The sequence below is a fragment of the Pseudonocardia charpentierae genome (assembly GCF_031845345.1).
GTDB lineage: Bacteria > Actinomycetota > Actinomycetes > Mycobacteriales > Pseudonocardiaceae > Pseudonocardia > Pseudonocardia charpentierae.
In genome coordinates, this window is the sequence record NZ_JAVREJ010000016.1 from 1 (window position 1) to 114410 (window position 114410).

The window sequence follows — 114410 nt, forward strand, 5'->3', positions numbered from 1 at the left end:
CCGTCCGCGCGGCCCTGCGCACCCTCGCCACCCACATCGACACCCGGCTCGCCCAGGCCCGGCTACCGTCGGCGGCTGCCTGACACTCTGACCAAGTGCCAAAGTCCTGGCGACCAAGGATCGCTAGGTCTGTTGAGCGGGACGCCGGGATCTGGTACGACGCGGCGTGGCCTCCACACCCGCTCCCGGATCGGCCTGGGCCCCGCTGCGCCTGCATGCGATGTTCCGGGCGCTGTGGATCGCCCAGTTCGCGTCCAACGTCGGCACCTGGATGCAGACGGTCGGTGCGCAGTGGCTGCTGATCGACCGGTCGCCGCTGCTGGTCTCCCTGGTGCAGACGGCCTCCAGCCTGCCGATCGTGCTGCTCGCACTGCCGGCGGGAGCGTGGGCGGATGTCGTGGACCGGCGGCGGCTGCTGCTGGGCGCGCAGGGAGCGATGTTCGTCGCCGCCGCCGCGCTGGCCGCGGTGACGTTCCTCGGCATGACGTCCCCGGCACTGATCCTGGGCCTGACCTTTGCGTTGGGCTGCGGCAACGCGATCGCGGCCCCCTCGTGGCAGGCGATCCAGCCCGACCTGGTGGACCGGGCCCTGCTGCCGCAGGCGGCGGCGCTCAACGGGTTGAACATGAACCTCGCGCGGGCGGTGGGGCCGGCGCTCGGCGGAGTCGTCGTCGCGGCGGTAGGCCCGGGCTGGGTGTTCGCGCTCAACGCGGTGTCGTTCGTGGGCATCATGATCGTGGTGACCTGCTGGCGGGCGCCCGCGCCGGTCGGCACCGGACCACCGGAACGGCTGGTCGAGGCCCTGCGCGCCGGGGGACGCTACGTCCGGCACTCGCGGATCGTGCGCCTTCTGCTCTACCGGGCCGTGCTGTTCATCCCCGCAGCCTCGGCCGTGTGGGCACTGCTGCCCGTCGTGGCCGCGGCACGGCTCGGGCTGGGCGCCGGGGGATACGGCCTGCTGCTCGGCATGGTCGGCATCGGGGCGGTCGGGGGAGCGCTGGTCATCCCGCGGATACGCGCCGCCGTCGGCTCGGCGCGGCTGGTCACCGGGGCGATGGTCGTCACCGCTGCGGCGTTCGCGGTCGTCGCGGCGGTCGAGAACGCGATCGTCGTCGGCGTCGCGCTGTTGCCCGTCGGCGCGGCGTGGATCTCGGTGATGTCGAGCCTGAACTCGGGGCTCCAGCTGGCCCTGCCGAACTGGGTGCGTGCCCGCGGCCTGGCCTACTACCTCGTGGTGTTCCAGGGCGCCCAGGCCGTCGCCGCGGTGGTGTGGGGCGTGGTCGCCGACGCAACGTCGGTGACCACGGCGCTCCTGGCCGCGGCGGTGGTCCTCGCGGTGGGCGCGGTGGCGGGGCTGCGCAGCCCGATGCCGGACACGACGACGCTCGACCGCACCCCGTCGGCCCACTGGCCTGCTCCGCAGCTGATCTTCATCCCCGAGGCGACGGACGGACCGGTCCTGGTCACGCTCACCTACGACGTCCCGACGGAGAACGCCGAGGCGTTCACCGACGCGATGCGTCTCGTCGGCCGGTCGCGCCGGCGGACCGGGGCCCTGCGCTGGGAGCTGTTCCGCGACGGCGGCGACCCGCGCCGCTTCGTCGAGTCGTACCTAGTCGGCACCTGGGCCGAGCACCTGCGCCAGCACGAGGGCCGCCTCACCGGCGCCGACCGCCGGTTCGAGGAGCAGGCCGAGCGATACACGTCGGGGGAGCCACAGGTGGCCCACCTGTTCCCGCCCGCGAGCGGCGCTCGCTGACACCCGCTCCGTGAGATCGTGTTCTCCTGCTGCACGGAAGGAAGCTCGACATGCTGCTGCCCGACGAACGCGCCGCGCTGGTGGACTACTGCCTGAAGATGCAGGCCGACGACCTCACCGTCGGCACCTCCGGCAACCTCAGCGTCCGCTCCGGCGACCTGATCGCCATCACACCCTCGGGGGTGAACTACGACGAGCTCACACCCGAGGCGATCTGCATCGTCGACCTCGACGGGACGGTGGTGGAGGCCGACCTCGAGCCGTCGTCCGAGGTGCCGATGCACACCGCGGTGTACGGCGCGACGGACGCGGGAGCCGTCGTACACAGCCACCCGATGTACGGCACGGCCCTGTCGGTGACCAGGGACGAGGTCCCGCCGGTCCACTACATGATCACGCTGCTCGGCGGCCCGGTGCGGGTGGCGCCCTACGCGCGGTTCGGCAGCCCCGAGCTGGCGCAGGGCAGCGTGGACGCGATGGTGGGCCGCAGCGGGGTGCTGCTGCGCAACCACGGCGCCACCACCTACGGCGACACCCTGGGCAAGGCCTACACCCGCTCGATCTACCTGGAGTGGGTCTGCAAGCTCTACCACGTGGCCACGCAGCTCGGTGAGCCGGCGCTGCTGACGCAGGAGCAGCTCGACGAGGTCGCCGAGGGGACCGGGGCCTACGGCCAGTCGGTGAAGCGGGGGTCCTGAGTCGCCCTGTCCGGTGCGATGTTCACCGCAGCGTCGGGTGACGTTCGATACGAGTTCGGTTGCACTCGAACCCGCTCGACTACGATCGAATCGTGCTCGGATTGCATCTCAGTAAGGGGCTCGCGCCCGGTGGCCGGTTCGACGAGTGGCGCAGGCCGCCGGTCCGCGGAGTGTTCCTCGACATCGACGGCACGTCGCTGAGCCACCACCACGAGCCGACCCCGGCCTTCGTCGCGGCCTGCCGCGCGGTCCAGGACCGCGGGGCGCAGTTGAGCTTCGCCACCGGCCGGCCGCCCGGCGGGCTGGGCGTCCTCCGGGAGCGGACCGGCTCACAAGGAGCGGACGTCGTGCACAACGGCGCGCTGGTGCTGCAGGACGGTGTGCCGGTCGGCGGATGGGCGATGCCCGCCGACGCGGCCGCGCGGGTTGCGCGGTGGTGCCTGGACCACGGCGCGTACGCCGAGTTCGCCGTCGACGCGGACTTCCTGGTCACCGACCGCCGCGAGGTTGCCCGTCCCGCCTGGGGCGACATCGCCGGTGGTCCCGACGGTGAGATCGCCGACGTCGACCTGGCCGCCGCCGACACGTTCAAGATCACTGTGTACTGCTTCGAGCCGGAGCACGCGCCTGCGGTCCTGGCCCTCGGCGCCGAGCTCGGCCTGCACGTCGACCCCTCGACCGCGCCGGTCTTCCCCGGGGTCAACATCCTGAACCTGACCGCGCCGGGCATCAGCAAGGGCGCCGGCGTCGAGTGGGCGGCCCGGCGGGCGGGCATCTCCGCGCGCGAGTTGCTGGTGGTCGGCGACAGCGGCAACGACATCTCGATGTTCGCGGTGGCGGGGACGGCGGTGGCGATGGGTCAGGCGTCCGCCGAGATCCGCGCAGCCGCGCACCTGGTCACCGAGCCGTTCGACGACGACGGCTCCGCCCTCGCGCTGCACGCGCTGATCGACAGCATCCCCGAGCTGGTCCCGGCCGCCGCGGAGGAGTGCGCCTGACCCGTCGTCAGGTGGCCGCGTCGATCAGCTCGACGCCGTGCCGTGCGCACAGCTCGGCCAACCCCGGCGGGGCGTCCGCGGTGACGACCGTGTCGACGGCGTCGAGCGGGGCGACCAGGGCGAAGTCGTTGATGCCGATCTTCGAGACGTCCACTGGCACGACGATGCGCCGTGCCCGGCCCAGCACGGCCACCTTCAGCTGGGCCTCGTTGTGGTCGGCCACCGTGATGCCGTCGGCGGTCAGGCCGGTCGCGCCGATGAAGGCGGTGTTCACCGTGAACCGCGCGACGTTCTCGACGGCGAGCGCTCCCGCGACCGCCCCCGCCGACGGGCGCAGCACGCCGCCCACCAGCGTGTGCCGGACCGTCGGTTTCTCGGCGAGGGCGGCGGCCACGGCGATGCCGTTGGTCAGCGCGTTGACGTTGCGCGCGGTCAGCAGCTCGGCGATGCGCAGGGTCGTGGTCCCGCTGTCGAGGTAGACCGCGTCGCCGTCGGCGACGAGGTCGACGCAGACGCGGGCGATGGCCGTCTTCGCCTCGGCGTCGCGGCTCAACCGGTCGGCGAACGGGCGCTCGGCGGGCGGCCGCAGGGCCAGCGCGCCGCCGTGCGTGCGCCGCAGCAGCCCGGAACGTTCGAGCAGAGCGAGGTCCTTGCGCACGGTGGGTTCACTGGCGGCCACCTCGCGGGCGAGTTCGCCGATCCGCACGCGCCCGCGGGCGTTGACCATCGAGACGATCCGCTCGCGGCGCTCCTCGCCGAAGGCGTGCTCCCCGACGGGACCCGTCACGTCCGTACCCTCCCGCTCACCGGCCCCCTACACAGGTCGACGGCACACCGTACCCGCGCGGTCCCGCGCAGTCGGTTCCGAAAGGGTTCGAGTGGGTCAGACCCGCTGGGTCGTCCGGCCGCGCAGCGGCAGGTAGATCAGCGCGGCGACGAGCGCTCCCAGCAGGAGGCTGACGTCGACCCCGGCCGCGACACCGGCGAGCGGGCCGCTGAACAGCAGTGTCTGGATGGTCAGCAGCCCGACCACCGAGCCGACGGCCCAGGCGAGCACGGCACCCCGGTGCCAGCCGCCGGTGTACCAGTACCGCCCGCCGGTCTCGCGGCGGTTGAACACCTGGAGGTCGTCGGGGTCGTAGCGGCCGCCCGTCTTCACGAAGTCGATTCCCACGATCACGGCCCACGGCGCACTGAGCTCGGCGAGGATCAGCAGCGCGGCGCCGATGGCGCCCTGGATCGTCGGGGCGAGCAGCCCGAGGTAGACCAGCACCACGCCGACCGCCGCGATGATCACCGTCGCGCGGGCGCGCGTGATCCGGACGACCAGGGCCTCGAGGTCGAGCCCCGCGCTGTAGAGCGACTGGGCGACCAGCCCGACGCCGCCGAGGACGGCGAAGGGGAGCAGCGGGACCGCGTACCAGAGCGGCGACTCACCGGCCAGGCTGGCGGGGAACGGCGCGAAGGGGTCGGTGAACGCGGTCGACACGATCGCCCCGATCGCCGCCGGCACCGCGAACCCCAGGAAGAGCGCCACGGCTGCGACCGGAGCCAGCTTGCTCGGCGGGTGCACGTCGGACCGGATGTAGCGGGTCCAGTCGCCGACGATCGTGCACACGACCAGCGCACCGCCGACCCCGACGGTGGTGGCGACCAAGAGCCATGTCGCCCCGAACGTGCCCAGCAGGGGCTCCGAACCCGCATATCCCCACTGGATCCGGCCGGAGAAGGCCACCGGCATCAGGACCATCAGGATCCCGCCGATCGCGAAGATCGCGGCGGTGCAGCGCACCAGCCAGCGGTATCCCCAGATCGCCACGGCTGCGGACACGGCTGCGACGAGCGCGAACACCACAGCCTGCGTCCCGACGGAGTCGGGGAGGCCGAACAGCCGCCCCGCGACCGCGACCCCGGCGGCCCCGCTGGTCCAGACCGTGAGGCCGACCGACACCAGGCACGTCAGGAGCCCGATGCCGCTGCCGATCAGCCGGCCCCGGACGCCGAACGCCGCCCCGGAGCCTGTCGCGTTGTTCGTCGCCGTCCGGGATCCCAGCAGGACGAGCGGAACCAGCAGGAGGACCCCGACCGCGGTGCCGACGGCGATCGCGGAGATCGTCGCCCACAGGCCCAGCCCGAACGTCATGCCGACCCAGCCGAAGGCCACGGCACCCAGCCCGACGGAGCCGCCGATGAAGATGACGAAGAACGTCCACGGCGTCGAGGTGCGGTCGCTCTCGGGGATGCGGTCGACGCCGTTGCGCTCGAAGCCGGAGGAGTCGAAACCGGCCGGTTCGGCGCCACCGGGACCGGCACTGCGGTGCCGACCGCTCTCCGACGGGCGGACCGAGTCCTCCGGCAACCGTCCGGGGTCAACCCCCATGTCCGCGTCCTTCCCCCGACTCGGCGATCCGGCGATCGAGTGGTGCTGTGGAACAGTTGGCCGTGGTCGTCACGGTCCGTAGTGCAGGCGCGGACCCTATCGGGGGATCGGCGGTGATCGGTCCGGCAGGGTGATCGCCGGCGCGGCGACGTAACCGTCGTCGATGCCGACGTAGCGTTTCCACGGCCCGGCCATCGTCAGGTCCGGACATCTCTGCGCCAGTGTCGTCACGGCCGCTACCGCGGTGGTGCGGGCGTGGTGCAGGCCACCGCAGCGGTGGTAGCCCAATCCCCACCCCAGGTGATCGGCGGTGTCGCGCCCCGGGTCGAACCGGTCCAGCGGCTGCCGGTGCGGTCCGGGGATGTCCCGGTTCGCGGCCGTCAGCCACATCAGCACCTGGTCGCCGGGCTGCACCGCGACGTCGCCGACGGTGAACGGCTCGCGGGCGAACCGGCTGGCCTGCGGGAACGGGGTGCCGAGCCGGAGAGCCTCCTCCACGGCGGGCCGGGCCTGCGCCGGGTCGGCCATCCGGGGCCACAGGTCGTTCTCGAGGGCGAGGCCGACGGTCAGCGTCGCCGTCGTCGCGGTCGCCACCGCGCTGACCGAGATCGCGTAGAGGGTGCCCCACGACTCCCGCTCGGTCAGCGTGCCGGCGCGGACCAGGTCGCGCGCCTCCGCGGCGACTCCGGTCAGGCCGGGCCGGCTCATCAGCTCGCGGTAGTACTCGTCCATCTCGGGAGCGGCCAGCGGCGGCCACGAGGCGAACATGTCGCCGGCGGCGAGCTGGTCGTCGACGGCGTAAGTCACGTCCGAGGGCGCGATGCCCAGCCAATCGGCCAGGTAGGTCACCGCCGTGGGCAGTGCGTAGTCGAGGTAGACGTCGAACGATCCGCCGGACGTGTGGGCCTCGACGTGCATGGCTGGAATCTCGGCCGCGACCTCGGCGGCGATCTCGGCCGCCGTCGTGGCCCGGGCCGCGGCGGCCTCGGCCGTGAACCACGGCGCCATCGCGGAGCGCAGCGCGGCGTGCCGGCCCGGGCATCCGCTCAGCGTCCGGCGGTCGGTGGCCCAGACGAAGGTGCTCACGGGGTGCAGGTGGTCGCGCTGCTCGGGAGTGATCATTTCGCTCACGTCGGACGTCACGCGCTGCGGGTCGCGGAGCAGTGCGCGGATCGTCGCGTGGTCGTAGACGTGCACGCCCTGCTCGTCGCGGTGGGGCGGGGTGGCGGGGTCGTAGCAGGTGGGCGGGCGCGGAGCAGGGTCGCTGAGCATCGGCCGCGTCCTCCCGGGGGTCAGAGGGAACCCTCGTCGAGCACCGGTGGGAGCCAGGTCGAGGCGGGTTCAGAGCGCGTGCTCACCGTACTTTGCTGCGGGCTAGGGTGAAACGACGATTATCGACTCGACCGGATGGCGGGGGCACGCATGGCGAACGGCTCGGCGGACGCGCAGGAACTGCGCGACATCGATGCCTCGGTCCCGCACTCGGCCCGCATCTGGAACTACTGGCTCGGCGGGAAGGACAACTTCGCCGCCGACCGGGAGGCGGGCGACGAGTTCCTCACCGTCTACCCGGGGCAGCGCGACAAGGCGCGGGCGGTCCGCCACTTCCTCGCCCGGGCCGTGCGGTACCTGGTGGACGAGGCGGGTGTGCGGCAGTTCCTCGACGTCGGCACCGGCCTGCCGACCGCCGACAACACCCACGAGGTGGCCCAGCGGCTCGCCCCGGAGTCGCGGATCGTCTACGTCGACAACGACCCGCTCGTGCTGGCGCACGCCCGGATCCTGCTCACGAGCTCGCCCGAGGGCGTCACGAACTACATCGACGCGGACCTGCACGACCCCGCGCGCATCCTGGCCGAGGCCGGGACGACCCTCGACCTGACGAAGCCGGTGGCGTTGCTGCTGATCGGCGTGCTCGGCCACGTCGCGGACGTCGACGAGGCCCGCAGCATCCTCCGGCGCCTGCTGGCCGGGCTGCCGCCGGGCAGTTTCCTCGTGCAGTGCGACGGCACCGACACCGATCTCGACTACGTCGCCGCGCTCGAGCAGTACCGCGACAGCGGCGGCGTGCCCTACAACGTCCGGGCCCACGAGGAGATCGAGAGCTTCTACGACGGGCTGGAGGTCGTCGAGCCCGGCGTCGTGCAGATCACCCGGTGGCGCGCGGAGCCCAACGCCTTCGGCGAGGCGGCGGACGTCTCCGAGCTGGGCGGCGTGGCGCGCAAGGCCTGACGCCCTGAGGCGCTCACGACCTCGAGCAGAGCGGGCAGGGGGCGCCCTCGGGGTCGATCATGGGGGCTGCCGTCACCACGTGCCCGCAGAGGGCGACGTAGCGCCCGCGCCCGTCGGCCTGCGGGCCGGCGATCTGCACGTCCGGTACGGCATGGGCGTGGCCGTCGCGTACGCAGGTGATCGTGACCGTCGCGAGGTCGCGACGGGCGGAGCGCGACCGGCTGTGATTACCCACCGTGTCCCTCTCGTCACAATTGTACGACGACCGAGTGATTGACGTTTCCAGTGTGCAGCATCTGTCGGTGCATCTGCAAAGTAGCCCGCACGGACAGCCGTGCGTTCATCTGCTATTTCATCTGCAAGAACACTTGCCCTATCGTGTGCGTGCCGTGACCACAGGTGTCGTGGGCGTGAGCGGAAAGCGGGAGGACGGCGTGGAGATCGACAGCCGCTGGACTGGTCCGACCGACGAGGACACCGAGGTGCCCGGTGTGCTCCTCGGTCTTCTGACCTGGCGGAAAAGCGCTGCCAGCAACCCGAACGGCGACTGCGTGGAGCTTGCCCCGCTGCCTGCGGGTGGCGTCGCCGTGCGGAACTCCCGCGCCCCGGGTGGGACGGCCCTCATCTACACCCGGGCGGAGATGGAGGCCTTCCTCCACGGGGCGAAGGCGGGGGAGTTCGACGACCTCGTCATGTGAGACACCTCGAATCTTGACGGTTCACGTGGTCCGTATCATCGTCGCGGTACTACCCTGCGTAGGTCGGCAGCGACGTAGGCCGTGATGAAAGAGGTCCGAGTGGACGCAGGAGCAGCGGGTCGGCGATCACCGTCGGCAACCGCGCAGCCGTCGTCGGCTCAGAACGATGCCCCAACCGTGTCGCGCATCCTTCTGGGTACGCAGCTCCGTCGGCTCCGTGAGGCCGCCGGGATCACGCGTGAAGACGCCGGCCATGCCATCCGCGCATCGCACGCCAAGATCAGCCGTCTCGAGCTGGGCCGCGTCGGGTTCAAGGAACGCGACGTCGTCGACCTGCTCACCCTCTACGGGGTCACGGACGACGGCGAGCGCGCCGCCGTCCTGGACCTCATGCGCCAGGCCAACATGCGCGTGTGGTGGCAGCGGCACAGCGACCTGCTGCCGAACTGGTTCGAGACCTATCTGCGGCTCGAGCAGGTCGCGAAGGTCGTCCGGACCTACCAGCTCCAGTTCGTCCCCGGCCTGCTGCAGAGCGAGGAGTACGCCCGCGCGGTCATCGGCCACGGCCACAGCCGGTCCGCGGACGAGCTCGACCGCCGGGTGCAGCTGCGGATGGACCGGCAGGAGATGCTCCACCAGCCGGAGGCGCCGCACCTGTGGGCGGTGATCGACGAGGCGGCCCTGACGCGGGCCTTCGGGCCCGTCCGGGTGATGCGCGAGCAGCTGAAGCACCTGCTGGAGGTCAGCGCCGCGCCGAACATCCACGTGCAGGTGCTGCCGTTCCGCAGCGGGGCCCACGCCGCCGCAGGCGGGTCGTTCTCGATCCTGCGGTTCGCCGAGCCGGACCTGCCGGACGTCGTCTACCTCGAGCAGCTGACCAGCGCGGTGTACCTCGACAAGCGCGCCGACGTCGAGGAGTACCAGCTCATCATGGAGCGGGTCACGGTCCAGGCCGAGACCCCGGCCCAGTCGCGGGAGACCATCCGCCGGCTGATGGCCGAGCTGTAAGGAGCTCGGCCACCGACCGGTCGGAATCTCCCGGGGGTCAGCCGGTCAGCCGCTCCACGGCGGCGAGCAGGTCGGACACCTGCTTCACCACGCTGAAGTTCTCCTTCACGTAGACCTGCGCCACCGGGCCCTTGGTCTGCTTCCAGTCCTCCTCGATCGCCGTCGTGACGGCCACGGCGAGCGAGTGGGCGAGTTCCTGCCGGTCGTCGGTCTCCTTCACCAGGGTGCCGACCTCCGAGGTCACGAAGTCGCGCGGACCACCGGAGTTCGCGCCGATCACCGGCGTCCCACACGCCATGCACTCGATGAACACCAGGCCGAAGGGCTCCCGGTAGGACGGGAAGCAGCCGACGTCCGCGCAGTTGAACAGCGTGGTGAGCTCGTCCTGCTGACGCGGCCCGACGAAGTACGTCCGCTGCAGCCCCAGCTCCGCCGCCAGGTCGTGCATCTTCACCTGCGCCTCGTGCGGCCCCGAGCCGATCACGAGGGTGAGGATCTTCTTCTCGTGCTTCTCGTAGGTCGCCGCGGCGCGGAGCAGGGCGTCGAGGCGCTTCCAGTCGGCGAACTTGCCGCAGAACGCGACCACCGCGTCGAACCCGTCGGCCGGTGCCACCGGCTCGGGCTCACCGTGGCCCTCGGGTGGCGCGGTGTCGAACCCGGCCAGCACCTCTGCCCGGTTCTCGTACACGTCCGGCAGCACCTGGAAGACCTGCTGGTTGTAGCCGTTGTGCGAGAGCACGGCCCGCTCGCGCGGGAACTCGGGGAAGATCGAGGTCAGGGCCTCGAGCTGCTCGGCCGAGATCGACGCGACCATGTCGACGCCGTGGTCGGGATCGGCGTAGTCGAAGATCTTCTCGCGCTGCATGAAGGGCAGGAACCGCAGCGGGAACTCGGCCGGGTTGTCCTGGCGCTTTTCGTTCGCGTACATCTTCAGCTCGGTGCCGTGCGCGAAGCACAGCAGCGGCATCGTCCCGCGGCCCTTCGCGGCGCGGCGGCGGATCACGTCGCGCATCACGACGGTGTTCATGAAGCCGTGGTGGGCGATGGCGAGGGTGAACCGGTCGCCGGTGGTCTCCTCGATCTCGTCGATCCACTCCGCGACCTCGTCCGTGAGGCGCGCGCGGTAGGCGTCGACCTCGACCTCGCTCATGCCGTGCCAGCGGTAGTTGCTGACGGGCGAGATCGACTCGCAGATCGGGATGTCGTGGTCGAGCTCGAAGACCCGCACCAGGTCCTCGCGGAACCGCTGCCGCCTGGACGGGTACATCGAGTAGCAGCGCACTCCAGGGATCGCGTTGTAGGCGTTGTGGTGCGCCTCGTGCAGGATCCCCGAGCCCGGCGCGAACTCCCCGCCGCGCTGCCAGTTGTTGGTGCCCAGCTGAAAGATCAGCCTGTCGCCCATCCTCGCCCTTCCGTCGACGCCCGGCCTCGATCACCGGTTCGGGTGAAGGTTAGTGGGCCCGGCCCTCGCCCGACCCGCGCCGTCAGCCGCCCACCGGGTGCGGGGCGGGCTGCAGGTAGGCGGGGTCGGGGCCGGGGACCGGCACGTCCGGGGTGCCCGCGAGGAGCTTGCTCATCGTGGCGAAGAACGGCGGCGCCGCGACCGTGCCGCCGAACGCGCCGTGCCCGCAGTCGCCGAGGTGCACCGGGCTGCCCGGGCAGAGCTCCTGCGGGTGCGTGCCGTCGGCGAACACCATCGACGACGCGGCGTACCCGGTGAGCCCGCCGACGCCGCCGACGTAGGCCACCGACTCGCTGGCGTTGGTCGTGCCGGTCTTGCCGATGTCCGGCCGGGTCCACCCCGCGGTCCGGGCCGCCGCGGCCGAGGTGCCGGAGACGGTGTCCTGGCTCAGCCCGGCGGCCAGGGTGTGTGCGAGGCCGGGAGCGATCACCTGCTCGCAGGCCTGCTGCGGCACGGCGACGGGGTGGCCGTCCCGGTCCGTCACCGCCTCGATCGGGTTCGGCGGGCACCACACACCGTCGCTGTCGATCGTCGCCGCGACGTTGGCCATCTCCAGCGTGCTCACCGGGCTGACACCCAGGGTGAACGACAGGAGGTTCTGGAAGTACTGCGACTGCGGCTGGTTGTACTGCGGATCCTGGGATCGGGGGTCCGCCGGGTCGGTGACGGGGGTTCCGCCGGCGTCGTTGCTCGCCAGGGAGTCGCGCAGGCCGAGCCGCTGGGCCATCGCGATCACCGACGGCAGGCCCGTGCGGGCCTCGAGCCCGACGAAGGCGACGTTCGGCGAGGTCGCGAGCGCGTCCTGCAGGCTGATCGGGTCCGGGTAGCTCGTCCCGTCGTTCGCCACCGGGTAGCAGGCGGTGTGGCGGTTCGCGTTCGGCGGCGTGAAGCAGTCCGTCGCCGGGTTCGGCAGCGCCGAGTCGAAGACCACCGTGCCGTTCTCCAGGGCCGCGGCCGTGGTGAAGATCTTGAACGACGAGCCGGCGCCGAACACGTTGCTCGGGTCGGCCACGATGTCCGTCGCGCGCTCGCCCTGCGCCGCGTCGGTGCCGTAGTTGCGGTTGGCGACCATGGCGACGACCTCGTGTCCGTCATGGCCGGGGCGGACGACCGCGAACGTATTGGCGACGCCGTTCTGGCGCGTCGGCACGTTGGCCTCCACCGCGGCCTTCGCCGCCGCGCTCGCCGCCGGGTCCATCGTCGTGCGGATCGTGTAGCCGCCGGTGGCGAGCTGGTCGGCGGTGATCCCGGCCTTCTCGACGTAGTCGACGGCGTACTGGCAGAAGAAGCCGGCGTCGGGGGCCGCGGCCATGCAGGTGCTGCCGGGCACGACCGGTCCGTCGGGCAGCACGTCGAGCGGTGCGGCCGTCGCCGCCGCGGCCTGGGCGGGCGTGATCATCGCGACCTGGGCCATCACGGCGATGACCACGTTGCGCCGGTCCTTCGCCTGTTGCGGGTGGTCGTACGGGTCGTAGAGGCTGGGGTTGTTCACCATCCCGGCGAGCAGCGCGGCCTGGGGGACCGTGAGTGCCGCGGCGGTGGTGCCGAAGTAGGCGTGGGCGGCGGCCTCCACCCCGTAGACGTTGCCGGTGAACTCGACGACGTTGAGGTAGCCGTCCAGTACGTCGTTCTTGGACATCGTGTGGGCGAGCCCGGTGGCCAGCTCCGCCTCGCGGACCTTGCGGCCCAGCGTGTCGGACCGGTCGGCCCGCTGGGCGGCGGGGTCGCTCCGGTCCACGACGTTGATCAGGTAATTTTCACGTACTGCTGGGTGATCGTCGAGCCGCCCTGGGTGGCTCCGCCTAGAGCGTTGGTCGCCAGCGCCCGGACGGTCCCGACCGGGTCCACGCCGGCCTCGTCGTAGAACCGCCGGTCCTCGATCGCGACGGCCGCAGCCTGCATGGCGGGGGAGATGCCGCTGATCGGGACCGGGATCCGGTACTGCTCGTCCAGTTGCGCGATCGGGTGGCCGTCGCGGTCGAGAACGGTGGTGACGGCCGGCATGTCCGTCGACGGCAACGGGCCGCCCGCCGGTGCCGGTGTCCCGTTCGAGACCAGCGCGATCCCGGCGGCCACCGGGGTGAGCAGACCGGCCAGCACCAGGCCGCCGGCGAGCGTGACCGCGAGCAGGCGGGTGGAGCGCGTCGTCATGCCCCCGATCGTGCCGCGCGGATCTGTGTCGAAGCTGAGGACGACGCCCCCGGCGCGGGGAACCGGCGGCGGCTCGTGATCGTGGAAGGGTCGGGGCAGGGGGTGAGCAGGCGAGATGCGCGGGGTGCGGGTCGCCGTCGCGGTCGTCTCTGCGCTTGTGCTGATGGTCACCGGCTACGGCTGGACCGCCTACCGCGAGCTCGGTGCGCGGCTGGTGACCAGCGACGTGCTGACGCGGGACCGGCCGTCGGACGGCGTGACCGACATCCTGCTGGTCGGCCTGGACAGCCGCACCGACGCCGCCGGTAACCCGTTGCCGCGGGAGTTGTTCGACGCACTCGACGTCGGACCCGACCAGGGCACGCTCAACACCGACACCCTGATCCTCGTCCGGATCCCCGACGAGGCAGGCCTGCCGACGACAGCCGTCTCGATCCCGCGTGACTCGTACGTGGCCATCCCGGGCTTCGGCACCCATAAGATCAACTCGGCCTACGCGCGGGCCGCGGCCGCCGCGAGAGCGCGGCTCGCGGCGCAGGGCGTGACGGGCCCGGCGCTGGAGCAGCAGGCGGCCCAAGCGGCCCGGCGCATCCTGGTCACGACCGTCGAACAGCTCACGGGCGTGTCGGTCGACCACTACGCCGAGGTGAACCTCGCGGGGTTCGCCGACATCACCCAGGCGGTCGGGGGCGTGCCGGTGTGCCTCAACGCCCCTGTGCGCGACTCCTACTCGGGCGCGGACCTCGCGGCCGGACCGCAGACGCTGCAGGGCCCGGCGGCGCTGGCGTTCGTGCGGCAGCGACACGGCCTGCCGCGAGGAGATCTCGACCGGGTCGTGCGCCAGCAGGCGTTCCTGGCGAGCCTCGCGCACGAGGTCCTGTCGACGGGGACGCTGGCCGACCCGGCGCAGGTGTCCGGCCTGATCGCCGCGGTCAGTCGCTACGTGGTGGTGGACTCCGGCTGGGACCTGCTGGCGTTCGCGGCTCAGGCGCGCGGGCTCACCGCCGGCGCGATCAGCTTCCGCACGATCCCGACCGGCCGGCCGAACCTGCCCACCCCGGACGACGGGGTCGCCGTGCAGATCGATCCTCGTGCCGTGCGCGACTTCGTCGGCACGCTGTCCGAGGGCACGCCCGTCGGCGCGCCACGGGCGAGCGCGGAAGGATCGGCCCCGCCGCCGTCGGGCGACGGCGGTCGAGCCCCATCACCGCCGCCCCCCATGGCTGCTGCACCGGCGCCCGCGGCACAGCCGATCACCGCCGCCGGCGTTCGGTGCGTCAACTGAGCGGCTCACACAAAGGTAACCGGGTCGGCACACAGGCCGTGACCTGTGTACGAGCCCGGCATCCTTGGTGCGGGCGATGCGGTTCCTGTGTGCGAGTCTTTTTCGCGGCGTTCGATCGTGAGGGGAAGCCGTGCCGACAGAGACCAACTGGGCCGGGAACCTGACCTACCGCGCGGCCGCGGTGCACCACCCCGCGACCGTCGCGGAGGTCCACGACCTCGTCGCCCGGCTCCCGCGCGTGCGGGCGCTGGGCACCCGGCACTCGTTCAGCGCCGTCGCCGACCGTCCGGGAGGCGATCTCATCTCACTGGACGCGGTGCCGCCGGAGATCACCGTCGACCCCGCCGCGATGACGGTGTCGGTGACCGGCGGCACCCGCTACGGGGAGCTCGCCGTGGCGCTGCACAGCGAGGGCTTCGCGCTGCACAACACCGGCTCGCTGCCGCACATCTCGGTCGCAGGGGCCACCGCGACCGGCACGCACGGGTCCGGCGACGCGAACGGGATCCTGTCGACCGCCGTCGTCGCGCTCGAGGTCGTCCGGGCCGACGGCACATCGGAGACCGTCGGCCGCGGCGACCCCGCACTGGCGGCCATGGCCGTCGGCCTCGGCATGTTCGGAGTGATCACCCGGATGGTGCTGGAGATCCAGCCGACCTACCAGGTGCGGCAGGACGTCTACGTCGGCGCGCCGTGGGACGGCGTGCTGGAGGCGTTCGACGAGATCATGGCGGGCGCCTACAGCGTGAGCCTGATGGGCGACCTCGGCGCCCCGGTGCTCGCGCAGATCTGGCAGAAGACCCGGGTCGGTGACGAGCCGCCCGCACCGGCGCCGCGGTCGCTGCACGGAGGCCGGTGGTACGACGACGCCGACGTGCCCGCCGGGATCGGGCTGAACCCCCGCGCGGGCCTCGTCGGGCCGTGGTCGGAGCGCCTGCCGCACTTCCGGCTCGACGCGCCGCCGTCGGTGGGCGGCGACGAGCTGCAGACCGAGTACTTCGTCGCCCGCCGGCACGCCGTCGACGCCGTCCGGGCCCTGCGCGCGATGGGCGAGCGGATCTCCCCGCACCTGCACGCCGCGGAGATCCGCACCGTCGCGGCGGACGACCTGTGGCTCAGCCCGGCGTACCGGCGTGACAGCGTGAGCATCGGCTTCACCTGGCGGAAACACCCGGAGCAGGTGCACGCCCTGATCGGCGACATCGAGGCCGCGCTCGCCGGGTTCGCGCCCCGCCCGCACTGGGGCAAGCTGCACCGGCTGTCGAACACTGATCTCGTGGAGCGCTTCCCCCGGCTGCGGGACGCCCTCGACCTGGCGCGGAGCCGCGATCCGGCAGGGAAGTTCGCCCCCGATGTGCTGACCGGCCTCCGGGGAGTCAGTCGCGGGCGAGCTCGGCCCGCAGCCTGAGCAACGTCCGCGACAGCACTCGCGACACGTGCATCTGCGAGATCCCCACCCGCTGCCCGATCTCGCTCTGCGTCAGGCCCTCGAAGAAGCGCAGGGCGAGGATCGTGCGGTCGCGTTCCGACAACCTCGCCAGCAGCGGGAGGAGGGCCGCGCGCTGCTCGATCAGGTCGAACCGTGGCTCGATCCACCCGAGGCCCCCGCCGAACCGCATGCGGTCGCCGGGCCGGCCCCCCTCGTCCTCGGCAGGCTCGTCGAGCGAGGAGCAGTGTGCGGCGCCCTGCGCGGCAAGGCCCTGGAGGACGAGCTCGACGTCGACCTGCAGCTCCGCCGCGATCTCGCTGGGCCGCGGCGCCCGCCCCAGCCGCTGGCCGAGCTCGGCGGCGGCGTCGTAGATCGCGGCTTGCAGATCCCGCAGCCGGCGTGGCACGCGGATTGCCGTCGACCGGTCGCGGAGATAGCGCAGGATCTCCCCGGTGATCGTCGGCACCGCGTAGGACAGGAAGTCGACGCCCCGGTCCGCCTCGAACCGGTCGACGGCCAGGATCAGCCCCACGCTTGCGACCTGCTCCAGGTCGTCGGCCGGTACGCCGCGGTAGCCGAACCGGTGGGCGATGTGCCGCGCCACCGGCCGGTAGCCGGAGATCAGCTCGTCGCGCAGCCGGGCCCGGTGCGGATGATCGTCGGCCAGCGCGTCGCGCTCGACGAACAGCGGCGCGAGGTGCTCGTAACCGTGGGGGCGGGCCACGCGCTCGGCGGATGACGCCGTGGCCGCCGTCACCAGTCGCCCGACCCGTGGGTACGCGCCCACGACGCGGCCTGGCGGGCCGTGCGGAGAAGCGGGAGCTGGGCCTCCAGCCGGCCCAACCGGACCATCTGCCGCAGGCAGTACGGAGGAGCGACCACGGCCAGCGCACCGCCCTGCGACCGGAGCTGTGCGGCCACCTCGACCAGCAGACGGAGCCCACGGAGGTCGACGAAGCACTCCGACCCCAGGTACACCAGGAGGGTGCCGACGCCGCCGGTCGTCGTGAGGAGTGACGACAACTCACGCCGCGCGGTCGCCACGGTGGCTGTGTCGAGGTCCGTCCGCGCCCACACCCAACCGACTCCGCCGGGGGACGACTGCCCGGCCAGATCGAACACTCTGCGCGGGGCAGTGGATCGGGTGCCGTTGCTCTCCGACGGAGAGGCCCGTCGTCGGCACCCCGGAGCCATCGGACCGCGGGCCGTCGCAGAGGACATGTGTTCCAGAGGCATCGCCGTCGCGGCTTTCATCGAAGACCGCCAGAAAATTGAAGACGATCTATTCGTTTCTATGAAAATACTTCGTTGTGAATGAACGCTATGGCGAGGGAACGGACTCGTCAACCGAACCCGGAGGAGCAGCACGATGAGTGACGGGCAGCGCGTCGAGTTCGCGGTCGATGGACGGCGCCGGCCCGCTGCTGGTGTCGGCGAGCCAGCACTTCCTCGATCTCGACGGCGGCCTGCCGACCGGCTGCGGCGCTGACGATGGAAGGGGTCGAGCGTCCGATCACGATCAGCGGGGCATGATGACGTCGTGGCCCGCCCTCCGATCGACGACGTCCCGCTGGCCGCCGAGCCCATCCGGCTCGGGCAGTTCCTCAAGCTCGCCGGCCTGGCGGAGGACGGCGGACACGCCAGGGAGCTGATCGAGGCGGCCGAGGTGCAGGTCAACGGCCGGGTGGAGACGCGAAGGGGAGCGCAGTTGCGCGCCGGGGACGTCGTCGCCGTGCAGGGGCGGCGGGCCCGACCGGTCGTCCGCTAGCCCCGTTTCCGGCTACCGCACCGCCGCCGCGACCGCCTGGCCCAGCACCCGGTGCGCGTCCGGTTCGAGGTGGATCCCGTCCGTCGCGCTCGCGCGGATGTGCGCGCCCGCATCGAGGAAATCCACACCGAGTTCCTCCGCCGTCGCCCGCAGCATCGGGCCCAGCCGGCGCGACTTCTCCGTTCCCCCGGCGATCATCTCCCCGATCTCGCCCACTTCGGTGACAGGTGCCGGGGCGATCACGAGGATCCGCGGCACCGGCCGTCCTGTGGCCTCGCAGAACGCGCGGCCGCTGCGCACGAGCGTGCCGACGGCCGTGGCGATGTCGGCCGGGCCGAAGGCGAAGCGTGCCTTGAGGTCGTTCGTCCCCAGCATGATCGCGAGGACGTCGACGGGGGAGTGGGTCCCGAGCACCATCGGCAGCGCGGCGAGCCCGGACAGGTGGCCGCCCTCGATGGGGTCGGCGTGCACGGTCGTCCGACCCGGAAGGCCCTCCTCGCACACCCGCCACGACGGCCCGAGGGCCGCCCCCAGGACGCCGGGCCACCGCACGTCCGGGCCGTAGCGCGGCCGGGGCTCGCCCGTCCAGGGCGGCGACCCGTGTGTGTTGGAGTCGCCGAAGCACACGATCACCCGTTCGTCCATGCCGTTCTCTTACCACGGCGGCAATTCGGTGGAACCGATCACGGGCCGCGCGGACCATGAACCTCGGCATCACGAGGGGGTCTCCGCCATCGCCGTCACACTGACCGCACCACCGACCACACCGCCGTCGACCGATCCCGATGCCGCGATCCTGCGGCGCCGCGCCGCGCTCCGGCTCGCGTTGCGCCTCTACGCCCACGAGATGCGCCGGCGTCCGCTGCTCACCCTGTGGGCGTTGCTGCTGCCCGCGCTGGGCAACATCTGCCTGAACTACCTGCCGCCGCTCGCCGTCGCGGCCGTCGTCGCCCGGCTCATCGCGGGCGAGAACATGAGCGCCGGCCTGGTCGCCCCCTACGTCGTCGCGTTCGCCGCAGCCATGCTCGCCGGGCAGGTGTGCTGGCGCGCCGGCATCCACTGCCTCAACCGGGCCGACGCGTACGGCATGGAGCAGCTCTACATCGACGGCATGGACGAGCTGCTGGCCAAGGACGCCGCGTTCTTCCACGAGAACTTCGCCGGCTCGTTGACCAAGCGCGTGCTGACCTTCGCGTCGCAGTACGAGGACTTCGTCGACACGCTGGCCTTCCGGATCGTGGCGAACCTGCTGCCGCTGGCGTTCGCGTCGGTGGTGCTGTGGCAGTTCAACCCGCTCCTCGTGCTCGTCATGCTCGGCATGATCATGGTGAGCGCGCTCGCGGTGGCGCCGCTGATCCACCGGCGGCAGGCGATGGTCGACGCACGCGAGGCGTCGTGGACCCGGCTGTCCGGGCACGTCGCGGACACGTTGAGCAACATGGACGCTGTCCGTGCCTACGCCTCCGAGCGCCGCGAGGCGGCCGAGCACGAGCGGCGGGTGCGGGAGCACCGGCGGCTGACGCTGATCTCGTGGGACTACAACAACCTGCGCATCGACACGATCGTCGGCCCGCTGTCGATCGTGACCAACGTCGTCGGTCTCCTGCTCGCGCTGGCGGTCGCCAACCGGGGCGGTGGCCCGGGGGCGGCAGCGGTCATCGTGACGTTCGCCTACCTGGCGCAGGCCACGTCCGTGCTGTTCGACTTCAACCAGATCTGGCGCCAGCTGGAGCGTTCGGTCACCGAGGCCGCGCAGTTCGCCGAGCTACTCCTCGATGCGCCGACCGTGCTCGACCCGGACGCCCCGGACGCCCGCCCGACGGGCTCCGCGGACGTCGTGCTGGAGCGGGTCCGCTTCACCCACGCCGGCCAGGCCGCGCCGCTGTTCGACGGACTGGACCTGCACATCGCCGACGGCGAGCGGGTCGGACTGGTGGGGCGTTCGGGCGGCGGTAAGACGTCGATCATCCGCCTGCTCCTGCGCCTGATGGACGTCGACGGGGGCCGGATCCTGGTCGGCGGCCGGGACATCACCCGCCTCACCCAGGCGGATCTGCGCAGCCTGATCGCGTACGTCCCGCAGGATCCCGTGATGTTCCACCGGACCCTGGGGGAGAACATCGCGTTCGGCCGGCCGGACGCCACGGACGCCCAGATCCGGGCGGCCGCCGAGGCGGCGCACGTGCTGGAGTTCGCGGACGCCCTGCCGCAGGGCTTCGACACGCTCGTCGGCGAACGCGGCGTGAAGCTCTCGGGCGGCCAGCGGCAGCGGGTGGCGATCGCGCGGGCCGTGCTGCGCGACGCACCGGTGCTGCTGCTGGACGAGGCGACGAGCGCGCTGGACTCGGAGAGCGAGGCGCACATCCAGGACGCGCTGTGGCGGATGATGGAGGGCCGCACCGCGATCGTCGTCGCGCACCGGCTCAGCACCGTGGCCGGCATGGACCGGCTGGTGGTGCTGGACCGGGGCCGGGTGTCCGAGGAGGGCTCGCACGTCGAGCTGCTGGCCCGCGGCGGCGGCTACGCACAGCTGTGGCAGCGGCAGTCGGGCGGGTTCCTCGGGGCCTGACCGTCGCGCACGGGTGAGACTGTCCGGGTGGCCGTCCGTGCCGTCGCGATCCTGGGGCTCGTCGCCGTCGTGCTGCTGGCGCTGGTCTGGGCGTTCCAGCGCCGGCTGATCTACCTACCGGGCGGCCCGCCGACCGTGGGCGCGGCCCAGGTGCTGGCGGGCGCGTCGGAGGTCGAGCTGCACACGGACGACGGGCTCACGCTCGTGGCCTGGCACGCCCCGGCGACGGGTGCCACCCGGAACGCCACTGTCCTCGTGCTTCCCGGCAACGCTGGGTCGCGCGCCGACCGCGTCCCGCTCGCCCGTGCCCTGGTTGCTCGCGGGTTCGACGTCGTCCTGCTCGACTACCGGGGGTACGGCGGCAACCCGGGCCTGCCCACGGAGGAGGGCCTGGCCGCCGACGCCCGGGCCGCTCACCGGTATCTGGTCGACGAGCGCGGCGGCGATCCGGCGCGGGTTCTGCTGTTCGGGGAGAGCCTGGGCGCCGCCGTCGCGGTCCGGCTCGCGCGGGACCGACCGGTCGGCGGACTGGTGCTGCGCAGCCCCTTCACCGCCCTCGCCGACGTCGGCGCGGTGCACTACCCGTTCCTGCCGGTCCGGCTGCTGCTGCGCGACCGCTTCCCGGTACGGGAACAGGTCGCCGGCGTCGGCGTACCGGTCGTCGTGGTCGCAGGCGGCGCCGACGAGGTCGTGCCCCGGGAGCAGAGCCTCGCCGTCGCCGACGCCGCGGGTGCGACAGTGGTCGAGGTGGCGGGCGCGCGGCACAACGACCCTGGGCTGAGCCACGGACCCGCCGTCGTCGACGCCGTGGTGCGGGTCAGCGGTTGACGCCGTGCGGACGGGTGCCGTGGCGAACGGCGAGGCCCAGCCAGGACGCCGCGACGAGTCCGGCGACGAGCAACTGCGCCGCGAGGACGTGCTCCTGCGGGTAGATCACCCCGGTCAGGTAGGTGTCGACGAAGCCGGCAGGCAGGCCCTGCTCCCCGCTCAGCCGGCGTAGCCGGTTCTCCCACCCGGTCAGCGGACAGGCCAGGCCGACGAACACGCTCAGGGCCCCCCACACCACGGCGGCGGCGTGCGCGACGAGCACCCGCGGCCACCGCCAGGCGAGGAACCCGCCGACCGCGAGGAACACGAGGAAGCCGAAGTGGGCGAGCATCACCGCATCGGCGAGGAGGCGGTAGAGCACCAGCCCAGGATGACGCCTGACGTCTGCAGCGTCACCCGGTGAGCGCGCGCAGCCTGTCCGCGAGATTCGGGATGTGCCAGGCGAACTCGTCGGTCTCGACGAACTCCACCGGCCGCCACACCAGGGCCGCCGCGTCGTCGCCCGCCGTCGGCTCGCCCTTCCAATGACGGGCGTGGAACACGACGCTGAGCGAGGCCTCGTTCTCGCGGTAGCGGATCGTGTGCACCTCCAGCAGGTCCAGCTCGGGGCAGTCCAGGCCGGTCTCCTCGCGCATCTCCCGGCGCGCGGCCTCGTACGGCGTCTCGTCGAACTCGACGAAGCCGCCGGGCAGCACGTACTTGCCCTTGCGCGGCTCGATGCCGCGCCGGGCCAGCAGGACCTGCCCGTCGCGCAGAACCGCGACGCAGGCGCTCGCGTGCGGTTCGTTCCAGTACTCGTGACCGTTGGCGCACACGTACTCGGTGGCGTCGCGCTGCTCGAGCGGCGCGGCGCACTCGGTGCAGTACCGGAACTTCACGGGCCATCCTTCCTCGCAGGGTTCGCGGCTGCGTCGCAGGGACGATCGTGCCTGCGACGACGCCACGTTCTCTGCGAAGTGCCCCTCCTTACGGCGCCTCGAACACCATTCCGAACGCACGCGCGCCCGGCCACAGGCTGTGTTCCGGGGCCACCTCGACACCGCAAGCCGCCGAGCCGAGCCCGTGCACGGCGTCGTCGACGAACAGGTGGGTGCGGGTCGGCGGCGGCAGTTCGTGGGGGTGCCGGGCCCGGTCGAGCTCGTGCGGGGTGTGCGCGGCCAAGGTGAACCCCGGACGGCGACCGGCCGGCCCGGAAACGGTTCGCAGCCGCAGCCGGACGCCCGTGTCGTCGCCGATCTCGACCGTCCGCAGCCCGGCCCGGTGCCCGGTCTCCTGCGGGCGGGAGTAGCGGACGTTCAGCTCGTCCAGATCGGCGGCGAACCGGCCGACGAGCGCCGCGCGCGTCGAGTCGGGGTACGACTCGCGCGGACCGGTGCCGAACCAGGTGGCGTGACGCAGCTGCGGAGGCAGATCGAACCGGACGCCGACCCGCGGCCAGGTGCAGTCCCAGTCGGGCGACGGCACGATCTCGGCCTGCAGCGCGACCTCGTCGGCGACGGTCCAGCGGTAGGTGACGTCGACGGTCCGCGCGCTGTTCGCCGCCCCGACGCGGACGCGGACCACGGGCCCGTGCGGGTCGACGGAGACGACGCGGTGCACGAGGCGGTCCAGGCCGCGTTCGCGCCAGCGGCTCTCCGAGGAGCGGCGGTCCGCGCTGTCGTTGGCGATCCCGCGGTCGTTGTCGGTGGGCGCCCGCCACAGCTCCAGCCGCGGACCGTCGACGTCGAGGCCGAACAGTCGGCGCAACCGGCCGGTGTGCTCGTCGAACTCCGCGTCGCCCGCCGTGTCCGCCCGGCGCACCTGCTGCGGCGGGCGTGACGGTCGGGCGGGCTGTGCGACGGCGAACTGGGCGTGCGACACCACGTGCCCGCGCGCCGCCCACGGCGCGTCGGCGGCCAGCTCGGCGCGGACCGTCACCCAGGTCTCGGCGTCCGGCGCGGGCTTCCAGGCCGGGAGCGCGACGGTGGCCGATTCACCCGCCGGGACCGACGGGACCGCGAGCTCGGTCTCCTCACGCATGACGCCGTCGTCCTCGACCACCGCGACGAACCGCAGATGCGCCGTGTCGACGGAGTGATAGCGGTTGGTGATCTCGAGCGATCCGGGCCGTGCGACGACGACGACCGGCGCGCTCACCGCCGCGAACTCCGCCAGGCCCGGCGTCGGGGTGTCGTCCGGCAGCACCATGCCGTCCATCACGAAGTTGCCGTCGTGCACGACCTCGCCGAAGTCGCCGCCGTAGGCGTAGTACGGGGTGCCGTCGGCGGTGCGCGTGAGGATCCCGTGGTCGCGCCACTCCCAGATGAACCCGCCGTGGTGGCGCGGACTCGCGTCGGCCTGCGCGTCGTAGGTGTCGAGCGCGCCCGGGCCGTTGCCCATGGCGTGGGCGTACTCGCACATGACGAACGGCCGCGCGCGCACCCGCTGCGTCTCCACCGCGGACAGACCGGGGACCTCTCCGGAGTCGGCGCAGATCGCCGCGACCTCGGCGGGCGAGGGGTACATGCGGGAGTAGACGTCGGTGTAGGCCGCGGTGTGGTCGCCCTCGTAGTGCACGGGCCGCTCCGGGTCGCGGCGGTGCACCCAGTGCGCGGTGGCGGCGAGGTTGCGACCCGTGCCGGCCTCGTTGCCCAGCGACCACATCACCACGCAGGCATGGTTCTTGTCGCGCTCGACCGTGCGCGCGATGCGGTCGAGGTACACGTCCTCCCACGCCGGGTCGTCGCTCGGGTTGCCCCGCCAGCCGACGAACTCGAACCCGTGGGTCTCGAGGTCGTTCTCCAGCACGACCCAGAAGCCCAGCTCGTCGCACAGCTCCAGCACGCGGTGGTGCGGCGGGTAGTGGCTGGTGCGGACGGCGTTGACGTTGTGTCGCTTCATCCGCAGCAGGTCCGCGCGGGCCTGCTCGGCGAACACCCGGCCGCGTTCGGGGTGGGTCTCGTGGCGGTTCATGCCGCGGAAGGTCACCGGGCGCCCGTTCACCAGGAACCGTTCGCCCTCGATCGCCACGGTGCGGAAGCCCAGGCGCAGCGACACGGTCTCGCCCGGGCTGCTCACGGTGGCGTCGTAGAGACGTGGGGTCTCCGCCGTCCACGGTTCGACGGGGCCGACGTCGACGGTCGTCACGTCGGACGCCGCGTCGAACCGTCGCTCGACGCCCAGCTCCGGGATCGAGACCGTGACGGGGAAGGTGCCGGTGATCTCGGGATCGACGCTGCCGCGGCCGTCGGAGTACCCGGTGCGCAGCCACACGTCGTCCAGGCCGTCGCGCGGGCGGCTGAGCAGGGTGACGCTGCGGAAGATCCCCGGCAGCCACCACTGGTCCTGGTCCTCGACGTAGCTCATCGACGACCACTGGTGCACGCGCACCGTCAGCTCGTTGGGGCCGGGCACCAGCAGGTCGGTGACGTCGAACTCCTGGACGAGCCGGCTGCCCTTGCCGACGCCGACCTCGGTCCCGTTGAGCGCCACCCGGTACACCGACTCGACGCCGTCGAGACGGAGCAGCACCGTCGCCGTGTCCCAGTCCGGGCGGTCGAAGGTCCGCCGGTAATCGCCGACCGGGTTCTCGTCGGGGACGTGCGGAGGGTCGATCGGGAAGGGGAACTGCACGTTGGTGTACTGCGGACGGCCGTAGGGGGCAGCGCCGTCCCGGAGGCCGTGCAGCACCCAGTGCGCCGGCACGGGCAGCGTCCCCCACTCGCCGTCCGGTTCCCCGGCAGCCGACCACCGGAAGTCCCACTCGCCGTCGAGCGACAGCTCCGGCGCGTCCGTGCGCAGCCGGGAGCGGGGCGGGGTGCGGCGGCCGGAGCCCGGCGCGAGGTCGGTCAGGTAGGTCGCGACGTGGCTCAACACAGCTCCTTGACGGCCACGCTGATCCTGTCGAGCTGTTCGGGCGTCGGCGGGTCGAGCGCGACGCGGGGCGGCCCGGCCGGCAGGCCGCGCACGGCCAGTGCCGTCTTGATCAGGGCGACGTTCCCGCCCGCGGCGGCGACCGCCTGCTGCACGCCGGCCTGGGCAGCCGTCGCGGCGGCGTCGTCCCCGCGGCGCAGCGCGTCGCGCAGGGCGACGAAGGGCCGCGGGAAGGCACTGGAGACCCCCGAGACGGCGCCGGCGCAGCCCGCCCGGGCGACGTTCCCGAACTCGACGTCGTTGCCGGAGTAGACCGCGAACCCGGCGGGCGCGGCCCGCAGGTACTCCAGCACCCTCTCGGTCGGTTCCCCACTGATCTTGACGCCGACGACCGACGGGATCGTCGCGAGCTCGGCGAGCTGCTCGGGAGTGACCGCGGTCGTCGTGCGGGAGGCGTAGAGGTAGACGAACAGGCGCGCGTCGTCGCCGGCCTCCGCGGCGATCCGCCGGTAGTACTCCTCGAGCGATCGCGGCCCGGCCGGGAGGTAGTACGGGGTGATCGCGGCGAGGTTCCGCGCCCCGAGCATCACCGCGCGTGCCGTGAGCCGTTCGGCCTGGTGGGCGGACGCCGCGCCGACGTGCGCGTACACCTGGTCAGGGCCGAAGACCGCGAGCGCCGCGGAGAGGACCACGTCGCGCTCGGCGTCGTCCAGGGTCGGGAACTCGCCGGTCGTCCCGGAGACGAAGACGCCGTCGACGTCTGCTGCCCGGAGCGACTCGTAGAGCGGCTCGAGGCGCGGTCCGTCGAGAGCGCCGTCACTGCGGAACGGCACGGGCACGGCGGGCAGAAGGTTCGGGTTGATCGGCACGACGGCTCCTTCCTGGCCTCGGGGCCATCATGCCGACTCAGGCCGGTGAACGTGCCGACTCGCGCCGGGGAACGTGCCGACTCGCGGTCATCGGGTGGCGGTGGTGGCGACGAGATCGAGGATGAACCGCGCCGCGGCGGCCCGCTGGCGGGCGATCTCGATCGCCGCGGGGGTCGGCGGGCCGTCCAGGAGTTCGAACGGCAGCGACGGCAGTGCGCTGAACAGCAGCATCTGCAGCGCGTGCCCTCGTTCGACCACCGTGGCCTCGACGTCGCAGCCCTCCGCCCGCAGGCCGGCGAGGTAGGCGGCGAGGCACGCGCCCTCCTCGCCGGGCAGCGCCGCAGCGGGCCGCTCGCCCAGCTGGACCTCGCCGAGGAGCAGCTGACCGAGGTCGAAACCGTAGGGCTGGGGGCCCCAGAACCCGAAGTCGATCAGCACCAGCTCCGGGCGGTCCGCAGCGACGAGCAGGTTCCGGGTGCAGGCGTCGCCGTGCGCGGCGCCGTGCGGCAGGGCCTCCATCTCGGCGACGAGCGCCGGGAGCGCGTCGGCGGCCGCGACGAGGTCACGGCGCAGGGCGTCGTCGAACGCGGCGGCCACCACCGGGTGCCGCCAGACGCCGTCGTCGTGCAGGGCGGGCACGACGTGCAGGTCGAGGCGGCCCTCCGCGTAGCTGCGGAGCGTGCGGTGCCGTCCGGGGTCGGCGACCGTCGCCAGCGGGCGCACCTGCGGGCTCGCGGCCAGCCTTCCGAGCAGGTGTGCGGCGCGGGAGAGGGCGGTGCGGTCCCAGCGCGCGGCGACGACCGGGACGTGGTCGAGCCAGAGCGCGGTGGACTCGGGGTCGAGGTCGACGACGGCGTACGCCCGCGGCATCGTCAGGCCGGGTGGCAACCGGTCGGCCAGATCGCTGCGGTACACCCGTGGCTCGGCCTCGAACGGGAAGGCCGCCAGCGCGAACTCCCGCAGCGCCTCGGGGACGAACGCGAACGCCGGCGTGCGGCTCCACGACTGCACGACCTTGACGAAGAACGCGAAGCAGGCGTCGCCGTCGCGGTGCCGTGCCCGGCCGGTGACCCGGTACCGGCCGGCCGTCGTCAGCGCCTCGATGTCGTAGGCGACCACCTCGGCCCGCGACGACAGCAGCTCCACCTCGTCGGCGACCCCCAGGGCTGCGGCGGCCAGTGCGGCGAGCCGGGCGTCGTCGACGTCCGCCGGGCCGAGCACCGACCGGTCGTGCACCGCTCAGCCCGGCACGGTCGTCTGCGCGGTGTCCTGCGCGGTGTCCTGCGCGTTCTCGGCGAGCAGCGCGTTCTCGGCGAGCACCAGGGCGCCTGCGGGCCCGGCCAGCCCGCCGAGGCCCGCCGGCACCACGAAGTCGTCCGCCGCGTGCTCGGGTAGGACGCCGTAGCCGGCCAGCGTCTCGATCAGCGTGGCCCGCACCAGCGGGAACAGCCCCGGCAGCTCCGCCACGCTCCCGCCGATCACGATGCGCTCGGGGGCGATCGTGTAGACGATCGTCCGCAGCCCCGCCGCGAGATAGCCGGCCTCCCAGAGCGTCGCCTGCCGGAGGTCGTCGCCGTCGAGCTGCTCTCCGGGGCGGCCGAACCGCTCCGCGATCGCGCCCCCTGCGGCCATGCCCTCCAGGCAGTCGCCGTGGTACGGGCAGCGGCCCGGGTAGGTGTCGCCGTCCTGGCGGGGCACGGAGATGTGGCCCATCTCGGTGTGCCCGAGGCCCGAGGCGGGCCGTCCCCCGACGACGGCCGCCGCGCCGATGCCCGTGCCGACGGTCATGTAGACGAACGTGGACAGCCCCCGCGCCGCGCCCCAGCGGCCCTCGCCGAGCGCGGCGCCCGCGACGTCGGTGTCGAAGCCGATCGGGACGCCGAACGCCCGCCGGATCGGGCCGACGAGGTCGGCGTCGCGCCAGCCGGGCTTGGGGGTGGAGGTGATGTGGCCGTAGTGCGCGTGGCCCCGCCGCAGCTCGACGGGGCCGAACGACGCGATCCCCACGGCCGCCGGAGCCTCCGCGGCTGCGAAGAACGCGACGACCTCGGCCAGCGTCGCCTCCGGGTCGGCCCCGGTCGGGATGCGGGTGCGGGCGACGATGTCGTCGGGGGAGGAGCCGAGCAGGCAGACGAACTTGGTGCCACCGGCTTCCACGGCGCCGAAGCGCGCAGGTGCGACCTCGGTCATGGCGCGCACCGTACCGGAGGTCCACCCGCGCCCGGGATGCAGCGAAAGCGGCGTTCGGTGCGTTGAGTGCACCGAAAGCCGCTTTCGCTACGTCACGCCGGTCAGGCGATGATGATCCAGAGGCCATACCCGACGATGGCTGCCGCCGCGAGCAGGCACACGCCCGCGATCGCGGTCCCGGCACCCGGGCTGACGGTCGGCGCGCCGTCGTTCGGCCCACCGGCCGGGACGTGGGCTCTGGCCGACAGCCCGACCAGGGCGAAGGCGACGAGGGCGACGATCGCGACGCCGACGGCGAGCGAGATGACGCAGACGATGAACAGGGATCCCCAGGCGATGCCCACGGTCACTCCTCTCAGGCGGCGGCCGACGCCGGCACGGGCGCCGGGACGTCGTTGACGTTGTCGGCGTTGATGGGACGACGGCGCGACGCGGCGTAGATGCCGGCCGCGGCCGCGATGAGGACCACGGCGACGATGATCGTGCCGGTCACCCCGGTGCCGGAGACCCACGCCGCCACCGCGCCGACGATCGCCGCCGCGGGCAAGGTGAACAGCCACGCGAGAGCCATCTGCCCGGCCACACCCCACTGCACCGACGCCAGCCGCCGTCCGGCGCCGGCGCCGAAGATCGCGCCGGTGGCCACCTGGGTGGTCGACAGCGCGAAGCCGAGGTGCGATGAGGCCAGGATGACCGTGGCCGCGCTGGTCTCGGCCGCGAAGCCCTGCGGGGTCTGGATGTCGCTGACCCGCTTGCCCAGCGTCTGGATGATCCGCCAGCCGCCCATGTAGGTGCCCAGCGCGATCGCCAGACCGGCAGAGAGGATGACCCAGAACGGCGGGCCGGAGTTCGGGGTGAGCGCGCCGGCGGTGATCAGGGTCAGGGTGATGATGCCCATCGTCTTCTGCGCGTCGTTGGTGCCGTGGGCGAGCGCGACCATCGAGGCCGACACGATCTGCCCGACCTTGAAGCCCTTCTTCGTCGTGCCGTCGTGGGCCCGCACGGTGATCCGGTACGCGAGGTAGGTCGCGATCAGCGCGACCAGTCCGGCGAGCAGCGGTGAGATCAACGCGGGAATGATCACCTTGGTGAGCACGGCGCCGAAGTTGACGGCACCGGTGCCCGCGGCGACGAGCGTCGCCCCGATCAGGCCGCCGAACAGGGCGTGGCTCGAGCTGGACGGCAGGCCGAGCAGCCAGGTGAGCAGGTTCCACAGGATCGCGCCGACGAGCCCGGCGAAGATGACCACGGGGCTGATCCGTGCGTCGTCGACCAGCCCGCTGGAGATCGTCTTCGCGACCTCGACGGACAGGAAGGCACCGACCAGGTTCAGCGCGCCGGCCAGCAGGACGGCCACCTTGGGGCGCAGCGCGCCCGTCGCGATCGAGGTCGCCATGGCGTTGGCGGTGTCGTGGAACCCGTTCGTGAAGTCGAACGCCAGCGCGGTCACCACGACCACGACGACGATCAGGGACAGCTCCATGGTGGGGAAGCCTTTCCTCAGGTTGCGGCGCGACGCTACGCAGCCGGGGCGAACACGAACTGAATCGCGGAAGAACTCCCGCTTCACCCGCTCGCGGTCGGTGCGAGTGGGCACCGACCGGCTGTGGTAGAGCTTCGCCATGGATTCCGTCGCTGCTGCCCTCGAGAAGATGCGGGCCGCCGGCGCCCACCCCGCCGAGCTGGCCGCCATGACCCGGCGCCTCGAACAGCTCGACGATCCTGACGCAGGTCGGCTGTCCGGCGACGTCCTCGAGCCGCTGCCGGACCTGCCGGAGCTCGACGCGCTGCCGGAGCCGTCCGCGGAGCGGGCGCGGGAGGTGCTCGACCGGCTCGTCGTGCTCAAGCTCAACGGCGGGCTCGGCACGAGCATGGGCCTGTCCGGCCCGAAGTCGCTGCTCGAGGTCAAGCCCGGCAAGAGCTTCCTCGACGTGATCGCGACCCAGGTCCTCGGGCTGCGCGAGCGGTACGGGGCCCGGCTGCCGCTGGTGCTGATGAACTCGTCGTCGACCCAGGGTCCGTCGCTGGAGGTGCTGCAGCGCTACGACGGCCTGCGCGACCAGGACGTGCCGCTCGACTTCCTGCAGGGTCGCGAGCCCAAGCTGCGCGCCGACGACCTGGCGCCGGTGGAGTGGCCGGCGAACCCGGACCTCGAGTGGTGCCCGCCCGGGCACGGCGACCTCTACACCGCGCTGGCGGCCACGGGCACCCTGGACCGCCTGCTCGACGCCGGCCTGCGCTGGTGCTTCGTGTCGAACTCGGACAACCTCGGCGCGCTCGCCGACGTGCGGATCGCGGCGTGGGTGGCCGACGAGGGCGTGCCGTTCGCGATGGAGGCCGTGCGCGGGACGGCGGCCGACCGCAAGGGGGGGCACCTCGCGCTGCGACGAGGATCTGGGGCAGACGGCCTGGTGGTCCTGCGCGAGACGGCGCAGGTGCCCGAGGGCGACACGTCGTTCGGCGAGGTCGACCGGTGGCGCTACTACAACACGAACAACCTGTGGGTCGACCTCCAGGCGCTCAAGGAGCTCCAGGCCGCCGACCCCGCGGCACCGGAGCTGCCGCTGATCGTCAACCGCAAGACCGTCGACCCCCGCGACAAGTCGAGCACCAAGGTGATCCAGCTGGAGACGGCCATGGGTGCGGCCGTCGGGTCGATCCCGGGCGCCCGGGCCGTGCAGGTGCCGCGCTCGCGGTTCGCGCCGGTCAAGACGACCAACGACCTGCTGGTGGTGTGGTCCGACGCCTACGAGCTGACGCCGGACGGGCGGATGACGCCGACGTACGAGGACGGCGGACCGGTCGTCACGCTGGACGACGACCACTACAAGCTGGTGCCCGACTTCGAGCAGCGGTTCGCCGCGGGCGCGCCGTCGCTGCGCCGCTGCACCCGGCTCGAGGTCGAGGGCGACGTGACGTTCGGTGCCGGGGTCGTCGTCGAGGGCGACGTGCACGTGAAGGGACCCCGCCGGGTGCCGGACGGGGAGATACTGCGCGGATGAGTGGACTGGGCCGATGACCGGGCCTGCCGAACGTGTCGAGACCGAGTTCGCGGAGACCTTCGGCGGGAAGCCGGAAGGCCGATGGTGGGCGCCCGGCCGCGTCAACCTGATCGGCGAGCACACCGACTACAACGACGGGTTCGTGCTGCCCCTCGCGCTGGAGCAGGGGGTGGCCGCCGCCGCCCGGCCGGTCGACCGGCCGGTGCTGCGGGTGCGGTCGGTCCAGCAGGAGGGGACCGTCGAGCTGGCGCTCGCGGAGATCGCTCCGGACACGGTGTCGGGCTGGTCGGCCTACGTCGCCGGGGTCGCCTGGGCGCTGCGGGAGGCGGGCCACGACGTGCCCGGCCTGGAGGTCGTCGTGGACGGCGACATCCCGGCAGGCGCCGGCCTGTCGTCGTCGGCGGCGCTGGAGTGCGCGGTCGCCGTCGCGTGGAACGACCTCGCCGGCCTCGACCTGTCGCGCGACGATCTCGCCGCCGCCGCGCAGCGGGCCGAGAACGACGTGGTGGGTGCACCGACCGGGGGCATGGACCAGATGGCGTCGTTGCACGGGCGCTCCGGGCATGCGGTGTTCCTCGACATGCGGTCGCTGCGCGCCGAGCAGGTGCCCTTCGACCCGCCCGCAGCCGGCCTGACCCTGCTGGTGATCGACACCCGTGCGCCGCACGCGCACGTCGACGGCGAGTACGCCGAACGGCGGCGCTCGTGCACGCAGGCTGCGGAGATCCTCGGGGTGCCGGCGCTGCGCGACGTCTCCCTCGACGGCCTCGACGACGCGCTGGCCCGGCTCGGGGACGGTGCCGAGGGTGACCTGCTCCGCATGCGGGTGCGGCACGTCGTCACGGAGAACGCCCGGGTGCTGGACGTCGTCGGCGCCCTGCGGTCCGGGGACGACCCGCGGGTGATCGGCCCCGCACTCACGGCGTCGCACGCGTCGATGCGCGACGACTTCGAGATCACCGTGCCGGAGGTCGACACCGCGGTGGCGGCGGCCCTCGAGGCCGGCGCCCACGGCGCGCGGATGACAGGCGGCGGGTTCGGCGGATGCGTGCTCGCGCTGGTCGAGGCGGACGCTGTCGAGGCGGTGCTGCGGGCGGTGGAGGCCGCCTACGAGAAGGCCGGGTTCCGCGCCCCGTCGACGTTCGTGGCGACGGCGAGCGACGGCGCCCGCAAACTGTGAGTGTTCTGGGAGGCCCGGTGTCTGCTCGCGACCTGCTTCACCTGCGTGCGGCGGGGGTGAGCCTGGTTCTCGACGTGCGCGACGGGCTCCTGCCCGCGGTGCTGCACTGGGGGCACGACCTCGGTGACGTCTCCTCGGCGGACCTCGCCGCGTTCGCGGTCGCCGCGGTGCCGGGCACGGTGCAGAACGATCTCGACGACCCCGCCCGCGCCGTCGCCCTGCTGCCCGAGCACGCCGCGGGCTGGAACGGGCGGCCGGGGCTCACCGGGTCGCGGTCGGGGCAGGGCTGGTCGCCCCGGTTCACCCTGACCGGATTCGACGTCACCGCCGACGGCGCCGACAACCGCGTGATCGCCACCGGAGCCGACGACGTCGCAGGCCTCACCGTCCGGATCGAGATCGAGTTGCTGCCGTCCGGTCTCGTGCGGCAGCGCGCGACGGTCACCTCCACAGCCGAGGACGCCTACGGGCTGGAAGGCCTGCGCCTGACGCTGCCGGTTCCGCCGGTCGCGACGGAGCTGTTCGACCTCGCGGGCCGCTGGGGCCGCGAGCGCTCGCCGCAGCGGCTGCCCTTCGTCGTCGGCGTGCACTCCCGGGAGAACCGGCGCGGGCGCACCGGCCCGGACGCCCCGCTCGTCCTCGCGGCGGGCACGGCCGGGTTCGACACACGTGGTGGCGAGATCTGGGCCGTGCACGTGGCGTGGAGCGGGAACCACATCTCCTACGCAGAGCGGCTCTCCGGCGGCGCGACGGTGCTGGGCGGAGGCGAGCTGCTGCTGCCCGGCGAGGTCGTGCTCGGCAGCGGCGAGAGCTACACGACGCCGTGGGTGTACGGCGCCCACGGAACCGGCCTCGACGCGATCGCGGCCCGCTTCCACACCCACCTGCGGTCCCGCCCGCAGCACCCGCGCGGCCCGCGCCCGGTCGTGATGAACACGTGGGAGGCGGTGTACTTCGACCACGACCTCGCGCGCCTGACCGAGCTCGCCCGGCTGGGAGCGGAGGCCGGGGTGGAGCGCTACGTCCTCGACGACGGCTGGTTCCGCCACCGCCGCGACGACACTGCGGGGCTGGGCGACTGGTACGTCGACGAGGGCGTGTGGCCCGACGGCCTGCACCCGCTCGTCGAGGCGGTCCGCGGGCTCGGGATGGAGTTCGGCCTGTGGGTCGAGCCCGAGATGGTCAACCTCGACTCCGACCTGGCGCGGGCGCACCCGGACTGGGTCCTGGGGACGGACGGCCGGACGCCGCTGCCGTCGCGCCACCAGCAGGTGCTGGACCTGGCCAACCCCGACGCGTACGCGTACATCCTCGAGCGGCTCGACGCGCTGCTCGGCGAGTACCCGATCAGCTACCTCAAGTGGGACCACAACCGCGACCTCCTCGAGGCCGGCGGGCGGACGGGCACGCCCGGTGTGCACGCGCAGACCCTCGCGGTCTACCGGCTGCTCGACGAGCTGCGCGCCCGCCATCCCGGGGTGGAGATCGAGTCGTGCTCGTCGGGCGGGCTCCGGGTGGACCTGGGGGTGCTGGAGCACACCGACCGGGTGTGGGGCAGCGACGTCATCGACCCCCTGGAGCGCCAGCAGATCCAGCGGTGGACCGCGCAGCTGATCCCGCCCGAGCTCGTCGGCAGCCACGTCGGCGCGCCGCACTCGCACACCACCGGCCGCACGCACGACCTGTCGTTCCGGGCCGGCACGGCGCTGTTCGACTCGTTCGGCATCGAGTGGGACCTGACCAACGCGACCGACGTCGAACGGACGGAGCTGGCGTCCTGGGTGGCGTTCTACAAGGAGGTCCGCGAGCTGCTGCACACGGGCACGGTCGTGCGCGCGCCGCAGCACGACCCCTCCTTCGCCGTGCACGGCGTCGTCGCGCCGGACGGGTCGGACGCGCTGTTCGCCCTGGTCCAGCTGGTCACGCCGGAGACCTCGGTGCCCGGTGTCGTGCGGCTACCCGGACTGGACCCGGCGCGTCGCTACCGCGTCGGGCTGCAGCCGCCGGGCGACCGGCCCGCGATGCGTGGCCTGCGCGCGCCGGAATGGCTCGCCGAGGGCGTCACCCTGCCGGGCTCGGTGCTCGAGCACGCGGGCCTGCGCGCTCCGGCCCTGTTCCCGGAGCAGCTGCTCCTCATCCGGGTCCGGGCCGCCGACTGAACGGTCGGAGGATCAGGGCGACGGCTGCGGCAGCGACGGGCAGTCGACCTGCGGATTCAGGCCCAGGTAGTTGAGCGGGCCGGCCACCACCGTCAGGAGCACGGTGCTGATCTGCGCGCAGTTCGCGGGCTCGCTGGAGAAGTAGTTGCGCTGGTAGGCGGCGAGGGCGCCGATCACGAGCCAGAGAACGAGGACCACCGAGCCGATTCTCATGCTGTCCCTCCGGGGTCCGGTTCGTCCGATCACCCGGACGAGTGGCGGGAACCGTAGCGCAGGACGTTCCTCCCCGCATGCGTAACTTGCCCGTTAATGAAGGCTGTAGTTAAATGCGATCCGTGCTCGTCCTTGCGGTCCTCGCCGATCCGGTGCGCCGGGAGATCGTCGAGCTGCTCGCGGCAGGCGAGGCGGGGGCGGGGGAGATCGCCGAACGCTTCCCGGTCACCCGGCCCGCCATCAGCCGGCACCTGCGCGTGCTGCGGGAAGCCGGGCTCGTCACCAGCGAGGTCCGCGCGCAGCGGCGCGTCTACCGGCTCGACCGAGGGCCGCTGGCCGAACTCGACGCCTGGCTCGAGCGGTTCCGGCCGTTGCCGGAGCGGCGCGCCCCCGAGCGTGCCGTCCCCGACCGGACGGGCCCGGCCGTACCACCAGGGCTCGCCAATCGCCTGGACGCGCTCGACACCGAGATCCGGCGCGGCCGGCGCCGTCGCCCGAACGGAGAGACCCATGACGACAGATCCGCAGGTTGAGCAGGACGGCCGGACGGTCGCGCTCCGGCGCGAGTGGCCCGATCCGATCCACGACGTGTGGTCGGCGCTCACGGAGTCGGAGCGCACGGCGCGCTGGATCGGCACGTGGGCGCCGGCTACGGACACCACCGTCGAGTTCACGATGACCGGTGAGGTCGACGCCGGCGGCGAGGTCGCCCCACCCGTGACCGTGACGATCGTGGAGTGCGACCCGCCGCGCCGGCTCGTCCTCGACATCCCCGAGGGCGACGGGCCGCCCTGGCGCGTCGCCGTGACGCTGACCGAGGAGGACGGCCGCACCGTCCTGCTCTTCGAGCAGCGCGTCGTCGGTGGCCTGTCGCCTGCGGACGTCGAAGCCGGCTGGAGCTGGTACCTCGACCGGCTCGGCGCCGCCCTGCACGACACCGCGATGCCGCAGTGGGCGGACTACGCCCCCGCCGGCTGAGTCCACACCCCGAGAGAGGCGAGACATGATCGACATCCACGAGCACGTCAACGCGGTGCGCCGTGAGGTCGGCACCCGGGTCCTGGAGGCAGGCGAGGCCCGGGTCGTCACGCTCACCCGCACCTACGACGCACCGGTCGACGAGGTCTGGGACGCGTGCACGAGCATCGAGCGGATCCCGCGCTGGTTCCTGCCGATCACCGGTGATCTCCGGGTCGGGGGCCGCTACCAGCTGGAGGGCAACGCGGGCGGGGTCGTCGAGCGCTGCGACCCGCCGCGGTCGTTCGCCGCGACATGGGAGTTCGGCGGCGACGTGAGCGGCGTCGAGGTCCGGTTCGACCCGGCCCCCGCAGGGGGCACTGTGCTGACCCTGGAGCACGTCGGGCACGTCGACGACGAGTTCTGGGACCGGTTCGGCCCGGGCGCGGTGGGTCTCGGGTGGGAGGGCGGCCTGCTCGGGCTGGCCGGGCATCTGGGCGCGCCCGGCGTGGTGACGCCGGCCGAGGCCGAGGCCTGGGCCATGTCCGACGAAGGCCGCGCGTTCATGACGCTCAGCGCGGAGCGGTGGCGCGACGCGCACATCGCGGCCGGCGCGGACCCCGAGGCGGCGGCCGCGTCGGCGGCCCGGACGGCGGCGTTCTACACGGGCACGGCCGTCGACGACGCGGAGGCCCCCGCGGCGGCGGAGTGACCGGGCCCGAATGCCAGGAAGGCCACCTTCAGGACCGCAGACGTCATGAAGGTGGCCTTCCTGTCCCCCTTGGGACCGCCGGCCGGACCGGAGGGAGGTGGTACGGCCGGCGGAGAACCTGGGCCTGCCCGGATCGGACGGGGTCAGGCGGACAGACTGAGCGTGTCGACGTGGGACCGACCGCTGCGCGCCGTCGCGAACCCGAGCAGCCGGCGGATCGCAGCCGGCTCGTCGTCCAGCTCCACGTCCAGCGGCGGCACCGTCGAGCCGCGCCGACCACTGACGACCCGGTCGAGGACCTCGGCCGGGGTGGGCACGAGATCCACCGGCCGGGCGAGCGGACCGGCCAGGTACCGCGGCGCCGCGTCCGCGACCGACCGGGCGATCGACCAGCCGCGGGCCGGGCCCCAGGTGAGCACCTGGCCGGTCAGCACTCCGGCCGGGCCGTCGGCGAACACGAGCCGGACGTCGATCGGGTCCGATCCGGCGCCGGTCGAGACGGACCGCAGGGTCAGCCCGCGCGACCGGGCCTCGTCGACGACCTCGAGCCGGTAGCCGTGGACGGCGGCGACGGCGTCCGATCCGAGCGCGGCGACCAGCGCGTTGTTGTCCATGCGGCCCAGCCTGGCCGCGGCCGAGATCGGGAGATATCGGGCGCAACACCCATCTTGGGATGGGTGCGGGACCGGATGGACAGCCGCCGCGGCGGTGACGACCCTGGAGGGATGTCCGCGGTGACCGACCAGCGTCCCCCGGTCGGAGCGCGCGCACCGGCCCTGGGTACTCCCGCGACGATGCGCGGACTCTTCCGGCGGGTGTTCCTCGTCAACGTCGCCGTGCTGCTGGCGTCGTCGGCCCTGCTGGTGTTCTCGCCCGTCACCGTGTCGGCGCCGATCGTGGCGGCGGAGGTCGCCGTGCTCGGCCTGGGACTGCTGACGGCCCTGGTGCTGAACGCGCTCCTGCTGCGCGCGAGCCTGCGCCCCCTCGACGGGCTCACCGCGCTGATGGAGCGGGTCGACCTGCTGCGCCCCGGCGAGCGCCTCCCGGCCGCGGGCACTGGCGACGTCGCCCATCTCCTGCGCACCTTCAACGGCATGCTCGACCGGCTGGAGGCCGAGCGCGGGGCGAGCGCCGCCCGCGCACTGGCGGCCCAGGAGGGGGAGCGGCAGCGCATCGCGCGCGAGCTGCACGACGAGATCGGGCAGAGCCTCACCGCCGTGCTCCTGGCCCTCAAGCGCGCGGCCGACACCGCACCCGAACCGCTGCGCACCGACCTCGGCATGGTCACGGAGACCGTCCGCGCAAGCCTGGACGAGGTGCGGCAGGTGGCGCGCCGGCTGCGTCCCGGCGTGCTCGACGACCTGGGACTGGTCAGCGCGATCGACGCGCTGGCCGCCGACGTCACCGAGGCGAGCGGGGTGCCCGTGACCGTGGAGGTGGACCCGCTGCTCCCCGGCCTGGGCGCGGAGGCCGAGCTGGTCGTCTACCGCATCGCGCAGGAGAGCCTGACGAACGTCGCCCGGCACGCCGGGGCCCAGGCCGTCGACCTGTCGCTGCGGCACGCCGACGCCGCGGTGGTGCTGACGGTGACCGACGACGGCCGGGGGATCGGCGACGGCGTGGAGGGCGCGGGGATCCGCGGCATGCGCGAGCGGGCGCTGCTCGTCGGCGCCGAGCTCGCCGTCGGGCCCCACCCGGACGGCGGCACCGAGGTCCGGCTGCGGGTGCCGGTACGTGAAGGAGGTGGCGACGATAGGTGACACGCGGATCCTGCTGGCCGACGACCACGCGCTCGTCCGCCGCGGGCTGCGGCTGATCCTCGACGGCGAGCCGGGGCTCACCGTGGTCGCGGAGGCCGGCGACGGGGCCGAAGCCGTGGAGCTCGCGGCCGCGGGCGGCGTCGACCTGGCCGTCCTCGACATCGCGATGCCGCGCATGACCGGCCTGCAGGCGGCCCGCGAGATCTCCCGGCGGGAGCTCCCGGTCCGGATGCTGATGCTGTCGATGTACGACAACGAGCAGTACCTGCTCGCGGCCCTGCAGGCCGGCGCGTCGGGCTACGTGCTCAAGTCGGTGGTCGACCGCGACCTGGTGGCGGCCTGCCGGTCGGCCGTGCGCGGCGAGCCGTTCCTGCATCCCGGCGCGGCGGGCACGTTGATCCGCGACCACCTGCGCCGCGGGACGGTGCCCGACCGCCTGCTCACGCCGCGGGAGGAGGAGGTGGTCAAGCTCATCGCCGAGGGCAACTCGGCGAAGGAGATCGCCGACACCCTCGTGATCAGCGTGAAGACCGTCGACCGGCACCGGGCCAACGTGCTGGCCAAGCTCGGGCTGCGCGACCGGCTCGATCTCACACGCTTCGCCATCCGGGCCGGGCTCGTCGAACCCTGATCCGCCCTTATCATCATCTTTCGGGGGATGTGCCGTCCGTAGCGGCCGTGTAAAGGAAGGGGCCGCGCGAGGTGGGGGGTACCGGTCCTGCGTCGGCGTCGCTGGTGCGCGTGCACCGGCCCGAGCTGCAGGGCCTGCGCGCGGTCGCCGTGGCGCTGGTCGTCGTCTACCACGTGTGGTTCGGCCGGGTGTCCGGCGGCGTCGACGTGTTTTTCGTCGTCTCGGGCTTCCTGCTGACCGGTCAGCTCGCGCGCGCCGCCGACCGGGGGCCGCTGGCGCTGGGCAGGCGGTGGAGCCGCACGCTCGTCCGGCTGCTGCCGTGCGCCGTCGTCGTCCTGGTGGCGACCGTCGCCGCCGGGATGCTGCTGCTGCCGGAGGGACGCTGGCCGCAGACGTTGCGCGAGGTCGCCGCCGCCGCGCTGTTCCTGGAGAACTGGCAGCTCGCCGCGGACACGGTCGACTACGCCGCGCGCAGCAACATGTCCAGTCCGGTGCAGCACTTCTGGTCGCTGTCCATCCAGGGGCAGTTCTTCCTCGTCTGGCCTCTGCTGGTGGCGCTGGTCGCGCTCGCCGCGAGGGGCGACGCCGCCCGGATACGCGCGCACCTGACCGTCGCGGTCCTCGGCGTCTTCGCCGCGTCCCTGACCTTCTCGGTCGTACTGACGGCGACGAACCAGCCGCTGGCCTACTTCCACTCCCTGACCCGGCTGTGGGAGTTCGCCCTCGGCGGGCTGCTCGCCCTGACGATCGACACGGTCCGGCTGCCCCGCCGGACGCGGGTCCACATGGGCTGGGTCGGGCTGATCGGGCTGCTGGCCTGCGGTGCGGTGCTGCAGGTGGACAACATCTTCCCGGGGATCGTGGCGCTGTGGCCCACGGGCTGCGCGGTGCTGGTGCTGCTGGCGGGTGTCACCGGGGCGCGCGGCGGCGCGGACCGGCTGCTGACCTCCCGGCCGCTGCGCTACGTCGGCGACCTGAGCTACCCGCTGTACCTGTGGCACTGGCCGGTGCTGGTGTTCACGCTCGTGCTCACCGGCCGCGACCGGCTCGACCTCGCGAACGGCGCGGTCGTGGTTGCCCTGTCCGTCGTGCTCGCCGTGCTGACCCACCACCTCGTCGAGAAGCCGGTGCCGGCGCTGCCGGGCGGCGGGTACCGGGTGGCGGTCGCGGGCCTGGTCGCGGTGTTCCTCGCCTCCGGGATGTGGCAGGTCGAGGCCGTGCAGCGGGCTTCCGGCGCGGGCCAGGTAGGTGACATCCGCTACCCCGGTGCGCTCGCACTGGCCGCGGGCGATCCGGAGCCGGCGCCCCTGCTGCCGCCGCCGGTGTCGGTGACCGACGACTGGGTGCGGATCGAGCACTGGGACTGCGCGCCGATGACCCGGTTCCCGATGGACGCCTGCACGCGGCCGGTCGAGGCGCCGCAGCGGCGGATCGTCGTGGTCGGCGACTCCCACGCCCAGCAGCTGAGCGGCGCGCTGGTGCCGATCGCGGACCGGCACGGGTGGCAGCTGACGGTGATCGCCCGCGGGGCGTGCCCGTTCTCCACCGTGTCGGAGGTCGTGCCGGACGAGCCGGACTGCCTCGCGTGGGGCGACGCCGCGGCCGCCGAGATCGCGGACCTGCACCCGGACGCGGTGGTCACCCTGGCCAGCCGGGACGTCCGGGCCGGCTTAACGGAGCAGACGCCGTCGGGGTTCGTCGCCCGCTGGCAGCAGCTGGCGCAGCTCGGCATCCCGGTGCTCGCGATCCGCGACAACCCCCGGTTCGACCGGTCGATGCCGGACTGCGTCCAATCGATCCAGGTGCAGCAGGCGGGCGACGATCCGGCGGCGCCGGTCTGCGGGGTGGATCGGGCGGCGGTCTACGCCCCCGAGCCGCCGTGGACGCACCTGCCCGACGTGCCGTCGAACGTCCGGTTCCTCGACATCGCCGACCGCGTCTGCGGGCCGGACCTCTGCCCGGCGGTGATCGGCAACGTGCTGGTCTACTTGGACGACAACCACCTCACCGCGTCGTACTCCACGTCGATGAGCCCGCTCGTCGAGAGCGACGTGCTCGCCGCGATCGGGCTGTGAGCCCACCCCACCGCTTAGGCGTTGACGCTTCAACTAATGGGCAGGTAATCTTCACTCTATTGAAGCATCAATAATTTGCTGCGGTGCGCCGTGGCCCGACGGAAGGCTCCCTCATGACCCTGCCCGCCATGACCGTGCGCCCGGCTGCCCGCGACGCCCTGCTGCTCGTCGCCCGCGTCCTGCTCGGCGTCGTCCTCATCGCCCACGGCTGGCAGAAGTTCGCCACCTACGGCATCGCCGGCACGGCCGGGTCCTTCGCGCAGATGGGCATCCCGCTGCCCGCGGTGGCTGCGGCCTTCGCCGCGGTCGTGGAGCTGGCGGGCGGCGCGGCGCTGCTGCTGGGCGCGGCCACCGTGGTGGCCGGCGCGCTCGTCGTGCTCGACATGCTCGGCGCGTTCCTGCTGGTCCACGTCGGCAACGGGGTGTTCGTCACCGACGGCGGCTTCGAGCTGGTCTGGGCGATCGCCGCGGCGGCCCTCGTGCTCATCGCGGTCGGACCCGGGCGCTTCAGCGTGGACGGCGCGCTCGCCTCGCGCCGTCGCGCCGTCACCGTCTAGTCATGGCCCGACCTGCTCGCCGCTCACCGCTCTCGAGTTGCCGGCCTTCGCCTGTCGACCGTCGGGATCCTGGCCCTCGACGATCTCGCCGAGGAAGCGGGCGATGACGGCGAGCTCGTCTGCACCGCGCCGGTGCAGGATGTCGTCGAGCACGTCGATGGGATCGTGCCGGGCCGCCGTCAGGCGTGCGGTCGCCTGCGGATCGGGGATGACGCGGACCTTGCGCCGGTCCGCGTCGTCGCGCTCGCGGCTGACGAAGCCCGCGCGCTCGAGCCGGTCGATCACGCCGGTCACGCTGCCGGTGGTCAGGCCGGTCAGCTGCGCCAGCCGCCCCGGCGTGAGCGGGCCGTAGACGTCGAGCAGGGTGAGGAACCGCGAGTCCGTCCCGCCGAGCCCCAGGCGCTGCGACGCGACGTGGTCGCGCAGGCAGACCTCGGCGACCAGTCGCAGCACACTCGTTCGGATCTCCTCGCGCAGATTGTCCACGCCTGCCACCACTTTCTCCTACTGTCGCGGCAACAGATCCTCGGTGGTCCGACACCTCGACCACCAAGCGATCTTCCGCGCCGCCCACACCATGAAACCCGGTGTGACCAGCGTCGGAACGTGCCGATCGCCGAAATTCGCTCGTCCGGGTGGGCTGTGCGGCTAGAGCTTGCGAATGGCACGCAAGGGCCGCAGGACGGCTGGCGGAGTTCCCCGGCCCGGGCCGTGACCCGGAAGAACCCGGGCGGCTGGGCGCAGAAGAAAGTCGAGGGTCACGTCGGATGCCACAGAGGCTCGTCCTTCGAGTCGTAGCGTCCCCTCGCCGAGAACATCGTAGCTCACGTGATGCGGGTCACAGCACGCCCGGGCTCCAGGCGTCGCAGTTGGGCGGCGAGGTACGGCCGCGCGCGACGCATCCCGCCACGCGTCCTGATCGCCTGTTCCAGAGCCCGCAGCGCGCCGACGACGGCACCGACGTCAGGCTCCCAGCCACGGCGCTCGCACTCCGCGAGCCAGTCGGCGGGAGTGGAGTGCCCGCGCTCGCGGTTGCACCGCGCGCAGGCGAGCACCTCGTTCTCCAGCCACGACGGACCGCCCTTGACCTTCGGCACGAGGTGGTCGGTGGTGGCGCGCACCAGCCCCGCACACTCGCGACGGCACCACACGCAGCGCGGTCCGTCGCGCTCGACGGCCAGGCGCAGCCGGGCCGCGCGATCGGGTCGGGCCGGGACGGCGGAGGTGGTCGGGGGGATGGTCATCGCCGTCCAGTGTGCGCCGCGGGACGGCACTAGGCTCGTCGCTCGTGGGGACCATCGTCAGCTTCCACGCCCATCCCGACGACGAGGCCATCGGCACCGCGGGCACTCTCGCGCGGGCCGCCGACGCCGGACACCGGGTCGTGCTCGTGTTCGCCACGCGCGGGGAGCTGGGTGAACCCGTCCCGGGTGTCCTCGGCGACGGCGAGCAGTTGGCGATGCGACGGAGCGCGGAGTGTTTCACCGCGGCCCAGGAGATCGGCGCGAAGCGCGTGGAGTTCCTAGGCTGGACCGACTCCGGGATGATGGGCGAGCCCACCAACGACGCGCCGTACTGCTTCTGGCAGGCGTCGGTGGAACACGCGGCGCGCCGGCTCGCGGTGATCCTCGACGAGGAGGAGCCCGACGTCCTCACCGTCTACGACGACAACGGCGGCTACGGGCATCCGGACCACATCCAGGTCCACCGCGTCGGCATGCGCGCCGCCGAGCTGAGCGCCGTCCCGGTCGTCGCCCAGGGCACGATCAACCGCGACTGGCTGGCTGTCGGGCGACGGCGCCTGGTCGCGTCCGGGCAGATCGACGGCGCCGCGACCATGCCCGAGCCGGACGCGCCGAACTGGGGCAAGCCCGAGACGGAGATCACACACAAGGTCGAGGTCGTCGACGTGGCCGACCGCAAGCGCGCGGCGATGCGGGCCCACGCCAGCCAGATGGGGCCGGACCATCCACTGCTGGCGATGCCCGAGCCGATGTTCCTCGTCGGGCTGGGCGTCGAGTTCTACATCGTCCGCCCCGAGCCCAGCCCGGCCGCGGCGTCGGACGTGTTCCTCGACCTGTTCACGCCCCTGCGGCCGGGCTGAGAACGCGCCGATCCACCCAACCCGCGGCGCGCCTTCTACAGCCTGTCGGGCTACGATCCTCGAAGGTTCGCCTTGGACCGCCACCAGGGTTCATGCAGGAGGCCCCCGTGACAGCCGTCGCCCCCAAACCGATCACGTCGCGCCCGTACCCGGCGCGCCGTGCGGCCAAGGGATCCATGTTCGTCAAGATGCTGCACACGACGGACCCCAAGGACATCGCGATCCTGTATCTGGTCACGACGTTCATCTTCTTCATGGTGGGCGGCGCGATGGCGCTGCTGATCCGCGGCGAGCTGGCCGTCCCGGGGCAGCAGTTCCTGAGCAACGAGCAGTACAACCAGCTGTTCACGATGCACGGCACGGTCATGCTGCTGCTGTACGCGACGCCCAGCCTGTTCGGCTTCGCGAACTACATCGTGCCGCTGCAGATCGGCGCCCCTGACGTCGCCTTCCCGCGGTTGAACGCCTTCTCGTACTGGCTGTTCCTGTTCGGCTCGCTGATCGTGCTGTCCGGGTTCCTGACGCCGGGCGGTGCGGCGGACTTCGGCTGGTTCGCCTACACGCCGCTGTCCGACGCCGTGCGCTCGCCGGGCGCCGGTGCCGACCTGTGGATCATGGGCCTAGCGGTCAGCGGTCTGGGCACGATCCTCGGTGGCGTCAACTTCATCACCACGATCATGTGCATGCGCGCACCCGGGATGACGATGTTCCGGATGCCGATCTTCACCTGGAACATCTTCGTCACGGCGTTCCTGATCCTGCTCGCGTTCCCGATCCTGACCGCGGCCCTGCTCGCCCTGGCGGCCGACCGGCACTTCGGCGCGCACGTGTTCGACCCGGCGAACGGCGGCACGATCCTGTGGCAGCACCTGTTCTGGTTCTTCGGTCACCCTGAGGTCTACATCCTCGCGTTGCCGTTCTTCGGCATCGTCACCGAGGTGATCCCGGTGTTCGCCCGCAAGCCGCTGTTCGGCTACAAGGGCATGGTGTTCGCGACGCTGTCCATCGCGGCCCTGTCCGCTGCGGTGTGGGCGCACCACATGTACGCCACCGGCGCGGTGCTGCTGCCGTTCTTCTCGCTGATGACGTTCCTGATCGCCGTCCCGACGGGTGTCAAGTTCGTCAACTGGATCGGCACGCTGTGGCGCGGGAAGATGACGTTCGAGACGCCGATGCTGTTCTCGCTCGGCTTCCTGGTGACGTTCCTGTTCGGCGGCCTCACCGGCGTGCTGCTGGCCAGCCCGCCGCTGGACTTCCACGTCTCCGACTCGTACTTCGTCGTGGCGCACTTCCACTACGTGCTGTTCGGCACGATCGTGTTCGCGACGTTCGCCGGCATCTACTTCTGGTTCCCGAAGATGACGGGCCGGATGATGGACGAGACGCTGGGCAAGGTCCACTTCTGGACCCTGTTCATCGGGTTCCACACCACGTTCCTGGTGCAGCACTGGCTGGGCAACGAGGGCATGCCGCGCCGGTATGTCGACTACCTGCCGACCGACGGGTTCACCACGTTGAACGCGATCTCCTCGATCGGCGCGTTCATCCTGGGCCTGTCGACGCTGCCGTTCCTGTGGAACGTCGTCAAGAGCTACCGCTTCGGCCGTGTGGTGACCGTTGACGACCCGTGGGGCTTCGGCAACTCGCTGGAGTGGGCCACCTCGTGCCCGCCGCCGCGGCACAACTTCACCGAGCTGCCCCGCATCCGGTCGGAGCGCCCGGCGTTCGAGCTGCACTACCCCGAGTACGTCGAGCGGTACCGCAACGAGGCCCACGTGGGTGGGCGCGCGGCGCCATCGGAGGCACTCGGCCAGGCGGCCGGCCGGGAGACGCAGCCCAACGACGACCTGCAGTCGCGCTGACGCGGACGGGAATGACAGGTACGCGTACGTTCGGGGTGGGCACCAACGTCCTGATCACGGTGACGGGGCCGGACCGGCCCGGGGTGAGTTCGGTGCTCTTCGCCGCGCTCACCCGGCACGGCGTGGACCTGCTGGACGTCGAGCAGGTCGTCGTCCGCGGGCACCTCACGCTGGGCGCGCTCGTCGCGGTGCACCGCGATCCCGACGGGCTTCGCGAGGCCGTCGAGCAGGCGATCGACGCCATCGGCATGCAGGTGCACACCGCGATCGACGACGGCGACGACGCCGCGGCGCGACGCCGGTCGACGCACGCCGTCGTCGTGCTCGGCCGGCCGATCACCGCGCGGGCGTTCGGGAAGGTCGCGCAGGCGCTGGCCGAGCTCGGGGCGAACATCGACTCGATCCGCCGCGTCGCCGACTACCCGGTCACGGGGCTGGAGCTGGAGGTCTCGCCGACCACCCTGCACCCGCCCGGGACCCTGCGCACGCGGCTCGTCGAGGTCGCAGGCGAGGCCGGGGTCGACATCGCCGTGGAGCGGGCGGGGCTCGCCCGTCGGGGCAAGCGACTGATCGTCTTCGACGTCGACTCCACGCTCGTGCAGGGCGAGGTGATCGAGATGCTCGCCGCGCGGGCCGGGGCCGACGCCGAGGCCGAGGTGCGCGCGGTGACCGAGGCCGCGATGCGCGGTGAGCTCGACTTCGCCGCGTCGCTGCGCCGCCGCGTCGCGGTGCTGGCGGGTCTGCCGGCCTCGATCCTCGACGAGGTCGCCGGGAGCCTGGAGCTGACACCCGGTGCCCGCACCACGATCCGGACCCTGCGGCGGCTCGGGTTCCGTTGCGGGGTGGTCTCGGGCGGGTTCCGGCGGGTGATCGAGGGCCTCGTCGACGACCTGCGCCTGGACTTCTGCGCGGCGAACGAGCTGGAGATCGTCGACGGGGTGCTCACCGGGCGCGTGGTGGGCGAGATCGTGGACCGGCCCGGCAAGGCGGTGGCCCTGCGCCGCTTCGCCGAGACCTACGGGGTGCCGCTCGAGCAGTGCGTCGCGGTGGGCGACGGCGCGAACGACATCGACATGCTCACCACGGCGGGGCTGGGGATCGCCTTCAACGCGAAGCCGGCCCTGCGGGAGGTGGCCGACACCGCGCTGTCGCACCCCTACCTGGATGTCGTGCTGTTCGTGCTGGGCATCACCCGCGACGAGGTGGAGCACGCCGACGAGGCCGAGGGCCTGCTGCGCCGGGTGCCGATCGCGTGAGCGTGCTGGCTCCGCTGGCCGCCCGCTACGGTGCCGATCGGCCCGGGGTGCCGCGCGCCGAGATCCCGCCCGAGCCGGACGGCGTCGTGCGCGCGATGCCGGTCGTACTGCGGCTGGAGCGGGCGCCCGCCCTCCGGACCCCGGTGCTGGAGGCCGCGGCCCGTGCCGCGCTCGCGGTCTGCCTCGATCCCCGCGCCGAGCCGGACGGCGAATGGCACGAGGCCGTGGCGACGTGGGTCGACGCGCGCATCCGCAAGATCGCCCGCCGGGCGCGCGGCGCGCACTGGGAGGCGGTGCAGAACCTGCTGGGCGTGACGGTGACCGTCGGCGACGCGCAGGCCCGCGCGCTGCTGCCCGGGCCCGTCGACGACGTGCCGAAGGTCGTCTCCCGGCTGCAGATCGGCGGCACGGACCTCCCCGACGACGACCCCGGCCCGCCTCCTCCCGGCGTCCCGGTGATCTGGGTGAACGGCGTGCTCGGGATGACGGTGGGCAAGGCCGCGGCGCAGGTCGGGCACGCGTCGATGCTGGACGCGGCGGTCCGCGGCCTCGACGAGGTGCCGCCGTACGCCGTGCGGACGGCGGATCCGGCGCAGTGGTCGCGGCTGTGCGAGGCGGCGGAACGGGGTGTGGCCGTCGCAGTGCGCGACGCCGGATTCACCGAGGTGGCACCGGGCACGATCACGACGATCACGACGCCGGGCTGAGTCCGCGCACGGGTGACGTCGATCCTCCGACTCGCTGGGAGGATCCTGTGCAGTTCCGCGGGTGGCGGCGAGGACGGGACGACCGGGCCTAGGGTCGTGGACATGACGAGCGACCTGGAGGTGCGCACCACCGCGGGTGTGGTGCGCGGCGTCGCGGTGGGGGACGACCTGCGCGCGTGGCGCGGCATCCCGTACGCGGCGTCGGCGGCGGGGGAGGGGCGGTTCCGGGCACCCCGGCCGCCGGAGCAGTGGACGGGCGTGCGCGACGCGTCGGCGTTCGGACCGGTGCCGCCCCAGCAGCGGGTGTGGCTCGGCCTGCTCGGGGCGGGCCGCCGCACCGGGATGGGCGAGGACTGCCTCTCGGTCAACGTCGTCGCGCCCACCGCCCCCGCACCGCCGCGGCCCGTGATGGTGTGGATCTACGGCGGGGCGTTCAGCATGGGGTCGTCGGCCGTCCCGGGCTACGCCGGGCACGCGCTCGCCCGGGCCGGCGACGTCGTCTACGTGTCGTTCAACTACCGCCTCGGCGCACTCGGGTTCACCGACGTCACCCGCTACGCCACGGCCGCGCGGCCGTTCGACTCCAACCTCGGGATCCGCGACCAGGTCGCGGCGCTGGAGTGGGTGCGCGACAACATCGCGGCGTTCGGCGGCGACCCCGCCAACGTCACGATCTTCGGCGAGTCGGCCGGCGGGATCTCGGTGACGACTCTGCTGTCCGTGCCCACGGCCCGCGGCCTGTTCCACCGGGCGATCGCGCAGAGCCCCGCCCCGGCCGCCGCCTACACGCCCGAACGCGCCGCCGGGTGGGCCGCGCAACTCGTCGGGCTGCTCGGTGTGGAGGAGAAGGACGCCGTGGGCGCCCTGCTCGGGGCGTCGCCCGACGACGTCGTCCGGGCGGGCACCCTGCTCGACGAGTGGGCGAACGAGGCGACGCCCGGGGTGCTGTGCTTCGCCCCGGTCGTCGACGGCGAGTTCCTGCCGGTGCACCCGCTCGACGCCGCCGCGACCGGCGCGGCGCACCCCGTCCCGCTGCTGATCGGCACGAACGACCGCGAGGGCACGCTGTTCGCCAAGTCGGGCGGGAACCTGCTGCCGACGACGCCGGCACGGATCGCCCGGCTGTTCGCGAGCACGGACCCGGCCGCGCGGGACCGGGTCCTCGCCGCCTACCCGGGCCTGCCGAGCCGCGCGGCCGTCGCCGACGTCGCCGGGGACCACGCCTTCTGGTGGCCGAGCATGCGGGCGGCCGAGGGGCACGCCGGCAACGCGCCGACCTTCGTCTACCGCTACGACCTGGCGCCGCGCCTCGCGCGGTTGGCGGGGCTCGACGCCACGCACGCGGCGGAGATCGTCCCGGTGTTCGGCGAGGTCGACTCGCCGATGGCGCGCCTGCAGACAGCTGCTGGCGGGCGCGCCGCGCTACGGGCGGTGAGCTTGCGGATGCAGGCGCACTGGGTCCACTTCGCGCGGCACGGCGTGCCCGGCCCGGAATGGCCCGCGTACGACACCGACCGCCGCCCCACCCTGATCTTCGACGAGACCGACCGCGTGGAGGACAACCCCCGCGGCGACCGCCGCGCCGCCTGGAGCGGCTTCACCGACTACCGCTGAGGCGTACCGGTGCACGCGAGTCTTGCGTTCATGTACGCGAGTTGCGCGGTTGTGCCCGGTGTACCGCGACGGCGCGGGACGGCCTACGGGGTGGTGTCGCGGAGGCGGCGCAGGGCGCCGAGGACCTTCTCCCGGTCGTCGGTCTGCCAGAAGGGCGGCAACGAGGCGCGCAGGAACCCGCCGTAGCGGGCCGTGGCCAGCCGGGGGTCCAGGACCGCGACGACGCCGCGGTCGCCCATGCCGCGCAGCAGCCGGCCCGCGCCCTGGGCCAGCAGTAGCGCGGCGTGCGTCGCGGACACGGTGAGGAAGCCGTTCCCGCCACGGGAGTCGGCGGCACGCTGCCGGGCGGCCACCAGCGGGTCGTCCGGCCGCGGGAACGGGATCCGGTCGATGATCACGCACGAGAGCGACGGGCCCGGGACGTCGACGCCCTGCCACAGCGAGAGCGTGCCGAACAGCGACGTCGCCTCGTCCTCTGCGAACCGCCTGACCAGCAACATCGTCGCGTCGTCGCCCTGGCAGAGCAGCGGGGTGTCCAGCCGGCCGCGCAGCGCCTCGGTGGCCTGCTTCGCCGCGCGCATGGAGGAGAACAGCCCGAGTGTCCGTCCGCCCGCCGCCTCGACCAGCCCGGCGATCTCGTCCAGGTACGCGGGCGGGAGCCCGTCGCGCCCGGGCGGCGGCAGCCGCTTGGCGACGTAGAGGATGCCGCTCTTCGCGTGCTGGAAGGGCGAGCCGACGTCCATCCCCGACCACTTCGGGGCGTCGGGGTCCTGGACCGGATCGTCGGTCTCTCCGGTAGCGGGCTTCTCCGGCGGGAGGCCCCACTGCCGGGCCAGCGCGTCGAAGGTCCCGCCGAGCGTCAGCGTGGCCGACGTGAGGATCACGGTGCTGCGCCCGAACAACCGCTCCCGCAGCAGCCCGCCGACGGCCAGCGGCGCCGCCCGCAGCACCCGGCTCCGGGCGGCGTCGGGGCCCTGCTCGGCGAGCCACACGACGTCGCGCCGGCGCGCGGCGTCCGGTTCGTCGAAGGCGTTGAGCAGGCGGAACGCGGTGTCGGCGACCTCGTCGAGCGCGGACTGCGCGACCTTGCGGCCCGCCGCACCCTCCGGATCCTCCCGGCGCTCGCCGCCGAGCGCCTGCTTGCACGCCACCGCGGCGTCGCGCACGGCGGTGAGCACCCCGGCGGCCGGCCGGGGCAGGTTCTCCCAGCGGCCCGGGGGCAGGTCGTCGAGTATCAGCGCCAGGCCCTCGCCCGCCTCGACCAGCCGGTCCGCCACGGCCTGGTCGACGAGCTTCCCGCAGCGCCGCGCCGCCGCGGTGACCGCGCCGGTGGTCAGCTCCGCGGTCGCGACGCCGGTGATCCGGTCGACCAGTTCGTGCGCTTCGTCGACGATCACCACGTCGTGCTCGGGCAGCACCGGCCGGCCCTCGAGCGCGTCGATCGCCAGCAGCGCGTGGTTGGTCACGACGACGTCCGCCCGCCCGGCCTCGGCGCGGGCCTTCTCGGCGAAGCAGTCGTCGCCGACCGGGCACCGCGACGCCCCCAGGCACTCGCGGGCGCTGACGGACACCTGCCGCCAGGCCGACTCGGGCACGCCGGGGACGAGTTCGTCGCGGTCGCCGGTCTCGGTGTCGCTGCTCCACTCGTGGATGCGCTTGACCGTCCGGCCCATGGCCGAGATCGCGAACGGGTCGAACAGCTGCTCCCCGTCGTCGACGTCGTCGCCGTTGCCGTGCAGCTTGTTCAGGCACAGGTAGTTGCGGCGGCCCTTGAGGATCGCGAAGGTCGGTGCCCGCCCGAGCAGCGGCTTGAGCGCCTTGGCCAGCCGCGGCAGGTCGCGGTCGACGAGCTGGCGCTGCAGGGCGATCGTCGCGGTCGACACGACGACGGTGTTGCCGCGCTCCACGGCGTGCCGGATCGCCGGAACGAGGTAGGCCAGCGACTTGCCGGTTCCGGTGCCCGCCTGCACGGCGAGGTGTTCACCCGAGGCGATCGCCTTCCGGACGGCCTGGGCCATCGCGTCCTGCCCGTCGCGCCGCGCGCCGCCGACGGCGGTGACCGCTGCTTCGAGGAGCTCGGCGACGCCGGGCAGCTCCGCCGCCGCGGTTGCCGCATCCGCAAGGGTCGGGCTCGAGGCGGGCGCGGACGGCACCCCGGCAGGCTACCGGGCGCCTCCGACGGCCCGGGGCGGAACGGCGCAGCTCGGCTGTACCCGGTCGGGCCACGGGTCCGTGCGGCGGTGCCGGGCCCGACTTGCCATCATCGTCGGGTGACTGCCACGGACAACGTCGCGAGCCCCGCCCCCTCGCTGTTCCCGGTTCTGCTCGAGCACACGGCTCAGTACAGCGACCTCGACCCGAGCCGGCGCATCGGACGCGACACGCTCGTGCGCTGGTTCGAGGACGCCCGGGTCCAGCTCGGGCGCGAGGCGCTGGACGCCGATCTCGCCGACCGTGCCGAGGGCCTGGTGCGCCTGCGGGTGGTCGCGGTGCGCGTCGACGTGCTGGCCCCGCTACGCATCGCGGGCCAGTACCGGATCGGCATCGGGGTGAGCCGGATCGGCACCTCGTCGGTGAGCTACCGCTACGGGGTGTTCGCGGGCGACGAGTGCGTGGCCACCGGCGCGACGACCAGTGTGTACGTCGGCGACGACGGCTCGGCCGCGCCGCTGCCCGACGAGCTGCGCGAGCAGCTGGGCCGCCACCGCATCGCGGGTCCGGAGGCGGAACCGCCCGAGCGCGATTCGGCGCGAGCCCGTGAGGCCTATCCGTTCCGGCTCGACGTCCGGACCCGATTCGGCGACCTCGACACGAACCGGCACGTCAACAACGTCCGGCTGGCCACCTGGTACCTCGACGGCCTGGCCGAGCTGCACCTCGACGTGCTCGGCTACCCCGTCGGCGGCCCCCTCGACGGGCTCGCGCCGAGCTCGCTGAGCGTGCAGTACCTCGGCGAGGTGCACTACCCGGGCATCTACCAGCTGCGGGTCGCCGTGCTGGACATCGGCGACGACGACATCGTCCGCTACGTCTGCGGGCTCTTCGACGGCCCGACGTGCGTCGGGCTCGCGGAGGCCGTGGGCTCGTGCCACGCGACGGACGCCGACGGCGAGCCGGTGGACCTGGCCGCGGCGCTGGAGCCCTTCCGGCTGCGCGGGTGACCCGTCAGGCGAACGTGACGCCCGCCTGACGCATCTCCTCGACCGCCGTCCTGCTGGTCTCGGGGAGGACCCCCGCGCACAGGTGCAGCAGCACGGTGGTCGCGAAGCCCTCCTCGACTGCGCTCAGCGCGGTGGCCCGGACGCAGTGGTCGGTGGCGATGCCGGCGATGTGGACCTCGGTGACGTCGCGGTCGCGCAGCCAGTCGCGCAGCACCGTGCCCCGGGGCTCGTTGCCCTCGAAGCCGGAGTAGGCGGCGGCGAACGACCCCTTGTCGAACACCGCTTCGATGGGCGCGACGTCGAGGTCGGGGTGGAAGCTCGCGCCCGCCGTCCCGGCGCGACAGTGCACGGGCCAGGTGTCGACGAAGTCCGGATCGGCGCTGAAGTGCGCCCCCGGCTCGATGTGGTGGTCGCGGGTCGCGACCACGCGGTCGTACGGCGTCGACCGCAGCCACTGCGAGATCGCGCCCGCCACCGCGGCGCCACCCGTGACGGGAAGCGAGCCGCCCTCGCAGAAGTCGTTCTGGACGTCGACGAGGATCAGCGCGCGCATCTGTAGTCCCTCAGGAGTCGGCCGGGAAGACGGTCGGGATCGCGGGGTCGCCCTTGGAGAGTTTGAGGCCCTCCCACGGCACCGCGATCAGCGCCCTGCGCAGGTGCTCGCGCGACTGCTCCAGGCTCGGCAGGCCGTCGACCGGCTCGCCGCCGCGCATCAACGGCACGGGGACCGCGCGGTCGTGCGGGCCGAGCTCGGGCGGCGTCGCCCTGCGGTGCACGACCTCCTCCACGGCCGTGCCGGTCGGCTTGAACCGGCGGACCGCCGACTTCGCCCCGCCGCGCGACTCCTTCGACGCACTGCGCTTGGCCACCGGCCGGCCGTCGACCTCGACCAGCTTGTAGACCAGGCTCGCCGTCGGTGCACCGGAGCCGGTGACCACCGATGTGCCCACGCCGAAGGAGTCGACGGGCTCGGCGCGCAACGCGGCGATGGCGTACTCGTCGAGGTCGCCCGAGAGCACGATCCGGGTGCCGGTCGCGCCCAGCCCGTCGAGCTGGTCGCGGGCCTGCCGGGCGAGCACACCGAGATCGCCGGAGTCGATGCGGATCGCGCCGAGCTCGGGGCCCGCGGCGTCGATCGCGTTCTCGATGCCCTGCCGGATGTCGTAGGTGTCGACCAGCAACGTCGTCTTCGTGCCCAGGCAGCCGACCTGGCCGCGGAAGGCCGCGACCTCGTCGTCGTGCAGCAGGACGTAGGCGTGGGCGGCGGTGCCCGCCGTCGGGATGCCGTAGCGCCGGCCCGCCTCCAGGTTCGACGTCGCGCTGAACCCGGCCAGGTACGTCGCGCGGGCCGAGGCGACCGCGGCCTCCTCGTGGGTGCGCCGCGACCCCATCTCGATCAGCGGGCGGCCCGCGGCGGCGGTGACCATTCGCGCGGCCGCCGCGGCCACCGCGCAGTCGTGGTTGAACACCGACAGCGCCAGCGTCTCCAGCACCACGGCGTCGGCGAACGTGCCGCTGACCGACAGGATCGGCGAGCCGGGGAAGAACAGCTCGCCCTCGGGGTAGCCGTCGACGTCGCCGGAGAAGCGGTAGTCGGCGAGCCACTCGATCATCGGGCCGCCGAGCACCCCGGACAGCCGCTCCAGCTCGGCCTCCCCGAACCGGAACCGGGTGATCGCCTCGAGCAGCCGGCCCGTACCTGCCACCACCCCGTAGCGGCGGCCGTCGGGCAGCCGCCGGGCGAAGACCTCGAACGTGCACCGGCGGTCGGCTGTGCCGTCGGCGAGGGCGGCGGCGACCATCGTCAGCTCGTAGTGATCGGTGAACAGCGAGGTCGGGACGGCACCGATCGGAGCAGTGGTCCCGGCGCCGGACGAACCCGGGTGCTGCTGTGCCCTCGATCCGCCTGCATGCTCACTCATGGAGGCTCACCTTAGGTGGCCTGCACGTTCTGCGTCGCGGGATGTCACCATGGGGCGCATGACCGCCGCACCCCCACCTCTGCCGACGGTGGACCCGGTCATCGTCCCGTCGCCGACCGAGGACGTCACCGGTGACGTCCCGTGGCAGGCGATCGTGTGGAACGACCCGGTCAACCTCATGTCGTACGTGACGTACGTGTTGCAGAAGCTCTTCGGTTATCCCGAGCCGCAGGCGACCGCACTGATGCTCGACGTGCACCACAAGGGCAAGGCCGCCGTGTCGTCGGGCGACAAGGACAAGGTCGAGGGCGACGTCGCGAAACTGCACGCCGCCGGCCTCTGGGCCACCATGCAGAGGGCCTGACGGCGTGAACGGATGGAAGCGTGCCGGCCGCGGTGGCCGCCAGCGGCTCGTCGCGACGCTGGATCCCCAGGAGGCCGCGGTGCTGCGCGGGCTCGTCGACGAGGTCCGCCGGATGCTCGACTCGCGGTCCGCGGAGCAGCCGCGCGACGAGCTTGAGGAGCTCACCGGGCTGCAGACCGGGCCGTCGACGAAGCCCGACGACCCCGTGCTCGCCCGGCTGCTGCCCGACTTCGCCACGGACGACACCGATCTCTCCGGCGCGCTGCGCTCCCTGCACGAGCCGGAGCTGATCGCCGCCAAGGACGCTGCGGCCACCGTGGTGCTGGACACGCTGCCGGGCGCCGGCGGGCGGGTCGAGCTCACCCCGGAGCAGGCCGACTCCTGGCTCTCGGCCCTCAACGACGTGCGCCTGGCCCTGGGCACCGCACTCGACGTGAGCGAAGACATGCCGGACGAGCTGCCGCCGGACGACCCGCGCGCCGGCCACCTCGGCGTCTACCACTGGCTGACCTACGTCCAGGACGGGCTGGTGCAGTCGCGGATGGCCCTGCGCTGAGCGTGCGTCGACACCGCACGGAGGTCGAGCAGCTTTCCTCAGGTGGCGGCGCGGTCGGTGTGGCCGAGGCTGCGGTCCGGCGCGACCCGGTCGCGGACCAGCTGCTTGAGCCGGCTCAGCTCGGGGAAGCCGCCCTGCTCGCCCCGGTCCCACAGCACGTCGTCGTCGAGCCGGACGGTGAACACGCCACCGACGCCGGGCACGAGCGCCACCTCGCCGAGGTCGCCGGGAAAGCTCGTCAGCAGCTCCTGGGCGGTCCAGCCGGCACGCAGGAGCCAGCGGCACTGCGTGCAGTAGGTGATCTCGAGGCGCGGTCGGGGCACCGGTCCAGCATGCCAGCGCTGTGAGTCCCGCCCGTGAGGCGTGCGTGTCACCGGAGGCGCCACGTAGGCTGACAGGGTGCTGGTGATCCGAGCCGATCTCGTCGACGAGATCCTCGCCCACGCCCGCCGGGACCATCCGGACGAGGCGTGCGGCGTCGTGGCCGGACCCGAGGGCTCGGACCGGCCCGAGCGGTTCATCCCCATGCTCAACGCGGCGCGCTCGCCCACGTTCTACGAGTTCGACTCGGGCGACCTGCTGCGGCTCTACCGCGACATGGACTCCCGCGACGAGGTGCCCGTGGTGATCTACCACTCGCACACCGCGACCGAGGCCCACCCGTCGCGCACCGACATCTCCTACGCCTCCGAGCCCGAGACGCACTACGTGCTCGTCTCCACCCGCTCGCCTGCGTTGTTGAACGGGGCCGAGCGTGAGTTCCGGTCGTTCCGGATCGTGGACGGCGTCGTGACCGAGGAAGACGTCGAGGTCGTGGAGAGTTACATGTTCGCGCACACCGGCGCGGACGACGTTCCCGACAACGGCTGAGCCTGCGCGCGCCGTCCCGTTCACCACCCGATCTGGAGCACCACCGTGGCAACCGTGTCCATCCCCACCATCCTGCGCACCCACACCGGCGGTGAGAAGTCCGTCGAAGCCAAGGGCGCCACCGTCGCCGAGGTGATCGACGACCTCGACTCGCGGCACACCGGCCTGCGCGACCGGCTGATCACCAACGGGAACCTGCACCGCTTCGTCAACATCTACGTCGACGACGAGGACGTCCGCTTCGCCGGTGGTCTCGAGGCCCCGGTGAAGGACGCCTCGACCGTCACGATCCTGCCGGCCGTCGCCGGCGGCATGCGCTAGCGCACTCGGGGCCCGGGCGACCGGGCCCCTTTTGCACGCAGAGGAGGCGTCATGGCCCGCTACGACTCGCTGCTGCAGGCCGTCGGCGACACGCCGCTGGTGGGGCTGCCGAACCTGTCGCCCGCACCGGACGTCCGGCTGTGGGCGAAGCTCGAGGACCGCAACCCGACCGGCTCGATCAAGGACCGGCCCGCGCTCGCGATGATCGAGCGCGCGGAGGCGGACGGCGTGCTCACGCCGGGCTGCACGATCATGGAGCCCACGTCGGGCAACACCGGCATCTCGCTGGCGATGGCGGCCAAGCTCAAGGGCTACAAGCTGATCTGCGTGATGCCGGAGAACACGTCGATCGAGCGCCGTCAGCTGCTGGAGATGTACGGCGCGGAGATCATCTCCTCGCCGGCCGCGGGCGGGTCGAACCAGGCCGTCGCGATGGCCAAGGAGCTGTCCGCGGCGAACCCGGAGTGGGTGATGCTGTACCAGTACGGCAACCCCGCGAACGCGGACGCGCACTATCGCACCACCGGCCCGGAGATCCTGCGCGACTGCCCGGAGATCACCCACTTCGTCGCCGGGCTGGGCACCACCGGCACGCTCGTGGGCACCGGCCGCTTTCTGCGCGAGAAGAAGCCGGACGTGCAGATCGTGGCCGCGGAGCCGCGCTACGGCGAGCTGGTCTACGGCCTGCGCAACCTGGACGAGGGGTTCGTCCCCGAGCTCTACGACCCGTCGGTGCTGACCGGGCGGTACTCGGTCGGCAGCTACGACGCGCTGCGCCGCACCCGGGAGCTGGTGGAGAAGGAGGGCATCTTCGCCGGCATCTCGACCGGCGGGATCCTGCACGCGGCACTGGCCGTGGCCGAGAAGGCCGCAGGGGCGGGGGAGCGGGCGGACATCGTCCTGGTCGTGTGCGACGCGGGGTGGAAGTACCTGTCGACCGGGGCGTACTCGGGCGCGCTGGACGACGCGGCGGAGGGCATCGAGGGCCACCTCTGGGCCTGAGTGGGTCCTGCGGCGCGGCGTCCGTCCGCCGGGCAGCGTCCGGTCCGTCCGTCCGCTCGTGCCGCCGCCGGACGATCAGCCAGGCTGATCGTCCGGCGCCAAATGAGCCCTCCCGGCGGGTATCTGCCGCCGCACGATCAACCGAGCTGATCGTGCGTGCCGATCAGCGGACCACGCGGAACGCCACGCGCAGGAGGCGGATCAGGTCGATCGAGACGTCGACGTCTTCGGCCTGCAGTTCGCCGCCGTCGAGCGTGCCGGGCAGCGTGACCTGACCGAGCGCGGAGACCTGGTGCAGCATCTGGCCGAGGAACTGCTGGGTCAGGCCGACGACACGGTCCAGCGAGGTCGGGGCGAGGTCGACGTCGCTCGCCGCACTGATCCGGCCCTCGCCGAAGCGGAGGTGCAGCTCGGTGTGCACGACCCGGCCCAGCCGCACCGTCAACGTGCCCGTCACCGGCAGCCGGCGGTCCGTACCGACCTCGGCCACCACCCCCGACAGCTCCGCGGTGCTGCGGTCGTCGCCCGTGCCGCGCCACATCCCGCCGACGCTGAACACCAGCTTCGCCCGGCTGCGGGTGGCGACCGCGGTGATGCGGGTGTCGAACGCCGACGGGTCCGCGACGGTCGTCAGAGCAACCACACCAGCAGCGTCAGCACCAGCACTGTCGCCGCCAGCACCCCGAACGCCGCCATCAGCGGCACCACCGCGATCCCCGCCACCGCCGCGACCCCCACCCGCCGCGCCGGCGTGGCCGGGGGCGGCACTTTTTTTGCCTCCACCACCGGCTGCAGCGCGGTGCACCGCGCCAGTCGGGGGTCGGTGCTCTCGACGAGCACGGCGACGGGGGAGGCGGGGTCGAGCAGCGGCTGGGCGTCGGCCGCGCCGCCGACGAGATTGAGCAGCAGGGCCCGCCCGGGGGTTCCGGTGACCAGCGACGTGACGCGCGCCGTGAACGCGGCCCGCGGTGCGGGGGCACCGACGGCGCCGATCCAGTCGCCGGCCACGTCGGGGGCGTCGGGCACGGGGGCGAGGGCCGCGAGCGCCGCCATCGCCCGCCGGGACACCTCAGGAACCGGACGAGCGGCCCGTTCGTCGGAACCTGTCGGACGAGTGGGCCGCTCGTCCGCCAGCAGGCGCGGGGACGCCGGCTCGGCGAGCCAGCGCTCGACGTCCGCAGCGGGGAAACGGGTGTCGAGCGCCGCCGCCAGCCGGCCGCCGGGCCGGGCGCCGTGCGTCGCGGCGACGTCGTCGATCCACGCCCCCGTCACGGCCGGGACGCACGCGGCGTCGGCCACGCCGCAGGGCCCGTCGAGCACGAGCGTGTACCGCACGACGGTGCCCACCGCGTCGATCCGGGACGACGGGATGCCGGACAGGTAGGCCGCCCAGCGGGCGCCGTCCGAGGTGACGAGCACGGTCGGGTGGTCGAACGCCGTCGCGTCGCGGTAGGCCCGCCACCAGGGCTCCGGCGGCGCACCGCCGAGGAAGGCGTAGTCCGTGGCCCGCGCCGTGCCACGGGTCTGGACGAAGGCCCGCACGCCGGGCTCTACCACCGGATCGTCACCACTGGCGCACGCGTCCGCCGGCGTCGCGCCGGGCCAGGTCCGCCACGACGTCGGCCAACGCCGACACCCGCGCGTCCGCCTCGCCCGCGCGGTGGCCGCTTACCAGGGCGGTGTGCGTGCGGCGGGCCCGCTCGCCGCTGAGGTGGTACCAGATGTTGCGGATGAAGCCCTCGTCGCGCTCGGCGTACTCCCGCGCCTGATCCGCGCTGGACCGCTTCTCCTCGGCGACGTCGGACTCCACCCGCTGCTTCGCGGCCACCAGGTGCTTGCAGAGGGCGATCAGCACGTCGTCGGCGCCCTTGACGGCCTGGCGGGCGGGCCAGCGGACCCCGTAGTGCGCCGCGAAGGCGACCCCGCTGGGCTCGCGCGGGTCCGGCGTCCACTCCGCGTGCAGGATCTCCACGCAGCCGATCGTGTCGACCGGTGCGTAGACCACCCGCACGTGCGGCGCCTCCGCGGGCACGGCCTCGATCACGTCGGCGTAGACCCGGCGCACGCGGGACAGCAGCTCTTCACCCTCGTCGCGGCGCCCGCCGTTGTCGTCGAAGTACGACTCGCACTTGACGGGGCAGAGCATCAGCAGCGCGGGCTCGTCCGGTCGCCAGTTGCGTTCCTTGAGCCACTGGCGCACGACCTCGCCGACCTCCGGCGTGGTGAGGATCGACGGCACCGCGCGCAGCTGGGACGCCGACGTGGGCTCCATCAGCACCGCGGCGTCGACCGGCACCAGCAGCACGCTGCACTGCTGCAGGAACCGCTGGCAGGCCTGCCAGTCGCCGTCGCGGTCGTGCGGGCGGGTGGCCGGGTCCAGCCAGCCGCCCGGGTAGTCGAGCAACTCCAGCCGGATGCCCGTGCCCCGGACACCCGAGTCGAGCAGGAGCTGGAAGGTGAACGGCTCCTCGGTGCCGCGCAGCGCGCCCGGTGTGAACTCGCCGGCGAGCAGCGAGCCGTCGAGCTCGCGGCGGTGCTGGGCGATCCGCTTCTCGGTCGCCGTGCCGAAGGGCCGCAGCGACACCGGCGTGCCCTGCAGCAGCCGCTGGCTGTCGCGCAGCAGCGCGGTGATCAGCGAGGTCTTGCCGACCCGCGACGGGCCGACGAGCCCGATGCGGAAGACCAGGTCCTCGTCCAGGGGCGCCGGGCTCATGCCTTCTCCTCCGCCAAAGTCGCGACCAGGGCGTCGCGGGTCCGGACCACGGCGGCGACGCGCGCGTTCGCGGCGTCGATCTCGCCGAACACACCCGGCCAGATCTCGTCGCGGTACGAGCGGGCGAGCCGCTTGAACTCCCGCTCGGAGTCACCCGACCGGATCATCGTGTCCTCCAGTTGCTCGGCCGCGGCGTGCAGCACCAGCGCCGGGGTGACGCCTTCGCGCAGCAGGAGCGCCTTCTTCGTGAGGTACGCGGCCTGCTCGGCCATCTGCACGACGAACGCGTACAGCTGCTCGGCGCCGTCCGGCGAGACCTCGACGACGACCCGGTTGCGCTGCTCGCCGGTGACCGGGTCGCGTTCCTGCAGCGTCAGCCCGTCCAGCTCCGCGCGTACCCGCGGGTGCAGCTGGGAGCGGTAGTCCAGCCGCACGGTGAGCAGCTGCTCGACGGCCCGGCGCAGCCGCGGACAGGGCTCGGAGGCGTCGGCGAGGAGCGCGGCGAACCGACGCAGGGCGTCTTCGCCCGACGTCGCGTCGGACTCGGCGTCGGATTCAGGGCCCAACAACGCCCCCGTGTGGTCGCGGAGGATCTGCGCCACCCGCTCCCACAGCGCCCGCACCCGCGCGGCGAAGTAGACGTCGATCTCCTCGAAGGAGCTGCTGATCTCCACCCGGACCCGGTTGAGCTCGTCGCCGGCGTAGCGGCTGCTGTTGCGGTCGACCGTCATGCTGCGCAACGCCTCGTCACGCCAGGCCCGCTCGCCGGTCCCGAGGCCGCCCGTGATCCAGCCACGGGTCGCGGCGTAGGCGTGCTCGACGGCGTCGGTGTACGCCTGGTCCTCCCCGGCTGCCCGCGCCTGCGCCCGCAGCTCGCCGACCAGCCCGACCAGCGCGGCCGACAGGTCCTGCCGGAGGCGGCGCGAGCGCAGGTCGAGGTCTTCGGCGACGCTGCCCGACGACTGCGCCACCGACGCCAGCACGCGGCGGAGGTCGTCGGCGAGCGTCCCGATCCGCTGGGCCGTCGCGTGCAGCTCGGCGCGGGTGCCGGCCACGGCGGCGGCGTCCATCGCGGGCATCCGTGCGGCGAGGTGGGCGAGCACGGGCGACAGGACGCGGGTGAAGACGTCGCCGGTGTCCGCGGCGTCGCACTCCAGCACCTGGAAGAACTGGTCGGCGACGCCGCTGTTGACCTGGCCCCGGACGTGGTCGCGCAGTGCGGTGACCAGTGCGTCCGCCGTGTCGCCGGTGTTCAGGACGAGGAAGACGAAGTCGCGCCGGTCCACGAAGCCGCGGGCGGAGTCGATGAGGTCGAGTGCGCGCGCGTCGGCGTCGCCCCAGTAGGCCATGCCCTCGACCGGCCGCTTCACCATCAGCACGGCGTCGACCTCGTTCTGCAGGCCGCCGACGTGGTGCTGGTCCGCCCGCGCCGCGAACTCCCCGAGCCCCGGCAGGTCCACGATTCCGAGGTGGCGCACCTGCGCGTGCGGGAACGGGCAGTCGATCCGGACGTCGCGCACCGCCAGGTAGCGCCGCGCGACGGTGCCCGGCGCCTGCTCCTCGGCGTTCGTCGGGTAGGCGACCCACGGGCGCAGCTCCTCCAGCGGCAGCACCCGCTCGCCGCCGGTGAGGTCGTGCTCGTAGGTGGGGAACGACGCCTGCATGGCGCGGAGCCGGTTCAGCATCGTGACCCAGCTGGGGCGGTCCGCGGGAGCGTCGTCGGGCGCGGCCGTCAGGCGAAGCCCCTCGACGCGACCGCCGTTGGCGTCGGAAGCCGGCGAGCCTGGCGGCCGCGGAGAAGGGTAGGGCCAGCTGCGGAACTCGTCCGGGGTCGCCGGCAGGCCCGCGATGTCCAGCTCGGCGTGGTAGGGCGCGACGACGTCCGTGGCGAAAGTGTCGAACGAGTGCAGCCGCAGCGTGGCGCGCCGCAGGTCGGGGGCGTGGAAGATCCGGCTCCGGACGGCGGTGACCGGCAGCGCCTGGCCCGTGGGGATCTGGTCGTCGCCCAGTCCGGAGACCGACTGGAGCAGCGTCGACTTCCCGACCCGGGCCTGCCCGCTGACACCGACGTTCACCGTCTCGCGGGCGAGCCGGGCCTCCAGCACCCGCAGCAGCCGCACCGCCTCCGCGGCGCCTTCGCGCGCCTCGGCGAAGGGCAGCACCAGCGCCTCGCGCAGATCGGTGGGCGTCGTGGCGTGCGCCCGGAGCGCATCCACGGCGGAGGCGAGCGACGCGAGCTGTTCGTCGACCGTGCGCCAGCGCTGGACCTCGGCGGTCACCTCGGGCAGTAGGCGGCGGCGGTCGGCCAGGATGCCGGCGATCCGCGCCTCGGTGTCCGACGCGGTGCCGGGCGTGCCCGCCTGCCGATCCGCCGTGGCGTCCGGGACGGGAGCCGTGGTGCTGGTGCTCACGCCTCCGATGGTAAGGGGGCGCTAGCCGGGGCCATGAGACCGCGGGACCAGGTGGGGTGCTGCGGTTCTGCGCAAAGGCCGCGGTCTCATGCCCCCGTTCCCCGCTGACTGCGCCGTGACCTCACCGGGGCGGTACCGGAACTCGGTAACGTCGTTGCCATGGCCCCCGCTGCACGCGTCTTCCCGGCCCGGCCGCTGCAGGCGCTCATGATGATCCTCTCGTTCACCGTGGTGCTGTGGGTCGTGGAGTTCTACGACCAGATGACGGGCGAGCGCCTCGACGCCGACGGGATCGTCCCGCGCAGCGTGGACGGTCTTGAAGGCATCGTGTGGGCGCCCCTGCTGCACGCCGGGTGGGCGCACCTCATCGCGAACACCCTGCCGTTCGTGGTCTTCGGTTTCCTGGTGCTGGCGCACGGGATCGGGCGGTTCGTCTCCGTCACCGCGATCATCTGGGTGGTTGCCGGCCTGGGCGTGTGGTTCACCGCGCCGTACGGCAGCGTCACCGTCGGGATGTCCGGGGTGATCTTCGGCTGGCTCACCTACCTGCTCGTCCGCGGGTTCTTCGCGCGCAGCGGCGCCCAGATCGTGCTGGCGCTCGTCGTGTTCTTCCTGTGGGGCGGGATCCTGCTCGGGGTGGTGCCCGGGCAGGAGGGCGTGTCGTGGCAGGGCCACCTGTTCGGCGCCGTCGCGGGGATCTTCGCGGCATGGCTGGTCGCCCGCCGGTCCCGCCGGGCGACGACCGGCGCGTTGCCGGATCCGGCCGCCCGGCAGCGGGGCCGCCCGGTATAGCGTCGCGGTGTGTACGACGCCCTGGCGCTCGCCACGCTCCTGGCCACGGGCGCGCTCGCGGTGCTCGGGCTCGTCCTCACCGCCCTGAACCGGCCGCCCGGTCCCGAGTTCAAGATCGCTGTGGGCGTCGTCGTCGCCCTGCTCGCCGTGCAGGCCGCGATCGGCGCCGTCCGTGCGTTCGGCGTGACCCTGCCCGAGCAGAGCACGTTCCTGATCTACCTGGCGGTGTCGGTCTGCGTGCTGCCGATCGCCACCCAGTTCGCCTACGCCGAGCCGACCCGCTGGGGCGGCACGGTCGTCGCGGTCGGTGCCGTCGCGACGCTCGTGGCGGTGCTGCGGCTGCAGGGCTTGTGGGTCCCGGGTGGCTGAGGCTCCGGGTCGGAAGGCACGGGCGACGTCGACGGGTGCGGGGCGGATCCTCGTCGCCGTCTACGGGATCTTCGCGCTGTCGGCGACGGCCCGGGCCGCCGTCCAGATCGCCGGGAAGTTCTCGAACGCGCCGCTGGCCTACCTGCTCTCCGCCCTCGCGGGGGTCGTCTACATCCTGGCGACCGTCGGTCTCGCGAGCACCCGGCCGTGGGCGCGCCCGCTGGCCTGGACCGCCGTGCTCTTCGAGCTGACCGGCGTGCTCGTCGTCGGCACCCTCACCGTCCTCGACGCGGGCGACTTCCCCGACGACACCGTGTGGTCGTTCTACGGCCGCGGCTACGGGTTCATCCCACTCGTGCTGCCGCTCGTCGGCCTCTGGTGGTTGCACCGCACACGGGCCCGCTAGTTTGCTGGCGTGCGCCTGACCGTCCTGGGCTGCTCGGGAAGCGGCCCCGGGCCCCTGTCGCCCGCCTCGGGCTATCTCGTCACCGCCGGCGACACGCGACTGCTGCTGGACCTGGGCAACGGCAGCTTCGGAGCGCTGCAGCGCCACCTCGACCCGTGGCTGCTCGACGCCGTCGTGCTCTCCCACCTGCACGCCGACCACTGCGCGGACATGGCCAACCTCGTCGTGCACCGCCGCTACCACCCCGGGCCGCCAGCGACGATCACCCCGCTGCCCGTCTTCGGCCCGGCCGACACGGCGACGCGACTCGCGATGGCCTACGCCGCGTCGCCGGAGGAGCGGGAGTCGACGGACCTGTCCGACGTGCTCGCGTTCCGCAAGGCGGCGGACGGCGCGAGTCTCGGCGACGTCGCGGTGCGGGCGACGCCGGTCGCCCACCCCGTCGAGGCGTACGCGGTGCGCGTCGAGCAGGGCGGCGCGAGCCTGGTCTACAGCGGCGACACCGGCCCGTGCGCGGAGCTGGTCGAGCTCGCCGGCGGCGCGGACGTGCTGCTGTGCGAGGCATCGTGGCCGCACATCGTCCCCGGGCGGTGGACGGAGCCGCCCGGAGAGCTGCACATGTCCGGCAGGCAGGCGGGCGAGCACGCGGCCGCGGCGGGCGTGGGCCGGCTGCTGCTCACCCACATCCCGGCGTGGTGCGATCCCGCAGCCCTCCTGGCCGAGGCGCAGGAGGCGTTCGACGGACCCATCGAGGTGGTCGCGCCCGACGCGACCTACGACGTCTGAGCGTCGCTCAGCTCTGCCAGACCGCCGCGGATCCGGCGTGCCCGATCCACACCACCAGCCCGGTGACAGCCAGTCCGGCCAGCGCGGCGAGAACGCCCGTGATCACGGTGATCCGATGCAGCGACCCGACGTTCGACCTGGTGGCGTGCGCGGCGCCGGGGCCGTCGACCGCCGCGTCGGCGCGCCGCCCGACGAGCACGGTGGCCGCCAGCAGCGCGAGGTAGACCAGCGCGGGGATCAGCAGCGTCTCGGCGCGCTCTTCGTGGATCTCGATCAGCGGGCCGCCGCCGCCCAGGCTCTGCTTGAGCTGCTCCCCGGTGGTGGTCGCGACGGGGATGGCGAAGACGCCGGCGGCGGCGAGCAACAGCACCCAGACGCCGAGGTGACGGCGCCAGACGGGCCGCGCGACCACCAGCAGGGTGGCGACGGCCGCGAGCGGCAGGAGCACGACCACGGCGTGTACGACCAGCGGGTGCGCCGGGATCCCGTCGACGGTGAGCATGCGGCATTGAACCCTGTATCGGGTGTGAACGGTGTGACCGGGCACGAATCCACCACCACCTAATCTACGGGGGTGACTCGAGCAGACGGACGGTCCGACGACGAACTGCGCCCGGTGCGCCTGACCCGCGGTTTCCAGCAGCATCCGGCCGGATCGGTGCTCGTGGAGTTCGGCGGCACGAAGGTGCTCTGCGCCGCCAGCGTCACCGAAGGCGTGCCGCGCTGGCGCAAGGGCTCCGGGCTGGGCTGGGTGACCGCCGAGTACGCCATGCTGCCGTCGGCCACCCACACCCGCAGTGACCGCGAGTCGGTCAAGGGCCGCATCGGCGGTCGCACCCACGAGATCAGCCGGTTGATCGGCCGCTCCCTGCGCACCAGCCTCGACCTCGCCGCACTGGGCGAGAACACCATCGCGCTCGACTGCGACGTCCTGCAGGCCGACGGCGGCACCCGCACTGCCGCGATCACCGGCGCGTACGTCGCCCTCGCCGACGCCGTCACGTGGCTGGGCGCGCGCGGCCGGCTCGCCGACCCCAAGCCCCTGGCGTGCCAGGTCGCCGCGGTGAGCGTGGGTGTCGTCGACGGCCGGGTGCGGCTGGACCTGCCCTACGAGGAGGACTCCCGTGCGGAGGTCGACGCGAACGTCGTCGCGACCGACACCGGCACGCTGATCGAGGTGCAGAGCACGGGGGAGGGAGCGACGTTCACCCGGCGCACCCTCGACGCCATGCTCGACGTGGCCCTGCGCGGGATCGCCGACCTGGTGGCCGCGCAGAGCGCGGCGCTGGCCGCTCCGCTCCCGGGTGGTCCGCGGGAATGACCGACCTCCTGCTCGCCACACGCAACCCCGGCAAGCTCGTCGAGCTGCGGCGGATGCTGGATAGCGCCCAGATCGCCGGGATCAGGGTGCTGGGCCTCGCCGACCTCCCCCCGTTCCCCGAGGAGCCCGAGACGGGCGCGACGTTCGCCGAGAACGCGCTGGCCAAGGCTCGCGACGCCGCGAAGGCCACCGGCCTGGCGTCCGTCGCCGACGACTCCGGGCTCGCCGTCGACGCGCTCGGCGGGATGCCGGGGGTGCTGTCGGCGCGGTGGTCGGGCCGCCACGGCGACGACCGGGCGAACCTCGAGCTGGTGCTCGGCCAGCTCGCCGACGTCCCCGACGAACGCCGGGGGGCGGCGTTCGTCTGCGCGGCGGCGCTCGTGGTTCCCGGCGGCGAGGACATCGTGGTGCACGGCGAGTGGACCGGGCGCCTGATCCGCGAACCGCGCGGCACCAACGGCTTCGGCTACGACCCGATCTTCGTCTCCGACGGCGAGGACCGGACGTCGGCCGAGCTGGCGCCCGAGGAGAAGGACGCCCTGTCGCACCGCGGGCGGGCGATGCGCGCGTTGCTGCCGCACCTGCAGGCGCTGACGGGGCGCTGAACCGGCCGCCTGGCCGGTCTCGGTACCGTCGAGGCGATGAGACGCAAGCGGATGGTCGGCGCGGTCGCACTGGCCGTGTCGACGATCGCGGCTCTCGTCGTGCTGGGGCGGATCGGTCCGACCGGGTTGAACGCGGCGGCGGTGCAGGACGCCGTACGAGGCGCGGGGGTGTGGGCGCCGGCGCTGTTCCTCGTCCTGCAGGTGCTCGTCACCGTCCCGCCCGTCCCGCGGACGATCTTCACCATGGCGGCGGGGCTGCTCTTCGGGTCCGCGTTGGGGGTGGCGGTGGCCGTCGTCGCCACCGCGCTGGGCGCGGTCGTGGCGTTCTGGCTCGTGCGCCTCACCGGTGGGGGCGTGGTGGAGCGGTTCGCCGACCGCCCGCCGGTGGTGTGGACGCGGCAGCGGCTGGACCGCAGCGGCCTGCTCGCCGTGACGTCGCTGCGGTTGATCCCGGTGCTGCCGTTCTCGCTGCTGAACTACGCCGCAGGGCTGTCCGGGGTGCGGTTCGCCCCGTACCTGTTCGGCACGATCCTGGGCACGGCGCCCGGCACGATCGGGCTGGTGGTGCTGGGCGACGCCGTCACGGGCCGGGTCTCGCCCGCGATGCTCGCGATCTCGGTGGCGGGCGGCCTGGTCGGCACGATCGGCGCCGCGGTGGCGGCGCGGCGGCCGCACCTGGAGCGGGCGGCAGCACCTGAGTAGTGCCGGCGGCGGGATTCGAACCCGCACTGACGCGGACCTAAACCGCGGCTCTCTGCCAGTTGGAGTACGCCGGCTACTCCATTCGCCGATCGGGTGGACCGGCGACGCGGCCAGCATACGGATCCGGCGCTGGCCGGCGGCGTGAGGTGAACATGAGCGCTCTTCGCGGCGTCCGCGACAGCGCTGGTGTGCACCTCACGCGCTCAGACCTTCAGGTCCTTCCGAAGCTTCGCCACGTGCCCCGTCGCCCGGACGTTGTACAGCGCCTCCTCGATCCGTCCCTCGGGGTCGACCAGGAACGTCGAGCGGATCACGCCCGTCACGGTCTTGCCGTACATCTGCTTCTCGCCGAACGCGCCCCACGCCGTCAGCGCCTGCTTGTCGACATCGGACAACAGGGGGAACGTCAGCCCCTCGGCGTCGCGGAACTTCGCGAGCTTCGCCGGCTTGTCCGGCGAGACCCCGAGCACGTCGACGCCGGCGTCGTTGAGCTCGGCCAGGTTGTCGCGGAAGTCGCAGGCCTCCTTGGTGCAGCCGGGGGTGCCGGCGGCCGGGTAGAAGTAGACGATCACGCGCCGGCCGCGGAAGTCGGTCAGCGAGACGGGCTTGCCGTCGGCGTCGGGAAGGGTGAAGTCGGGGGCCGGGTCACCGGCCTGCAGGCGTTCGGTCATGGGCCCATCCTGGCAAGCGGTGACCGGTGATCTACCGTGTGCCCCACCGTCGGACCAGAGGAGGCGCTGTGGCGCGGGACCCGGACACGATCCAGCGCGAGATCGAGCGGAGCAGGGACGCCCTCGCCGCGAGCCTCGACGTGCTGAGCGCGCGCGTGAACCCAAAGAAGCTCGCGGACGACGGCCGACAGGCGGCCGCGGCGAAGCTCGCCGACCCGAAGATCAAGTACGCCCTGTACGCGGTCGGCGCGCTGGTGGCCGTCGCGCTCGTGCGCAGCATCTTCCGCTAGCCGGTCCCGTCGGAGCCGTAGTGCTGGAGACAGCAGTACGGCTCCGACGCGGACTCAGTTGACCCGTGTCTCCGGGTCCAGCCGGCTGCGCAGGCGGTCCAGGGTCTGTGTGAGCAGCCGGGAGACGTGCATCTGCGAGATGCCGACCTCCTGGGCGATCTGCGTCTGCGTCATGTTCCCGAAGAACCGCAGCAGCAGGATCGTGCGCTCGCGCGGCGCGAGCTCGGCCAGCACGGGGCGCAGGGCCTGACGGAAGTCGACCCTGTTCATCTCGGCGTCGGCCTCGCCGACCAGCTCACCGACCGTCGCGCTGCCCTGCTCCGACGAGAGCATCTCGTCGAGCGACGAGCTGCGGTAGGCCTCCGAGGCCTCCAGCCCCTCCAGCACCTCGGACACCGGCAGGCCGAGCCGCTCGGCGATCTCCGTGGGTTTCGGTGCGCGCCCGAGGCTCTGCGACAGCTCCGAGACCACCCCGTTGATCGAGACGTGCAGGTCCTTGAGCCGCCGCGGAACGCGCATCGACCAGCCGAGGTCGCGGAAGTGCCTGCGCACCTCGCCGCTGATGGTGGGCACCGCGAAGGAGAAGAAGTCGCTGCCGCGCTCCGGGGAGAACCGGTCGACGGCGTTGATCAGCCCGACCGTCGCGACCTGGACGAGGTCGTCCAACGGCTCACCGCGGTTGGAGAAGCGGCGCGCGATGTGTTGGGCGACGGGCAGGAAACCGGTGACCAGCTCGGCGCGCAGGGCGTCGCGACGCGGGTCGCCCGCATCTGTGGAGGCGTACTCCTCCAGCAGGGGGATGAGGTGTCCGTACTCCGGGTCCGCCCTCGTCACCGCGGCACGTCGCCGGCGCTCTTGTCCAGCCTGATGCCGACGGTGGCCCGCCGACCCTCGGTAGCGGCCTCGTGGAGCACCTCGACCTCGTCCGCCAGGGTCTGCAGGACCCGCCAGCCGAACGTGTCCGTCGAGAGGACGGTGTCCGCCTTGGCCGCCTCGACCTCGGCGTGCACCCGGATGCGTTCGGGCCGGACGAGGAAGCGGCACTGCAGGACGGAGGTCGGCTCCGCGGCGTCGACGAGGGTGGCGCACGCCTCGTCCACGGCCATCCGCAGATCCGAGATCGCGTCGAGGTCGAAGTCGGCCCGCGCTGCGAGGTCGGAGGCCACGGCGCGGATGGTCGGGATCAGCGCGGCGGTCGCCGACGTCCGGACCTCCACGGTGGACATCCCGTCGAGCGTTTCGGCGTCGGACACGCTGGCAGCTCTCCTTCGGGTCGTACGAGGGTCTGTACTGGTCATCTTCCTACTTCCCCGGAGGGCGGAGCAACGCCCGGAGGCGGTGCGACGTCAAGAGCTGCGGCGGCGAGAGCGGAGGCGACGTCGTCGAAGGTGTCGAACAGTGCGTCCGCCCCGGTCACCTGGAGGGGACGGGTGACGGCACGGGAGGCGGCGACCAGCCGCAACCGCGCGCCGAACCCGGCCACGCGCCGGGCACCGCCGATGAGCACGGCCAGCCCGCTGGAGGCGAGGAAGGTGACGCCGCTCAGGTCGACGACGACGCCGGAACCCTCGGAACGTGCGGCGTCCAGCGCCTCGTCCAGCCCGGCCTGCAGGCGGGCGGCGGTGAGCGTGTCGATCTCCCCGTCCACCTCGAGCAGGACGCTGCCGGCTCGAGGGCGTGATACCTGCGTGTCCAGCGGCAGGCCCACCCCGAAGGGCTCGGGCGTGACGGCTTCGGACACGACGGACACCTCCGGGGGCTCGGGCGGGACGGAAGTCGACCCCACCGCGCAGCGGGCCCACCCGCTCCGCCGCGACGCACCCTACCGGCGCGCCGGTGCCGACGGCTGCGGGGGCAATGAACACGTGATAACGGAGGCCCGACCCGTGATCATGCGCGCGCAGGCGACAGGCCACACATTAGGCTGATCCGGTGCTGGGTCGACGGTCGGTCGGAGCATCCCCCATGGAGGCGCCGGGGATGCCGCAGGTGCTGCACGACGCGCCCGCCGCCGTGCTCGTCATCGACCTGGACCGGCAACAGGTGGTCTACGCCAACGCCGCTGCCATCGCGCTGACCGGCGAGCGGGTGGGGCTGCCGGTCGACGTCGACGTGTGGAGCGACGCCGCGGGCCTCACCGACCTCGGCGGCCGGCCGATGAGCAGGACGACGTCACCGTTGTCGCTCGTCGCGGGCGGCGTCCCCGTGGCGGGCGAGCCGGTGGCGGTGCACGACTCGGCCCGGCGCGGTTCGACGCTCAGCCAGGCAGACCGCCGGGCCGGTGAGGGACGGCTGCTGTGGGTCACCGGCTTCACCCTCTCGACCGGTACGGAGTACGACGGCCCGCAGTCGCGCGCGATGGTCGTGTTCCAGCAGCTCTCGGGCACCGAGCTCGCCGACCAGCGGCGGCTGGCCCTGCTGCGCGACCGCGCGGTGATCGCCACGGAGATGTCGTTCACCATCACCGATCCGCGGCTGCCCGACCATCCGCTGGTGTGGGTAAACCCGTCGTTCACCCGCCTCACCGGCTACCGGCTCGACGAGGTCGTCGGCCGCAACTGCCGGCTCCTGCAGGGCCCCAACACGGACCCGGCGGCGATCCGGCGGATCGGCGAGGCACTGCGCCGCGGCGAGCCGGTCACCGAGGTCCTGCTGAACTACCGGCGCGACGGCACCGCCTTTTGGAACCAGGTGTCGATCTCACCCGTGACCGACGGGACGGGCGCGGTGGTCAACTTCGTCGGCGTCCAGAACGACGTCACCGAGCGCGTGATGGTCGAGCAGGAGCGCCGCAGCGCGCTGGCCGAGGCGGAGGAGTCGCGCGCCCAGCTGCGACTGCTCGCCGAGGCGACCACGCAGATGACCGGGGCGCTCGACGTCGCCGACGCCTGCGCCCGGCTCGCGCGGATCGCGGTGCCCGCCCTGGCCGACCTGTGCGCGGTCGACCTGGTCGACCAACCCGGCCGGGTGCCCAGCCGCCGCGTCGCCATCGCCGCCCGGGACTCCGCGGACGAGGGGCTCCTGCGCGAGCTCGGCGCCGTGCGCACCTACGCCCCGGGCACAGGTAGCGACACCGGCCGGGTGCTCGACGGCGGCGCCCCGGTGCTGATCCCGGAGCTGCCCGAGCGCGGCGCGGAGCGCTATCCGGACGACCCCGCCGCCGCGGCGTTGTTCGCGCGGCTGCGGCTGCGGTCGGCGATGGTCGTGCCCGTACGGGCACGCGGGCGCGTGCTCGGCGCGCTGACGCTGCTCACCCAGCACCCCTACGGCCGCCGCTACGGCCCGCGCGACGTGCACCTGGCCGCGGATCTCGCCGGGCGGGCCGGGCTGGCCGTCGACAACGCCCGGCTGTACGAGACCGAGCACGCCGCCGCGGTGACCCTGCAGCGCACCCTGCTGCCGGCTGTCCCGGACGTCGCCGGCCTGCAGATCGCCGCCCGCTACCTGGTCGGCGTGGACGGCAACCAGGTCGGCGGCGACTGGTACGACGTGCTGCAGCTGCCCGACGGAGCGGTCGGCATCGCGGTCGGTGACGTCGTCGGGCACGACCTGCGTGCCGCGGCGGCGATGGGGCAGTTGCGCGGCGTCGTGCGCTCCTACGCCTGGGGCGGCGACCAGCCCGGCTCCGTGCTCGACCGCTGCGACCAGCTCGTGCAGGGGCTCGAGATGGCGGCGATGGCGACTGCGGTCTACGCGCGGCTCGAACCGCCGGATCCCGACGGGACCCGGACGCTGCACTACGCGAACGCGGGGCACCCCACGCCGCTGCTGCTCACGCCCCGAGGCGAGCTTGTGCGGCTCGACGGGCACCACTCGCCGATGATCGGTGTCGTGCCCATCGCGGACGGTGCTCCGGGTCGCGGGGCCGCGAGCGTCCGGTGCCCGCCGGGCTCGTTGCTGCTGCTCTACACCGACGGGCTGACCGACGTCGCGGGCCACGACGCTGACGTCCGCACCGAACTCCTGGAGCGCACGGTCGCGGCGGTGCCTCCGGGCTCCGACGCCGGGACCGTCGTCGACGACGTCCTCGCCGCCTGCCTCCCGGAACCGTTACGGGACGACGTCGCGCTGCTCGCCGTCCGGCTGAACCCCTGACGCGGGCGGATCCCGCGGACCGCTCACGGATCACTTCCGCCCGTTCGGCGTACTGGTGAGGTATAGGGCCACTTCCACTGCGCGGAATGCGCTTGGCTGTGCCGACCCGCGGAGTCAGGCGTCAAGGGGGACGAGATGGTCGCGGTTTCGGAGACCGGCCTCGTCCTGCCCGTGGACATCCCGAGACCCACCGACGGCGAGTCCGCCGACGAGGGGCGGCGCGTCGTCGCCATCGCCGTCAGCCCGATGGAGCTGCTGCGGCCCGGCTCGGATCTCCTGAACGTGGTCCGCGACGCCGGCTACGTCGATCTGCTGTTGGTGTGCGAGGACGAGCCCGTCTCCGACCCCAGCCCGGTGTGCGTGCTGGGTGGCGGCTCCCTGACCACGTCCGCCGACGACGACCTCGACGACTCCGACGACGACATGGACGACGTCGACGACGTGCGTGCCGCCGTCGCGCAGCTCGGGATCGACGAGCTGCACGTGCACCGGCTCGGCCTGCGCCTGCCACTGGGGGGAGCGGTGGACGGCGACCTCGTCGCGGCGCTGAGCGAGCTTGTCGGGTTCGATCCGGAGCCGGGCGTCCAGTGCCTGGCCCCCGTGCCGCTGCCGAGCGACCCGGCCCGGGCGGCGGTCGAGCGGGCCGTCTGGCAGATCGCGCAGGTCTACAGCCTGCCGGTGCAGCGCTACCGGTGCCTGGAGCTGTCGGTCGTCGACGACTGAGCCGACCCGCCCTGCCCGACGAGACCGGCCTCACGCGTCGGGCGGGGGACGCAGGGGTACCCGACTCTTGACAGGGCGGCAGCGGAATCTGCAGTCCCGCTGCCGCAAGGTCGGTATCGAAGGAGAGTTACCCCTGATGGCTCGTCCCATCCCCAGCCCGCTCGAGGACCACGCCCGCGACATCACCGGCACGGCCCTGCAGGCCACCCTGGTCGACCTGGTCGACCTGTCGCTGGTGGCCAAGCAGGCCCACTGGAACCTCGTCGGGCGTCAGTTCCACGATGTGCACCTGCACCTCGACGAGCTCGTCGAGACCGCACGGAAGTACTCCGACCAGGTCGCCGAGCGCGCCGCCGCGATCGGTGTGTCGCCGGACGGCCGCGCCGCCACGATCACGGCCGACTCCCGTGTACCGGACATCGAGTCCGGCTGGCTCAAGGACCGCGACGTGATCCGCACGGCCTACGAGGCGCTCGACGCGACCGTGAAGGGCCTGCGGCCGCGCATCGAGGAGGTCGAGAAGGCCGACCTCGTGACGCAGGACCTGTTCATCGAGATCACCGGTGTTCTCGAGGAGCAGCGGTGGATGTGGCAGGCGCAGAACGTCGGCTACGACACGGACCAGCCGGCAGGCTGACCGGATCGCCGGACGCGACAAAGGGCCGGTCCCCGCACGGGGGACCGGCCCTTGTGTGTCGTGTGGTGGACCGCGCGGCGGTCAGCTGACGGCGGACAGCCCCCGCCGCTCGAGGATGATGCGCCGCTCGGCCTCGGCGAGGCCACCCCAGACGCCGAAGGGCTCGCGGGTCTGCAGCGCGAACTCCCGGCACATGTCCATCACCGGGCAGCGGTGGCAGACCTCCTTCGCTCGGGCGGTGCGCCGCGACCGCGACGGGTTGCGCTCGCCGTCCGGGTGGAAGAACACCCCGCTGTCCATCCCGCGGCAGGCCCCGAGGCGCTGCCACTGCCATGCGTGATCCATCGGTCCGGGGAGCCGGGAAACGTCGCTCATGTCGCGATCCACCTCGCTGATGTCCGTGAGCCCGAGTCGTTCCGGGCGATCGCGGTCGACTTCCCACCTCCGCAGGAGGACAAACTCCCCCTCCGCCTGCCGGATGTGCCGGGGCACCACCCGACTGCCGCATGGTGGCCACTCGCCGTGGAGGAACGAGCCGGCAGTCGGTCTCGTCGGGTGACGGCGCGGCAAGATTCGGCAGGTTGCGGGGGTGATCGTCCACATCGGGCACTGGACGGCAGAAAACGGTTGCACCAGCGCAATATCCGACGTGTGTGACCTACATCACGGTGTCTCAGGTGGCGGCGAGCGCCTCGTCGAGCGTGGGGTGGATGTCGAAGAGCGGCACGAGGCCGGCGATCGTGAGCGGGCGCAGCACCCGGCGGGCCGTGCAGGCCAACCGGAGCTCGACGCCTGCGGCGTGCGCCGCCTCCCGCACCTCGATGAGCACCGCCAGGCCGCTGGTGCCGAGGAACGTCACGCCGTCCATGCCGAGCACCACCAGCTCGACGTTCGACGACGGCTCGAACTGCTCGAGCACGGCGGCCCGCAGCTGTGGGGACGTGAGCATGTCGACCTCGCCGCCGACCTCGATCACAATCTGGCTCGGCGTGGGCCGGTGCGAGGACAGCGTGATCTGGTCGTCGGCATCGCCGCTCCGCCGGGAAGCAGGCGGATCGGCAGGCGAGTTCGGGCGCGTGTCGGACATCACGGGTCACCGTAGAGCGCCCACGCTGCGGCTGCCACCGGGGGGTCACCTCGGTCCGCCTGTCGCACTGGGTGATCGCCGAACGGAGCTACCGAACGCGCCGATCGGCGGTCACCGGGGCCGGCCGGACGAGGCGGTGGCCGCCGTCGGCCGTGCGCTCCGTGCGGCCGCTGCGGGCCAGCAGCTCCAGCAGCGGGACGGCGACCCGGCGCGTCGTGCCCAGGGCTTGCCGGGCGGCGCTGAGGCTGAACTCGGGACCGAGCGTGCCGAGCACCGCGACGGCACGGTCGTCCGCGCCCGGCAGCAGGACCACGCCGTCGGCGACGCGCAGCAGCTCGCCGCTGCGAACGAGCGAGGCGAGCTGCCGGGGGCCCAGGCCCAGAGCGGCCAGCCGGGCGGCCTCGGGTGCGTCGAACGGGCGCTGCTGCAGGTCCGCGCGCAGCTCCTCCAGAGCAGCGCGCACGGCGGCAGGCAGTCCGGCGCCGGTGAGTGCGGCCACCCGGCCGTCGCGCAGCGTGAGCGCCTCGGTGGATCGCCCGTCGCCGCCGTGCCTCAGCACCACCTCGACCAGCCGCGCATCCGGCAGGTCGAGCGCCCTCCGCGCCGCCTCCAGCGGCAGCCCCGGGTCGAGCGGGTCCGCGGCGTCGTGCGCGGCCACCGCGGCCGCCAGACGCCCTCCCAGGACCGTCGCCAGCCCGGGATCGAGCAGGTGGCCGCCCGCACCCGGAGCCCGCAGCGCGTCGACCTGCTCCGCAGGCACGCCCATCGCCACGAGGTCGGCGCGCCGCACCACGCCGCGGCGACGCAGTTCGCCGGCGGCGTCCGGGCCGTGCACGTCGGCCAACTCGGCCGCCCGCCGGGTCGCAGCACCCCGCCGGCGCAGCAGCCGGGGCGCGACGTCGAGCACCGTGAGGCCCGCCGTCACCCGGCGCCGGCCCGGGTCGCGCAGCACGGCCCGGTCACCAATTCGCAGCGGCACCGGATGCCGCAGCCGCAGCCGGACGACGTCGTCGCCCAGCGGCCGCACGCGGGCGGCCACCGCCGCCGACCCCACGTGCAGTGTCAGCTGCTCGGGCAGCTCGGCGAGGTCCGGCGCCGCCCCGCGGACGCCCGACAGCCGCGCGTCCAGCTCCGCGGTCGGCAGCCAGGCGCCGGGGGTGAGCAGGACGTCGCCCCGCACCACCGCCTCGCGTGGGACGCCCCGCAGGTTCAGCGCGACGCGGGCCACCCCGCTGACCCGCTCGTGCGGCTGCCCGAGGCTCTGCAGCGCGCGCACCGTCACCCGGCGCGGCGGGTGGTCGGCGCCGTGCACCTCGAGCTCGTCGTCCACCCGCAGCCGGCCCGCGGGCAACGTCCCGGTGACCACCGTTCCGGCGCCGCGGATCGTGAACGCGCGGTCCACCCACAGCCGCACGTCGGCACGGGGGTCGGGAACGGGCAGCGCGGCGGCGAGATCGTCGAGGGCGACCCGCAGGTCGTCCATCCCGGCGCCGGTGGCGGCCGAGACGCAGACGGCGGGGATGTCGGCGAGCGGCGTCCCCGCGAGGTGGGCGCGGGCCTCGTCGCGGGCCAGGTCGGGTTCGAGGAGGTCGCCGCGGGTCACGACGAGCAGCCCGTGGCGGACACCGAGCGCGGCCAGCGCGTCGGCGTGCTCGGCCGACTGGGGCATCCAGCCCTCGTCCGCGGCGACGACGAGCAGCACCGCAGGCACCGGGCCGACGCCCGCGAGCATCGTCGTGACGAACCGCTCGTGCCCCGGGACGTCGACGAACGCGACCTCGGCGCCCGAGGGCAACGTCGTCCAGGCGAACCCGAGGTCGATCGTCATGCCCCGGCGGCGCTCCTCGGCCCACCGGTCGGGCTCCATCCCCGTCAGGGCCCGGACCAGGGTCGACTTGCCGTGGTCGACGTGCCCCGCGGTCGCTACGACCTGCATGTGAGCACGGCTGCGGCCAGCGTGTCGTCGGCCTCGGCCGGCAGCGCCCGCAGGTCGAGCAGGCAGCGCCCGCGTTCGAGACGGCCCAGCACCGCGGGCTCGCCCGCCCGCAGCGCCGCCGCGAAGGACTCGGGCAGCGCGACGGCGGCGCTCGGCAACGCGACGCCGGGCGCACCGCCCCCGCCGACCGTGGCGTCGGTCTCGACCGCCTCCGCGGGGACGCCGCTGCGGCGCAGGAGTTCCGCCAGCCGCGACGCCCGGGCGTGCAGCGCCGCAGGAGCGACGTCGAGGCCCTCTCGTACCGGCGTGGCCGGACCGCGCAGAGTGGCCTCCATCGCCGCGAGGGTCAGCTTGTCGACCCGCAGTGCGCGGGCGAGCGGGTGCCGGCGCAGGCGCCCGACCAGCTCCGCACCGTCGCCGGGCGCCCCGAGGAGCAGCCCCGCCTGAGGGCCGCCGAGGAGCTTGTCGCCCGAGGCCGTGACGAGGGTGGCGCCGTGGGTCAGCGCGGTGGTCGCGTCCGGCTCGTCGGGCAGCAGGGGATGGGGTGCGAGCAGCCCGGACCCGATGTCGACCACGAGCGGCACGCCGAGCCCGCCCAGCTCCCGCACCTCGACGGACCGGGTGAAGCCGGTGACGACGAAGTTCGAGGGGTGCACCTTGAGCACGAACGCGGTGTCCGGGCCGACGGCGTCGGCGTAGTCGGCGGGCGTGACTCGGTTCGTGGTGCCGACCTCGCGCAGCCGGGCGCCGGTGGCCGTGAGCAGGTCCGGGATGCGGAACCCGTCGCCGATCTCGACCAGCTCGCCGCGGGCGATGACGATCTCCCGCCCGCCGCAGGCCAGCGCGGTGGCGACGAGGGCGAGTGCGGCGGCGCCGTTGTTGACCAGGTGCGCGGCACCGGCGGAGGGAACGGCGGCGAGCAGCGCGTCGACCGCACCCCGGCCGCGGGGGCCGCGGCCTCCGGTGGCCAGGTCCAGTTCGACGTCGCAGGTGCCGGCGGCGACGTCGAGCGCCCGTCGCGCGGCGGGGGAGAGCGGTGCGCGGCCGAGGTTGGTGTGCAGCAGGACGCCGGTGGCGTTGAGCACCGGGCGCAGGGTGGCGGCGATGTCCGGCAGCGCGTCGAGCACGGCGTCGACGACGGCCTCGGGGGCGATCTCCCCGCTCCGGACCCGGTCCTGCGCCGCGCCGACCGCCTCCTTCACCAGGGGACGGCCCAGTTGCGCGACGGCGATCGCGATCTGGGGCTCGGCCAGCACGGCGTCGGTGCGGGGCACCCGACGCCGCGGGTCGGACGCGAGGGTCACGGAACGAGGGTACGGCCGCGTCCGGCGGTGAGCGCCCTGGCCGTCCGCCGGTCCGACGTAGGCTCGGCCGGTGACCGCTGCCGCTGTGTCGGATCCTTCTCGGGAAACCCGCCGCCTCACCGAGTTCAGTCACGGCGCCGGATGCGCCTGCAAGCTCGCCCCCGGTCTGCTCGCGGACGTCCTGACCACCCTCGCCCCGCCGAACGCCCCGGAGCTCCTCGTCGGCACCGAGACCGGCGACGACGCCGCGGTCTGGCGGCTCGACGCCGACCGTGCGCTGGTGGCCAGCACCGACTTCTTCACCCCGCTCGTCGACGACGCGCGCACCTGGGGCCGCATCGCGGCGCAGAACGCGGCGTCCGACATCTACGCGATGGGCGGGCGGCCGTTGTTCGCGCTGAACCTCGTCGCCTGGCCCTCGTCGGAGCTGCCGACCTCCCTGCTCGCCGAGGTGCTCGCCGGCGGGTCGGAGATCGCGGCCGAGGGCGGGTTCGCCGTGGTCGGCGGGCACAGCGTGGACGATCCGGAGCCCAAGTACGGGCTCGCGGTCGTCGGCGAGGTCCACCCGGACCGGGTGCTGACCAACAGGGGACTGCGCGAGGGCGACGCTCTGGTGCTCACCAAGCCGCTGGGGATCGGGATCACCACCACGGCGATCAAGGCGGGCGTCGCTCCCGACGAGCTGGTCGAGCGCGCGGTGGCGTCGATGACGGCGAGCAACGCGGCGGCGGCGCGGGCCGCGGTCGCCGCAGGGGCGACCGGGTGCACGGACGTGACCGGCTTCGGGTTGCTCGGGCACCTGATGAAGATGGCCGCGGCGTCGGGCGTCGACGCGGTGGTGGACGTCGCGGCCGTGCCGGTGCTGCCCGGGGTCCGGGAGCTGGCCGAGTCGGGGATCCTGCCGGGCGGCAGCCGCCGCAACCGCGACTGGGTGGCGCCGAACGTCGATGCCGGCGGGTTCGGTGAGCTCGACGTGCTGCTGCTCGCCGACGCCCAGACCTCGGGCGGCCTGCTCTTCGGCGCCGACCCGGAGCGGGCGCGGGCGGCGGTGGCGGAGCTGGCCGCAGCCGGGGTGTCCGCGGCGGTGATCGGCGAGGTGCGGGCCGGGACGGGGCGGATCACGCTGCGCTGATCGCACTGCGCTGATCCCTGGGCAGGCAGCGGTCAGGCGCCGGGCCGGCCGAGCCGGGCGTCCGGCACCTGGCGGCCCTCGATCCGCGCGGCCGTCGTCAGCAGCGCGAGCTCGTCGCCCGGCCGTCCGACCAGCTGCACCGCGACGGCATGGCCCGACACGAGCACCGGGACCACCACGGCCGGCAGCCCTGCGAGGTTCCAGGCCTGGGTGTACGGCACGCGAGCCGCGGAGGTCAGCATCGTCGACAGGTAGCCGCGGTGGCGCATGGCTCCCGCCCTGACCGGCGGGCCGGCCACCGCCGGGGTGAGCAGCACGTCGTGACGGCCCGCGTCGAACCACGCAAGGACCCGCTCGCGCCACGCCGCCGCCGTCGCGGGGCGCGGGCCGCCGAGGCGCAGCACCCCCCGGCCGTGGCGCACGACCGTCGCGGTGCGCGGCTCCACGAGGCCCAGGTCGAGGTCGAGGTCGGCGGCTTCCCGCGCGACACCGGCCTGCCAGCGCACCGACCAGTGCGACGCCACGGATCCGGAGTACGGCGGGTCCGCGGCCGCCAGCACCGCTCCACCCTCACGCAGCAGCACGGCCGCGCCGACGGTCGCCAGCCGGTTCTCCGCCCCCAGCTCGGCGAGCGGCGACGGGCTGCGCAGCGAGACGGCCACCTGGGTGAGCGCCCCGCCCGTCTCGACGGCGTCCCGGGCCGCCACGGCGTCCCGGCCCGCCAGCACCGCGAACATCACCGCCGCGTCGACGGCCGTGCGGGCGAGCGGGCCGGCGGCGCTGAGCCCGAACCAGTGCTCGTCCGCGCCGCCGGGCAGCGGCAGCTCGCCGGATCCGGGCTTGAGACCGACCAGGCCGCAGTAGGCCGCCGGGACGCGGATCGAGCCGCCGCCGTCCGTCCCCAGTGCGAGGGCCGCCATGCCCGCGGCGACCGCGGCGGCACTGCCGCCGCTGGAACCTCCGGGGTCCCGGGCGGGGTTGCGGGGATTGCGCGTGACCCCCAGCGCCGACTGCGTGAAACCCCACAGCGCCAGCTCGGGCATGCGGGTCTTGCCGACGACCACCGCCCCGGCCCGCCGGAGCCGCTTGACCAGCTCGTCGTCGCGGCGCGCCGGCGCGGTCGAGGTGGCCGCGGAGCCGTGGCGCGTGGGATGCCCGGCGACGCGCACGTTGTCCTTCACCGCGATCGGGACGCCCGCGAGCGGCAGGGCGAACCGGTCCGGGCGTCCGTCCACCGCGGCGGCCTCGGCGAGCATCCGCTCCGCGTCGACGGCCTGGAAGGCTCCGAGCTCCGGATCGCGGGCACCGATCCGCGCCAGGTGCGCACGGGCGACCTCGACGGCGGTCGTGGTTCCGCCGCGCACCCGTGCGGCGATCTCGCCCGCGGTGCACCTCAGGACGTCGGAGTGATCGACCAGGGCACCGGTGGACACGGGCCTCAGCGTGCCATCGTCACCGGCCGCAACCGGGGCGACCCGCCGATCACCTGATAGGGCTAGGCCGAGGACGCGAGTGCCTGCGGCACTCCGTCGGCGACGTCGAAGAGCGTCAGCAGGCCGGTGGCCTCGAGCGCGCGCGTGACGATCCGCGACCCGCACACCAGCCGCAGGGTGTGGCCGCGGGCGTCCGCGGCGTCCTTGGCCGCCACGAGCACTGCCAGCCCGGCCGAGCCGAGGAACGTGACGTCCGACAGGTCGAGCACCAGCAACGAGACGGCCGGGATGTGCTCGTCCAACTGGGCGCGCAACACGGGTGCGGTCAACGTGTCGATCTCGCCGACGACGTGCACGACGGTGGCGTCGTCGCCATGCCTCACGACATCGAAACGGACGACCTCACCGACCTCGCCGTCCTGGTCGGTCGGATCGGCAGGTGCCTCGCTGTTCATGCGCACCGGGCTCCTCGACGGTCCTGCGGATTCGTGATCAACGGCCTGGGGTGACCGCGGCGTTCACCCTACGACCGGTGTCCGGGCCGGGCAACAACGCCCCCCTCGCCGAGTTTTGCGCTGGTGAAGGGGGTGATGCCGCGGTCCGGCCGGGCATCCGGCCGCAGCAGCCGACCGGCGGGAGAAGCGCGGCGGAGCCACAAGAGGCCGATCGCGACCACCGAGCGGAGGTCGCGCCGACGGGTGCGGCGACGGCGTCGGGCTGTTGCCCGCCGTCCCGTCGATCATCAAGACTGCGGGCGCCCGATCCGAGCAGGAGGCGCCCCCGTGACCGGTCCCCATCCGCTGGACCCGCTGACCGCCGACGAGATCCGCCAGGTCGCCGCGCTCCTGCAGCGCGAGCGTGGCGTCGCCCGCCCGCAGTGGCGGATCGCCGCCATCGAGCTGCGCGAGCCGGCAAAGGAGGTGGTGCGCGGGCACGAGCCCGGTGATCCGGTCGAGCGCCGGGCGCGGGCGATCGTGTGGGACACCTCCGACGGGCTCGCGTACGTCGCGGAACTGTCCCTCGGGAATTCGAGAGGGTCCGACGACACACTGCTCGCATGGGAAGCCCAGCCGGACCGCCAGCCCAACGCGACGGTCGACGAGTGGCACGAGTGCGACGAGGCCATGCGTCGGCATCCCGACGTGATCGCGGCCCTGGCCGAGCGCGGGATCGACGACCCGTCGCTGACCCTGGTCGACGTCTGGACCTACGGCGCCAGCCTGATCCCCGAGCCCTTCGCGGGCCGCCGGATCGGCTGGTGCGACGTGTGGCTGCGCGCGGCCCCGGGCGCGAACCCGTACGCACACCCGGTGGCCGGGCTCAAGTTCGTCGTCGACATGAACACGATGGAGCTGCTCGAGATCCAGGACGGCCCGGACCTCGGGTTCCCGCCGGTGATGGGCGAGTACGACCCCGCCCACATCCCGGACTACGCCCCCCGCACCACCCGTCGGCCCCTGGAGGTCGTGCAGCCCGAAGGCGTGTCGTTCACCCTCGACGGCCATGCGCTCGCCTGGGAGAACTGGCGCATGCGGCTGGGCTTCACCTACCGCGAGGGCCTGGTCCTGCACGAGGTGGGCTGGGACGACGGGTCCACCGTTCGCCCGATCGCGCACCGGTTGTCCTTCGCGGAGATGGTGGTGCCCTACCGCGACCCGAGCCCCGAGCACGCGAACCGGACGGCGTTCGACGTCGGCGAGTGGGGCCTGGGCTTCATGACCACGTCGCTGGAGCTGGGCTGCGACTGCCTCGGCGAGATCACCTACGTCGACGCCGTGCTGCACGACTCCGCCGGGGAGCCGCAGGTGATCCGCAACGCGATCTGCCTGCACGAGGAGGACGACGGCGTCGCATGGAAGCACGTCGACGGGCTCGTCGGGGCCCAGGTCCGCCGCCGCCGACGGATGGTGGTGAGCAGCCACGTCACCGTCGCGAACTACGAGTACCTCGTCTACTGGCGGTTCTACGAAGATGGCACGATCGAATGCGAGGTGCGCGCCACCGGGATCATGGTCACCACGCCGTTCCGCGAGGGCGAGGCCCCGCCGTACGGGACGGTCGTCGATGCCCGCACCTACGCGCCGATCCACCAGCACTTCATCGTCGCCCGCCTCGACATGGACGTCGACGGCGAGGCGAACACCGTGGTGGCGACCGAGACGGTGCAGCCGCCGATCGGCCCGGACAACCCCTACGGCCTCGCGCTCACCCAGGCCTCGGACCCGCTGACCACCGAGGGAGGGTTCGACCCGAACTGGGCCACCCAGCGCGCGTGGAAGATCACGAGCAGCACCCGGCGCAACGCCCACGGCACGCCCACGGCCTACAAGCTGGCGCCGTCCGGGGCGTTCCCGGCGATGCTCGACCCCTCGTCGCCCGTGTTCGAGCGGGCCCAGGTCATCGGGCACACGCTGTGGGTCACGCCCTTCCACCCGGAGGAGCGCTGGCCCTGCGGGGAGTTCGTCAACCAGTCGGCGTACGACGAGGGCCTCGCGGTGTGGACGCAGGCGCAGCGGTCGATCGAGGACACCGACGTCGTGCTCTGGTACGTCTTCGGCATCCACCACGTGCCGCGGGTGGAGGACTGGCCGGTGATGCCGGTCGACGTCGTGTCGTTCCGCCTCACCCCGGCCGGGTTCTTCGACCGCAACCCCGCGCTGGACGTCGCTCCGCAGGCGGGGCACGGGTCGGGGCACGAGGGGAAGGGGCACTGCTCCTGATGGCCCGCTACGGCCCTCAGTTCGGCCCGGACATCACGTTCCTCGGTGTGCCCCGCTGCACGTGGGACGAGCCGGAGACGTACGCCGGCGCGGACGTCGTGATCCTCGGCGCGCCCTTCGACGGCGGCACCTCGCACCGGCCGGGCACCCGGTTCGGGCCGCAGCACATCCGCCAGACCTGCTACCTGCCCCACGACGGGTCGCGCCCGTCGCTCGCGCTGCGCGTCGACGGGTTGTCGGGTGACCTGACCGTCTACGACGCGGGCGACGTCGAGATGTTCTCCGGCGACGCCGAGCGCTCGGTGCGCGACCTGCAGCGCGCCGTCCACACCGTCACGGCGGCAGGCGCGGTGCCGCTGGTGCTGGGCGGCGACCACACGGTCGCCTGGCCGGACGCCGCCGGGGTCGCCCAGCATCTGGGGCAGGGCCGCGTCTCCATGATCCACTTCGACGCGCACGCCGACACGGGCGACGTCGAGTTCGGGTCGCTGGTCGGGCACGGCCAGCCGATGCGGCGGCTGATCGAGTCGGGAGCGCTGCGCGGCGACCGGTTCCTGCAGATCGGGCTGCGCGGCTACTGGCCGGGGCCCGAGACGCTTGCCTGGATGGCCGCGCAGAGGATGCGCAGCTATGAGATGACCGAGATCGTCGCCCGCGGTCTCGACGAGTGCCTGACCGAGGCGTTCGTGACGGCGACGGACGACTGCGACGGCGTCTTCCTGTCGGTCGACATCGACGTCTGCGACCCGGGCCACGCCCCGGGCACCGGCACGCCCGAACCGGGCGGGCTCACCGCGCGCCAGCTCCTCGACGCCGTGCGCCGGATCGCCTACGACCTGCCGGTCGTCGGCGTGGACGTCGTCGAGGTCTCGCCGCCCTACGACCACGCCGACATCACCTCGGCCCTGGCGAACCGCGTGGTGCTCGAGGTGCTGTCGGGGATGGCCCGGCGCCGCCGCGACGCGGCGGACGGAACCACCTGGGACCCGCTGCAGCCGCTGCTCAACGGTCGCTGAGCGCCCTGGCGGTCCGGATACTGGAGGCATGGAGGAGGCACGCCGCCGTCGGTGGTACGCGGACGGCTACTGTGACCGATCCGACCACGACGCGTCCGCCCCGCACTCCGTGCGAGGCGGCCGCCCCGCGTCGGATCAAACCGGGCACGAGACGCTCGTCGAACGGCAGATCCGCCTGGCCCACGAGCGCGGCGACTTCGACGACCTGCCGGGCAAGGGCAAACCACTCCCCGGCCTCGACGGGCCGGACGACGAGGACTGGTGGGTCAAGGGTTACCTGCGCCGGGAGGGGCTCTCGTCCGAGCCCCTGCTGCCCACCCCGCTGCAGCTGCGGCGGGAGATCGAGCGGCTGCCCGACACCCTGTCGGGCCTGCCGGACGAGCAGGCCGTGCGCGGGGTCGTCCGCGAGCTCAACCGGCGGATCGCGGAGTGGGTGCGCGCGCCGGTCGGGCCTGCGGTACCGGTGGGGCCGGTGGACGTCGACGCCGTCGTGGCCCGCTGGCACGCGGACCGCGCCGCCGTAGCGGACCGGCGGGCCGCCGAGCGCCGTGCCGCGGACGCCGCCGCCCGCGCCGACCGTCCCCGGCGCCGCTGGTGGCGGTGGTGAGGTCCGCTCAGCCGCCCTCGCGCATCTCCCACGGCGAGCCGTACTCCGTGAGCAGATCCAGGAACGGCACCGCGTCGAACGCCTCCGGGCCCAGCACGCCCGTCCCCGACCACGCGCCCGTCGCCAGCAGCTCCAGCGCGACGACGGGGTTGATCGCCGTCTGCCACACCACCGCCTGGCAGCCGTACTCGCGCATCGACCACGCGTTGTCGACCACGTGGTAGAGGTAGACCTCCCGCGGCTCGCCGTCCTTCCCGACGCCGCGCGCCCACAGCCCGGCGCAGGTCTTGCCGGTCATCGCCGCGCCGAGCGTCGCGGGGTCGGGCAGGCAGGCCGCCACCACCTCGCGCGGTGACACCCACGCGTCGCCGACCCGCACCGGCACCGTCGACGACAGCCCCAGCTGGTGCAGCGTCCGCAGCGTCGCGATCACCGACGAGCCGAGCCCGTACTTGAAGGTCACCCGCTCGCGCACGTCCACCCACCGCGGCATCAGGAGCACCTCCTCGTGCTCGACGTTGACGCACTCCAGCGGGCCGATGCCGGCCGGGAAGTCGAACACCTCGGGCTCGCTGAACGGCGGCGTCGTGAACCAGCCGCGCTCGCGCTCCCACACCACCGGCGGGTTGAGGCACTCCTCGATGAGCGTCCAGATCGAGAACGGCGGCGCGAACTCGTGGCCCTCCACCTGCAGGTCCGCACCGTCGCGCACGCCCAGCTCGTCGATCCGGGAGAACAGGTGGTCCGCGGCGTAGCGGGCGAAGACGTCCGACAGCCCCGGTTCGACGCCGATGCCGACCAGCGCGAGCCCACCGGCCTCGCGCCACGCCGCCTCCAGCGCGAACTGCTCGTGGCCGAGCATGACGCCGGTCCGCTCGTGGGGCGTCTCGGGGTGCGGCGCCGACAGCGACATCGCCATGTCGAGGTAGGTCGCACCGCCGGCCAGCGCCGCGCGGAACAGCGGCATGACGAACCGCGGGTCGGTCGCGTTGAGCAGCGCGGTGGCGCCGTGGGCCGCCAGCGCCTCCTGGACGGCGATCTCGTCGGTCGCGTCGAGCTTCACGGCGACGAGCCGCGGGTCGCTCACCCGGTCCACCACGGCCTCGGCGCGGGAGAGGTCGTAGTCGGCCACGACCAGGCATTCGACGAAGTCACGTCGGGCGGCGATGGCCGCAGCCGCGCCACCCACACCACCGGCACCCACAAGGAGTATGCGCACTGGTCACTCCGGGTCACGAGTTCGGCATACGGACTACCAGAACGTAACCTGCGCGCGCCTTGTGGGTGAATGGTCAGGCTGGGATAAAGATCCCCATGACGAGTGTGGACCCTTCGGTTCCCGCGGAACGCGCCCCCGAGGCGGAGCTCAAGCACGGCGCCATCTCGTTCCTCGACGCGTTGGTGATCGGCCTGGCGTCCACCTCGCCCGCGTATTCGCTGGCGGCCATCATCGGCCCGGTGGTCGCGCTCGTCGGCGTCTACGCACCGGGCGTGCTGCTGGCGTCGTTCGTGCCGATGCTGATGATCGCGTCGGCCTTCTACTACCTCAACAAGGCCGACCAGGACTGCGGCACGACGTTCTCCTGGGTCACCCGCGCGATGGGGCCCTGGGTGGGCTGGATCGGCGGCTGGGCGATCGCGATGACCGGCGTGCTGGTCACCGGCTCGCTCGCCGACACGGCCGTCCGGTTCGGCCTGCTGGCGTTCGGGCTCGACGACGCGGCGTCCAACAACGCCATCGTGATCCCGCTGGTCGTGGTCGTCGTCCTGGCGATGACCGCGCTCTGCGTGATCGGCACCGAGGTGTCGGCGCGCTTCCAGAACATGCTGATCCTCGCCCAGGTGGCGTCGCTGCTGGTGTTCGCCGGGGTGGCGCTCGGTCGGGCGCTCACCGGCGACAGCCCGCTCGAGCCGCTCACGCCGTCGATCACGTGGCTCAATCCTTTCGCCGAGGGCGGCGCGGCACTCACTGCAGGGCTGCTGCTCGGCGTGTTCGCCTACTGGGGGTGGGAGTCGGCGGTCAACCTCACCGAGGAGACCACCGACTCCGAGTCGACCCCCGGCCGGGCAGCGATCGTCTCCACGGTCGTGCTGCTGGTGACCTACATCGCGGTGGCCTACGCCGTGGTCGCGTTCGCCGGCACGGCGTTCCTCGCCGAGAACGAGGGCGAGGCGGAGCTGATCTTCGCCCTGCTCGGCGAGCAGGTGCTCGGTGGCTGGGACTGGGTGCTGCTGGTCTCGGTGGCCACGGCCGCGCTCGCGTCCACCCAGACCACGATCATCCCCGCGTCGCGGACCGGCCTGTCGATGGCGCGCCGCGCGGCGCTGCCCCGCCGGCTGGCCCACATCCACCCGCGGTTCCGCACCCCGGACGTCTCGACCTGGCTGGTCGCGGCCATCGCCATCAGCTGGTACGTCCTGATCAACCTGATCAGTGAGAACGCCCTGCTCGACTCGCTCACCGCGCTCTCGCTGCTGATCGCCTTCTACTACTCGCTCACCGGCATCGCCTGCGCGGTCTACTACCGCCGCCAATTGCGGCGCAGCGTGAAGAACCTGCTGCTCATCGGCATCGGCCCGCTCGCAGGTTCGGCCCTGTTGATCTTCCTGCTGATCCGTTCGGCGATCGACCTCAACGATCCGGAGGCCTCGTCCACCGGCGTGGCCTGGTTCGGCCTCGGGCCGCCGCTGGTGATCGGCGTGGCGATCTTCCTCGTCGGCGTGGCGTTCATGATCTTCTGGCGGATCCGGCACCGCGAGTTCTGGCGGGAACGGCCGGGGGTGGCCCCCGACCCGGTGACGGGCGATCCGGCGCCCGGCGACCCGGCCACCGGTGGCCCGCAGAGTGTGGGGGTTGAGCGATGACCGGCAAGAGTGTCGTGCTGGGACTGGACCGGTCGCCCGGCGCGGATCGGGCCCTGGCCCTCGCCGTGCGGCTCGCCGCCAGCCTGGACGTGCCGCTCGTGCTCGTGCACGGCGTGGCCCCACCCGGCGGTGTCGGGGAGGAGGCCGGCGAGGCGCGGGAGGCGATCGAGGAGTTCGACGATGCCGTGTCCGGCCCCGCCGTCGCGGCCGCCGAGGCGGCCGGGGTGCGCACGGTGGTGCAGGTCGTCGACGACCGGCCCGCCCCGGCGCTGGTCGCGGCCGCGGACCAGCACGACGCCGAGGTGATCGTCGTCGGCATCTGGAACGAGAGCCCGCTGCGCGGGTTGCTGCTCGGATCGGTCGCCCACAAGCTGCTGCAGCTGTCGGACCGCCCGGTGGTCTGTGTACCGGGCGGCGGTTCCTGACGGGGTTCCGGCCTACGCTGACCCCCGTGGTCGACCACCCGCCGCCCGACCCCGGCGTGCCCCACCTCGTCGTCCGCGGTCTGCGCAAGACCTACGGCGCGCCGCCGGTCCGCGCGCTGCGCGGCGCCGACCTCACGGTGCGGGCCGGCGAGTTCGTGGCGCTGATGGGGCCGTCGGGCAGCGGCAAGTCGACGCTGCTGCACCTCGTCGCCGGGCTGGACCGGGCGGACGAGGGCACGGTCGCGCTCGCCGGGGTGCGCACCGAGGAGCTCAACAGCACGAAGCTCGCCCGGCTGCGCCGGCGCCACGTCGGGCTGGTGTTCCAGTTCTTCCACCTCATCGAGCACCTCTCGGCCCTGGAGAACGTGGCGCTCGCCGCGCTCATCGCCGGGTGCCGGCCGACCGAGGCCACGGCCCGCGCCCGCGACCTGCTCGACACGCTCGGCCTGCTGGACCGCGCCGCGGAACGGCCCGGGGCCCTGTCCGGGGGGCAGCGCCAGCGCGTGGCCATCGCGCGGGCGCTGGCGAACCAGCCCACGCTGCTGCTCGCCGACGAGCCCACCGGAGCGCTGGACTCCGCGGGTGCGGCCGAGGTGCTCGACCTGTTCCGGCGGCTGCACGCCGCCGGCCAGACCATCCTCATGGTCACGCACAACCGCGAGGTCGCCGCGGGCGCGGAGCGGGTCGTGCGGATGCGCGACGGCTGTGTGGTCGACAGCGTGGTCGACAGCGGGAAAGACAGCGTGGTCGACGGGGAGAGCGACGACGCGGGGGAGCCGGTCGACCCGCTGGTGGCCCCGTCGGGTCCGCTGTGGGTGGACGCGCTGACGGGGCGTCGCACCCGGCTGCGCCCCCGGACCGACGCCGGGGATGCCGACCCCGGTGGCGCACAGCGCTACGTCGGGTCCGGGCCATGAGCGTCGTGAACGACCGTCCTGGCCGCCGGGCCCGCCTGGCCCTCTTCGTCGCGGGACTGCTCGTCGCCGTCACGGTCGGCGTGCTCGGCGCCGCCGTCGAGTTCCTCGGTGCCGCGCTCGCACCGGGTGCGGTCGCGGTACTCGCGGGCCTCGCCGTGCTGGCCGGGCTCGCCGCCGGGGCGAGCGCGCGGGCCCGCAGGTCGAGCATCGGGGTGCTGGTCGCCACCGCGTCGGTGGCGGCGGTCGGTGCGTCGGTGCTGCTCGGGCTGGTCGCGCTGCTGCTCCTGCTCGGCAGGCTCCCGGCCGGTGCCGAGCGCCGGGTCGTCGGGCCCGCGGCGGCCGCGATCGTCATCGCCGCGGCGTGCGCCGGACCGTTCGCACGCCGGGCGGCCCGGCGGACCCGCGCCGCGATGCACGCCGTCCGCCGCTCCCCGGACGAGCTGCTCGCCGACTTCGCCGAGAACGCCGGCCGGGGCAGCCCGGTCGACGACCTGCTGCGCACTCTGGCCGAGTCGATGCGCCGCGACTGGCAGCTGTCCCGGGTGGAGGTCTGGACGGGTCTGGACGACCCGGCCGCGGCGTCGAACGCGGCATCGAACTCGCTGCTGGGCGGCCGGGCGGCGCCGGGGCTTCACCGCACGCTCGTCGTGCCGAGCGCGCTGGACCCCGACGCCGACCCCGTTCCGCCGCCGCTCGACCCCGCCGAGCTGGGCATGCTGCGCCGCGCGGGTGTGGCAGGGCCGGGGTGGCTGCGGCTGTGGGTGCCGCGGCTGCTCGACGGGCGCCAGCATGCCGACGAGCAGGCCGACCGGCAGTTGCGGTTCGCGCCTGCCCTGCAGGGCGACAGCGTCCTGGCGCTGGTCCTCATCGAGCGCCCGCCGGACGCGCTGCCGTTCAGCACGGCGGACGACCGGGCGCTGGCCGAGGTCGCCCGCCGGCTGGCGATCGTGCTGCGCAACCGCAGCCTGGACGAGGCGCTGCAGGCCACGCTCGCCGACCTGCGACAGGCGAACGTGGACCTGCAGGCCTCCCGCCGCCGGTTGGTCACCACTGCGGACGGCGAGCGCAAGCGGATCGAGCGCGACCTGCACGACGGCGCCCAGCAGCACCTCGTGGCGCTCGCGGTCGGCATCCGGCTGGTCCGCGACAGCCTCGCCACCGCGGCGTCACCCGCCGACCTCGAGCTGCTCGACGAGCTCGACCGCGGCGTCCGCGAGTCGATCGGATCGTTGCGCGACCTGGCCCACGGCATCTATCCGCCGTTGCTGCGCGACTCCGGGCTGGAGGAGGCGCTGCGAGCTGCGGCGAAGCGCAGCCCGCTGGCCGTCACGGTGTCGGCGACGGACCTGGGCCGCCATCCCGAGCAGGTGGAGGCCGCCATCTACTTCTGCTGCCTGGAGGCGCTGGCCAACGTCGGCAAGCACGCTCCCGGCGCGTCCGTGAGGATCACCCTGCAGGCCGTGCCGGGGGAGCTGCGGTTCGAGGTCGCCGACGACGGCCCCGGCTTCGACCCCGCGACCACCCCGGCCGGCGCGGGTCTGTCGAACATGGCCGACCGGATCGGGGCGCTGGGTGGTGAGGTGGCGTGGCGCGCGTCGCCGGGGCACGGCACCGTCGTCGTCGGCCGTACCCCGGTGCCCCGCAGGGCTCCCGTCCCGGCCGCCCGCCGGACCGTCCCGGTGGGTGACTGAGCCACGTGGCGGGCTCGATCAGCTCCTCGCTCGGCGCGGTGAGCCTGGTGGCGCGCGCCGAGCTGCGCACGCGGTGGCGCGGGCTGGTGGCGCTCGGGCTCATGTTGGGGCTGGTCGGCGGCGTCGTGCTGGGCACCGTGGCCGTCGCCGACCGGACCGTGACGGCCCACGCCCGGCTGGGAGCGGCGATCGGCGTCGCCGATGCGCAGGTCCTCCTGCCGGCCGCGCACGCGACGGTCTTCGAGAAGGTCCCGACGATGCCGGGGGTGACCGCGAGCTGGACGCCCGTCTCCTGGATCGCCCAGATCAACACCCCGGCCGTCCGGTTCGTCTCCCTCAGCGGCGGCCCCGACCACCCGCCCGGGCTCGCCGAGCCCGTCGTGATCGCGGGGCGGGCACCCCGGGCCGACGCTGCCGACGAGATCCTCGTGGGCGAGCCCGCCGCTGCGGACCTGGGCGTCCGCGTCGGCGACGAGGTGATCCTGCGGCTGCTGCTGGCCCAGGAGATCGCCCGGTTCTCCGAGGGGTTCGGACAGCCGGACGGAGGCTTCGCCCGGGTGCGGGTGGTCGGCATCGCCCGTGCCCCGACCTGGGCCGAGCCGGTGACGGACCTCGTCGTGACGCCGGCCTTCGCCCGTGCGCACGCGGCGGACGTCTCGGCCCGGGGCGTGTTCGTCCGGCTGCGGTCCACCGACCCGGTGTCCCGCGACGCCTTCACCGCGGCCCTGACCGCCGCCTACGCCGCCGACCCGTACACCTCCCCGCTGGACGGGCTGCTCCGTCCCGAGCCCGCGTTCCCGACCTCCGGCATCGACCCGACGGTGCGCGCCGCGCAGGTCGTCCTCCTCGTGGGGCTGGTCGTGTTCGGCGTGGTCGTGGGGCTGAGCGGCCTCCTGGTGGTCGCGCAGGGGTTGCTGCGGCACCACGGCAACCGCCGGCACGTCCAGCGCATCGAGCGCGCACTGGGGATGACCCTCGCCGAGCGCGCGGTGGCGCGGGTGCTGGCCGGTGCGGTCGGAGCCGCCACCGCGGGGGTGGCGGGCGCCGCGGTCGGGTTCGCCTCCGGGCTGGTGGGGCCGCTCGGCAGCCAGGCCCGCTTCGAACCGACGCCGGGGTTCCGGCCGCCGTGGGCCGTCGCCCTGGGTGGTGGGGCGGTCCTCGCGCTGCTGTTCATGGCGATGACGGCGGGGGCCGCGGCGGTCGTCGCACGCCCGCGCCGGGCCGTCCCCCCGCTCCCGTCGGGCGGCCACGCCCCGCTCGGCCGCTGGCCGGCGGTGCTGGCGGGGATCGGGCTGGCGTGGCGCGGTCCCCGGTCCGCGGGTGGCGTCCGGACCACGGCGACCGTGGTCGGGCTCGGGCTGGCGGTGGTGGCGATCGTCACGACGGTGACGTTCCAGGCGAGCCTGCAACGGCTCGTCGACACCCCCGGGCGCTACGGCCTGACGAGTGATCTCACGATCGTCGACGCCCGTGAGCCCGACGTCGCCGAGCTCGTCGCGGACCGCCGGGTCGCCGCGCTGGACGTCGTGACCACCGTCCCGGTGACCTTCGGCGACGACGCGGGGCCGCTGCAACTGCTGTCGGTGGAGCACCGGAAGGGGCAGATGCCGGTCGAGACCGTCGCCGGCCGCCCCGCCGCGCGCCTCGGCGAGATCGCGGTGCAGCCGCGCACCGCGGACCGGCTCGGGATCGGCGTGGGCGACACCGTGCCCGTGCGGCCGGTCGCGGGGCCGCCGGTGCCGCTGCGCGTCACCGGGATCGTCGTGTCCCGCGGCGACGCCGACGACCCGCTCGGCGAGGGCGGTGTCGTCGTCCCCGGCCAACTGCGCGCACTCGCGACCGGCACCCAGCCGTTCGTCAACGCCTACCTCCTCGCCGCGCCGGACCGCGCCGACTTCCTGTTCCGCGAGCTCTCCTCGCGCTTGGAGGTGCACGGCACCCCGACCCCGCCGGAGATCCGCAACCTCGGCGACCTGCTGATGCTGCCGGAGGTGCTGGCGTTCGTGCTGGCCGCGGTGGGGGCCGCCGCCGTGGTGCACGTGCTGCTCGCGACCGGCCGTCGGCACGGGCGCGACCTGGCCGTGCTCACCGCGCTCGGGGCGACGCCCGGGCAGGTGCGGGCGACGCTGGCGGTGGCGGCGCTGGCCACGGTGCTGCCCGCCGTGGTCGTCGGTGTGCCCGTCGGCCTCGGGGTGGCCCGGGTCGTGTGGTGGGAGGTCGCGACGTCGACCGGGGTCGGCGGCGACGTCGCCGTCCCGGTGGCACTGCTGCTCATGATCGGGCCCGGTCTCGTCGCCGGATCGCTGCTGGCGGCCGCGATCCCGGCCGCCCGGGCCGTGCGCACGCCGCCCGCGGCCGTGCTGGCGGCGGAGTAGCGTGTCCCCCGACCCGACGAGACGCGACACCACGACACCTGCCGGGTTCGCGTGGGCGGCCGTGCGGCTGACGGCCCGGGCCGAGCTGCGCCACCGCTGGCGAGGCCTGGTGGGCCTGGGGCTGCTGCTCGGGCTGGTCGGCGGGGTCGTGCTGGCGTCGGCGGCCGTCGCGGTGCGCACCGCCACCGCCTACCCGCGGCTGGTGGCCGCCGTGGGTCTGGACGACGCCCGGGTGCTGGTGCCCGTAGCGCGGCCCGCCGTGGCCGAGGCGTTCCCGACGCTGCCGGGCGTCGTCGAGAGCTGGGTGGCCGACACGTGGATCGCGCAGGTCGACGGACCGGCTGTGCGCTACGTCTCGATCGTCGGCGGTGCGGATCGACCGGCCGATCTGATCCATCCCGTCGTCGTCGCCGGTCGCGCCCCGCGCGACGACGACCCGTCCGAGGTGCTGGTGTCCGAGCCCACGGCGGCCGACCTGCGCCTGGCCCCGGGCGACACGATGACGGTGCACCTGCTCGTGCCCGAGGAGATCGGCCGGTTCGACGTCGGGTTCGGCGTGCCGGACGGGGCGACGCTGCGGCTGCGCGTCGCCGGAATCGCCCGTGCTACGGCCTGGGGCGGCCCGCTGAGCGGCGTGATCGCGACACCGGCCTTCGCCCGCGCACATCCTGCGGAGGTGGCAGCGTTCGCCGGCTTCGCCCGCCTCGCCGACGCCGGCCCCGTCGCGCGCCGGGCGTTCGCCGACGCCGTCGCGGCAGTGCACGCCGCCGGTGGCCGACCCGTGGGGCCGGCTGCGTACGTGCGGCCCGAGCCGTCGTTCCCGACGTCCGAGGTCGACGCCTCGGTCGTCACCGCCCGACGGGTCCTGGTCGGCGGGCTCGCGATCTTCGCCGCGGTGCTCGGGCTGGGCGGCTTCCTGGTCGTCGGTCAGGGGCTGGTCCGGCACCACGCGGTGAGCCCGGAGAACCAGGAGATCGAGCGCGCGCTGGGCATGACCCGACGCGAGCGGACGGCGGCCCGGGTCGCCGCGGGATTGGTCGGTGCGGTCGTCGCCGGACTGGTCGGCGGACTGATCGCACTGTCGGCGGGCCTGCTGGAACCGCTGGGCAGCCTGGCCCGGTTCGAGCCGGCACCGGGCTTCCGCCCGCCGTGGGGGATCGCCGTGCTCGGCGGGTGCGGCCTCGCCGTCGCGTTCGTCGCGACGACGGCCGGTGCGGCTCTGGCGGCGGTGCGCCGGTGGCGCAGACCGGCCTCCTCGCCGACCGGCAGGTTCGGGACCCGGATCGGGCGACGGCCGGTGCTGCTCGCCGGACTGGGGCTGGCGTGGCGCGGTGGCGGGCTCCGGCTGGCGCTCACCGTGACCGGCGTGGCCATCTCGATCGCCGGCGTCATCGTCGCCGTCGCCTTCGGTGCCAGCCTCCAGCGGCTCGTCGACACCCCGGCCCGGTACGGGTCCGCCGCGGACCTGTCGATCGCCGACGCCCGGGAGCCCGACGTCGCGGCCCTCACCACGGATCCCCGTGTGGCCGCGCTCGACCTGGTCCACAGCGTGTCGGTGGCGATGGGGGCCGACGGGATCCCGCGGACGGTGGTCGCCGTCGAGCACCGCAAGGGCAGCCTGCCCATCGAGGTGGTGACCGGGTCGCTGCCGAACGGCCGCAGCGAGATCGCGCTCGGCCCGCGGACCGCGAGCCGCCTGGACGCGGGGGTCGGCGACTTCGTGACGGTCGCACCCAGCGGTGCCGCGCCGGTGGTCCTGCTCGTGACCGGCATCGTCGTGGTGCAGGCCGACACCCAGAACGCGTTCGGCGAGGTCGGGCTGGTCACCGGGCTGCAGTTGCAGGATCTGGCGGCAGGCGGTGCCGCCGTCACGGCCGAGGTCCTTGCCGCGCCGGGGCAGGCCGGGCCGCTTCTGCGCGAGCTGTCGTCGCGGCTGGAGGTCTATCCGTCGGGGGTCCCCGACGAGGTCCGCAACCTCACCGAGCTGCTCTTCCTCCCGCGGCTCCTCGCCGTCGTGCTGACCCTGGTCGCCGGGATCGGCCTGGTGCACTCCCTGCTCGCCGCGGGCCGCCGGCACCGGCACGACCTCGCGGTGCTGTCGGTCCTCGGCGCCACGCCGGGGCAGGTGCGCGACACGCTGGCCGTCGCGGCCGCCGGGACCGTGCTCCCGGCGCTGGTGGTCGGCGTCCCGCTCGGCCTGGGCCTGGCCCGGGTGCTGTGGTGGGAGACGGCAACCGGCGTGGGGGTGGGCGGCGACCTCGCGGTGCCGGTCGGTTTGCTCGTGGCGATCGGGCCTGCCGTGCTCGCGGCGGCGCTGCTGGCGTCGGCGGTGCCCGCGGTGCGGGCGGCGCGCACCCCGCCGGCGGCGGTGCTGGCGGGGGAGTAGCGCAGGTGCCGGGTGAGTGCAGCATGGTGGCTTTGCTGCACTCCGACCGCTGCAAAGCCACCATGCTGCGAACCCCGGGCTGCGAACCCCGGCTGCGAACCCCGGCTGCGAACCCCGGCTGCGAACCCCGGCTGCGAACCCCGGCCGCTCCCCGGACGCGACCGGCTACCGGTAGCAGTACGAGTCCGACGAGGCGTCGCCGCCCTGCAGCCGCACCTGGTGCGCCCGCAGACCGCGGAATTCCTCTCCGTGCGGGAAGAACCGCTCGTCGACGGTCAGCCCGCCCGCCGGATCTGCATCGATCTTCGCCATCCACGCGCCGACGCCGTGCGGGTAGAACTGGTCGTCCCACGACCCGTACAGCGAGTTCGTGATGTAGACGCGGCGGCCGTCGCGGCTCACCTCGACCATCTGCGGCCCGCCCGCCAGCCGCTCCTCCGGCGACGCCGGGTGCGCGACCCGCCCGACGATCCCGCCGAGGCGCACCGACCCCACCTCGCGCGGGTGCGCCGGGTCCGTCACGTCGAACTGCTTCAACTCCCCGGTACCCCAGCACGAGACGTAGAGCATGCTGTCGTCGACGGAGAGATTGATGTCGGTGACCAGCGGCGGCACGGCGCCGAAGGGCTTGAGCGCCGGCGGCAGCAGATCGGGGTCCGCGGGCTCGGCCGGGATCGTGATGACCTTGTCGGCCGTCCACGTGTCGCCGTCGCGGTGCCAGCGCCAGACCGACGCCGACAGGTCTTCGGTCGACACGACGACGCCGACGAAGCCCCAGGTCGCCTCGGGGTCGTGGCTCGGGCGGAGCTCCAGCACCATCTGGTGCTGGGCGCCGAGGTCGACCTCCTGCAGGTGCCTGCCCTCGGCGAGGTCCCAGAAGTGCAAGGAGTGGCCGTACTTCTGGCCCAGCAGCAGTTCGGGGACGATCCCGTCCTCGATCATCGACGGCGTGCCCCACTCGCTGGTCACGGCGACACCTCTGTTCAGGTGCCACCAGGCGTCGTAGGCCAGGTACTGCGGACCGCGGTCGGTCTCCCAGGCGCGCAGCACGTCGAACGTGGCGTGGTCGAGCAGCGCGATGCCGCCCGGCCCCTCGTTGCCGTCCGCCCCGCCCAGGCACGACAGGAAGATCCCGTCCGGCCCGCAGTGCAGCGTGTGCGGGCGGGAGTAGCCGGCGTTCGCGGCCAGCTCTTTCGCGTCGATCGTCTTGAGCAGGTGGGGGGAGCGGGGGTCGGGCTGGGTGTCGTAGACGTGGACGTTGCTGCTGCGCAGGCCGGGCAGCAGCAGGTAGCGCCGCTCCAGGCCGGTCATGTCGTGGCCCTCGTGCTTGAGCGCGCTGCTGCAGGCGTTCCAGCCGAAGTGGTGCAGCTCGTCGCCCAGGGTCGGCAGGTCCGCCCAGCCGACGATCTGGCCGTAGGTCGCCGAGTCCTCGTCCACGTCGATCACGGTGAGTGCGTCCGGCTTCTCCGCGGCGCGGTCGAAGGCGACGACGTAGGCCAGGTGCTCGCGTGGTGCGGCGGCGGCCTCGGCGGCGGAGCGGTAGAACGTGGGATCGGTGACGGTCATGGCCGCCACCGAATCACCCTCTGCCGAGGTAGACAAGATTCTGATCCACACTGCAGGACGCCCGCCGACCTGTCCGGTCAGCGGGAGTCCCGGGCATCACGTGCGCACACGTGATGCCCGGGTCGCACTCAGCGGTCCCAGTCCCTGTCGCCGCCGTGCCGGCGCTGCGGAGCACAGAAGCGGTTGTCACGCCACACGTGCTTGACATCCACCACGTGGCCCCGCCGGTTCCTGATCACACGATCCCAGTGGCCGCCCCGGTGGCGGTCGTCCCAGCGCCAGTCCCTGCCGAAGTGCGCGGGCTTGCAGTGCGGCCGCGCAGCCGTCACGGCGGCCGGTGCCGGTGCCGCCGACGCGACCGGCGCCGCCAGCACGGTCAGGCCGCCCAGCGCGGCGGTGGAGACGACGAGCATGGCGATCTTCCTCGGAACGGACGTCATCGACCTTCCCCTTTCGGTGATCCAGCACGGTCTTGCAGGGGAACGGTCGAGCGGGATCCGACAGTTGTTACTAGACGCTTTCGCGCAAGTACCCTAAGTTAGGTACTGGGGATGCATCAGTGCTGTTAGGCCGAGTGCGCACTCACGAATTGCGCTGCTTGGCGCAGTGACTCGCGAGACCGAGTAACAACACGGTCACCCTCAGCGAGTTCTCCCACATCTGTTCGCTTGCCACGGGAGTCTCGATGCCCCTGCAGTACCGCTCCTCGCCCGTCCAGACCGTCGCTCTCCCCGCAGTGGGCCGATGGCTGTCCGTCGCCGCCCGGGCGACGGCAGGGATCGCCCTGCTGGGAGCGCTCGCCGCGGTACTCGTCCCCGCGCACCCCGACCTGCTGGTCGTCTTCGCCTTCGCCGCCTCGTCACTGGCGTCGGCGTTGATGTCCCGGCACCTGGACGGCCGGAGTCTCCTTACCGGCGCCTCGCGCCGGCGCGCGAGCGCACGAGTTCGGTGACCTCCTGCTCGCGCCGTCGGTCACCGCGACGGATCAGCCTGCCCAGTGCCACCGCGAGCAGCAGGCCGACTGTGAGGGACGTGGCGACGTAGATCACCAGGATCTGGAGCAGCAGCGTCACGTTGGTGTGCTCGCACTGGTACGGGCGGCCGCTTCACGACTGCTCCGATTTCCGCAATTCTGACTACGCCCACTGCGCCCGTTCACGGGACCTCCTCAGCGGTTGTGTAAATACACCAGCACCGCGCTCACGCGCCGGTTGAGGTCGCGCTCCTCGCTCAACCCCAGCTTGCTGAAGATCGAGTTCGTGTGCTTCTCGATCGCCCGCTCGCTCAGCACCAGCGCCGCGGCGATGGACGCATTGCTCTTGCCCTGCGCCATCTCGCCCAGCACCTGCAGCTCGCGCGGGGTCAGCGCGTCGAGTTCCGAGGGCTTTGCCCGGTTCGCCGCCACCAGGCCCTCGATGACGGTCGGGTCGATCACCGAGCCGCCGTCCGCGACGCGACGGATCGCGTCGGTGAGTTCGTCGCCGTCGGCCACCCGCTCCTTGAGCAGGTAGCCACGGCGTGCCGTGCCGTCGGCGAGCAGCGTCAGCGCGTAGCTGGCCTCCGCGTACTGGCTCAGGAGCAGCACGCCGATCTCGGGATGCTTCGTGCGTAGCGTGGCCGCGATCGCGATGCCCTCGTCGGTGTTCGTGGGCGGCATGCGGATGTCGGTGACGACGACGTCCGGCGTCTGCGTCTCGATCAGGGCCGTCAGTGCAGGCAGGTCGGCGGCCGAACCCACCAGGTCGAGGTCAGGCGCCCCCTCGATCAGCCGTACGAGACCGTGCCGTAGCAGAGAGTTGTCCTCGGCCAGCACGACGCGGGTTCCCACGCGAGACAGGGTAGAGGGCCGCGTGGCCTGCGGGGATATACGGTCCAACACATGGACGAAGGTGGCGGACGGCAGACCCCGCACCGCCCGCGAGCGGCGGTGGTGCTGACCGGCAGCGAGTTGGTCACGGGGGTCATCGCCGACGCGAACGGACCGTGGCTGGCCCACGAGCTGACGGCGCTGGGCTTCGAGGTCGCGCAACTGCTCGTCGTCGGCGACCGGCCCGACGACCTCGCCGCCGCGCTGCGCCAGTGCGCCGACGCCGGGTGCGTGCTCGTCGTCACCAGCGGCGGTCTCGGGCCGACGGCGGACGACCTGACGGGCGAGGTCGTCGCCCGGTTCGCCGGGCTCGAGCTCGAGTTCGACGAGGCCCTGCGGGAGCGGATCGCCGAGATCGTCGCCCGGTTCCCGCGGATCGACCACGACCCGGACGCGCGTGACGCCGGGGTGCGCAAGCAGGCGCTGGTGCCGCGCGGGGCCGTCGTGCTGGATCCCGTCGGCACGGCGCCCGGCCTCGTGGTGTCACCCGACGGCGGCCCGCTCGTGGTCGTGCTGCCCGGGCCGCCGCGCGAGCTGACGGGCATGTGGCCGACCGCCCTGGCGAGCGGACCGATGAAGGTGCTCCTGGCGGACGTGCCGGCCGCGGCGGGGCGCCAGCTGCGCTACTACGGGCTGTCCGAGGCGGAGGTGGCGGCGACGCTGCGCGCCCTGGAGCTGGAGCGCGACCTGTCCCCGGTCGAGGTGACGACCTGCCTGCGCCGCTCGGAGCTGGAGGTCGACCTGCGGCCGCAGCCGGGCGGGGAAGACGCCGCGGAGTGGCTCGCCGCGGAGCTGGCCGCCCGGCACGCCGCGCTGCTGATCAGTGCGGACGGCACGAGCACCGACGAGCTGCTCGCGCGGGCGCTCCTCGGACGGGGTTGGACGGTCGCCACCGCCGAGTCGTGCACCGGCGGGCTGCTGGCCGGGCGGCTCGTCGACCGGCCGGGGTCGTCGGCGTACGTGCTCGGCGGCATCGTGTCGTACTCCAACGGGGCCAAGACGTCGTTGCTCGGCGTGCCCGCCGAGATGATCGACACGTACGGCGCGGTGTCCCCCGAGGTGGCCCGGGCGATGGCGGACGGCGCCCGCACCGCGCTCGGCGCCGACGTCGGCATCGGGATCACCGGTGTGGCCGGCCCCGAAGGCGGCACCCCGGCCAAGCCCGTCGGCTACGTCTGCCTGTGCGCGACGACGGCGTCGGGGGTCGTGGTCGCCCGCGACCGGCGGATCCCCGGGAACCGGGCGGACGTCCGCGACCGTTCGGTCGACGCCGGCATGCACCTGTTGTTGCGCGCTGTCACCGGTTGACCACGTCTCGCGGGACGCCTACCGCATGGTCGGCGCGCTGGGCGGGTGTCGTGCGGTTTCCTGTCTCCCGTGCCGGGTATGCACGCCCTGCGAGCGCCTGCAGCGCCCCGACGCCGGGTCCTCGCGCGAGGCGAGGGGGAGTGGGCGTGTCCGGTGATCCGACGGCGGGCCTGGTCCCGGCGGCCCCCGTCGTTCCGGACGTCGGCACGTGCCGGTTCGGCGACGGCCTCGCCATCGGCCCCGATCTGGAAGGCGCCGCCGAGGTCGCGCTGGCCCAGGCGCTGGCGCCGCTCGACGGCATCGCCCCGGACCTCCTGTGCGTCTTCGTCGCGGCCGGTGTTCCGGCCCGCATCGAGGCGGTCGAAGCCGCCGCTCGGCAGGTCATGAGCACCTGCGGCGCGCGCACGACGATCGGCGCCACCGCCGCGGGAGTGTGCGCGGACGGACGCGGGGTCGACCACGGACCGGCGGTCGCAGTCTGGGCGGCGACGCTGCCCGGCGCCCGTCTCCGGGCGTTCCGGCCGGACGCCCGCTCCATGCCCGCCGTGGACGGCGACGCCCGCGCCGCGGCCCTGTTCGTCGACCCGCACACGTTCCCGCTCACCGGGTTCCTGCCCCACACCGGCGCGCTGCCGGTGGTCGGCGGCCTGGCCAGTGCGCGCGGCGGCCCGGGATCGAACCGGCTGTTCCTCGACGGCGAGGTGCACGCGCACGGCGCCGTCGGGCTGCTGGTCGCCGGCGACGTCACCGTCGGCACGGCCGTGAGCCAGGGCTGCCGCCCGACCGGCCCGCCGATGACGGTGACCCGTGCCGAGCGCAACGTCCTCTACGAGCTGGCCGGGGCACCGGCACTGCAGCGGCTGTCCGAGGTGGTGAGCGCGCACCCGCTGGCCCGACGCCGCGCGACCGCCCGCGGGCTGCAGCTCGGCCTCGTCGTCGACGAGTACGTCGATGTGCACCCGCGCGACGCCTTCCTCGTCCGCGGGATCCTCGACGCCGACGAGGCCACCGGCGCGGTGGTCGTCGGCGACGTCGTGGAGGTCGGCCGGACGGTCCGCTTCCAGCTGCGCGACGCCGGGACGGCCGCGGAGGACCTCGCCCTGCTGCTGAGCGCGCCTGCGCAGGGGCCCCGCGGCGCGCTGCTGTTCTCGTGTGCGGAGCGGCGTGCCCTGCTCGGCAGCCCGGACCGCGACGTCCGCGCGGTGCGCGACCGGCTCGGCGGGGCGGCGGTCGCCGGCATGGTCGCGGCGGGGGAGATCGGGCCGGTCGGCGGGCGCAACCACCTGCACGGCCACAGCGCCGCCGTGCTGACGTTCGGCTAGCGCACCATCCGGAAGAACGCCCGGACCTCGTCGACGAACACCTCCGGCTGCTCCAGCGACGCGAAGTGTCCGCCCACAGCCGGCTCGGACCAGTAGCGCAGGTCGGTGAACCGCTGCTCCACCCAGTGCCGGGGGAAGCGGGTCATCTCGGCGGGGAACTGCGTGACGCCCGTCGGCACCTCGACGGGGTCCATGCGCCGGCGCCGGTAGCTCTCCCAGTACAGCCGGATCGACGACGTCCCGGTCGCGGGTAGCCAGTAGAGCATCACGTCGTCGAGCAGCCGGTCGCGCCGGATCGCATTCGCGGGGTCGCCCGCACACTCGCTCCAGTCCCAGAACTTCTCGACGATCCAGGTGCAGAGGGCGACGGGGGAGTCGACGAGCCCGTAGCCGAGGGTCTGCGGGCGGGTCGCCTGCTCGCGGGCGTAGCCCGTGCCGGCCTTCAGGAACGACTTGCGGGCCATCAGCGCCGCCCGCTCGGACTTGCTCAGCGGCTGGTCGTCGGGGTCCGGACGCAGCGCCATCGGCATCGTCAGGTGGATCCCGACGAGCGCCTCCGGTATCGCCGAGCCCAGCGCCGCGGTGACCATCGATCCCCAGTCGCCCCCCTGCGCGCCGTAGCGGTCGTAGTCGAGGCGGTCCATGAGCTGCGCCCAGGCCACGGCGATCCGCTCCACCCCCCAGCCGGCGTGCGTCGGCTTGCCGCTGAACCCGTAGCCGGGGAGCGACGGGATCACCAGGTGGAAGGCGTCGCGCGGGTCCGGGGGATCGGTCAGCGCGTCGACGACGTCGAGGAACTCCACGATCGAGCCGGGCCAGCCGTGGGTCAGCAGCAGCGGCAGCGCGTCGGCGTGGCGGGAGCGGACGTGCAGGAAGTGCACGTCGACGGCGTCGTCGCCACCGCCGTCCAGCGACGTGCGGAACTGCGGCAGCGCGTTGAGCTCGGCCTCGCACCGGCGCCAGCTGTAGCGGGTCCGCCAGTACTCGCACAGGTCGCGGGCGTAGTCGAGCGGCACACCCTGGGTCCAGCCGCCGACGGTCGCGGGATCGGGCCAGCGGGTGCGCGTGAGGCGGTCGCGCAGGTCGGCGAGGTCGGCCTCGGGCACCTCGATCCGGAACGGGCGCACGGCACTGATCTTAGGCGTGCTCGCGGGGCTCTCGGCGCGTGTGCAAGCGCACAGGCTCCTCACAGGTTCCGGACAGTGCGCACCTCAGTTCGCGCGGGAAAGTTGACGCATGACAACGAACGCGGGAAGGAGGGCCGGGGCATGACGACGCTGATGATGACGATGACGATCACGCAACCGGTGTTCCCGCGGCTTTCGCGACCGGACGCCCGGGTCGTCCGGCAGCTGGCGCGCTACGGCGTCGTCGGGGTACTCGGCACCGCGGTGTCGGCGCTGCTGTACCTGGTGTTCCGCACCTGGTGGGATGCGGTGCCGGCCAACCTGGCCGCGCTGGTGCTGAGCACGGTGGCGAGCACGGAGGCCAACCGGCGGTTCACGTTCCCGGGCATGGCGGCCGATCGCAGGCGCGAGTACGTGCAGAACGCGGGCACCGTCGCGTTCTACGCGGTGTACTCCTCGACGGTGCTCCTCGTCCTCGGCGCGGTCGTCACCGACCCCACCGCACTCCAGGAGTCGTCCGCCGTCGCGATGGCCAGCGTGCTGGGCGGCGTGGTGCGGTTCGTCGTGCTGCGCAACTGGGTCTTCGGCAGCCGGGCTGCCGTGCCCGGGTCGTCGACGTAGGTTGCGGTCATGGTGGCCATCTTGTCCACGAGCGAGTCCTTCGAGCGCAAGCCCGTCGCGCTGATGGAGCGCATCACCGCCGACGGCTCGTCGCCGTGGCCCGTCGAGGCCGGCCGCTACCGGCTCGTGGCGGCCAGGGCGTGCCCGTGGGCGAACCGCTCGGTGATCGTGCGTCGGTTGCTGGGCCTGGAACAGGCGATCTCGCTGGGCATCGCGGGACCGCTGCACGACGAGCGCAGCTGGCGCTTCCACAACGACCCCGACAACCGCGATCCCGTGCTGGGCATCGAGTGGCTGCGGGAGGCCTACGAGAAGGCCCAGCCCGGCTACGACGACGGCGTGACCGTCCCCACCATGGTCGAGGTCGCCACCGGCAAGGCCGTCACCAACAACTTCCAGCAGCTCACGCTCGACTTCTCGACGCAGTGGCGGGAGTTCCACCGCCCCGGCGCACCCGACCTCTACCCCGAGGCGCTCCGTGCCGAGATCGACGAGGCGATCGAGGGCGTCTACCACGACGTCAACAACGGGGTCTACAAGTGCGGGTTCGCCTCGAGCCAGGGGGCGTACGAGCGGGCCTACGACACGCTGTTCGCGCGGCTGGACGCGCTGTCGGAGCGGCTGGCGGGGCAGCGCTTCCTGGTCGGCGACACGATCACCGAGGCGGACGTGCGGCTGTGGGTGACGCTGGTCCGCTTCGACCCCGTCTACCACGGGCATTTCAAGTGCAACCGCCAGAAGCTCTCGGAGATGCCGGTGCTGTGGGCGTACGCCCGCGACCTGTTCCAGACCCCCGGTTTCGGCGACACGATCGACTTCGCGCAGATCAAGCAGCACTACTACGGCGTGCACCTCGGGATCAACCCGTCCGGGATCGTCCCCACGGGCCCCGACGTGTCCAACTGGCTCAGCGCGCACGGCCGCGAGGAGCTCGGCGGCCGCCCGTTCGGCGACGGCACCCCACCCGGACGGGTGGACGAGGCCGAGGCCGTCCCTCAGATCGGACCCTGACCTCCCAGGTTCCTCGGCCTCGTCCATCCGGTAGCCCCCGGAGTCGGAGCGCGTCCCGCCGCTCACCTGACCGCGTGCGTCGAGCCTCACGAGTCCGCGGGTCACCCGCCCCGGCGCGCGCGCACCACCGGTCGCGTACGCGCGAGTCGGTACAGAATGGCGAGCGAATGTGCGATCCGGGGCACTTCGATCTCGCCCCGGATCGTGATTCCGCTCGCCCGTTCGTGCCGACTAGCGCGAACCCTGCGTGCGCCCGTGCTCCCCGGTCCGCGGCCCGGGCGCCTGCTGCGGGAGGATCGGCGGCGATGCCCCTCCGCCGACGCCTGCCCCGCCCCGCGACCGTCCTGCTCACGGGCGTGCTGGCCGGTCTCATCACGGCCGGGGTCGTCGTCGCGGTCCGGCCCGTCGGCGGAGCCGCCCCTCCTGCCGCCTCCGTGCCCGTGTCCGACACCGCGGCGCCCGCGACCCCCACCGCCGCACCGGACCCCTGTGCGGCGGCGGTCACCGCGATGTCCCCGCGCAACCGGCTCGCCCAGCGGCTCGTCGTCGGGGTCGACGCCGCCGATCCGGCCGCGGTCGTCGACACCGTGCGCGCCACGCAGGTCGGCGGGATCTTCATCGGCGGCAACGCCACCGCACTGCTGCGCAACGAGGCCCTGGACAAGGTGCAGGACGTCTCGACGACCCCGCTCGCGGTCTCGGTCGACGACGAGGGCGGCCGGGTCCAGCGGATCGACGGTCTCGACGGGCAGTTGCCCAGCGCCCGCCGGATGGCCGCACGCAACACCCCGGAGCAGGTCCGTGCGCTCGCGCTGACCCGCGGCACGGCGTTGGCGGCCCGGGGTGTGACGGTCGACTTCGCTCCGGTCGTGGACGTCGGCGACCAGCCCGCGAACTCCGTCATCGGCGACCGCGCGTTCTCCGCCGACCCAGCGGTTGTCGTCCGCTACGCCGGAGCGTTCGCCGACGGGTTGCGCGCGGCCGGCGTCCTGCCCGTGCTCAAGCACTTCCCCGGGCACGGCCACGCCAGCGGCGACTCGCACAAGGGCCGCGTCATCACGCCGCCGCTCGCCGAGCTCCGCACGATTGACCTGCGCCCCTACGAGCAGTTGCTGGGTTCGGGAAAGGTCGTGGTGATGGTCGGCCACCTCGACGTACCCGGGCTCACCGACGGCCTGCCCACCTCGCTCACCCCGGCGACCTACCGGCTCCTGCGCGACGACTACCGCTTCGACGGCCTGGTGGTCACCGACGACCTGGGCGCGATGAAGGCGGTCACCGGCACCTTCACGCTGCCCGAGGCCGTGCTGACGGCACTCGCCGCGGGCGCGGACCAGGCGCTGTGGTCCTCAGGTGCGCAGGACGCCGCCGCGGTCGGCAAGCTCCTCGACTCGCTCGAGAAGGCCCTGGCCGACGGCCGCCTCGACACGGCCGCCAACGACCGCGCCGTCGCCCGCGTGCTGGAGGCCAAGGGCGTCTGCGGGTAGCGGCACGCCCGCGCCGACTCGCGCCGGCGAACGTGCCGACTCGCGCTGACGAACGTGCCGACTCGCGGGCTACCCCGTGAACCGGGCCATGCCGCGGCGGACCGCGTCGATCAGGTACGGGCGCAGGTCCGCCGACGGGACGATCCGGTGCACCGAGCCCATCCGGTGGGCGCGCTCCACGCTGTGCGCCGCGTCGAACTCGGCCGCCACCTCGCCCAGCTTGTCCGAGCGCACGCCCGGCCGGATCGCCGCCAGCTCCGCCGAGAGCCGGGCCGCCTCGCCCTCGGCCCCCGCCGCGGTCGCCTTGGCGATCCGGGTCTCCAGGTCCGTCACGCGCGGGTCGGCCGCCGTCCGCTTGTTCACCTCGCCGGCGAACACGACCGCCGCCGCCGGTGCGCCGCCGATGACCGACGCGTGCGAACCCTCGACCGCGGCGACCTCCATCGACTCGTTCAGGGTCCCGGAGAACACCACGAACGCGCCGCCGTGGTAGCGGCTGATCACGCAGAAGACGATCGGGCCGTCGAAGTTGACCACGGCGCGGCCGATCTCCGCGCCGTACTCCAGCTGCAGCTGGCGCAGCGACTCCGGCGAGCCGTCGAAGCCCGACAGGTTCGCCAGCACCACCAACGGCCGGTTGCCGCTGGCCGCGTTGATCGCCCGCGCGGTCTTCTTCGACGACTTGGGGAACAGCGTGCCGGCCGTGAAGGTCGTCGGACCGTCCACCGGGGTCGGCCCGCGCCGCGGCAGCGGCCGCGACTCGATGCCCAGCAGCGCCACCGGGTGCCCGCCCAGGTGCGCGTCGTAGACCACGACGTTCTCCGCGTCCAGCATGTCCACCCAGCGCTCCAGGGGCGCATGGTCGGCGTCGGCCACCGCGCGCAGCACCGAGCGGATGTCGAACGGCTTCTTGCGCTCGGGGTTCGTCGCGACGTGGAAGATCTCCCCGACGCGCGTGAACTCCCCGCCGGTGTGCGGGGCCTCGCGGACGTCCCGCCGGTCCGGGTCGGACGTCGGCGCGGGACGCGGGAAGCGCTCGCCGGGTGCCCGGTAGGTGTGGGCGTAGTGGGCCAGCAGGACGTCCATCGCGTTCGACAGGTCGGGCGCCCAGTACTGCGCCTGCCCGTTCGGGCCCATGATCCGGTCGTAGCCGCCGATGCCGAAGTTGTCTTCGGCCGACACGCCGCCCGAGTAGTCGAGCGACTGCTTGCCGGTGAGCACCATCGCCGAGTCCGGCGTCATCACCAGGATGCCCCTGGTGTGCATGAGCATCGTCGCCTCGGCGTTCCAGTACGGCTGCGCGCCGACGTTGATGCCGGTCACGACGACGTTGATCTCGCCGCCGTCCTGGGTGAACTCGATGATCGCCCGCAGCACCCGGGAGATCCAGTCCATGTTCTCCGTGCCGGAGTCCATGGCGATCTTCGCGCCCGCGGAGACCGCGAACCACTCGATGGGCGCGGACATCCGCCGGGCGAGCTCGATCGCCGCCACCACCCGGTGGCACTCCTCCGCGGCGATCGCGCCCAGCGCCCGCGTCGGGTCGCCGATCAGCACCACGCGCCGCATGCCCTCGGGGTAGCGGGCCGTCGGGGTGGTGACGGTGCCGAGCACGATGTTGGCCGTGTTGCTGCCCGGTGCCCGCTCGACCGGCACCGGCGCACCGGTGTCGTCGAGGTCGTACTCGGTGAACGTGCCGGGCTCGCCGCCCGGATCCGGGTTGCGCACGAGCATCGGAACCAGCTCGTAGGGATAGACGGCGCCGCGGCGCCGGGCCCGGATCACCTTCTGCGTGTAGGCGTCGAGCTCGCGCAGCGGCCCGGCGGGCGGATTGGTGACGCGCACCGTCAGGCCCGCTCCCGGCGGCCGCGACAGCCGCAGCAGCAGCTCCTTCGGTTCGGTCCCGCCTCCGAGGAGCTGCGGGGCCGCGCGGAACTGCACGAGGATCTGTTCCAGCCCCAGCCCCTCGGTGCGTGGCGCCAGTTGGCTCACGACGTTGTCGAACTCGTCGAGCGGCAGGTCCACCACGGGCCACACGTAGAGCAGCACCCGGTTCCACTCCGATCGTGCATCCGCGCCAGCCAGATTGTCATTGGGCGTGGCGGCGCGGGCCGCCCGCAGCGCGTCGAGGCACGCGTCGAGGATCTGCTCGAGCTGCGGCAGCGCACGCACCCGGCCGTGGGCGTCGCGGACCACCGACAGGTCGCGCACGTCGGAGAGCGCGACGAGGCGGCGGTCGTCGGGCACGTTGCGGCCCACGGCGCGGAACAGATGGACGTCGACCGGCGACGGCAGCCGGGTCAGCGTGAAGTTCGACAGCCGCCAGAGTCCCAGCCGCTCGGCCACCATCGGATGCAGGCCACGCAGGGTGCGGTCCTCGACGGGCTGTCGGTTCACCTCCGGGGCGTCAGCCCCGGCCGTGCTCACAGCAGGATGGAAGGTGAACCAGTTCGACCGCTCGTCCGACGCCCGCCGGCGCACCGCGACGGCCACCCGGTCCAGCGGGGCCGGCAGTGAGCCCAGCATCTCGCGGATCTTCTCCGCGGACCTGTCCGGGTCGTCGGGTGCCTCGCCGGCGGTCACGTAGAGGTCGAGCAGCACGGTGCTGTCAGCCGGGAGCCGGGAGATGATCCGACGGAGGTCCGCCTGCACGGCGCGCGGTTCGCCGGCGCGTGGTGCCTCGGGGGCCGTGTGCACGGTGGTCGCGAGCACGATGTGGTCGCGACCGCCGTGCCGGTAGGCGGCCGACAGCAGCGGGCGGCCGCCCCGGTCGACGACGTTCACGTCGGTGAGGTGGCGGATGCGGTAGTAGCGCCGCGTCATCACCTCGAGCATCGCGGCGTGGTGCGGGGCGCCGAACACCGACAGGATCGGCTCGGCCGCCGCGACGATGTCGTCGATGAGCGCCGCCCGGACGGCAGGATCGGTCGTGGTCGCCAACCGGTCCAGCTCGACGCGCACCTGCTCCTGTCCGCGGGTCCGCGCGGCGGCGAGCAGCGGCTCGTCGAAGCCGCGGAACCGCACCTGCCGCGCCAGGTCGCCGACCACGGGGTGGCGCACCTGGGTCGCCGCGATCAGGTGCTCCAGGGTGCGCAGATACTCCTCGCGCACGGCGGGCGGCAGGTCGGCGAGCACCTCGGTGTGGGTGAGCCGCCACTGCAGCAGGTCCAGCACCACGGGCACGTGTGCACGGGCTCGGCGGTGGGCGAGGAACATCCGGTATAGCGCGCCGGCGAGCGCCTGGTCGCCGGGGTCGTCCAGGTCGAAGACGCCGTAGTGCGCGAGCGCGGCGCGCAGCCGGGCCCGGAACGGCGCGGGCAGGCCCTCGGCGTCGGCGTCGCGGGAACGCAGGAACGCGTAGAGGTACTCCTGCGGGTTGTGGGCCCGCTCGGCGCTGTCGGCCTCCGGGACGCCCTCGGGCTGCGCCTCCTCCACCTCGGGACCGCGCCGGTTGCGCGACAGCGCCGACAGGTCAGCGAAGATCTGCATGATCGCGAGTTCGCCGGCGAGCACGTCAGGATCGTCGTCGGGCAGTGCATCGCGGGCCGCGGACAGCGCCCGCGGCAGCTCGCGGGCGTCGGCCTCGTCGATGTCGTAGCCGAGGACGAGGGACCGCAGCGCCGCCAGCGTGTCCGCCGCCGCGTCCGACGACGACGCGCGCGACGCGCCCGCATCCGTCGTCGCCAGCGCAGCCAGTCCGACCCGCTGCTCGGCCACCGCGCTCGCCGGGGCCGCGTCACCGGCCGGCTCCAGACGCAGCAGGGTCGTCCCGCCCTCCACCTGCGTGTTGACCGCGACCAGCACCTCGCGGACCCGGCCGGCGAACGGCGCCCGCAGCGCCGTCTCCAGCTTCATGCTCTCGACGACGGCCAGGGTGTCGCCTGCCGTCACCGTGTCGCCCGCCGCGACCGGGATCGCCACGACCATCGCCGGGGCGGGCGCGCGGACCAGCCCGGCCTCCCCGCCGGAGATCCGGTGGACGGCCCCGTCGACCTCCACGACGTAGTCGGGCCCCTGTGGCGCGACCAGCACCGCGTACGTCCGGCCCGCCACCGTGAGGCGCCGCTCGAAGCGGCCGATCCGCTCGGCGGTGACGTCGACCCGCACACCCTCGAGCTCCACCCGGTAGCGGTTGCCCCGGGTCTGGGCCACGCGCAGGCGGTAGGCGTCGCCCGCCGCGCGCACGTCGATCTGGTGCCACGTCTCGTAGCCGACCTCGGGACGGCCGCGCTCCGCTGAGGCGAACAGCTGCTCGCGCTGCCGCGCCGCGTGCTCGTCCTCCGCCTCGACGGCGACGGCGAGCAGCGCCACGTCCAGCCGCCGCGGCGGCCGGTAGCCCTCGGCCATCAGCCGGTCCAGCCAGCCGGTGTCGACATCGCCGGTGCGCACCTGCGGCCGGTCGAGCAGGTCGAGCAGGAACGCCTTGTTGGTGGTGCCGCCGTCGATCACCACGGACGTCTGGCGCAGCGCGCGGGCGAGACGGCCACGCGCCTCGTCGCGGTCGCGGCCCCAGGCGATCACCTTCGCGATCATCGAGTCGAACTGCGGCGGGATCGTGTCGCCCGCGGCGACGCCGGTGTCCACGCGCACTCCCGGGCCGCCGGGCAGCACGAGGTGTTCGATCAGGCCGGGCGCCGGGGCGAACCCCTGCTCGGGGTCCTCGGCGGTCAGGCGGGCCTCGATCGCGTGCCCGTGCGCGGGCGGCGTGGTCGCGGCGATGTCGGCGAGCCGCCCGCCCATCGCGACGTGCAGCTGCAGCTTGACGATGTCGACGCCGGTGGTCGCCTCGGTGACCGGGTGCTCCACCTGCAGTCGGGTGTTGACCTCGAGGAACGACAGCTGCCGCTCGCGCGGGTCGTAGAGGAACTCCACGGTGCCGGCGTTGACGTACCCGGCGGCGCGGACGAGCTCGGCCGCGGACGTGCGCAGCAGATCCTCCTGCGCGGCGTCGAGCGCGACGGAGGCCGACTCCTCGAGCACCTTCTGGTTGCGCCGCTGCACGGTGCAGTCGCGCACGCCCAGCGTCCACACGTCGCCCGCCGAGTCGGCGACGACCTGCACCTCGACGTGCCGCCCGCCGCGCAGCGCGCGCTCGAGGAACACGGTGGCGTCGCCCGCGGTCCGCGCGCCCTCGGCGGACGCGCGCGTGAACGCCTCGTCGAGCTCCTCGGGCCGACCGACGAACCGGATCCCGCGCCCGCCGCCGCCCGCGGTCGCCTTGACCATGAGCGGGTAGCCGATCTCCTCGGCGGACGCCCGGGCCGCGGCGACGTCGGCCACCGGCCCGCCGCTCCACGGTGCCATCGGCACGCCGACCCGGGTGGCGAGCACCTTGGAACCGATCTTGTCGCCGAGGGCGCGCATGACCTCGGGGGAGGGGCCGACGAAGACGATTCCCAGGTCGCGGCACAGCTCTGCGAACTCGGCGCGCTCGCTGACGAAGCCCCAGCCGGGCCAGACGGCGTCGGCCCGGCAGGCGCGCAGGGCGCGGGCGAGGCCGGGGAGGTCCAGGTAGGGGTTGGGCCCCATCTCGGTGGCGGCGCCGTCGGTGTCGGGGCCGATCAGCACCGCCTCGTCCGCCTCGCGGACGAACATCGCCCGCCGGTCCGCCGCGGTGTACAGGGCGATCGTGCGCAGCGACGGGCGCCCTTCGGCGTTCCACTCGCGCACGGCGTTGACGAGCCGCATCGCCGGCTCGCCGCGGTTGACGATCGCCAACCGCTCGAACGGACGTCGCCCGGCACCGGTGCCGCCAGCGTCCACGGCATCTCCCCCGTTCATCGCAGTCCCCGCACGGACCCATCCTCCCCGGACGTCCAGCCCACCCGACGCCGACCCGTCCCACCTCCACCCGCCAGTGTGTGCGCGAGTCGGTACCGACCGGCGCGCGAATGCAACATTCGGGGTCGTTGGCAGAACGACCCTGGATGACACGTTCGCGCGCCACTTCGTACCGACTCGCGCGAACTTGGGAGGATGTATCCGTGGGGCACGAGACGGCGGGGATCGGGACGGCGGCGGTCGAGCGGGACGGGCTGGTCTTCGACGTCACCACGGCCGGACCGGTGGACGGAGATCCCGTGGTGCTGCTGCACGGCTTCCCGCAGTCGGCCCGCTGCTGGGACGCGGTCACCCCCGCCCTGGCCACCGCCGGGTTCCGCACGATGGCGCCGGATCAGCGGGGCTACTCGCCGGGTGCCCGGCCGGTGGGGCGTGCGGCCTACCGCACGGCCGAGCTGGTCGCTGACGCCGTGGCGTTCGTCGAGGCCGCCCTGGCCGAGACGGGGCGGCCGCGTGCGCACGTCGTCGGACACGACTGGGGCTCCCTCGTGGCCTGGGCGCTCGCCGGCAGCCGGCCCGAGCTGCTCCACACCGTCACCGGGATCTCGGTGCCGCCTCCCGGCGCCATGTCCGCCGCGCTCCACCGGCCCCGCCAGCTCCTCGCGTCGTGGTACATGGCCGCCTTCGCGGTGCCCGGGCTGGCCGAGCGCGCCTTCGCCGTGCCCGCGGGTCGACCCTGGTCGCCCGGCCTGGTCCGCATGCTCGTCCGGTCGGGCCAGACCCGTGAGCGCGCCGAACGCGACGCCGCCCGGCTCGCCGACCCGGCCGCCCTGACCGCCGCGCTCACCTGGTACCGGGCACTTCCGCTGTCCCGCCGCGACGCGTTCCCGCAAGCCACGGTGCCCGCGCTCTTCGTGTGGAGCGACCGCGACACCGCGCTGACCCGCGACGCCGCCGAAGAGGCCGCACGACACGTCGACGGGCCGTTCCGCTACGCCGAGCTGCGCGGCGTCAGCCACTGGATCCCCGACGAAGCCCCGGGAGCGCTCACGGAGCTGCTCCTCGAGCACATCGGCGCCCGCTAGCCGTGGAGGTCCTCGCCGGGCGCGTGCTGATCCACCCCACCGATCTCGCGCGCAGCACCGTCTTCTACCGCGACGTCCTCGGGCTCGCGGTCTTCCGCGAGTTCCCGGGCGGCACGGTCTTCTTCCTGGGCGGCGGCTACCTCGAAGTCTCGGGCCGGGCGGCCGGATCGACAGCCGGGGGCGTGCAGCTGTGGATGCAGGTCCGCGACCTCGTCGCCGTGCACGGCGAACTGGCCGCCGCTGGCGTGACGGTGCTGCGCGAGCCTCGCCGCGAGCCGTGGGGTCTGGACGAGATGTGGATCGCCGATCCCGACGGCCTGCGGATCGTCGTCGTCGAGGTGCCCCCGGAGCACCCGATGCGCCGCGACCCGCGCTCCTGACGGCCGGCGCTGATGTACCGAACGCGGCGTTCGGTGCGGTAGACGTACCGAAAGCCGCGTTCGCTCCATCCCGGGCGCGCGGGGCGGGCGCCCGCCGGGCAGGCTGATCACCGTGGCGCGGACGTTGGACGGGGTGTCGGACGAGTTCCGGGAGTTCTGGACCGAGCGGCATCTCGCCGTGCTCGTGACCCTGCGCGCCGACGGCAGTCCGCACGCCGTGCCGGTCGGCGTCACCCTCGACGTCGAGACCGGGCTCGCGCGGGTCATCTGCCGCGGCGGGTCGGTCAAGGCCCGCAACGCCGACGCCCGCGGCGTCGCGGTGGTCTCGCAGGTCGACGGGCGGCGCTGGTCGACGCTGGAGGGCGACGCGGTCGTGCGCACCGATCCGGCGCCCGTCGCCGAGGCCGAGCGCCGCTACGCGGAGCGCTACCGGCAGCCGCGGCCCAATCCGGAGCGCGTCGTCATCGAGATCGCGGTCCGGCGGGTGCTCGGACTGGCGTAGACCCCGGCCGTTCGCCCGGCATAGTCTCGATCGGTACAGCCAGGGGCGGCCGCGGTCCCGGCGCGGCCCCGGTACCGAAATCGGGAAGGCGACATGAGCACCGCACTGAACACCGCCGCTGCCGGCACCTTCGACGGGGCGGACGCGCAGGCGCCGATCGGGAAACCCGACCTGACGGTGAAGACCCTCGGCACGCCGAAGGTCGCCTCGCCGATGGCGCCGCTGCTCGAGAACCGCCAGACCACCGAGCACTACGTCGACGAGACCGATCGCGTGCTGCTCGACGACACCCTGAACGGCGTGACCGGGCGTGGCGTCTCGGTCGAGGACCTGCCCGGCCTGGAGCCCTGCGGGCCCCGCCGGAAGATCTTCTTCGACCCGTCGAAGACCCGCGCCGCGATCGTCACCTGCGGCGGCCTGTGCCCGGGCCTCAACGACGTGATCGCCGGCCTCGTGCGCAACCTGACCTACCACTACAAGGTGCGCCGGGTCATCGGGATCAAGAACGGCTACCAGGGGTTCATCCCGTCCTACGGGCACGACGTCGTCGAGCTGAGCCCGGCCACGGTGCGCGACATCTCCGTCGACGGCGGCACCGTCCTGGGCACCTCGCGCGGCCACCAGGACCCCGAGGAGATCGTCGACTGCCTCGAGCGGCTCAACATCAACATGCTGTTCGTGATCGGCGGCGACGGGTCGATGCGCGGCGCGATGGAGATCGTCCGGGTGATCACCGAGCGGGGCCTGCGGATCGCCGTCGTCGGCATCCCGAAGACG

Annotated in this window: 110 protein-coding genes and 1 tRNA gene (1 of these 111 running past the window's edge); 63 read left to right on the top strand and 48 right to left on the bottom strand. The window is 73.5% G+C overall.

The genetic code is table 11. The features are described from left to right. Positions 1-166 precede the first annotated feature (166 nt). The 3 genes from RM445_RS20900 to RM445_RS20910 all read left to right on the top strand — a co-directional run bounded on the left by RM445_RS20900 (position 167) and on the right by RM445_RS20910 (position 3455). Positions 167-1759 carry an MFS transporter gene (locus tag RM445_RS20900; protein WP_311558499.1) on the top strand — a complete coding sequence of 531 codons (1593 nt, stop codon included), beginning with the start codon at positions 167-169 and terminating at the stop codon, positions 1757-1759. Positions 1760-1809: 50 nt separating this feature from the next. Then, complete coding sequence (locus RM445_RS20905; RefSeq protein ID WP_311558500.1) at positions 1810-2457, top strand: class II aldolase/adducin family protein; 648 nt, start codon at positions 1810-1812, stop codon at positions 2455-2457. Between the two features lie 92 nt (positions 2458-2549). Continuing rightward, a complete protein-coding gene (locus RM445_RS20910) occupies positions 2550-3455 on the top strand; it encodes an HAD family hydrolase (RefSeq protein ID WP_311558501.1) in 906 nt (301 codons plus the stop codon). 7 nt (positions 3456-3462) lie between these two features. On the opposite strand, the gene RM445_RS20915 is transcribed toward RM445_RS20910, so the two are convergent. The 3 genes from RM445_RS20915 to RM445_RS20925 all read right to left on the bottom strand — a co-directional run bounded on the left by RM445_RS20915 (position 3463) and on the right by RM445_RS20925 (position 7107). Further along, positions 3463-4242 (bottom strand): DeoR/GlpR family DNA-binding transcription regulator, encoded by a 780-nt coding sequence (locus tag RM445_RS20915; RefSeq protein WP_311558502.1) that lies wholly within the window; start codon positions 4240-4242, stop codon positions 3463-3465. 96 nt (positions 4243-4338) lie between these two features. Further along, complete coding sequence (locus RM445_RS20920) at positions 4339-5835, bottom strand: purine-cytosine permease family protein (protein ID WP_311558503.1); 1497 nt, start codon at positions 5833-5835, stop codon at positions 4339-4341. Between the two features lie 96 nt (positions 5836-5931). Continuing rightward, positions 5932-7107 carry a cytochrome P450 gene (locus RM445_RS20925; protein WP_311558504.1) on the bottom strand — a complete coding sequence of 392 codons (1176 nt, stop codon included), beginning with the start codon at positions 7105-7107 and terminating at the stop codon, positions 5932-5934. Positions 7108-7242: 135 nt separating this feature from the next. On the opposite strand from RM445_RS20925, the gene RM445_RS20930 reads away from it, so the two are divergent. Beyond that, entirely contained in the window at positions 7243-8067 is an 825-nt protein-coding gene (locus tag RM445_RS20930) for an SAM-dependent methyltransferase (protein ID WP_311558505.1), read from the top strand. Between the two features lie 13 nt (positions 8068-8080). Here RM445_RS20930 and RM445_RS20935 read toward each other — a convergent pair whose 3' ends face one another. Then, entirely contained in the window at positions 8081-8302 is a 222-nt protein-coding gene (locus tag RM445_RS20935) for a hypothetical protein (protein ID WP_311558506.1), read from the bottom strand. Between the two features lie 154 nt (positions 8303-8456). On the opposite strand from RM445_RS20935, the gene RM445_RS20940 reads away from it, so the two are divergent. After that, complete coding sequence (locus tag RM445_RS20940) at positions 8457-8765, top strand: DUF397 domain-containing protein (protein ID WP_397469378.1); 309 nt, start codon at positions 8457-8459, stop codon at positions 8763-8765. A gap of 177 nt (positions 8766-8942) precedes the next feature. Beyond that, positions 8943-9773, top strand: coding sequence for a helix-turn-helix domain-containing protein (locus RM445_RS20945; protein WP_311558507.1), 831 nt, complete (start codon positions 8943-8945; stop codon positions 9771-9773). Between the two features lie 37 nt (positions 9774-9810). Here RM445_RS20945 and RM445_RS20950 read toward each other — a convergent pair whose 3' ends face one another. The 3 genes from RM445_RS20950 to RM445_RS20960 form a co-directional block, all read right to left on the bottom strand. After that, positions 9811-11175, bottom strand: a complete 1365-nt coding sequence (locus tag RM445_RS20950; protein ID WP_311558508.1) for a glycosyltransferase — start codon at positions 11173-11175, stop codon at positions 9811-9813. Positions 11176-11257: 82 nt separating this feature from the next. After that, positions 11258-12973, bottom strand: a complete 1716-nt coding sequence (locus tag RM445_RS20955; protein ID WP_311558509.1) for a transglycosylase domain-containing protein — start codon at positions 12971-12973, stop codon at positions 11258-11260. 8 nt (positions 12974-12981) lie between these two features. Beyond that, entirely contained in the window at positions 12982-13386 is a 405-nt protein-coding gene (locus tag RM445_RS20960) for a biosynthetic peptidoglycan transglycosylase (RefSeq protein WP_311558510.1), read from the bottom strand. Positions 13387-13501: 115 nt separating this feature from the next. Between RM445_RS20960 and RM445_RS20965 the strand changes: the two genes are divergently transcribed. After that, positions 13502-14671, top strand: a complete 1170-nt coding sequence (locus RM445_RS20965; RefSeq protein WP_311558511.1) for an LCP family protein — start codon at positions 13502-13504, stop codon at positions 14669-14671. Positions 14672-14801: 130 nt separating this feature from the next. Further along, positions 14802-16079 (top strand): D-arabinono-1,4-lactone oxidase, encoded by a 1278-nt coding sequence (locus RM445_RS20970; RefSeq protein WP_311558512.1) that lies wholly within the window; start codon positions 14802-14804, stop codon positions 16077-16079. On the opposite strand, the gene RM445_RS20975 is transcribed toward RM445_RS20970, so the two are convergent. Together RM445_RS20975 and RM445_RS20980 are read right to left on the bottom strand one after the other, a co-directional pair. Further along, positions 16048-16824, bottom strand: coding sequence for a SigB/SigF/SigG family RNA polymerase sigma factor (locus tag RM445_RS20975; RefSeq protein ID WP_311558513.1), 777 nt, complete (start codon positions 16822-16824; stop codon positions 16048-16050). The genes RM445_RS20970 and RM445_RS20975 overlap by 32 nt on opposite strands. Before the next feature lie 29 nt (positions 16825-16853). Further along, positions 16854-17222 carry an STAS domain-containing protein gene (locus RM445_RS20980; protein ID WP_311558514.1) on the bottom strand — a complete coding sequence of 123 codons (369 nt, stop codon included), beginning with the start codon at positions 17220-17222 and terminating at the stop codon, positions 16854-16856. Between the two features lie 418 nt (positions 17223-17640). On the opposite strand from RM445_RS20980, the gene RM445_RS20985 reads away from it, so the two are divergent. Further along, complete coding sequence (locus tag RM445_RS20985; protein ID WP_311558515.1) at positions 17641-17868, top strand: RNA-binding S4 domain-containing protein; 228 nt, start codon at positions 17641-17643, stop codon at positions 17866-17868. Positions 17869-17880: 12 nt separating this feature from the next. Here the strand turns inward: RM445_RS20985 and RM445_RS20990 are convergent, their stop codons facing one another. Continuing rightward, complete coding sequence (locus tag RM445_RS20990; protein ID WP_311558516.1) at positions 17881-18513, bottom strand: SGNH/GDSL hydrolase family protein; 633 nt, start codon at positions 18511-18513, stop codon at positions 17881-17883. On the opposite strand from RM445_RS20990, the gene RM445_RS20995 reads away from it, so the two are divergent. Together RM445_RS20995 and RM445_RS21000 are read left to right on the top strand one after the other, a co-directional pair. Beyond that, the gene (locus tag RM445_RS20995) at positions 18512-20437 is read left to right on the top strand and encodes an ABC transporter ATP-binding protein (RefSeq protein WP_311558517.1); all 1926 of its coding nucleotides are present in this window, start codon (positions 18512-18514) and stop codon (positions 20435-20437) included. The genes RM445_RS20990 and RM445_RS20995 overlap by 2 nt on opposite strands. 27 nt (positions 20438-20464) lie before the next feature. Next, positions 20465-21265: an alpha/beta hydrolase gene (locus tag RM445_RS21000; protein WP_311558518.1), complete on the top strand. Its 801-nt coding sequence runs from the start codon at positions 20465-20467 to the stop codon at positions 21263-21265. Here the strand turns inward: RM445_RS21000 and RM445_RS21005 are convergent. From RM445_RS21005 to RM445_RS21040, 8 genes are all read right to left on the bottom strand, one after another. After that, positions 21255-21626: a DUF2784 domain-containing protein gene (locus RM445_RS21005; RefSeq protein ID WP_311558519.1), complete on the bottom strand. Its 372-nt coding sequence runs from the start codon at positions 21624-21626 to the stop codon at positions 21255-21257. The genes RM445_RS21000 and RM445_RS21005 overlap by 11 nt on opposite strands. A 31-nt stretch (positions 21627-21657) precedes the next feature. Beyond that, positions 21658-22143 carry an NUDIX hydrolase gene (locus RM445_RS21010; protein ID WP_311558520.1) on the bottom strand — a complete coding sequence of 162 codons (486 nt, stop codon included), beginning with the start codon at positions 22141-22143 and terminating at the stop codon, positions 21658-21660. Between the two features lie 88 nt (positions 22144-22231). Continuing rightward, positions 22232-25117 carry a glycoside hydrolase family 2 TIM barrel-domain containing protein gene (locus RM445_RS21015; RefSeq protein WP_311558521.1) on the bottom strand — a complete coding sequence of 962 codons (2886 nt, stop codon included), beginning with the start codon at positions 25115-25117 and terminating at the stop codon, positions 22232-22234. After that, complete coding sequence (locus tag RM445_RS21020; protein ID WP_311558522.1) at positions 25114-25986, bottom strand: dihydrodipicolinate synthase family protein; 873 nt, start codon at positions 25984-25986, stop codon at positions 25114-25116. Before RM445_RS21020 ends, RM445_RS21015 begins: the two co-directional genes overlap by 4 nt. A gap of 87 nt (positions 25987-26073) precedes the next feature. Continuing rightward, on the bottom strand, positions 26074-27222 hold the full coding sequence (locus tag RM445_RS21025; RefSeq protein ID WP_311558523.1) for a phosphotransferase: 1149 nt from the start codon (positions 27220-27222) through the stop codon (positions 26074-26076). A 3-nt stretch (positions 27223-27225) separates the two neighbouring features. Continuing rightward, complete coding sequence (locus tag RM445_RS21030) at positions 27226-28176, bottom strand: ROK family protein (protein ID WP_311558524.1); 951 nt, start codon at positions 28174-28176, stop codon at positions 27226-27228. Positions 28177-28277: 101 nt separating this feature from the next. After that, complete coding sequence (locus RM445_RS21035) at positions 28278-28520, bottom strand: hypothetical protein (RefSeq protein WP_311558525.1); 243 nt, start codon at positions 28518-28520, stop codon at positions 28278-28280. Positions 28521-28531: 11 nt separating this feature from the next. Then, a complete protein-coding gene (locus RM445_RS21040) occupies positions 28532-29659 on the bottom strand; it encodes an inorganic phosphate transporter (protein WP_311558667.1) in 1128 nt (375 codons plus the stop codon). Between the two features lie 139 nt (positions 29660-29798). On the opposite strand from RM445_RS21040, the gene RM445_RS21045 reads away from it, so the two are divergent. From RM445_RS21045 to RM445_RS21055, 3 genes are read left to right on the top strand one after another with little or no spacing between them, the layout of a single operon-like run. Further along, entirely contained in the window at positions 29799-31178 is a 1380-nt protein-coding gene (locus tag RM445_RS21045; RefSeq protein ID WP_311558526.1) for a UTP--glucose-1-phosphate uridylyltransferase, read from the top strand. A gap of 13 nt (positions 31179-31191) precedes the next feature. Then, positions 31192-32358, top strand: a complete 1167-nt coding sequence (gene galK, locus RM445_RS21050; protein WP_311558527.1) for a galactokinase — start codon at positions 31192-31194, stop codon at positions 32356-32358. Between the two features lie 17 nt (positions 32359-32375). Then, the gene (locus RM445_RS21055) at positions 32376-34517 is read left to right on the top strand and encodes an alpha-galactosidase (protein WP_311558528.1); all 2142 of its coding nucleotides are present in this window, start codon (positions 32376-32378) and stop codon (positions 34515-34517) included. A 12-nt stretch (positions 34518-34529) separates the two neighbouring features. On the opposite strand, the gene RM445_RS21060 is transcribed toward RM445_RS21055, so the two are convergent. Next, the gene (locus RM445_RS21060) at positions 34530-34730 is read right to left on the bottom strand and encodes a hypothetical protein (protein ID WP_311558529.1); all 201 of its coding nucleotides are present in this window, start codon (positions 34728-34730) and stop codon (positions 34530-34532) included. Positions 34731-34852: 122 nt separating this feature from the next. Here RM445_RS21060 and RM445_RS21065 point away from each other — a divergent pair, with 122 nt between their 5' ends. The 3 genes from RM445_RS21065 to RM445_RS21075 are packed head-to-tail and all read left to right on the top strand — an operon-like array spanning position 34853 to position 36399. Next, positions 34853-35263, top strand: a complete 411-nt coding sequence (locus RM445_RS21065; protein ID WP_311558530.1) for an ArsR/SmtB family transcription factor — start codon at positions 34853-34855, stop codon at positions 35261-35263. Further along, a complete protein-coding gene (locus RM445_RS21070; protein ID WP_311558531.1) occupies positions 35241-35708 on the top strand; it encodes an SRPBCC domain-containing protein in 468 nt (155 codons plus the stop codon). The genes RM445_RS21065 and RM445_RS21070 overlap by 23 nt, the downstream gene beginning before the upstream one ends. Before the next feature lie 25 nt (positions 35709-35733). Continuing rightward, positions 35734-36399: an SRPBCC family protein gene (locus tag RM445_RS21075; RefSeq protein WP_311558532.1), complete on the top strand. Its 666-nt coding sequence runs from the start codon at positions 35734-35736 to the stop codon at positions 36397-36399. 143 nt (positions 36400-36542) lie between these two features. On the opposite strand, the gene RM445_RS21080 is transcribed toward RM445_RS21075, so the two are convergent. Continuing rightward, positions 36543-37013 (bottom strand): hypothetical protein, encoded by a 471-nt coding sequence (locus RM445_RS21080; RefSeq protein ID WP_311558533.1) that lies wholly within the window; start codon positions 37011-37013, stop codon positions 36543-36545. Between the two features lie 111 nt (positions 37014-37124). Between RM445_RS21080 and RM445_RS21085 the strand changes: the two genes are divergently transcribed. The 4 genes from RM445_RS21085 (at position 37125) to RM445_RS21100 (ending at position 41422) form a co-directional block, all read left to right on the top strand. After that, positions 37125-38159, top strand: coding sequence for a sensor histidine kinase (locus RM445_RS21085; RefSeq protein WP_311558534.1), 1035 nt, complete (start codon positions 37125-37127; stop codon positions 38157-38159). Next, complete coding sequence (locus RM445_RS21090) at positions 38143-38790, top strand: response regulator transcription factor (protein WP_311558535.1); 648 nt, start codon at positions 38143-38145, stop codon at positions 38788-38790. The genes RM445_RS21085 and RM445_RS21090 overlap by 17 nt, the downstream gene beginning before the upstream one ends. A 71-nt stretch (positions 38791-38861) precedes the next feature. Continuing rightward, on the top strand, positions 38862-40865 hold the full coding sequence (locus tag RM445_RS21095; protein ID WP_311558536.1) for an acyltransferase family protein: 2004 nt from the start codon (positions 38862-38864) through the stop codon (positions 40863-40865). A 113-nt stretch (positions 40866-40978) separates the two neighbouring features. Continuing rightward, positions 40979-41422, top strand: coding sequence for a DoxX family protein (locus RM445_RS21100; protein WP_311558537.1), 444 nt, complete (start codon positions 40979-40981; stop codon positions 41420-41422). Here the strand turns inward: RM445_RS21100 and RM445_RS21105 are convergent, their stop codons facing one another. Both RM445_RS21105 and RM445_RS21110 read right to left on the bottom strand, forming a co-directional pair. Further along, complete coding sequence (locus RM445_RS21105; RefSeq protein WP_311558538.1) at positions 41423-41917, bottom strand: MarR family winged helix-turn-helix transcriptional regulator; 495 nt, start codon at positions 41915-41917, stop codon at positions 41423-41425. Between the two features lie 329 nt (positions 41918-42246). After that, a complete protein-coding gene (locus tag RM445_RS21110; RefSeq protein ID WP_311558539.1) occupies positions 42247-42666 on the bottom strand; it encodes an HNH endonuclease in 420 nt (139 codons plus the stop codon). 44 nt (positions 42667-42710) lie between these two features. Between RM445_RS21110 and RM445_RS21115 the strand changes: the two genes are divergently transcribed. The 5 genes from RM445_RS21115 (at position 42711) to RM445_RS21135 (ending at position 48965) form a co-directional block, all read left to right on the top strand. Next, a complete protein-coding gene (locus tag RM445_RS21115; RefSeq protein WP_311558540.1) occupies positions 42711-43526 on the top strand; it encodes a PIG-L family deacetylase in 816 nt (271 codons plus the stop codon). 107 nt (positions 43527-43633) lie between these two features. Further along, positions 43634-45388, top strand: a complete 1755-nt coding sequence (gene ctaD, locus RM445_RS21120; RefSeq protein WP_311558541.1) for an aa3-type cytochrome oxidase subunit I — start codon at positions 43634-43636, stop codon at positions 45386-45388. 11 nt (positions 45389-45399) lie between these two features. Beyond that, positions 45400-46644, top strand: a complete 1245-nt coding sequence (gene serB / locus RM445_RS21125) for a phosphoserine phosphatase SerB (protein ID WP_311558542.1) — start codon at positions 45400-45402, stop codon at positions 46642-46644. Next, positions 46641-47351, top strand: a complete 711-nt coding sequence (locus RM445_RS21130) for an aminoacyl-tRNA hydrolase (protein ID WP_397469379.1) — start codon at positions 46641-46643, stop codon at positions 47349-47351. Before serB ends, RM445_RS21130 begins: the two co-directional genes overlap by 4 nt. Positions 47352-47453: 102 nt before the next feature. Next, complete coding sequence (locus tag RM445_RS21135) at positions 47454-48965, top strand: carboxylesterase/lipase family protein (RefSeq protein WP_311558543.1); 1512 nt, start codon at positions 47454-47456, stop codon at positions 48963-48965. A gap of 83 nt (positions 48966-49048) precedes the next feature. Here the strand turns inward: RM445_RS21135 and RM445_RS21140 are convergent, their stop codons facing one another. Next, positions 49049-51118, bottom strand: a complete 2070-nt coding sequence (locus RM445_RS21140; RefSeq protein WP_311558544.1) for an ATP-dependent DNA helicase — start codon at positions 51116-51118, stop codon at positions 49049-49051. Between the two features lie 117 nt (positions 51119-51235). On the opposite strand from RM445_RS21140, the gene RM445_RS21145 reads away from it, so the two are divergent. After that, a complete protein-coding gene (locus tag RM445_RS21145) occupies positions 51236-52126 on the top strand; it encodes a thioesterase family protein (protein ID WP_311558545.1) in 891 nt (296 codons plus the stop codon). A 4-nt stretch (positions 52127-52130) separates the two neighbouring features. Here RM445_RS21145 and RM445_RS21150 read toward each other — a convergent pair whose 3' ends face one another. Both RM445_RS21150 and RM445_RS21155 read right to left on the bottom strand, forming a co-directional pair. After that, positions 52131-52679: a nicotinamidase gene (locus RM445_RS21150; RefSeq protein WP_311558546.1), complete on the bottom strand. Its 549-nt coding sequence runs from the start codon at positions 52677-52679 to the stop codon at positions 52131-52133. A gap of 10 nt (positions 52680-52689) precedes the next feature. Then, a complete protein-coding gene (locus RM445_RS21155) occupies positions 52690-54048 on the bottom strand; it encodes a nicotinate phosphoribosyltransferase (RefSeq protein ID WP_311558547.1) in 1359 nt (452 codons plus the stop codon). Between the two features lie 58 nt (positions 54049-54106). Here RM445_RS21155 and clpS point away from each other — a divergent pair, with 58 nt between their 5' ends. Then, on the top strand, positions 54107-54412 hold the full coding sequence (gene clpS / locus RM445_RS21160) for an ATP-dependent Clp protease adapter ClpS (protein ID WP_311558548.1): 306 nt from the start codon (positions 54107-54109) through the stop codon (positions 54410-54412). 4 nt (positions 54413-54416) lie between these two features. Further along, a complete protein-coding gene (locus RM445_RS21165; protein ID WP_311558549.1) occupies positions 54417-54968 on the top strand; it encodes a DUF2017 domain-containing protein in 552 nt (183 codons plus the stop codon). Between the two features lie 38 nt (positions 54969-55006). Here RM445_RS21165 and RM445_RS21170 read toward each other — a convergent pair whose 3' ends face one another. Beyond that, positions 55007-55291, bottom strand: coding sequence for a SelT/SelW/SelH family protein (locus RM445_RS21170; RefSeq protein ID WP_311558550.1), 285 nt, complete (start codon positions 55289-55291; stop codon positions 55007-55009). 76 nt (positions 55292-55367) lie between these two features. On the opposite strand from RM445_RS21170, the gene RM445_RS21175 reads away from it, so the two are divergent. From RM445_RS21175 to RM445_RS21185, 3 genes are read left to right on the top strand one after another with little or no spacing between them, the layout of a single operon-like run. Continuing rightward, a complete protein-coding gene (locus RM445_RS21175) occupies positions 55368-55838 on the top strand; it encodes a M67 family metallopeptidase (protein WP_311558551.1) in 471 nt (156 codons plus the stop codon). A 45-nt stretch (positions 55839-55883) separates the two neighbouring features. After that, positions 55884-56159 (top strand): MoaD/ThiS family protein, encoded by a 276-nt coding sequence (locus tag RM445_RS21180; RefSeq protein ID WP_311558552.1) that lies wholly within the window; start codon positions 55884-55886, stop codon positions 56157-56159. A gap of 51 nt (positions 56160-56210) precedes the next feature. Continuing rightward, the gene (locus tag RM445_RS21185) at positions 56211-57161 is read left to right on the top strand and encodes a PLP-dependent cysteine synthase family protein (RefSeq protein ID WP_311558553.1); all 951 of its coding nucleotides are present in this window, start codon (positions 56211-56213) and stop codon (positions 57159-57161) included. A gap of 163 nt (positions 57162-57324) precedes the next feature. On the opposite strand, the gene RM445_RS21190 is transcribed toward RM445_RS21185, so the two are convergent. Genes RM445_RS21190 through RM445_RS21205 form a run of 4 tightly spaced genes read right to left on the bottom strand, consistent with a single transcriptional unit; the run spans position 57325 to position 62285 of the window. Further along, positions 57325-57804, bottom strand: coding sequence for a hypothetical protein (locus RM445_RS21190; RefSeq protein ID WP_311558554.1), 480 nt, complete (start codon positions 57802-57804; stop codon positions 57325-57327). Continuing rightward, on the bottom strand, positions 57792-58718 hold the full coding sequence (locus RM445_RS21195) for a hypothetical protein (RefSeq protein ID WP_311558555.1): 927 nt from the start codon (positions 58716-58718) through the stop codon (positions 57792-57794). The genes RM445_RS21190 and RM445_RS21195 overlap by 13 nt, the downstream gene beginning before the upstream one ends. Positions 58719-58725: 7 nt before the next feature. After that, positions 58726-59874, bottom strand: coding sequence for a GTPase (locus RM445_RS21200; protein ID WP_311558556.1), 1149 nt, complete (start codon positions 59872-59874; stop codon positions 58726-58728). Next, on the bottom strand, positions 59871-62285 hold the full coding sequence (locus RM445_RS21205; protein ID WP_311558557.1) for a hypothetical protein: 2415 nt from the start codon (positions 62283-62285) through the stop codon (positions 59871-59873). The genes RM445_RS21200 and RM445_RS21205 overlap by 4 nt, the downstream gene beginning before the upstream one ends. Positions 62286-62444: 159 nt before the next feature. Between RM445_RS21205 and RM445_RS21210 the strand changes: the two genes are divergently transcribed. Genes RM445_RS21210 through RM445_RS21225 form a run of 4 tightly spaced genes read left to right on the top strand, consistent with a single transcriptional unit; the run spans position 62445 to position 64638 of the window. Further along, a complete protein-coding gene (locus tag RM445_RS21210) occupies positions 62445-63077 on the top strand; it encodes a rhomboid family intramembrane serine protease (protein ID WP_311558558.1) in 633 nt (210 codons plus the stop codon). 9 nt (positions 63078-63086) lie between these two features. Then, a complete protein-coding gene (locus RM445_RS21215) occupies positions 63087-63446 on the top strand; it encodes a hypothetical protein (RefSeq protein ID WP_311558559.1) in 360 nt (119 codons plus the stop codon). After that, complete coding sequence (locus RM445_RS21220) at positions 63439-63852, top strand: hypothetical protein (RefSeq protein ID WP_311558560.1); 414 nt, start codon at positions 63439-63441, stop codon at positions 63850-63852. Before RM445_RS21215 ends, RM445_RS21220 begins: the two co-directional genes overlap by 8 nt. 9 nt (positions 63853-63861) lie before the next feature. Further along, on the top strand, positions 63862-64638 hold the full coding sequence (locus tag RM445_RS21225; RefSeq protein ID WP_311558561.1) for an MBL fold metallo-hydrolase: 777 nt from the start codon (positions 63862-63864) through the stop codon (positions 64636-64638). A 7-nt stretch (positions 64639-64645) separates the two neighbouring features. On the opposite strand, the gene RM445_RS21230 is transcribed toward RM445_RS21225, so the two are convergent. Next, positions 64646-65140: a DUF2231 domain-containing protein gene (locus RM445_RS21230; protein WP_311558562.1), complete on the bottom strand. Its 495-nt coding sequence runs from the start codon at positions 65138-65140 to the stop codon at positions 64646-64648. Positions 65141-65212: 72 nt separating this feature from the next. On the opposite strand from RM445_RS21230, the gene rph reads away from it, so the two are divergent. From rph to RM445_RS21245, 3 genes are read left to right on the top strand one after another with little or no spacing between them, the layout of a single operon-like run. Next, positions 65213-65959, top strand: a complete 747-nt coding sequence (gene rph, locus RM445_RS21235; protein WP_311558563.1) for a ribonuclease PH — start codon at positions 65213-65215, stop codon at positions 65957-65959. Continuing rightward, positions 65956-66564 carry an RdgB/HAM1 family non-canonical purine NTP pyrophosphatase gene (gene rdgB, locus RM445_RS21240; RefSeq protein ID WP_311558564.1) on the top strand — a complete coding sequence of 203 codons (609 nt, stop codon included), beginning with the start codon at positions 65956-65958 and terminating at the stop codon, positions 66562-66564. The genes rph and rdgB overlap by 4 nt, the downstream gene beginning before the upstream one ends. Before the next feature lie 36 nt (positions 66565-66600). Beyond that, positions 66601-67266, top strand: a complete 666-nt coding sequence (locus RM445_RS21245; protein ID WP_311558565.1) for a TVP38/TMEM64 family protein — start codon at positions 66601-66603, stop codon at positions 67264-67266. Here RM445_RS21245 and RM445_RS21250 read toward each other — a convergent pair. Further along, positions 67267-67340 (bottom strand) — tRNA-Leu (locus tag RM445_RS21250). It abuts the gene before it with no gap. Positions 67341-67469: 129 nt separating this feature from the next. Beyond that, complete coding sequence (gene bcp, locus RM445_RS21255; RefSeq protein ID WP_311558566.1) at positions 67470-67937, bottom strand: thioredoxin-dependent thiol peroxidase; 468 nt, start codon at positions 67935-67937, stop codon at positions 67470-67472. A gap of 68 nt (positions 67938-68005) precedes the next feature. Between bcp and RM445_RS21260 the strand changes: the two genes are divergently transcribed. Beyond that, positions 68006-68227 carry a DUF3618 domain-containing protein gene (locus RM445_RS21260; protein ID WP_311558567.1) on the top strand — a complete coding sequence of 74 codons (222 nt, stop codon included), beginning with the start codon at positions 68006-68008 and terminating at the stop codon, positions 68225-68227. Positions 68228-68281: 54 nt separating this feature from the next. Here the strand turns inward: RM445_RS21260 and RM445_RS21265 are convergent, their stop codons facing one another. Genes RM445_RS21265 through RM445_RS21275 form a run of 3 tightly spaced genes read right to left on the bottom strand, consistent with a single transcriptional unit; the run spans position 68282 to position 69968 of the window. Beyond that, entirely contained in the window at positions 68282-69061 is a 780-nt protein-coding gene (locus RM445_RS21265) for a SigB/SigF/SigG family RNA polymerase sigma factor (RefSeq protein ID WP_311558568.1), read from the bottom strand. Then, a complete protein-coding gene (locus RM445_RS21270; RefSeq protein WP_311558569.1) occupies positions 69058-69480 on the bottom strand; it encodes an ATP-binding protein in 423 nt (140 codons plus the stop codon). Before RM445_RS21270 ends, RM445_RS21265 begins: the two co-directional genes overlap by 4 nt. A 41-nt stretch (positions 69481-69521) precedes the next feature. Beyond that, positions 69522-69968: an STAS domain-containing protein gene (locus RM445_RS21275; RefSeq protein WP_311558570.1), complete on the bottom strand. Its 447-nt coding sequence runs from the start codon at positions 69966-69968 to the stop codon at positions 69522-69524. Between the two features lie 191 nt (positions 69969-70159). Between RM445_RS21275 and RM445_RS21280 the strand changes: the two genes are divergently transcribed. The 3 genes from RM445_RS21280 to RM445_RS21290 all read left to right on the top strand — a co-directional run bounded on the left by RM445_RS21280 (position 70160) and on the right by RM445_RS21290 (position 73682). Beyond that, complete coding sequence (locus tag RM445_RS21280) at positions 70160-72322, top strand: SpoIIE family protein phosphatase (RefSeq protein ID WP_311558571.1); 2163 nt, start codon at positions 70160-70162, stop codon at positions 72320-72322. 135 nt (positions 72323-72457) lie between these two features. After that, complete coding sequence (locus RM445_RS21285) at positions 72458-73045, top strand: hypothetical protein (RefSeq protein ID WP_311558572.1); 588 nt, start codon at positions 72458-72460, stop codon at positions 73043-73045. Between the two features lie 136 nt (positions 73046-73181). Then, positions 73182-73682, top strand: coding sequence for a Dps family protein (locus tag RM445_RS21290; RefSeq protein WP_397469380.1), 501 nt, complete (start codon positions 73182-73184; stop codon positions 73680-73682). A gap of 81 nt (positions 73683-73763) precedes the next feature. Here the strand turns inward: RM445_RS21290 and RM445_RS21295 are convergent, their stop codons facing one another. From RM445_RS21295 to selA, 4 genes are all read right to left on the bottom strand, one after another. Next, a complete protein-coding gene (locus RM445_RS21295; protein WP_311558573.1) occupies positions 73764-74057 on the bottom strand; it encodes a WhiB family transcriptional regulator in 294 nt (97 codons plus the stop codon). Positions 74058-74355: 298 nt separating this feature from the next. Continuing rightward, the gene (locus RM445_RS21300; RefSeq protein ID WP_311558574.1) at positions 74356-74769 is read right to left on the bottom strand and encodes an anti-sigma factor antagonist; all 414 of its coding nucleotides are present in this window, start codon (positions 74767-74769) and stop codon (positions 74356-74358) included. Between the two features lie 88 nt (positions 74770-74857). Next, positions 74858-76705: a selenocysteine-specific translation elongation factor gene (gene selB / locus RM445_RS21305; RefSeq protein ID WP_311558575.1), complete on the bottom strand. Its 1848-nt coding sequence runs from the start codon at positions 76703-76705 to the stop codon at positions 74858-74860. Next, positions 76693-78009 (bottom strand): L-seryl-tRNA(Sec) selenium transferase, encoded by a 1317-nt coding sequence (selA, locus tag RM445_RS21310; RefSeq protein WP_311558576.1) that lies wholly within the window; start codon positions 78007-78009, stop codon positions 76693-76695. The genes selB and selA overlap by 13 nt, the downstream gene beginning before the upstream one ends. An 85-nt stretch (positions 78010-78094) precedes the next feature. Here selA and selD point away from each other — a divergent pair, with 85 nt between their 5' ends. After that, the gene (gene selD / locus RM445_RS21315; RefSeq protein ID WP_311558670.1) at positions 78095-79141 is read left to right on the top strand and encodes a selenide, water dikinase SelD; all 1047 of its coding nucleotides are present in this window, start codon (positions 78095-78097) and stop codon (positions 79139-79141) included. Positions 79142-79173: 32 nt separating this feature from the next. Here the strand turns inward: selD and RM445_RS21320 are convergent, their stop codons facing one another. Together RM445_RS21320 and RM445_RS21325 are read right to left on the bottom strand one after the other, a co-directional pair. After that, on the bottom strand, positions 79174-80574 hold the full coding sequence (locus RM445_RS21320; protein WP_311558577.1) for an amidase: 1401 nt from the start codon (positions 80572-80574) through the stop codon (positions 79174-79176). 62 nt (positions 80575-80636) lie between these two features. After that, on the bottom strand, positions 80637-81029 hold the full coding sequence (locus RM445_RS21325) for an STAS domain-containing protein (RefSeq protein WP_311558578.1): 393 nt from the start codon (positions 81027-81029) through the stop codon (positions 80637-80639). Between the two features lie 327 nt (positions 81030-81356). Here RM445_RS21325 and RM445_RS21330 point away from each other — a divergent pair, with 327 nt between their 5' ends. From RM445_RS21330 to RM445_RS21340, 3 genes are read left to right on the top strand one after another with little or no spacing between them, the layout of a single operon-like run. Next, positions 81357-83294, top strand: a complete 1938-nt coding sequence (locus RM445_RS21330) for a primary-amine oxidase (protein WP_311558579.1) — start codon at positions 81357-81359, stop codon at positions 83292-83294. Then, positions 83294-84310 (top strand): agmatinase, encoded by a 1017-nt coding sequence (speB, locus tag RM445_RS21335; protein WP_311558580.1) that lies wholly within the window; start codon positions 83294-83296, stop codon positions 84308-84310. Before RM445_RS21330 ends, speB begins: the two co-directional genes overlap by 1 nt. 28 nt (positions 84311-84338) lie before the next feature. Then, positions 84339-84917 carry a DnaJ family domain-containing protein gene (locus RM445_RS21340; RefSeq protein WP_311558581.1) on the top strand — a complete coding sequence of 193 codons (579 nt, stop codon included), beginning with the start codon at positions 84339-84341 and terminating at the stop codon, positions 84915-84917. A gap of 7 nt (positions 84918-84924) precedes the next feature. On the opposite strand, the gene RM445_RS21345 is transcribed toward RM445_RS21340, so the two are convergent. Then, positions 84925-86136 (bottom strand): saccharopine dehydrogenase family protein, encoded by a 1212-nt coding sequence (locus tag RM445_RS21345; protein WP_311558582.1) that lies wholly within the window; start codon positions 86134-86136, stop codon positions 84925-84927. A gap of 95 nt (positions 86137-86231) precedes the next feature. Between RM445_RS21345 and RM445_RS21350 the strand changes: the two genes are divergently transcribed. Genes RM445_RS21350 through RM445_RS21375 form a run of 6 tightly spaced genes read left to right on the top strand, consistent with a single transcriptional unit; the run spans position 86232 to position 95576 of the window. Then, positions 86232-87782, top strand: coding sequence for an APC family permease (locus tag RM445_RS21350; protein ID WP_311558583.1), 1551 nt, complete (start codon positions 86232-86234; stop codon positions 87780-87782). Next, a complete protein-coding gene (locus RM445_RS21355; protein WP_311558584.1) occupies positions 87779-88207 on the top strand; it encodes a universal stress protein in 429 nt (142 codons plus the stop codon). The genes RM445_RS21350 and RM445_RS21355 overlap by 4 nt, the downstream gene beginning before the upstream one ends. 26 nt (positions 88208-88233) lie before the next feature. Continuing rightward, positions 88234-89124: an ABC transporter ATP-binding protein gene (locus RM445_RS21360; RefSeq protein ID WP_311558585.1), complete on the top strand. Its 891-nt coding sequence runs from the start codon at positions 88234-88236 to the stop codon at positions 89122-89124. Beyond that, entirely contained in the window at positions 89121-90815 is a 1695-nt protein-coding gene (locus RM445_RS21365) for a sensor histidine kinase (RefSeq protein ID WP_311558586.1), read from the top strand. Before RM445_RS21360 ends, RM445_RS21365 begins: the two co-directional genes overlap by 4 nt. A 5-nt stretch (positions 90816-90820) precedes the next feature. Next, positions 90821-93190: an FtsX-like permease family protein gene (locus tag RM445_RS21370; protein ID WP_311558587.1), complete on the top strand. Its 2370-nt coding sequence runs from the start codon at positions 90821-90823 to the stop codon at positions 93188-93190. A gap of 1 nt (position 93191) precedes the next feature. Next, positions 93192-95576 carry an FtsX-like permease family protein gene (locus RM445_RS21375; protein WP_311558588.1) on the top strand — a complete coding sequence of 795 codons (2385 nt, stop codon included), beginning with the start codon at positions 93192-93194 and terminating at the stop codon, positions 95574-95576. A gap of 165 nt (positions 95577-95741) precedes the next feature. Here RM445_RS21375 and RM445_RS21380 read toward each other — a convergent pair whose 3' ends face one another. Both RM445_RS21380 and RM445_RS21385 read right to left on the bottom strand, forming a co-directional pair. Next, positions 95742-97142 carry a selenium-binding protein SBP56-related protein gene (locus RM445_RS21380; RefSeq protein WP_311558589.1) on the bottom strand — a complete coding sequence of 467 codons (1401 nt, stop codon included), beginning with the start codon at positions 97140-97142 and terminating at the stop codon, positions 95742-95744. Positions 97143-97270: 128 nt separating this feature from the next. After that, positions 97271-97582, bottom strand: coding sequence for a hypothetical protein (locus RM445_RS21385; RefSeq protein WP_311558590.1), 312 nt, complete (start codon positions 97580-97582; stop codon positions 97271-97273). Positions 97583-97827: 245 nt separating this feature from the next. Between RM445_RS21385 and RM445_RS21390 the strand changes: the two genes are divergently transcribed. Then, complete coding sequence (locus RM445_RS21390) at positions 97828-98094, top strand: hypothetical protein (protein WP_311558591.1); 267 nt, start codon at positions 97828-97830, stop codon at positions 98092-98094. Positions 98095-98310: 216 nt separating this feature from the next. On the opposite strand, the gene RM445_RS21395 is transcribed toward RM445_RS21390, so the two are convergent. Beyond that, a complete protein-coding gene (locus RM445_RS21395; protein ID WP_311558592.1) occupies positions 98311-98970 on the bottom strand; it encodes a response regulator transcription factor in 660 nt (219 codons plus the stop codon). A gap of 51 nt (positions 98971-99021) precedes the next feature. Here RM445_RS21395 and RM445_RS21400 point away from each other — a divergent pair, with 51 nt between their 5' ends. Then, the gene (locus tag RM445_RS21400) at positions 99022-100317 is read left to right on the top strand and encodes a competence/damage-inducible protein A (protein WP_311558593.1); all 1296 of its coding nucleotides are present in this window, start codon (positions 99022-99024) and stop codon (positions 100315-100317) included. A gap of 146 nt (positions 100318-100463) precedes the next feature. Continuing rightward, on the top strand, positions 100464-101639 hold the full coding sequence (locus tag RM445_RS21405; RefSeq protein WP_311558594.1) for an FIST signal transduction protein: 1176 nt from the start codon (positions 100464-100466) through the stop codon (positions 101637-101639). On the opposite strand, the gene RM445_RS21410 is transcribed toward RM445_RS21405, so the two are convergent. Continuing rightward, the gene (locus RM445_RS21410) at positions 101636-102766 is read right to left on the bottom strand and encodes an epoxide hydrolase family protein (RefSeq protein ID WP_311558595.1); all 1131 of its coding nucleotides are present in this window, start codon (positions 102764-102766) and stop codon (positions 101636-101638) included. The genes RM445_RS21405 and RM445_RS21410 overlap by 4 nt on opposite strands. Before the next feature lie 141 nt (positions 102767-102907). Between RM445_RS21410 and RM445_RS21415 the strand changes: the two genes are divergently transcribed. From RM445_RS21415 to RM445_RS21425, 3 genes are all read left to right on the top strand, one after another. Then, on the top strand, positions 102908-103387 hold the full coding sequence (locus tag RM445_RS21415; RefSeq protein WP_311558596.1) for a GtrA family protein: 480 nt from the start codon (positions 102908-102910) through the stop codon (positions 103385-103387). 9 nt (positions 103388-103396) lie between these two features. Further along, positions 103397-104398, top strand: coding sequence for a glutathione S-transferase family protein (locus RM445_RS21420; protein WP_311558597.1), 1002 nt, complete (start codon positions 103397-103399; stop codon positions 104396-104398). A gap of 305 nt (positions 104399-104703) precedes the next feature. After that, a complete protein-coding gene (locus RM445_RS21425; protein WP_311558598.1) occupies positions 104704-105885 on the top strand; it encodes a glycoside hydrolase family 3 N-terminal domain-containing protein in 1182 nt (393 codons plus the stop codon). Positions 105886-105954: 69 nt separating this feature from the next. Here RM445_RS21425 and RM445_RS21430 read toward each other — a convergent pair whose 3' ends face one another. Next, positions 105955-111648, bottom strand: coding sequence for an ATP-binding protein (locus RM445_RS21430; protein ID WP_311558599.1), 5694 nt, complete (start codon positions 111646-111648; stop codon positions 105955-105957). Positions 111649-111869: 221 nt separating this feature from the next. On the opposite strand from RM445_RS21430, the gene RM445_RS21435 reads away from it, so the two are divergent. The 4 genes from RM445_RS21435 to RM445_RS21450 all read left to right on the top strand — a co-directional run. After that, the gene (locus RM445_RS21435; protein ID WP_311558600.1) at positions 111870-112751 is read left to right on the top strand and encodes an alpha/beta fold hydrolase; all 882 of its coding nucleotides are present in this window, start codon (positions 111870-111872) and stop codon (positions 112749-112751) included. Between the two features lie 2 nt (positions 112752-112753). Continuing rightward, complete coding sequence (locus tag RM445_RS21440) at positions 112754-113131, top strand: VOC family protein (protein ID WP_311558601.1); 378 nt, start codon at positions 112754-112756, stop codon at positions 113129-113131. 112 nt (positions 113132-113243) lie between these two features. Continuing rightward, on the top strand, positions 113244-113633 hold the full coding sequence (locus RM445_RS21445) for a TIGR03618 family F420-dependent PPOX class oxidoreductase (RefSeq protein ID WP_311558602.1): 390 nt from the start codon (positions 113244-113246) through the stop codon (positions 113631-113633). Positions 113634-113726: 93 nt separating this feature from the next. Then, positions 113727-114410: the 5' portion of an ATP-dependent 6-phosphofructokinase gene (locus tag RM445_RS21450; RefSeq protein ID WP_311558603.1), read on the top strand. 696 nt of this gene lie beyond the right edge of the window; the window shows 684 of its 1380 coding nt (coding positions 1-684); its start codon is at positions 113727-113729; its stop codon lies off the right edge, out of view.

What these genes read in the sequence shown, in the direction of transcription:
- RM445_RS21210 (WP_311558558.1), top strand. Translation starts at nt 62,445, where the DNA reads ATGGCCCCCGCTGCACGCGTCTTCCCGGCCCGGCCGCTGCAGGCGCTC.
- selB (WP_311558575.1), bottom strand. Translation starts at nt 76,705, where the DNA reads ATGCAGGTCGTAGCGACCGCGGGGCACGTCGACCACGGCAAGTCGACC.
- serB (WP_311558542.1), top strand. Translation starts at nt 45,400, where the DNA reads ATGACAGGTACGCGTACGTTCGGGGTGGGCACCAACGTCCTGATCACG.
- RM445_RS21070 (WP_311558531.1), top strand. Translation starts at nt 35,241, where the DNA reads ATGACGACAGATCCGCAGGTTGAGCAGGACGGCCGGACGGTCGCGCTC.
- RM445_RS21135 (WP_311558543.1), top strand. Translation starts at nt 47,454, where the DNA reads ATGACGAGCGACCTGGAGGTGCGCACCACCGCGGGTGTGGTGCGCGGC.
- RM445_RS21365 (WP_311558586.1), top strand. Translation starts at nt 89,121, where the DNA reads ATGAGCGTCGTGAACGACCGTCCTGGCCGCCGGGCCCGCCTGGCCCTC.
- RM445_RS21420 (WP_311558597.1), top strand. Translation starts at nt 103,397, where the DNA reads ATGGTGGCCATCTTGTCCACGAGCGAGTCCTTCGAGCGCAAGCCCGTC.
- RM445_RS20920 (WP_311558503.1), bottom strand. Translation starts at nt 5,835, where the DNA reads ATGGGGGTTGACCCCGGACGGTTGCCGGAGGACTCGGTCCGCCCGTCG.
- RM445_RS20905 (WP_311558500.1), top strand. Translation starts at nt 1,810, where the DNA reads ATGCTGCTGCCCGACGAACGCGCCGCGCTGGTGGACTACTGCCTGAAG.
- RM445_RS20930 (WP_311558505.1), top strand. Translation starts at nt 7,243, where the DNA reads ATGGCGGGGGCACGCATGGCGAACGGCTCGGCGGACGCGCAGGAACTG.
- RM445_RS21400 (WP_311558593.1), top strand. Translation starts at nt 99,022, where the DNA reads ATGGACGAAGGTGGCGGACGGCAGACCCCGCACCGCCCGCGAGCGGCG.
- RM445_RS21385 (WP_311558590.1), bottom strand. Translation starts at nt 97,582, where the DNA reads ATGACGTCCGTTCCGAGGAAGATCGCCATGCTCGTCGTCTCCACCGCC.
- RM445_RS21350 (WP_311558583.1), top strand. Translation starts at nt 86,232, where the DNA reads ATGACGAGTGTGGACCCTTCGGTTCCCGCGGAACGCGCCCCCGAGGCG.
- RM445_RS20995 (WP_311558517.1), top strand. Translation starts at nt 18,512, where the DNA reads ATGCCGTTCTCTTACCACGGCGGCAATTCGGTGGAACCGATCACGGGC.
- RM445_RS21245 (WP_311558565.1), top strand. Translation starts at nt 66,601, where the DNA reads ATGAGACGCAAGCGGATGGTCGGCGCGGTCGCACTGGCCGTGTCGACG.
- RM445_RS21355 (WP_311558584.1), top strand. Translation starts at nt 87,779, where the DNA reads ATGACCGGCAAGAGTGTCGTGCTGGGACTGGACCGGTCGCCCGGCGCG.
- RM445_RS21150 (WP_311558546.1), bottom strand. Translation starts at nt 52,679, where the DNA reads ATGCGCGCGCTGATCCTCGTCGACGTCCAGAACGACTTCTGCGAGGGC.
- RM445_RS21415 (WP_311558596.1), top strand. Translation starts at nt 102,908, where the DNA reads ATGACGACGCTGATGATGACGATGACGATCACGCAACCGGTGTTCCCG.
- RM445_RS21390 (WP_311558591.1), top strand. Translation starts at nt 97,828, where the DNA reads ATGCCCCTGCAGTACCGCTCCTCGCCCGTCCAGACCGTCGCTCTCCCC.
- RM445_RS21075 (WP_311558532.1), top strand. Translation starts at nt 35,734, where the DNA reads ATGATCGACATCCACGAGCACGTCAACGCGGTGCGCCGTGAGGTCGGC.
- rdgB (WP_311558564.1), top strand. Translation starts at nt 65,956, where the DNA reads ATGACCGACCTCCTGCTCGCCACACGCAACCCCGGCAAGCTCGTCGAG.
- RM445_RS21295 (WP_311558573.1), bottom strand. Translation starts at nt 74,057, where the DNA reads ATGAGCGACGTTTCCCGGCTCCCCGGACCGATGGATCACGCATGGCAG.
- RM445_RS21185 (WP_311558553.1), top strand. Translation starts at nt 56,211, where the DNA reads ATGGCCCGCTACGACTCGCTGCTGCAGGCCGTCGGCGACACGCCGCTG.
- RM445_RS21085 (WP_311558534.1), top strand. Translation starts at nt 37,125, where the DNA reads ATGTCCGCGGTGACCGACCAGCGTCCCCCGGTCGGAGCGCGCGCACCG.
- RM445_RS21290 (WP_397469380.1), top strand. Translation starts at nt 73,182, where the DNA reads ATGGCTCGTCCCATCCCCAGCCCGCTCGAGGACCACGCCCGCGACATC.
- RM445_RS21230 (WP_311558562.1), bottom strand. Translation starts at nt 65,140, where the DNA reads ATGCTCACCGTCGACGGGATCCCGGCGCACCCGCTGGTCGTACACGCC.
- RM445_RS20950 (WP_311558508.1), bottom strand. Translation starts at nt 11,175, where the DNA reads ATGGGCGACAGGCTGATCTTTCAGCTGGGCACCAACAACTGGCAGCGC.
- RM445_RS20960 (WP_311558510.1), bottom strand. Translation starts at nt 13,386, where the DNA reads ATGACGACGCGCTCCACCCGCCTGCTCGCGGTCACGCTCGCCGGCGGC.
- galK (WP_311558527.1), top strand. Translation starts at nt 31,192, where the DNA reads ATGACCGGGCCTGCCGAACGTGTCGAGACCGAGTTCGCGGAGACCTTC.
- RM445_RS20925 (WP_311558504.1), bottom strand. Translation starts at nt 7,107, where the DNA reads ATGCTCAGCGACCCTGCTCCGCGCCCGCCCACCTGCTACGACCCCGCC.
- RM445_RS21080 (WP_311558533.1), bottom strand. Translation starts at nt 37,013, where the DNA reads ATGGACAACAACGCGCTGGTCGCCGCGCTCGGATCGGACGCCGTCGCC.
- RM445_RS21325 (WP_311558578.1), bottom strand. Translation starts at nt 81,029, where the DNA reads ATGAACAGCGAGGCACCTGCCGATCCGACCGACCAGGACGGCGAGGTC.
- RM445_RS21425 (WP_311558598.1), top strand. Translation starts at nt 104,704, where the DNA reads ATGCCCCTCCGCCGACGCCTGCCCCGCCCCGCGACCGTCCTGCTCACG.
- RM445_RS21300 (WP_311558574.1), bottom strand. Translation starts at nt 74,769, where the DNA reads ATGTCCGACACGCGCCCGAACTCGCCTGCCGATCCGCCTGCTTCCCGG.
- RM445_RS21285 (WP_311558572.1), top strand. Translation starts at nt 72,458, where the DNA reads ATGGTCGCGGTTTCGGAGACCGGCCTCGTCCTGCCCGTGGACATCCCG.
- RM445_RS21110 (WP_311558539.1), bottom strand. Translation starts at nt 42,666, where the DNA reads ATGACCATCCCCCCGACCACCTCCGCCGTCCCGGCCCGACCCGATCGC.
- RM445_RS21045 (WP_311558526.1), top strand. Translation starts at nt 29,799, where the DNA reads ATGGATTCCGTCGCTGCTGCCCTCGAGAAGATGCGGGCCGCCGGCGCC.
- RM445_RS20965 (WP_311558511.1), top strand. Translation starts at nt 13,502, where the DNA reads ATGCGCGGGGTGCGGGTCGCCGTCGCGGTCGTCTCTGCGCTTGTGCTG.
- RM445_RS21340 (WP_311558581.1), top strand. Translation starts at nt 84,339, where the DNA reads ATGGAGGAGGCACGCCGCCGTCGGTGGTACGCGGACGGCTACTGTGAC.
- RM445_RS20990 (WP_311558516.1), bottom strand. Translation starts at nt 18,513, where the DNA reads ATGGACGAACGGGTGATCGTGTGCTTCGGCGACTCCAACACACACGGG.
- RM445_RS21030 (WP_311558524.1), bottom strand. Translation starts at nt 28,176, where the DNA reads ATGACCGAGGTCGCACCTGCGCGCTTCGGCGCCGTGGAAGCCGGTGGC.
- RM445_RS21380 (WP_311558589.1), bottom strand. Translation starts at nt 97,142, where the DNA reads ATGACCGTCACCGATCCCACGTTCTACCGCTCCGCCGCCGAGGCCGCC.
- RM445_RS21155 (WP_311558547.1), bottom strand. Translation starts at nt 54,048, where the DNA reads ATGAGTGAGCATGCAGGCGGATCGAGGGCACAGCAGCACCCGGGTTCG.
- bcp (WP_311558566.1), bottom strand. Translation starts at nt 67,937, where the DNA reads ATGACCGAACGCCTGCAGGCCGGTGACCCGGCCCCCGACTTCACCCTT.
- RM445_RS21200 (WP_311558556.1), bottom strand. Translation starts at nt 59,874, where the DNA reads ATGAGCCCGGCGCCCCTGGACGAGGACCTGGTCTTCCGCATCGGGCTC.
- RM445_RS21040 (WP_311558667.1), bottom strand. Translation starts at nt 29,659, where the DNA reads ATGGAGCTGTCCCTGATCGTCGTCGTGGTCGTGGTGACCGCGCTGGCG.
- RM445_RS21100 (WP_311558537.1), top strand. Translation starts at nt 40,979, where the DNA reads ATGACCCTGCCCGCCATGACCGTGCGCCCGGCTGCCCGCGACGCCCTG.
- clpS (WP_311558548.1), top strand. Translation starts at nt 54,107, where the DNA reads ATGACCGCCGCACCCCCACCTCTGCCGACGGTGGACCCGGTCATCGTC.
- RM445_RS21060 (WP_311558529.1), bottom strand. Translation starts at nt 34,730, where the DNA reads ATGAGAATCGGCTCGGTGGTCCTCGTTCTCTGGCTCGTGATCGGCGCC.
- speB (WP_311558580.1), top strand. Translation starts at nt 83,294, where the DNA reads ATGGCCCGCTACGGCCCTCAGTTCGGCCCGGACATCACGTTCCTCGGT.